The 115,343-nt window shown below is 37.9% G+C and carries 102 protein-coding genes (1 of these 102 only partly in view); 96 read left to right on the forward strand and 6 right to left on the reverse strand.

From position 1 onward, the window contains the following. The first annotated feature begins 97 nt into the window (after positions 1–97). The 41 genes from QRX23_RS03440 (at position 98) to QRX23_RS03640 (ending at position 49,089) form a co-directional block, all read left to right on the forward strand. Positions 98–412: a PadR family transcriptional regulator gene (locus QRX23_RS03440; protein ID WP_002827535.1), complete on the forward strand. Its 315-nt coding sequence runs from the start codon at positions 98–100 to the stop codon at positions 410–412. Next, positions 405–1,022 carry a DUF1700 domain-containing protein gene (locus QRX23_RS03445; protein ID WP_330155931.1) on the forward strand — a complete coding sequence of 206 codons (618 nt, stop codon included), beginning with the start codon at positions 405–407 and terminating at the stop codon, positions 1,020–1,022. The genes QRX23_RS03440 and QRX23_RS03445 overlap by 8 nt, the downstream gene beginning before the upstream one ends. A gap of 1 nt (position 1,023) precedes the next feature. Beyond that, positions 1,024–1,833, forward strand: a complete 810-nt coding sequence (locus QRX23_RS03450; RefSeq protein WP_002827533.1) for a DUF4097 family beta strand repeat-containing protein — start codon at positions 1,024–1,026, stop codon at positions 1,831–1,833. A gap of 178 nt (positions 1,834–2,011) precedes the next feature. After that, positions 2,012–4,378 carry a Xaa-Pro dipeptidyl-peptidase gene (locus tag QRX23_RS03455; RefSeq protein WP_330155932.1) on the forward strand — a complete coding sequence of 789 codons (2,367 nt, stop codon included), beginning with the start codon at positions 2,012–2,014 and terminating at the stop codon, positions 4,376–4,378. Positions 4,379–4,420: 42 nt separating this feature from the next. Beyond that, positions 4,421–5,239, forward strand: a complete 819-nt coding sequence (locus tag QRX23_RS03460; protein ID WP_330155933.1) for a Cof-type HAD-IIB family hydrolase — start codon at positions 4,421–4,423, stop codon at positions 5,237–5,239. A 179-nt stretch (positions 5,240–5,418) separates the two neighbouring features. Further along, positions 5,419–6,819, forward strand: coding sequence for an RsmF rRNA methyltransferase first C-terminal domain-containing protein (locus QRX23_RS03465; RefSeq protein ID WP_330155934.1), 1,401 nt, complete (start codon positions 5,419–5,421; stop codon positions 6,817–6,819). A gap of 51 nt (positions 6,820–6,870) precedes the next feature. Beyond that, positions 6,871–7,182: an Asp-tRNA(Asn)/Glu-tRNA(Gln) amidotransferase subunit GatC gene (gatC, locus tag QRX23_RS03470; RefSeq protein ID WP_040760292.1), complete on the forward strand. Its 312-nt coding sequence runs from the start codon at positions 6,871–6,873 to the stop codon at positions 7,180–7,182. Then, positions 7,182–8,639: an Asp-tRNA(Asn)/Glu-tRNA(Gln) amidotransferase subunit GatA gene (gene gatA / locus QRX23_RS03475; RefSeq protein ID WP_002827527.1), complete on the forward strand. Its 1,458-nt coding sequence runs from the start codon at positions 7,182–7,184 to the stop codon at positions 8,637–8,639. The genes gatC and gatA overlap by 1 nt, the downstream gene beginning before the upstream one ends. Continuing rightward, the gene (gene gatB, locus QRX23_RS03480) at positions 8,639–10,084 is read left to right on the forward strand and encodes an Asp-tRNA(Asn)/Glu-tRNA(Gln) amidotransferase subunit GatB (RefSeq protein ID WP_330155935.1); all 1,446 of its coding nucleotides are present in this window, start codon (positions 8,639–8,641) and stop codon (positions 10,082–10,084) included. Before gatA ends, gatB begins: the two co-directional genes overlap by 1 nt. A 96-nt stretch (positions 10,085–10,180) precedes the next feature. Next, positions 10,181–11,131 (forward strand): diacylglycerol kinase, encoded by a 951-nt coding sequence (locus tag QRX23_RS03485; protein WP_330155936.1) that lies wholly within the window; start codon positions 10,181–10,183, stop codon positions 11,129–11,131. A 251-nt stretch (positions 11,132–11,382) separates the two neighbouring features. Then, positions 11,383–12,681 carry a bifunctional folylpolyglutamate synthase/dihydrofolate synthase gene (locus tag QRX23_RS03490; RefSeq protein WP_150190541.1) on the forward strand — a complete coding sequence of 433 codons (1,299 nt, stop codon included), beginning with the start codon at positions 11,383–11,385 and terminating at the stop codon, positions 12,679–12,681. 1 nt (position 12,682) lies between these two features. Further along, a complete protein-coding gene (locus QRX23_RS03495) occupies positions 12,683–13,288 on the forward strand; it encodes a non-canonical purine NTP pyrophosphatase (RefSeq protein WP_330155937.1) in 606 nt (201 codons plus the stop codon). A 3-nt stretch (positions 13,289–13,291) separates the two neighbouring features. Beyond that, complete coding sequence (locus QRX23_RS03500; RefSeq protein ID WP_330155938.1) at positions 13,292–14,848, forward strand: UDP-N-acetylmuramoyl-L-alanyl-D-glutamate--2,6-diaminopimelate ligase; 1,557 nt, start codon at positions 13,292–13,294, stop codon at positions 14,846–14,848. A gap of 103 nt (positions 14,849–14,951) precedes the next feature. Next, on the forward strand, positions 14,952–15,254 hold the full coding sequence (locus QRX23_RS03505) for a hypothetical protein (RefSeq protein WP_002827520.1): 303 nt from the start codon (positions 14,952–14,954) through the stop codon (positions 15,252–15,254). Beyond that, positions 15,254–16,939 carry an arginine--tRNA ligase gene (gene argS / locus QRX23_RS03510; RefSeq protein WP_330155939.1) on the forward strand — a complete coding sequence of 562 codons (1,686 nt, stop codon included), beginning with the start codon at positions 15,254–15,256 and terminating at the stop codon, positions 16,937–16,939. The genes QRX23_RS03505 and argS overlap by 1 nt, the downstream gene beginning before the upstream one ends. A gap of 350 nt (positions 16,940–17,289) precedes the next feature. After that, complete coding sequence (locus QRX23_RS03515; RefSeq protein ID WP_140837008.1) at positions 17,290–17,757, forward strand: arginine repressor; 468 nt, start codon at positions 17,290–17,292, stop codon at positions 17,755–17,757. A 1-nt stretch (position 17,758) separates the two neighbouring features. After that, on the forward strand, positions 17,759–19,951 hold the full coding sequence (locus tag QRX23_RS03520; protein ID WP_131473719.1) for a transglycosylase domain-containing protein: 2,193 nt from the start codon (positions 17,759–17,761) through the stop codon (positions 19,949–19,951). 52 nt (positions 19,952–20,003) lie between these two features. Beyond that, positions 20,004–20,348 carry a YlbF family regulator gene (locus tag QRX23_RS03525; protein WP_002827516.1) on the forward strand — a complete coding sequence of 115 codons (345 nt, stop codon included), beginning with the start codon at positions 20,004–20,006 and terminating at the stop codon, positions 20,346–20,348. A 321-nt stretch (positions 20,349–20,669) separates the two neighbouring features. Continuing rightward, positions 20,670–21,863 carry a metallophosphoesterase family protein gene (locus tag QRX23_RS03530; protein ID WP_330155940.1) on the forward strand — a complete coding sequence of 398 codons (1,194 nt, stop codon included), beginning with the start codon at positions 20,670–20,672 and terminating at the stop codon, positions 21,861–21,863. After that, entirely contained in the window at positions 21,853–24,189 is a 2,337-nt protein-coding gene (locus QRX23_RS03535) for an ATP-binding protein (RefSeq protein ID WP_040760289.1), read from the forward strand. The genes QRX23_RS03530 and QRX23_RS03535 overlap by 11 nt, the downstream gene beginning before the upstream one ends. A gap of 9 nt (positions 24,190–24,198) precedes the next feature. Further along, positions 24,199–25,167 (forward strand): 3'-5' exoribonuclease YhaM family protein, encoded by a 969-nt coding sequence (locus QRX23_RS03540; protein WP_330155941.1) that lies wholly within the window; start codon positions 24,199–24,201, stop codon positions 25,165–25,167. A gap of 97 nt (positions 25,168–25,264) precedes the next feature. Next, positions 25,265–26,797, forward strand: a complete 1,533-nt coding sequence (gene gntK / locus QRX23_RS03545; RefSeq protein WP_002827512.1) for a gluconokinase — start codon at positions 25,265–25,267, stop codon at positions 26,795–26,797. Between the two features lie 143 nt (positions 26,798–26,940). After that, on the forward strand, positions 26,941–27,408 hold the full coding sequence (locus QRX23_RS03550; protein ID WP_330155942.1) for a PH domain-containing protein: 468 nt from the start codon (positions 26,941–26,943) through the stop codon (positions 27,406–27,408). Next, the gene (locus QRX23_RS03555) at positions 27,398–28,834 is read left to right on the forward strand and encodes a PH domain-containing protein (RefSeq protein WP_330155943.1); all 1,437 of its coding nucleotides are present in this window, start codon (positions 27,398–27,400) and stop codon (positions 28,832–28,834) included. Before QRX23_RS03550 ends, QRX23_RS03555 begins: the two co-directional genes overlap by 11 nt. Positions 28,835–28,934: 100 nt before the next feature. Next, on the forward strand, positions 28,935–29,492 hold the full coding sequence (locus QRX23_RS03560) for a LemA family protein (protein ID WP_002827508.1): 558 nt from the start codon (positions 28,935–28,937) through the stop codon (positions 29,490–29,492). Next, positions 29,474–31,228, forward strand: coding sequence for a DUF2207 family protein (locus tag QRX23_RS03565; protein WP_330155944.1), 1,755 nt, complete (start codon positions 29,474–29,476; stop codon positions 31,226–31,228). Before QRX23_RS03560 ends, QRX23_RS03565 begins: the two co-directional genes overlap by 19 nt. A gap of 177 nt (positions 31,229–31,405) precedes the next feature. Continuing rightward, complete coding sequence (locus tag QRX23_RS03570; RefSeq protein ID WP_131473711.1) at positions 31,406–32,908, forward strand: gluconate:H+ symporter; 1,503 nt, start codon at positions 31,406–31,408, stop codon at positions 32,906–32,908. Positions 32,909–33,130: 222 nt separating this feature from the next. Next, positions 33,131–34,396, forward strand: a complete 1,266-nt coding sequence (gene yfmF / locus QRX23_RS03575) for an EF-P 5-aminopentanol modification-associated protein YfmF (RefSeq protein WP_330155945.1) — start codon at positions 33,131–33,133, stop codon at positions 34,394–34,396. Next, positions 34,386–35,675, forward strand: a complete 1,290-nt coding sequence (yfmH, locus tag QRX23_RS03580) for an EF-P 5-aminopentanol modification-associated protein YfmH (protein WP_330155946.1) — start codon at positions 34,386–34,388, stop codon at positions 35,673–35,675. The genes yfmF and yfmH overlap by 11 nt, the downstream gene beginning before the upstream one ends. Positions 35,676–35,736: 61 nt before the next feature. Further along, positions 35,737–36,687, forward strand: coding sequence for a helix-turn-helix domain-containing protein (locus QRX23_RS03585; RefSeq protein ID WP_330155947.1), 951 nt, complete (start codon positions 35,737–35,739; stop codon positions 36,685–36,687). A 21-nt stretch (positions 36,688–36,708) separates the two neighbouring features. After that, positions 36,709–37,293, forward strand: a complete 585-nt coding sequence (gene pgsA / locus QRX23_RS03590; RefSeq protein ID WP_330155948.1) for a CDP-diacylglycerol--glycerol-3-phosphate 3-phosphatidyltransferase — start codon at positions 36,709–36,711, stop codon at positions 37,291–37,293. 271 nt (positions 37,294–37,564) lie between these two features. Beyond that, entirely contained in the window at positions 37,565–38,038 is a 474-nt protein-coding gene (locus QRX23_RS03595) for a nicotinamide-nucleotide amidohydrolase family protein (protein ID WP_330155949.1), read from the forward strand. Positions 38,039–38,125: 87 nt separating this feature from the next. Next, positions 38,126–39,271, forward strand: coding sequence for a recombinase RecA (recA, locus tag QRX23_RS03600; protein ID WP_150176946.1), 1,146 nt, complete (start codon positions 38,126–38,128; stop codon positions 39,269–39,271). 126 nt (positions 39,272–39,397) lie between these two features. Continuing rightward, positions 39,398–41,680: an RNA polymerase recycling motor HelD gene (gene helD, locus QRX23_RS03605; protein ID WP_330155950.1), complete on the forward strand. Its 2,283-nt coding sequence runs from the start codon at positions 39,398–39,400 to the stop codon at positions 41,678–41,680. 5 nt (positions 41,681–41,685) lie between these two features. Then, positions 41,686–42,630, forward strand: a complete 945-nt coding sequence (gene coaA, locus QRX23_RS03610; RefSeq protein WP_330155951.1) for a type I pantothenate kinase — start codon at positions 41,686–41,688, stop codon at positions 42,628–42,630. A gap of 368 nt (positions 42,631–42,998) precedes the next feature. Then, positions 42,999–43,772 (forward strand): LysM peptidoglycan-binding domain-containing protein, encoded by a 774-nt coding sequence (locus tag QRX23_RS03615; protein ID WP_330155952.1) that lies wholly within the window; start codon positions 42,999–43,001, stop codon positions 43,770–43,772. Between the two features lie 319 nt (positions 43,773–44,091). Beyond that, positions 44,092–45,639, forward strand: coding sequence for an MDR family MFS transporter (locus QRX23_RS03620; RefSeq protein WP_275017017.1), 1,548 nt, complete (start codon positions 44,092–44,094; stop codon positions 45,637–45,639). Positions 45,640–45,644: 5 nt separating this feature from the next. Next, a complete protein-coding gene (locus QRX23_RS03625; RefSeq protein ID WP_330155953.1) occupies positions 45,645–46,397 on the forward strand; it encodes a DUF4811 domain-containing protein in 753 nt (250 codons plus the stop codon). Between the two features lie 259 nt (positions 46,398–46,656). Next, positions 46,657–46,857, forward strand: a complete 201-nt coding sequence (locus QRX23_RS03630; protein ID WP_040760279.1) for a cold-shock protein — start codon at positions 46,657–46,659, stop codon at positions 46,855–46,857. Positions 46,858–46,941: 84 nt separating this feature from the next. Then, the gene (locus QRX23_RS03635; protein WP_330155954.1) at positions 46,942–47,835 is read left to right on the forward strand and encodes an RluA family pseudouridine synthase; all 894 of its coding nucleotides are present in this window, start codon (positions 46,942–46,944) and stop codon (positions 47,833–47,835) included. A 147-nt stretch (positions 47,836–47,982) separates the two neighbouring features. After that, positions 47,983–49,089, forward strand: a complete 1,107-nt coding sequence (locus tag QRX23_RS03640) for a CAP domain-containing protein (protein ID WP_330155955.1) — start codon at positions 47,983–47,985, stop codon at positions 49,087–49,089. 62 nt (positions 49,090–49,151) lie between these two features. Here the strand turns inward: QRX23_RS03640 and QRX23_RS03645 are convergent, their stop codons facing one another. Then, the gene (locus QRX23_RS03645; RefSeq protein ID WP_330155956.1) at positions 49,152–50,390 is read right to left on the reverse strand and encodes an aminopeptidase; all 1,239 of its coding nucleotides are present in this window, start codon (positions 50,388–50,390) and stop codon (positions 49,152–49,154) included. A 158-nt stretch (positions 50,391–50,548) separates the two neighbouring features. Here QRX23_RS03645 and QRX23_RS03650 point away from each other — a divergent pair, with 158 nt between their 5' ends. From QRX23_RS03650 to QRX23_RS03740, 19 genes are all read left to right on the forward strand, one after another. Beyond that, positions 50,549–51,196: a hypothetical protein gene (locus QRX23_RS03650; RefSeq protein ID WP_330155957.1), complete on the forward strand. Its 648-nt coding sequence runs from the start codon at positions 50,549–50,551 to the stop codon at positions 51,194–51,196. Between the two features lie 44 nt (positions 51,197–51,240). Then, a complete protein-coding gene (msrA, locus tag QRX23_RS03655) occupies positions 51,241–51,786 on the forward strand; it encodes a peptide-methionine (S)-S-oxide reductase MsrA (protein ID WP_330155958.1) in 546 nt (181 codons plus the stop codon). Beyond that, positions 51,773–52,210 (forward strand): peptide-methionine (R)-S-oxide reductase MsrB, encoded by a 438-nt coding sequence (gene msrB / locus QRX23_RS03660; RefSeq protein WP_330155959.1) that lies wholly within the window; start codon positions 51,773–51,775, stop codon positions 52,208–52,210. Before msrA ends, msrB begins: the two co-directional genes overlap by 14 nt. Before the next feature lie 111 nt (positions 52,211–52,321). Beyond that, positions 52,322–53,275 carry an NAD(P)-dependent oxidoreductase gene (locus QRX23_RS03665; RefSeq protein ID WP_277380373.1) on the forward strand — a complete coding sequence of 318 codons (954 nt, stop codon included), beginning with the start codon at positions 52,322–52,324 and terminating at the stop codon, positions 53,273–53,275. Positions 53,276–53,376: 101 nt separating this feature from the next. Continuing rightward, positions 53,377–54,843, forward strand: coding sequence for a helix-turn-helix domain-containing protein (locus QRX23_RS03670; RefSeq protein WP_330155960.1), 1,467 nt, complete (start codon positions 53,377–53,379; stop codon positions 54,841–54,843). A 122-nt stretch (positions 54,844–54,965) separates the two neighbouring features. After that, a complete protein-coding gene (locus QRX23_RS03675; RefSeq protein ID WP_330155961.1) occupies positions 54,966–55,919 on the forward strand; it encodes a hypothetical protein in 954 nt (317 codons plus the stop codon). Positions 55,920–55,948: 29 nt separating this feature from the next. Then, a complete protein-coding gene (locus tag QRX23_RS03680) occupies positions 55,949–56,284 on the forward strand; it encodes a heavy metal-binding domain-containing protein (RefSeq protein WP_193559022.1) in 336 nt (111 codons plus the stop codon). 264 nt (positions 56,285–56,548) lie between these two features. Next, positions 56,549–57,382, forward strand: a complete 834-nt coding sequence (locus QRX23_RS03685; protein ID WP_330155962.1) for a LicD family protein — start codon at positions 56,549–56,551, stop codon at positions 57,380–57,382. Further along, complete coding sequence (locus QRX23_RS03690; protein WP_330155963.1) at positions 57,375–58,226, forward strand: hypothetical protein; 852 nt, start codon at positions 57,375–57,377, stop codon at positions 58,224–58,226. Before QRX23_RS03685 ends, QRX23_RS03690 begins: the two co-directional genes overlap by 8 nt. A gap of 15 nt (positions 58,227–58,241) precedes the next feature. Beyond that, positions 58,242–59,522 (forward strand): ATP-binding cassette domain-containing protein, encoded by a 1,281-nt coding sequence (locus QRX23_RS03695; RefSeq protein WP_330155964.1) that lies wholly within the window; start codon positions 58,242–58,244, stop codon positions 59,520–59,522. Between the two features lie 5 nt (positions 59,523–59,527). Continuing rightward, complete coding sequence (locus QRX23_RS03700) at positions 59,528–60,352, forward strand: ABC transporter permease (protein WP_330155965.1); 825 nt, start codon at positions 59,528–59,530, stop codon at positions 60,350–60,352. A gap of 11 nt (positions 60,353–60,363) precedes the next feature. Continuing rightward, positions 60,364–60,753, forward strand: coding sequence for a hypothetical protein (locus QRX23_RS03705; RefSeq protein WP_330155966.1), 390 nt, complete (start codon positions 60,364–60,366; stop codon positions 60,751–60,753). Between the two features lie 59 nt (positions 60,754–60,812). Continuing rightward, entirely contained in the window at positions 60,813–61,550 is a 738-nt protein-coding gene (locus QRX23_RS03710) for a hypothetical protein (RefSeq protein WP_330155967.1), read from the forward strand. 19 nt (positions 61,551–61,569) lie between these two features. Further along, on the forward strand, positions 61,570–65,559 hold the full coding sequence (locus tag QRX23_RS03715; RefSeq protein WP_330155968.1) for a CDP-glycerol glycerophosphotransferase family protein: 3,990 nt from the start codon (positions 61,570–61,572) through the stop codon (positions 65,557–65,559). Between the two features lie 25 nt (positions 65,560–65,584). Next, positions 65,585–66,031, forward strand: a complete 447-nt coding sequence (gene tagD / locus QRX23_RS03720; RefSeq protein ID WP_040760268.1) for a glycerol-3-phosphate cytidylyltransferase — start codon at positions 65,585–65,587, stop codon at positions 66,029–66,031. 37 nt (positions 66,032–66,068) lie between these two features. Next, positions 66,069–67,289, forward strand: coding sequence for an SGNH/GDSL hydrolase family protein (locus QRX23_RS03725; protein WP_330155969.1), 1,221 nt, complete (start codon positions 66,069–66,071; stop codon positions 67,287–67,289). 20 nt (positions 67,290–67,309) lie between these two features. Next, a complete protein-coding gene (locus tag QRX23_RS03730) occupies positions 67,310–67,738 on the forward strand; it encodes a hypothetical protein (RefSeq protein ID WP_330155970.1) in 429 nt (142 codons plus the stop codon). 43 nt (positions 67,739–67,781) lie between these two features. Next, positions 67,782–71,357 (forward strand): CDP-glycerol:glycerophosphate glycerophosphotransferase, encoded by a 3,576-nt coding sequence (locus QRX23_RS03735; protein ID WP_330155971.1) that lies wholly within the window; start codon positions 67,782–67,784, stop codon positions 71,355–71,357. A 27-nt stretch (positions 71,358–71,384) separates the two neighbouring features. Further along, positions 71,385–72,989 (forward strand): capsular polysaccharide synthesis protein, encoded by a 1,605-nt coding sequence (locus tag QRX23_RS03740; protein WP_330155972.1) that lies wholly within the window; start codon positions 71,385–71,387, stop codon positions 72,987–72,989. A 549-nt stretch (positions 72,990–73,538) separates the two neighbouring features. On the opposite strand, the gene QRX23_RS03745 is transcribed toward QRX23_RS03740, so the two are convergent. From QRX23_RS03745 to QRX23_RS03755, 3 genes are all read right to left on the reverse strand, one after another. Then, the gene (locus QRX23_RS03745; RefSeq protein ID WP_330155973.1) at positions 73,539–73,793 is read right to left on the reverse strand and encodes a transposase; all 255 of its coding nucleotides are present in this window, start codon (positions 73,791–73,793) and stop codon (positions 73,539–73,541) included. 527 nt (positions 73,794–74,320) lie between these two features. Next, positions 74,321–74,683, reverse strand: a complete 363-nt coding sequence (locus QRX23_RS03750) for a transposase (RefSeq protein ID WP_330155974.1) — start codon at positions 74,681–74,683, stop codon at positions 74,321–74,323. Between the two features lie 65 nt (positions 74,684–74,748). After that, entirely contained in the window at positions 74,749–74,985 is a 237-nt protein-coding gene (locus QRX23_RS03755) for a hypothetical protein (RefSeq protein ID WP_330155975.1), read from the reverse strand. Between the two features lie 562 nt (positions 74,986–75,547). Between QRX23_RS03755 and QRX23_RS03760 the strand changes: the two genes are divergently transcribed. The 11 genes from QRX23_RS03760 (at position 75,548) to QRX23_RS03810 (ending at position 89,733) form a co-directional block, all read left to right on the forward strand. After that, positions 75,548–77,704, forward strand: coding sequence for a glycoside hydrolase family 3 N-terminal domain-containing protein (locus QRX23_RS03760; RefSeq protein ID WP_330155976.1), 2,157 nt, complete (start codon positions 75,548–75,550; stop codon positions 77,702–77,704). Between the two features lie 12 nt (positions 77,705–77,716). Continuing rightward, positions 77,717–80,836, forward strand: a complete 3,120-nt coding sequence (locus tag QRX23_RS03765; protein ID WP_330155977.1) for a GH36-type glycosyl hydrolase domain-containing protein — start codon at positions 77,717–77,719, stop codon at positions 80,834–80,836. 104 nt (positions 80,837–80,940) lie between these two features. Further along, a complete protein-coding gene (locus QRX23_RS03770) occupies positions 80,941–82,197 on the forward strand; it encodes an extracellular solute-binding protein (RefSeq protein WP_330155978.1) in 1,257 nt (418 codons plus the stop codon). Positions 82,198–82,229: 32 nt separating this feature from the next. Beyond that, positions 82,230–83,120, forward strand: coding sequence for a carbohydrate ABC transporter permease (locus QRX23_RS03775; protein WP_330155979.1), 891 nt, complete (start codon positions 82,230–82,232; stop codon positions 83,118–83,120). A gap of 17 nt (positions 83,121–83,137) precedes the next feature. Next, positions 83,138–83,968 (forward strand): carbohydrate ABC transporter permease, encoded by an 831-nt coding sequence (locus QRX23_RS03780; RefSeq protein WP_330155980.1) that lies wholly within the window; start codon positions 83,138–83,140, stop codon positions 83,966–83,968. Positions 83,969–84,015: 47 nt separating this feature from the next. Further along, positions 84,016–84,981 carry a LacI family DNA-binding transcriptional regulator gene (locus tag QRX23_RS03785; RefSeq protein WP_330155981.1) on the forward strand — a complete coding sequence of 322 codons (966 nt, stop codon included), beginning with the start codon at positions 84,016–84,018 and terminating at the stop codon, positions 84,979–84,981. A 27-nt stretch (positions 84,982–85,008) separates the two neighbouring features. Further along, complete coding sequence (locus tag QRX23_RS03790; protein WP_330155982.1) at positions 85,009–85,746, forward strand: alpha/beta hydrolase; 738 nt, start codon at positions 85,009–85,011, stop codon at positions 85,744–85,746. A gap of 51 nt (positions 85,747–85,797) precedes the next feature. Then, positions 85,798–86,904, forward strand: coding sequence for an ABC transporter ATP-binding protein (locus tag QRX23_RS03795; protein WP_330155983.1), 1,107 nt, complete (start codon positions 85,798–85,800; stop codon positions 86,902–86,904). Between the two features lie 164 nt (positions 86,905–87,068). Continuing rightward, positions 87,069–87,854, forward strand: a complete 786-nt coding sequence (locus QRX23_RS03800) for an alpha/beta hydrolase (protein ID WP_330155984.1) — start codon at positions 87,069–87,071, stop codon at positions 87,852–87,854. Positions 87,855–87,869: 15 nt separating this feature from the next. After that, positions 87,870–88,613 carry an alpha/beta hydrolase gene (locus tag QRX23_RS03805; protein ID WP_330155985.1) on the forward strand — a complete coding sequence of 248 codons (744 nt, stop codon included), beginning with the start codon at positions 87,870–87,872 and terminating at the stop codon, positions 88,611–88,613. Positions 88,614–88,923: 310 nt separating this feature from the next. Then, positions 88,924–89,733 (forward strand): Cof-type HAD-IIB family hydrolase, encoded by an 810-nt coding sequence (locus QRX23_RS03810; RefSeq protein ID WP_330155986.1) that lies wholly within the window; start codon positions 88,924–88,926, stop codon positions 89,731–89,733. Positions 89,734–89,803: 70 nt separating this feature from the next. Here QRX23_RS03810 and QRX23_RS03815 read toward each other — a convergent pair whose 3' ends face one another. Further along, positions 89,804–90,499 (reverse strand): GntR family transcriptional regulator, encoded by a 696-nt coding sequence (locus QRX23_RS03815; RefSeq protein WP_166434733.1) that lies wholly within the window; start codon positions 90,497–90,499, stop codon positions 89,804–89,806. Positions 90,500–90,672: 173 nt separating this feature from the next. Between QRX23_RS03815 and QRX23_RS03820 the strand changes: the two genes are divergently transcribed. The 16 genes from QRX23_RS03820 (at position 90,673) to QRX23_RS03895 (ending at position 107,437) form a co-directional block, all read left to right on the forward strand. Further along, on the forward strand, positions 90,673–92,130 hold the full coding sequence (locus tag QRX23_RS03820) for a 6-phospho-beta-glucosidase (protein WP_330155987.1): 1,458 nt from the start codon (positions 90,673–90,675) through the stop codon (positions 92,128–92,130). A 28-nt stretch (positions 92,131–92,158) separates the two neighbouring features. After that, entirely contained in the window at positions 92,159–92,479 is a 321-nt protein-coding gene (locus tag QRX23_RS03825) for a PTS sugar transporter subunit IIB (protein ID WP_330155988.1), read from the forward strand. A 44-nt stretch (positions 92,480–92,523) separates the two neighbouring features. Beyond that, entirely contained in the window at positions 92,524–92,847 is a 324-nt protein-coding gene (locus tag QRX23_RS03830) for a PTS lactose/cellobiose transporter subunit IIA (RefSeq protein ID WP_150176976.1), read from the forward strand. A 1-nt stretch (position 92,848) separates the two neighbouring features. Continuing rightward, the gene (locus QRX23_RS03835) at positions 92,849–94,309 is read left to right on the forward strand and encodes a 6-phospho-beta-glucosidase (RefSeq protein ID WP_330155989.1); all 1,461 of its coding nucleotides are present in this window, start codon (positions 92,849–92,851) and stop codon (positions 94,307–94,309) included. 44 nt (positions 94,310–94,353) lie between these two features. Then, on the forward strand, positions 94,354–95,634 hold the full coding sequence (gene celB / locus QRX23_RS03840; RefSeq protein WP_330155990.1) for a PTS cellobiose transporter subunit IIC: 1,281 nt from the start codon (positions 94,354–94,356) through the stop codon (positions 95,632–95,634). A gap of 81 nt (positions 95,635–95,715) precedes the next feature. Then, entirely contained in the window at positions 95,716–96,825 is a 1,110-nt protein-coding gene (locus QRX23_RS03845; protein ID WP_150221918.1) for a DUF871 domain-containing protein, read from the forward strand. 240 nt (positions 96,826–97,065) lie between these two features. Further along, positions 97,066–97,557 carry a hypothetical protein gene (locus tag QRX23_RS03850; protein WP_150221917.1) on the forward strand — a complete coding sequence of 164 codons (492 nt, stop codon included), beginning with the start codon at positions 97,066–97,068 and terminating at the stop codon, positions 97,555–97,557. 18 nt (positions 97,558–97,575) lie between these two features. After that, positions 97,576–98,928 (forward strand): PTS cellobiose transporter subunit IIC, encoded by a 1,353-nt coding sequence (celB, locus tag QRX23_RS03855; RefSeq protein ID WP_150221916.1) that lies wholly within the window; start codon positions 97,576–97,578, stop codon positions 98,926–98,928. Between the two features lie 20 nt (positions 98,929–98,948). Next, positions 98,949–100,382, forward strand: a complete 1,434-nt coding sequence (locus QRX23_RS03860) for a 6-phospho-beta-glucosidase (protein ID WP_330155991.1) — start codon at positions 98,949–98,951, stop codon at positions 100,380–100,382. 171 nt (positions 100,383–100,553) lie between these two features. Further along, on the forward strand, positions 100,554–101,288 hold the full coding sequence (locus QRX23_RS03865; protein ID WP_150221914.1) for a GntR family transcriptional regulator: 735 nt from the start codon (positions 100,554–100,556) through the stop codon (positions 101,286–101,288). Positions 101,289–101,344: 56 nt separating this feature from the next. Then, the gene (locus QRX23_RS03870; protein WP_150221913.1) at positions 101,345–102,325 is read left to right on the forward strand and encodes a LacI family DNA-binding transcriptional regulator; all 981 of its coding nucleotides are present in this window, start codon (positions 101,345–101,347) and stop codon (positions 102,323–102,325) included. Between the two features lie 109 nt (positions 102,326–102,434). Next, the gene (locus QRX23_RS03875; protein ID WP_150221912.1) at positions 102,435–103,397 is read left to right on the forward strand and encodes a glycoside hydrolase family 43 protein; all 963 of its coding nucleotides are present in this window, start codon (positions 102,435–102,437) and stop codon (positions 103,395–103,397) included. A 154-nt stretch (positions 103,398–103,551) separates the two neighbouring features. After that, positions 103,552–104,283, forward strand: coding sequence for a sugar phosphate isomerase/epimerase family protein (locus QRX23_RS03880; RefSeq protein ID WP_150176986.1), 732 nt, complete (start codon positions 103,552–103,554; stop codon positions 104,281–104,283). A gap of 14 nt (positions 104,284–104,297) precedes the next feature. Next, positions 104,298–105,665 carry a gluconate:proton symporter gene (locus QRX23_RS03885; RefSeq protein ID WP_330155992.1) on the forward strand — a complete coding sequence of 456 codons (1,368 nt, stop codon included), beginning with the start codon at positions 104,298–104,300 and terminating at the stop codon, positions 105,663–105,665. A 33-nt stretch (positions 105,666–105,698) separates the two neighbouring features. Beyond that, positions 105,699–106,481 carry a glucose 1-dehydrogenase gene (locus tag QRX23_RS03890; protein ID WP_330155993.1) on the forward strand — a complete coding sequence of 261 codons (783 nt, stop codon included), beginning with the start codon at positions 105,699–105,701 and terminating at the stop codon, positions 106,479–106,481. 17 nt (positions 106,482–106,498) lie between these two features. Then, entirely contained in the window at positions 106,499–107,437 is a 939-nt protein-coding gene (locus QRX23_RS03895; RefSeq protein WP_330155994.1) for a phosphoglycerate dehydrogenase, read from the forward strand. A gap of 67 nt (positions 107,438–107,504) precedes the next feature. Here QRX23_RS03895 and QRX23_RS03900 read toward each other — a convergent pair whose 3' ends face one another. Continuing rightward, positions 107,505–108,518 (reverse strand): LacI family DNA-binding transcriptional regulator, encoded by a 1,014-nt coding sequence (locus tag QRX23_RS03900; RefSeq protein ID WP_330155995.1) that lies wholly within the window; start codon positions 108,516–108,518, stop codon positions 107,505–107,507. 432 nt (positions 108,519–108,950) lie between these two features. Between QRX23_RS03900 and QRX23_RS03905 the strand changes: the two genes are divergently transcribed. The 9 genes from QRX23_RS03905 to QRX23_RS03945 all read left to right on the forward strand — a co-directional run. Continuing rightward, the gene (locus QRX23_RS03905; RefSeq protein WP_330155996.1) at positions 108,951–109,700 is read left to right on the forward strand and encodes a sugar phosphate isomerase/epimerase family protein; all 750 of its coding nucleotides are present in this window, start codon (positions 108,951–108,953) and stop codon (positions 109,698–109,700) included. 1 nt (position 109,701) lies between these two features. Then, complete coding sequence (locus tag QRX23_RS03910) at positions 109,702–110,997, forward strand: SLC13 family permease (protein WP_164222753.1); 1,296 nt, start codon at positions 109,702–109,704, stop codon at positions 110,995–110,997. Positions 110,998–111,021: 24 nt separating this feature from the next. Then, positions 111,022–111,984, forward strand: a complete 963-nt coding sequence (locus QRX23_RS03915) for a sugar kinase (RefSeq protein WP_330155997.1) — start codon at positions 111,022–111,024, stop codon at positions 111,982–111,984. Next, positions 111,984–112,607, forward strand: coding sequence for an orotidine 5'-phosphate decarboxylase / HUMPS family protein (locus tag QRX23_RS03920; RefSeq protein ID WP_150176994.1), 624 nt, complete (start codon positions 111,984–111,986; stop codon positions 112,605–112,607). The genes QRX23_RS03915 and QRX23_RS03920 overlap by 1 nt, the downstream gene beginning before the upstream one ends. Next, positions 112,604–113,146, forward strand: coding sequence for a 6-phospho-3-hexuloisomerase (hxlB, locus tag QRX23_RS03925; RefSeq protein WP_150176995.1), 543 nt, complete (start codon positions 112,604–112,606; stop codon positions 113,144–113,146). Before QRX23_RS03920 ends, hxlB begins: the two co-directional genes overlap by 4 nt. A 22-nt stretch (positions 113,147–113,168) precedes the next feature. Further along, positions 113,169–113,813, forward strand: coding sequence for a bifunctional 4-hydroxy-2-oxoglutarate aldolase/2-dehydro-3-deoxy-phosphogluconate aldolase (locus QRX23_RS03930; RefSeq protein ID WP_150221903.1), 645 nt, complete (start codon positions 113,169–113,171; stop codon positions 113,811–113,813). Between the two features lie 165 nt (positions 113,814–113,978). After that, positions 113,979–114,311: a hypothetical protein gene (locus QRX23_RS03935; protein ID WP_002827450.1), complete on the forward strand. Its 333-nt coding sequence runs from the start codon at positions 113,979–113,981 to the stop codon at positions 114,309–114,311. Between the two features lie 4 nt (positions 114,312–114,315). Further along, positions 114,316–115,158, forward strand: a complete 843-nt coding sequence (locus QRX23_RS03940) for an SDR family NAD(P)-dependent oxidoreductase (RefSeq protein ID WP_330155998.1) — start codon at positions 114,316–114,318, stop codon at positions 115,156–115,158. A 161-nt stretch (positions 115,159–115,319) separates the two neighbouring features. Further along, a protein-coding gene (locus QRX23_RS03945; RefSeq protein WP_330155999.1) for a hypothetical protein crosses the window boundary here: on the forward strand, positions 115,320–115,343 show its 5' portion. The gene runs 1,464 nt beyond the window's last position; 24 of the gene's 1,488 nt are visible here — the first part of the coding sequence; the start codon lies at positions 115,320–115,322; its stop codon lies beyond the right edge, outside the window.

Here is a 115,343-nt window from a genome sequence, read left to right on the forward strand (position 1 = left end):
ATAGAAATTGTTGGAATCTTTATTCTTGACACATCATTATACGTCGTATAACATAATGATATACAAGATATAATATACAAAAATAAGGAGAATAGCCATGAATATTCAAGTACCGACGGTGGTACTCGATGGTTCTGTATTGGCCGTATTAACCAAGGAAGATACATATGGTTATATCATTACGAAGGCGATGCAAGAATTATTGGGCGTCAGCGAATCAACGATGTATCCCGTTCTAAGAAGATTGAAGCGCGATGGCTACTTAGAAACATACGACAAACCATTTGAAGGTCGAAATCGACGTTACTATCACGTGACTGATTTAGGTCGGGCACATTTGAATGAAATCAGCCAAGCTTGGGCAGAATTCCGCGTGGCCGTGAATTCATTATTGGAGGAGAGCGATGATTAAAGAGTATTTAGCAGCAGTTAGATCAAATCTAAAAGATATTCCTGCTGATGAACGTGAAGAATTATTACAATTTTACGAAGAGCAAATGCTAGATGCAGGTTACACGATTAAAGAAATTGAAGAAAAATATGGGACCCCAAAGCAGTTTGCTCGTTCATTAAAAATTGAATATTTTATTGAAAATGATGAAACGGCAGATGAAAATATTCCAACTGGTGAACGAACAAAGAACCGGGTTAATTTGATTTGGTTAATCATTCTAGGACTATTTGCCTCACCAATTTTAATTCCTGTTGCAATCGGTCTAATCTGTCTATTAGCTGGTGCATTTATTGCCTTCTTGGGAATATTATTTGCTATCTATGCAGGGATTATCGGTGTATTGGCAGGTGGTTTATTTGCCTTTGTAAATGGGGTCATTTTATTGTGGCAGTCTGTACCAACAGGTTTGTTGTTTATGGGAGCTGGCTTGCTGCTAACAGGTGCAGTCATCTTCTTTGCACCGATTGTTTGGCGATTAACACGTTGGTTATTTGAGATGCTGGTCATGTTTGTGAAGTGGGTTGGTCATCGTTTCTTGAGTAAAAACCGTGTAAAGGAGGCTCACTAAAATGGGATTAAAAGCAACACTCATTACTGGTGGTAGTGTGATGGTTATTGGTGGTGCCATGATTGTTACTGGATTATCAACCGGAGCAAAAACGACGATTACTTGGGATAATGGTCCAAAAATTGTGAAGGTACACAAGATTAACCAAAAGTTTAATAATAAGAATTTCAAAAAAATAACCATTGATGGTGGTTCGAATTCGTATGTACGAGTTGTGCGAGGTAGTCAGTGGCGAGTGTCTGGCAAGTATCTTGATAGTAAATTGAATTTAAACACGACGAATGATGAATTAAAGTTAGCGTTACGTGAATCAAACAATCCAATTTTCGGTATCGAGGAGTCTAGTCAAACGGTTGTCGTGACCGTACCTTACAAAGTTAATTTGGACAACTTAAACTTAACAACCGATGGTAGTGGGATAACGACACAAGATATTTCTGCTAAAAATTTGACGGTGCGTAATGATTATGGTGGTGTGCGTTTAAATCAATTGACTGCCCAGAAAATTGATATGCAAGGTGATAGTGGTAATTATCGTCTGCAAAATGTGACGGCAGATACGCTACACGTCAATAGTGGGGATGGCTACTTTAAGGCCCATAATCTAACGTTGAAACAAGCTAGTCAAATGCAGGGCGATAATCAACAAATCGAATTACACACAATTCATGTACCAGGTATTAATGTGGCAAACCAAGATAGCAGTATCTATGCTGGCGGTGCTGATCAAGCCGATAATGATTATCATACGGGAGACCAAAGCAAAGCCTTAACAATTAATGGTGCCAATAATGATGTAACCATTAAATAGAAAATTATAGCGTTTCAGACTTTTGAAACACGTTTATGCTGTCAAACTTACAAGCATATAATTAATATATTTTTAGTTGAATAGGTTGGAACATTTTCTGGTGTTCCGACCTTTTTTATATGTTCTCATTATGTTTTAATCTTTGTTATAATGAAGTCATTGAAATGGAGAGTGAAATATGAAAATAAATCAATTTGGGGTTATCGAAACGACTTTCGAACAAAAGATAAATGAACTGACGTCGATCGGTTTTTATGATGAAAAAATTCAAGCGGCCATTTCAAAGGGGAGCGTACCTTTATTACAAGCATTGTTAGAACAAGCAGCGACATCAACGGCTGTAACAACAAAGTTTGATGATTATATGGTCAGTGAACAACAAGATTTAGCAACTTTTTTGGCAACAGGTCAACAAGTCACAGTACGTGAATTTGATGCGCTTGCCTTGCAACTATTAAATTTTTTAGAATCGATTGATTATACATTAGCTGATCCGGAAAAAGCGGTGGCAAAAATTGGGCTACCATTACACAATAAACCTGGTGAGTGGGACACGGATGATGTGTTAAATGCTTGGTATGATCTATTAACGACACATACGAAAGGCGGATTGCAACTTATTGATGAGTTAGTCAGTCATCAATATTTTAAAGCAACGAATCAGTCACTGTTTTTTAATGGTAAAGCCTTGGCTACATTTGATACTAATCAATTAATTAAAGAAGTTGTCTATGTGGAAACGGATTTAGATACGGATGACGATGGCATCAAAGATTTGGTTCGTGTTGACATTATTCGACCAACAACGTCACAACAAGTACCCACTTTGTTTACCGCTTCACCTTATTATCAGGGGACAAATGATGTGCAGAGTGATAAGAAATTGCACGATGTTAATGTACCATTACAGCGGAAAGTGCCAAATGATTTAACCTATGAAGATATTGCGTATCAACCAGCTGCGCCCAAAAAGTTAACGGCACACGAACAAACAGGTGAAGCGACGACAGCGACAGAAACTTTTTATCCAACATCACATGTTGATTTAAATAATTATTTCTTATCACGTGGTTTTGCAGTAGCCTATTCGTCTGGCGTTGGCACCCGTTATTCAGATGGGATGCAAGATACTGGTTCACCTGAACAAGTCATCAGTATGCAAGCGGTTGTGGAATGGTTGGCCGGTAACCGCACCGCGTTTGTTGACCGAAAAAGTGGCGTAACGATTAAAGCACATTGGTCAAATGGTAAGGTTGCCATGACTGGTAAGTCATATTTAGGAACGTTAGCAACAGCAGTAGCGACCACTGGTGTTGCAGGGTTAGAAACAGTTATTTCAGAAGCAGCTATTTCTGATTACTATCAATATTATCGTGATAATGGTCTTGTGATTGCACCAGGTGGTTTTCCAGGAGAAGACATGGATGTACTGGCAGAGCTGGTTTATTCTCGTATGCAAGATGCAGGCGATTGGCATCGTACCAAGACACAATGGGAGCAATTTCAAAAGCAAACGGTTATCGATATGGATCGCACGACCGGAAATTATAATACTTATTGGGATGCCCGTAATTATCTAAAAAATGTATCAAATATTAAGGCAGATATTGTGATGGTTCATGGTCTGAATGATTGGAATGTTAAACCACGCCAAGTTTTCCGTCTTTATCAAAAGCTGCAAGAACTAGATGTGGTGAAGAAGCTCTATTTGCATCAAGGACAACATATTTATATTAATAATAATCGGTCATTAGATTTTAGTGACCAGATGAATTTATGGTTAAGTTATAAATTATATGATGTAGAAAATCATGCGGGTGAGCAGTTGCCTGATTTAACCTGGCAAAGTAATCAAGCACCGGAAACTTGGGAAACACGTCAGAGTTGGGGTACAACGACGCCTACAAAAATTTCATTGGCCAATGTGCAAACACCAGTTAGCTATACAGATAAGCAAACCAAATTAGCTTATACATCATATAGTCAAGATTATAATCACTGGCGTTCATTGATGATTGACCGTGATGCTCATGAATTGGATCATTCACGGGTTGTCTTTTTACAACCAAAACAAAAGCAAGATTTGCTAATTGATGGTGAGGTATCACTACAATTGCGGATTAAATCTTCAACTAATGTGGGATTAGTGAGTGCAATGCTTGTAGACTATGGGGATGCTAGTCGGTTGACAACAAAACCTGTACCACAGGGCAGTCAAATTGATCGTGGCATCAATTGGCAGCCAACCCCCTTAGTTGAGTTCCAACAAGCCAAAACAACGCCCAATAAAATGATTACGATTGGGCATATCAATATGCAAAATCGAGAAAATGCTTGGCGAGTCAATGATTTACGTCCAGACGAATATGTTGATCTAACACTGACACTGCAGCCGACTCTGTATCAGTTAACGGCTGGTCATCAATTAGGAATTGTCATTTATGGTACTGATTTTGAAATGACCGTGCGTGGCAATCAAAAAATCACTTATACAATTGATACCAAGCATAGCCAGCTATTAGTACCAGTTGTGCCTAGTGAATAATTAACATTGTGGGAAATGAGAGAGTAAAAGAGGATCGTAGCGATGGGACGTAAATTAATTGGTATTGATTTAGATCGAACAACCTTGAATGATGCAGGGGAAGTTTCTGAAAGAACACGGCAAGCTATTCAAAAAATGCAACAAGCTGGGCATGTTGTTGCCATAATTACTGGTCGACCAGTGCGTTTATCAATGGATATTTATCATCAACTTGGCCTAAAGTCACCAATGATCAATTTTAATGGGGCACTTGGTGAAATTCCAAATGAACTGTGGGATTATGCTTATTCATACCAGGTTGATCGTGAGATTGCATTTGATTTAATTGAAAACGCGGCAGACATGGCAATCAAATCGGTAGTTGCGGAAAGTCGTGCAGATGTCTGGACAAACAGTCATATCGGACCAACAAACCCGAATGAAGCATTTTTCTTTCCGCAATCGACAGACACCTACCATATGTTAGACCGATTAAATTTAAAAACGAATATCAATTCAATTTTAATAGAAGCACAAAATAGTACGCATCAGGCATTGATTCAAGACTATGTGACTAATCGTTATGGCTCTGATCGGGTAACTGTTAACACTTGGGGTGCAGATTCACCAGTACTAGAAATTGTACCCGCAGGTGTTGCAAAGGATACAGGGCTGCAAATCATGCAACGTGCGTTTGATATTAAAAAGGATGATGTCTATGCTTTTGGAGATGGTATGAATGATTACGAGATGATCGACTATGCCACACATGGGGTCGTTATGAAGAATGGTCAACCAGCTTTAAAAGCAATTGCAAATGATATCACATCATATACAAATGATGAAGATGGCTTAGCAAAGTACTTAGAACAAATTATTTAAAACATTTAAGAGGCGTCGATCTACCAAGTTAGATGGGGTAGGTCAACGCCTTTTTATCATTGTCAGTGATCGTAGTTATTAATCTGCCAGGACAGTTATAACTTCATTAAAAACACTTTTTGAATAGTGCAAAAACGTGTAGAATAAAATTATTATATATAGGACAAGGAGTTTATGAAATGGCGGAGTTACCGACAGATTATCAGACAAAGTACCGTCAATTAATGGGCGATGATGCAGATGAATTCTTTGCCGCATTTGATCAACCAGTTGTGAAAGCTTTTCGTATTAACCCGTTAAAAGCAAATCAGCAACTGTATGATACGCCAACAGATGGTCAAGTTCCATGGGGCAAGTGGGGTTATTTCGGCGTCGCAAAAGGTCATTCGGTTGATCACACGACGGGCCTGATTTATTCACAAGAGCCATCTGCACAACTGGTCGGTGAATTAGCACAACCACAGCCTGGAGAACGAGTGCTTGACTTGGCAGCTGCACCAGGTGGTAAATCAACGCATCTAGCGTCTTTCATGAATCAGCAAGGTTTATTGGTGTCGAATGAGATTTTCCGTAAGCGTGCACAAATTTTAAGTGAAAACATTGAACGATTTGGTGTTCAAAATGCCTTGGTAACGAATCATTCCCCACAAGAATTATCGAAAAAATTTCCGCAGTATTTTGACCGGATTGTTTTAGATGCACCCTGTTCAGGTGAGGGGATGTTCCGTAAAGATCCAGATGCAATGCAATATTGGCATAAGGATTATCCGGCAGAAAATGCGACTCGTCAGCGCGAAATTTTAGTAGAAACGATGAAAATGCTAAAACCAGGCGGAACACTGGTATATTCAACTTGTACATTTGCTCCTGAAGAAGATGAACAGATTATTGCTTGGTTATTAGCCGAATATCCAGACTTACACTTGGTTGATGTGCCAAAACATGACGGTATGTCAGATGGTCGTCCAGCATGGGCAGATGGTAATCCAGAATTAGCTAAAACAGTACGGTTATTTCCACAATCCGTTGCTGGTGAAGGCCATTTTATGGCAAAGTTGCAGTATCAGCCAACTGACGTGGTGCCGGCTAAGGAGCCAAAATTAGCCAAAACGAATTTAACAGCTGAACAGCGACAGTATTGGAAAAAATTTCAACAACAATTATTGCCAAACTATCAACCAGGTGTTTTATTAGCATTTGGTGATCAACTTTACGCAGTACCAACTGGCACACCGGACTTAAAGGGGTTACAAGTATTGCGAGCTGGATTACATTTGGGCACATTTAAGAAAAAACGTTTTGAACCTAGCTTGGCGTTGGCGTTGGCTCTTCATCCAGACCAGTTTATACAACGTTATACATTAAATGATGAGGAATGGCGTCAGTATGTCCATGGCGACACATTCATGCTACCATCGTCTGTCGAAAATTTAACAAACGGCTGGTATTTACTAGAGTTAAATGGTAATGGTGTCGGCTTTGGTAAATTAGTCAATCGACAAATGAAAAATTTTTATCCAAAGGGCTTGCGATTTATTGTGCATGAGAATCAAACGAATTTGGCAGATGACATATACTAAATATAAAATCTTTTGGTAAAATAGCTATATTAAAGCATGAAAGGAATTAACATGGCAAACGAGCAAATTACGCGTGAAGAAGTTGAACATGTGGCTAGCTTAGCAAAGTTAGCTTTAACAGATGCAGAAGCTGATATGTTTACAGATCATTTAGGTAAAATATTTGATATTGTGACAACATTAGCTGAGGTGGACACAGAAAATGTGAAGCCAACATATTCTGTGACTGAGATGCAGACAGTATTACGAGATGATGTTGCGGTTAACGCACAACAATCACAATCATTGCTAAACAATGCACCAGAACACCAAGACACTTTGATTAAAGTGCCTGCAATTCTTGATGGGGGAGCTGAAGGTTAATGAATTTTTTGCATACAGACATTGAAAAGTTACATGAGCAACTTGTAAATAAAGAAATCACATCAGTTGACTTAGTGAAAGAGACGTTAGCAAATATTGCGCAAACTGATGCAAAATATGATGCATTCTTAGCAACTATGTCAGAAAAGGCATTGGCCGAAGCTGCTGCTATTGATGAAGCGGGTATTGATCCAGATAATGTCTTGTCAGGTATTCCTTATGGTATCAAAGATAACTTGATTACCAAGGATGTGCCAACAACTGCCGCATCAAAAATTTTGGAAGATTTTAAGCCGATTTATGATGCAACTGTTGTCTCACGTTTACGTGAACAAGGTGCAGTGGGCGTTGGAAAGTTAAACATGGACGAGTTTGCCATGGGATCAACGACTGAAACATCATACTATAAGCAGACCAAGAACGCTTGGGACCAAACCAAGGTACCTGGTGGTTCATCAGGTGGGTCAGCGGTCTCAGTTGCTGCTGGTCAAGTACCTTTTGCACTAGGAACAGATACTGGTGGTTCGATTCGTCAACCAGCAGCCTTCAACGGTATCGTTGGTATGAAGCCAACTTATGGTCGTGTATCTCGTTGGGGTGTGATTGCCTTTGCATCTTCACTTGATCAAGTAGGTGTGTTTACGCGTCGTGTCAAAGATAATGCGACTGTGTTAGCTGCAATGGCAGGTCATGATGACCATGATCAAACTTCTTCAGATCAAGCCGTTCCTGATTTTACTGCTCATTTGGATGGTGATATTTCTGGATTGAAGATTGCTGTGCCAACAGAATACTTTGGCGCTGGAGTTGACGATAGTATCAAAGAGACCATTCGTGCCGGCATCGATCAATTACGCGAACTCGGTGCAACGGTAGATGAAGTATCATTACCACATACAAAGTATGGGGTTGCTGCTTATTATATCTTGGCTTCTGCTGAAGCATCATCAAACTTGCAACGTTTTGATGGTATTCGTTATGGATTCCGTCCAGAAAACGTTAAAAGCTTAGAAGACTTGTATGTCCAAACGCGTACCCAAGGATTCGGTGATGAAGTGAAGCGTCGTATTATGCTTGGTACTTACTCACTTTCAGCTGGTTCATACGATGCTTTCTTTAAGAAAGCTGCACAAGTACGAACATTGATGAATGATGATTTCCAAAAGGTCTTTGCAGATTATGATTTAATCGTTGCGCCAACGACACCAAATGTTGCTTATGACTTTGGTGCTAATCAGGACGACCCTGAAGTGACTTACATGAACGATGTTTTGACGATTCCTGTCAATATGGCCGGCTTACCAGGTATGTCAGTACCAGCTGGATTTGTTGATGGCTTGCCAGTTGGTATGCAATTGATTGCAAACCGCTACCAAGAGGAAACGATTTACCGTGTTGCCTATGCATTTGAGCAAGCAACACGTCTATTTGAAAAAGTACCAGGAGGTAAGGATTAATGGCAGTGCCAAATTTTGAAACGACGATTGGACTAGAAGTCCATGTTGAGTTAAAGACTAACTCGAAGGCGATGTCACCTTCTCCTGTTCAATATGGTGCTGAGCCTAATGCGAACACCAATGTGATTGACTGGGGATATCCTGGTGTTTTGCCACAGGCAAACAAGGGTGCTTTAGAATACGGTATGATGGCATCATTAGCACTACATGCTGATATTACTCGCGATTTACACTGGGATCGTAAGAATTACTTCTATCCTGATAATCCCAAAGCCTATCAAATTACGCAACAACAACAACCAATTGGTCGCAATGGTTGGCTAGAAATTGAGTTTGAAGGTAAAAAGAAACGTGTTGGTATTACTGAATTACACGTTGAAGAAGATGCAGGTAAGAATACCCACGGAACTGATGGTTATTCTTATGTTGATTTGAATCGTCAGGGAACCCCCCTAATTGAAATCGTTGGTGCACCTGACATTGCTTCTCCGGATGAGGCTTATGCTTATCTAGAAGCATTGCGCCAAGCGATTCAATTTACTGGTATTTCTGATGTGAAGATGCAAGAAGGATCAATGCGTGTTGACGCGAATATTTCAATTCGCCCAGTTGGTTCAAGTGAGTATGGGACAAAGGTTGAGTTGAAGAATTTGAACTCATTTAATTATGTCCGTAAGGCACTTGCATTTGAAGAAAATCGCCATGCAAAGATTTATATGTCTGGTGGTACCATCAAACAACAGACTCGTCGTTTTGATGAAGCAACGGGTGAAACTGTATTGATGCGTGTTAAGGAAACAGCAGATGATTACCGTTACTTCCCAGAGCCTGATTTGACACCAGTGCATATTACTGACGAATGGGTCAATGAAGTGAAGGTAAAGTTGCCAGAAACAGCTAGTGTCCGTAAAGCACGTTATGTTGATGAGCTTGGTTTGGAAGTCTATGATTCAGAAGTGTTGACTCAGACGCTAGCAATGGCAAACTTCTTTGATGAGACGGTTAGTTTTGGTGCTGAGCCAAAGCGTACGGCTAACTACTTGATGGGAGATGTTAATGCCTTCTTGAATGAGCAACAAGCTGATTTGGAGGATACACCATTAACACCAGCTCACTTAGCAGATATGATCAAGTTGATCGATGATGGCACAATTTCAACAAAGATGGCCAAAAAAGTCTTTAAGGCAATCACTAAGGGTGACGATCCTGTTGCATTCGTCGAGAAGAACGGCTTGAAGCAACTATCTGATCCAGCAGTATTGACACCATTGATTGACGAAATTTTGGATAAGAATGAACAATCAATTATTGATTTCCACAATGGAAAAGATCGTGCGGTTGGTTTCTTGGTTGGTCAAATTATGAAGCAAACAAAGGGTAGTGCTAACCCAGCAGTCGTTAACAAGTTATTGTTAGCTGGTTTGCAAGCACGCAAGCCTGAATAAAATATCAGAGCGAGACAAAACGGCTCACTATCGACATCAGAATTAGGTAATCTGTTCTGATGTCATACATATATTAAAAATTAGGAGCAAGACGGAATGAAAAGAGCACGAATTATCTATAATCCAACTTCTGGTCGTGAAGCCATTCGACGTGATTTAGTCGATATTTTGGATGTGTATGAGGAAGCTGGTTATGAAACGAGCGCCTTTGCGACAACTCCTGAGCCAAATTCTGCCATGACTGAAGCGAAAAGAGCTGCGGAAGCGGGCTTTGAATTGCTAGTTGCCGCTGGTGGCGATGGCACAATCAATGAGGTTGTCAATGGTATCGCACCATTAGATAAACGGCCAATGTTAGCCATTATTCCTGCTGGTACAACCAATGATTACGCACGTGCATTGAGCATTCCGCGTGAAGACCCATTGGCAGCAGCGAAGGTTATTCTAAAAGGAAAAGCAGCCAAGATGGATATTGGGCAAGCCAATGATTCATACTTTATCAACATCGCAGCTGGTGGTTCTTTATCAGAACTCACTTATTCTGTGCCATCTAAATTAAAGTCAATGTATGGCTACTTGGCATATGTGGTGAAAGGTGCTGAAATGTTGACTAGCATCAAGCCGATGGATATCCATGTCAAATATGATGACGGTGAATTTAACGGTAAGTCAGCAATGTTCTTTTTGGCATTGACGAATTCTGTGGGTGGTTTTGAACAAATTGTGCCAGATGCAAAATTAGATGATGGTAAATTTACTTTGCTTATTGTGAAAACAACCAAGTTCGCTGAGATTTTGAACTTGATTACGGAAGTGCTAATGGGTAAGCATATTAATAATCCAAATTTGATTTATGTAAAATCTGAAAAAGTTGAAGTGTCATCAACTAAAAATGATAAGATTATGATTAATTTGGATGGGGAATATGGTGGCGATGCACCAGTGACATTCACTAACCACAAGCAACATATTAAAATCGTTGCCAATGTTGATGATATTTCACCAGATACGTTAGTTGCAGCACCAATTAAGTTATTTGAAAAATAATTTTATAGAAAGTGTGACAATCGGCTTCAGTCTTTTGGAACACGTTTAAGGGGCAATAATCTACCGCAGTCAAATAGGTAGATTATTGCCCCTTTCAGTCTACAATGGCTAGTTTTGTCCCAGATTTTTTTATCATATGAATGATTCGTAAATAATTATCCAGAATGTTCCGCCGAGCAAGAATGATATATGATAAAATAAAAATTTAGAGAGTCGTTTGATGAACAAAAAGATGAAGGACTGGTTTGCGTATGGGCACCGTTGAAACGTATCGACAACTTGAAGCAAGTTTGGGTGATGATTGGCAATTATCACCAAGTAAACATAGTCGTGTAGGCATGTTAAAAGAAATTTTGAATTGGATTGGTCATCCTGAGCGACGATTATCAGTCATCCATATTGTTGGTTCAAATGGTAAAGGATCGACTGGCGTGATGTTGAGTAAAATTTTGACAACGGCAGGTTATCGGGTCGGTCACTTTTCAACCCCAGCAATTTTGTCAGATCGTGAAGTTGTCACGATTAATGGACAAATGATTAGCGAAGCAGACGTGATGTTTCACTATAAAAGAATTATGATTGAAATCAAAAATCATGGTGGTGATGAAAAAACACTTACCAAATTCGAGCTGTGGACCTTGATTGCCCTTTGTCATTTTGCAAAACAAGAAGTTCAGTTTGCGATTATTGAAGCAGGTTTGGGTGGTACTGGCGATGCGACAAATGTTGTTGAAAAGCCATTGGTTGTCGCTATCACAAAAATTTCTGATGACCATTCAACAATGCTTGGCCACGACATTATTAAAATTGCTGAGAACGTTGCTGGTGCAATTAAGCCAGGAAGTTTAGTGGTCAATTATCCGGGGCAAGATGTTGCTGTTTTTAACATTCTTCGTGATAAGGCCAAAGCAGTTGGCGCAGTTTGGAATCCTTACCCAAAGCCACAAATTACTTTAATTCGTTCATCACCAAAGGGATTAGTTGTTAATGCAGACCAGCTGGAAGGGTTGAAATTGTCATTAACGGGTGCTTATCAGGCAAATAATTTAAGCACTGTTTTACAAGTCGTCACAATTTTGAAGAACAAGCGGATTGCATTGTCCGATGTGACGGTTGCGGAAGCCCTTGCCCATGTTAAAATCACGGGTCGTATGGAATATGATAGTGAAAACAATATTTTGTATGATGGTGCCCATAATCCACATGGTATCACCAGTTTGGTGGCGGCTATTCGTTCATGGCATTTACCTTTTAAGCCCATTGTTATTTTGGGACTGATTAAAGGTAAAAATCATATGGACATGCTGGATGAATTACTACCTTATGTGTCAACGGTAATTGCCGTAACACCTGATGCAAAGAATGCAATGTCAGCTGATGAATTAGCGGCAAACATTGTGATGATGAGCAATGTTGATGTTGAAATTGCTGATGACTCAACAGCCGCTATTTCTCTTGCCAGACAAGTTAGGGAGTCATCAAAAGCATTAATCGTGGTGACCGGATCATTTTATACGTTACGAGCTATCGAAAGAGAGGAGAAAATTTAACATGATGACACGTTTTGTTATTGCCTCAAACAATACTCATAAGACCGATGAGATGGTTCGTTATTTAGCAGTACTAGGGCTAAAAGGTCTCAATTATCGTCATTTAATTGATGAAATCACATTTCCACCAGAAACAACAGATGATATGGCTACCAACGCATTGGTCAAGGCACAAACCATTCATAATTTGTTACCTAATGAATATATTTTAGCTGATGATTCTGCATTATTTATTCCAGCAATTCCAGATCATTTTGGTGTCACAACCATGCGTGAATTTAAGGTACATCATTTGAGCGGGGATGATGAAATTAACCAATATGTCCTCCAACAATTACCAGCTGCAGCACCTCGTGATGCCTATCTGTTAGCACATTTTGTGGTTGTCACACCACAAAATGTTGTTTATACGTCCGAAGGTAAGGGTGGTGTTGTGTTAGCAGACACACCACGCGGTAATCGGAATGGGCTGGATGAGTTGTTAGAAACTGAGAATGGGTTGACTTTGGCCGAAATCGATATGCCGGAGCGTGTGCATTACGCACATCGTGGTCGGGCAGCAATTAAAATGAAAAGCCAACTACAACAAGCTGGCGAATTAGCATAATCAATGAAGAATCAGAAAAGAGGATTAAGTTTAATGACACTCACTGCAGATAACATTACAACGTTATTGGCTGATCAAGATTTATTAATATCAGCACCAGATTTCGATGGTGAGATACAACATTTAGCTTATAATTCCAATGATGTTGTGCCAGGTACCTTACTCTTTATTAAGGGAAATTTTAAAGCAGAGTATTTAACCGATGCCATTGAAAAAGGGGTCACTGCAATCATTGCACCAGCAAGTTTTAAACATGCAACCAAGCTACCTACTTGGGTCGCTGATGATGTGCCTGCAGCAATGAGTATTATTGCAATGGCTTTTTATCAGTATCCCCAAAATAATTTGGCACTAATTGGTATCACTGGTACAAAGGGAAAAACATCGACCGCATATATGGCATATGAAATTCTACGTGCGTATACCCATGACAAAGTTGCCTTGTCATCAACATTACAAGTGATTACTGGTAGTGAACCACAATATCATTACCGGGCCCATTTAACGACGCCTGAATCAGTAGATCTTTTTCGTTGGATGCGAGAGGCAGTCGATAATGGGATGACCCATATGGTGATGGAGGTATCATCACAAGCCTTTAAAATGCGCCGTGTTTATGGTCTTCACTTCAATGTCGGTATCTTCTTAAATATCAGTCCAGATCACATTGGTGAAAATGAACACCCAACCTTTGAAGACTATTTACAACATAAAATGATGCTGTTTGATCATTCAGAACAAATTGTGTTGAATGTTGATTCTGATCATTTTGGTGAGTTGATTGCCCATGCTGAACTAATGGTTCATCGTGATGGTATTTGGTTGTATGGTCAAGAAGATGTTGATTCACCAAAGGCAGATGTCTATTTTGAAGCGACCGATGCTAATTTGCATGGTAGTATCTTTAAGGTACGAGAGGTTGGTCAACAAGCTGAACATTTGCATATTAAGGGTGAATACACATTAGATATGCCAGGTGATTTCAATCAAAGTAACGCCTTAGCGGCAATGATTGCAACTCGTCTGGTTGGTGCGGATGCACCAGCTATGGCTGAGGGACTTGAAACAGTTAAAGTACCAGGACGGATGCAGGTTCTAAATACGCAAAAGCACGGTACGATATATGTTGACTATGCACATAATTATGCTTCGATTGCGGCCTTATTACAGTTTGTCCGCCAAAATGAATCAGTCAATCAATTAGCCATTGTTGTTGGTGCACCTGGTAATAAAGGTGTGTCACGTCGACCAGGTATTGGAAAAGCTGTTAGTGAAGGAGCAGATGTTGTTTATCTAACAAGTGATGATCCACAATATGAAGATCCGGCTAAAATTGCTGATGAAATTCAAGCAGCGATTACTAATCCAAAGGTGACAATTTATCGCGAACTTGATCGAACCAAAGCGATTACTGCTGCTATCCAGGCAGCAGGACCGGACGATGTTGTTGTGCTAGCAGCTAAAGGATTGGATGAATATCAAAAGATAGATGGTGTTGATACACCATATGAAAATGATTGGGCAGTGGCCAATCGCATTGTTTCCGAACTAGAGCGCTAGTTTTTAGGCTAGAAATTTGTTATAATTTATAGAATTGTCGTTATTACGGCTAACTAATAATAAATTAAAAAACCTCAGTTATAAAAGTAAAGGGGAAACCATCATGGCTAAAGAACCAGTAGAAAATACATCTGAATTCGACGTCGGCGATTTTGTTGCCGGTAAGAAGTTTGCCAATTTTGAGCACGACTTTAAGGGTATCGTCGAAAAAATTTATGAGCATTCATTATTAGTGGTTATTACTGAAAATAATCCTGAAGATGATGCAACTGTGAATGAATACAATCATCGGGCAGTATTACGTATGTCAGAAACTAAGATTTTAGTTAAGACGGACAACCCTGCACCACGTCCTTCAGCAGAGGATGATGCCGAAGATGATAACGCTAAAGGAGACAACGCTTAATGGACTACAAGAATCAAATTGCAGAAACAATTGCTGCAGTCGTCCCTGAATTGGATAATGCAACGATTCTTTCAAAAATTGAGGTGCCCAAGGATGCTAGCATGGGTGACTACGCTTTTCCAACATTTTTATTAGCTAAAGCACGTCGTATGGCACCACAACAAATTGCAACAAATATCGTTTCAGAAATTGCTACCGATGGCTTTAAAGAAGTTAAAGCCGTAGGACCCTATGTCAATTTCTTTTTGGATCAAGCACAATTTGGCGCTGATACATTAGCAGAAGTCCTACGTCAGACAGATTATGGCCATAATACTGACGGTGAAGCGGGTCATATTACGATTGATATGTCATCACCTAACATTGCTAAGCCAATGTCAATGGGACACTTACGTTCAACAGTTATTGGAAATTCATTAGCTGAAATCGCGAAAGCAAATGGTTATCAACCAATCAAGATCAACCATTTGGGTGACTGGGGAACGCAATTTGGTAAGTTGATGTCAGCTTACAAGCGTTGGGGATCAGAAGAAGAAGTTAAAGCTGATCCTATCAATACGTTAGTGAAATATTATGTTCGTTTCCATAAAGAAGCTGAAACGCAACCTGAATTGAATGATGAAGGTCGTGCCTGGTTTAAAAAGCTGGAAGATGGCGATGAGGAAGCTCATGAACTATGGTCATGGTTCCGTGAAGAATCACTAAAAGAATTCATGGAATTATACAATGACTTAGATATTGACTTTGATTCATTTAATGGTGAAGCCTTCTATAATGACAAGATGGACGCTGTTATTGATACGCTTAAAGAGAAGCACTTACTTGTTGAATCACAAGGTGCACAAGTTGTTGATTTGGAAGATGAAGGCTTGAACGTCGCCATGATTCAACGTACAGATGGTGCAACATTGTACATGACGCGTGACTTAGCAGCTGCTATTTTCCGTAAGAATAACTACAATTTCGTTAAGTCATTGTATGTTGTTGGTGGCGAACAACGTGAGCACTTTATGCAAATGAAGGCTGTCTTGAAAAAGATGGGCTACGAATGGTCAGATGACATTGAGCATATTCCATTTGGTATGATCACAGTTGATGGTAAGAAACTATCAACCCGTTCAGGTCGGATTATTTTGTTGAAGGATGTTTTGGCTGATTCTGTTAAGTTAGCAACTGCTCAAATTGTTGAGAAGAATCCAAATCTAGCGAACAAAGAAGTTGTTGCCCATGAAGTTGGAACTGGTGCGGTAGTCTTCCATGACTTGATGAATGAGCGTCTTGGAAACTTCGATTTCAAATTGGAAGAAGTTGTGCGTTTTGAAGGTGATACTGGTCCATACGTACAATATACGAACGCACGTGCACAATCAATTTTGCGCAAGGCTGGTAAGCCAGAACTAGACTTAAATAATTTGTCAATTGATGACGAACAAGTTTGGGAAACTGAAAAGTTAGTGGCAAGCTTTAATGATATCGTGCGCCGCGCATGGCGTGATCGTGAACCATCAGTCATTGCTAAATACTCATTGAATTTGGCGCGTGCCTTCAATAAGTACTATGCAAACTCAAAGATTTTAGTTGAAGATGATCAACTAAATGCTCGTCTAGCACTAGTGACTGCTGTTTCATATGTGTTGACAGAATCACTACGTTTGCTAGGGGTAAAAGCTCCTAAGGAAATGTAGTTAAAATTTAAAAGATTTTAGCAAAAGAGGAGGTTGGAACATTTTTGTTCCAACCCTTTTTATATTAAAAATGTATTTAGTTATCAGCCCGTAAGTTTGATAGCATAAACGCGTTCCAAAAGTCTGAAGCCTCAATGTAACGTAATTTACGCCATGGGTGTCCTTCGCTTTGCTACGGCCAAAAATGACGAAAATCACGTTACACACCGGCTTCAAAACGACTTTTGTCTCGCTCTCTTTGTGCTAAAAATAAGCTAAAGTTAAGTGAAATAGCCGATTATGATAAAATAGTATAAGTGACGGCGATAGATTTCCAGTCATAATGACTAAGTAAAAAAGAGGAATGAAACATGGCTTTGAAAAAGCAAGAACGGCAAGCAATGATTCTTGAAATATTGGCACATAATGTGATTGATTCTCAAGAAGAGATTCTGCATCGTTTACAACATGCAGGGATTGCAGTCACACAAGCAACGGTATCGCGTGATATCAAAGAATTGCGGATTGTGCGTCGTCCTGATGCAACTGGTCAATCAAGATATCAAGTGATGGCAGATGCAACTAATACAACTATTAGTGATAAAAATCAAATTGAACAAGGTTTTGCAGATATGGCCGTAGAAATTACCCCAGTATCTTTTATGGTTGTGGTAAAAACAACACAGGGAAATGGTAATCGGCTAGCTGCCATGATTGATGCTGCAGAAATGCCTGACGTGATTGGCACACTAGCTGGTCATAATACAATATATGTCACAACGCCAACAGCTGATGCAGCAGTTGCTTTGGTTGAACAATTTAATAATTGGATGCAATAATATGAAAGAATTTTTTAAAGGACTAAAAGATTGGTGCCATCAAAAAATGACACCGGTGACTAACTGGTTACGAAAATTTTTTGGACCGTTAATTAGATGGCATCAACGATTTTTCCATCCGTTCTATGCATGGATACGAAAGACCTTTGGTCCGTTCTGGCATAGGTTTCAAATTAATCGATGGTTAATTGCGCTTTTCCTATCGATTATTCTGGTAGTGAGCGTTTTAGGAACTTTTGAGGCCAAAACGACAGATGTTTCTGATTTGAAAAAGCGTCTTCAGTCAACTACTGAAATTTATGATGTTTCTGGTAATAAAGCCGGTAGTTTGTCTGGTCAAAAGGGAACGTATGTTAAATTCAGTGATATTTCACCACATGCAGTTAATGCGGTGATTGCAACTGAGGATCGTCATTTTTATCAGGAACATGGTTTTTCAATTCGTGGGATGACACGTGGTGTTTTGACAACTATTTGGTATCGTTTACGTGGTAGTAGCGTGTCTGTTGGTGGGTCAACCTTGACGCAACAATTAGTGAAAAATGCCTTTTTGAGTCAAGATCAAACCGTTACTCGTAAGGCACGTGAACTATTTTTGTCAATTCAAGTTGAAAAAGAATACTCTAAACATGATATTTTGGCCATGTATTTAAATAATGCTTATTTTGGTCATGGTGTTTGGGGAATTCAGGATGCCGCTGAGAAATATTTTGGTGTCAGTGCGGCCAACTTATCAGTTTCACAAAGTGCTATGTTAATTGGTATGTTACAATCACCAAATGGTTATGATCCACTAACCTATAAAGATGCCGCTAAGCAACGTCGTGACCAAGTGCTACAAAATATGGTGGCAACGAAGTATTTGACACAAGCACAAGCCGATTACAATGCAAAACTTGCCTTAGGGGCAACGAACCATGAAGTTGATAATTCAAATTACAATTATCCGTATTATTTTGATTCAGTCATTAATGAGGCTATGAGTAAATATGGCTTGAAAGAGCAAGATATTTTGGATGATGGGTATAAGATTTATACAACTTTGAATCAAAAGGATCAAACTAATTTACAAAATGATTATGCTGATGCGACCTTGAATCCAATCGGTGAAGGTTCACAAGCAGCTTCGGTAGTAATGGACGCAAAAACTGGTGGTGTACGGGCAATTATTGGTGGTCGTGGAGATCATGTATTTAGAGGCTTTAATCGTGCAACACAGTCATATCGTTCACCAGGATCAACGATCAAACCGATTGTTGATTATGGGCCATCATTATCGCGTGGTTTCTCGTATGACTCTGAACTAAAGAATAGTACGATGAGTTTTGGAACGAATGGTTATTCACCATCAAACTATGGTAATTACACTAGTGAGAAAATACCAATGTACAAGGCGTTGGAAAATTCTTACAATATTCCAGCTGTTTGGTTACTTGATCAAATGGGTGTGAATGCAGGTTATAATGCCGCGGTTAAGGCAGGTTTGCCATTAACAAAATCTGATAAGAATTTAGCACTTGCTATTGGTGGTCTGAAAAAGGGTGTGACACCGTTACAATTGACGCAAGCTTACACAAGCTTTGCAAACGGTGGAGAGATGAGTAGTAGTCATTTCATTACAAAAATTGTTGATGCTTCAGGTAAGACAATTGCCCAAGCCAAAGAAAAGCATACGCGACTATGGTCGAAGCGTGTTGCTAATGAAATGACCTCAATGATGCTTGGCGTATACACTCATGGAACCGGGGTTGCAGCTGATCCAACGGGCTATGATGTTGCCGGTAAGACCGGAACGACTGAAGTTTCGGGAACTAACTCAACCAGTGACAACGCGACTGATTCATGGGCCATTGCCTATACACCAGACGTCGTTGTGACAACATGGACTGGTTATGATGAAACGGATGCGAGTCATACGATTTCAGCTTATTTATCACAGACGGCTGGACCATTGATGAAGACAACACTTGAACAAGTACTGCCGAATACGGCACAGACGAAATTTAGTGTGAAAAGTGTCCGTGCAAAGTTGTCGGCTACTGAGGATGCTGCTTCAAATAAGAAAAATGGTATTGCCAATAATATTTCTGGTATTGGTGATGATATTAAAAATGGTGCTTCCAGTGCTTGGAGTAATGTTAAAGATGGTGCGAAAAAAGCTTGGTCCGGAATTCAATCATTATTACCACAATGATAATAAAATATGAGATAATGGAATAATTAAAAGGGATGGGGAATATATATTTATGATTAATATTTACGATAATGTTAATGCAGTTGCTGAAAATTTACGTGAAACAGCACAATACAAGACCTTGCGTGATGCCATTGCGGCTGTTGAGGGTGAGCCAGAAGCAAAAGCTATCTTTGCTCGTTTCCAACAAGCACAAACGCAAATCAACCAAGCAGTTCAATCTGGTAATGAACCAGCAGAAGATCAAATCAAAGCTTGGCAAGAAGTTGCCAATGAGATGGAAAAGTATGATTCTCTAAAGAAGATGCTTGAAGCTGAAAAAGGTTTGAACCAATTGTTGATGGAAATCAATGACATTATTACAAAGCCAATTGCGGAGTTGTACGGTCAAAACTAAGTGAGAGAGCGAGACAAAAGTTGTTTTGAAGCTGGTATGTAACGTTATTTTCGTCATTTTTGGCCGTAGCAAAGCGAAGGACAAGAATGTCGTAAATTTCGTTACATTAAGGCTTCAGACTTTTGGAACGCGTTTATGCTATAAAAATTATAAGCTTATAATCAAGATAATTTTAGTAGGTATCAATCTACCAAATTCAAAAAAGAGTGTCGCAACGCGCCACTCTTTTTTTTATAGGCAATCTCCAATATAATGAAATTGAGAGAGCGAGACAAAAGTCGTTTTGGAACGCGTTTATAAAACAAAAAAGGGGTTAGAAAAATGAAGTTTATTCATGCTGGTGATTTGCATCTTGGCAATCCATTTGGTGGTCTATCAATGACACCAGATTGGTTAACCGATCAGTTACAAGCTGCAACTGAAACGGCAGTCCATCGATTAGTGGATGATGCCATCACTGCGGCGGTAGATTTCGTTGTATTGGCTGGCGATTTGTTCGATACAACTACTCCTGATGCACGTGCACAATTAGATTTAGTCAGGGAGCTAGAGCGATTAGCAACGGCAAATATTCCGGTCTATGTGGGCTTTGGTAACCATGACTACGTTCTTGATTGGCAACGGGTACCCACATTTCCTAAAAATGTCACATTATTCCCAAAAGACGTGACAACATACCACGTGCAGACAAAAAATCATGAGTCTGTAGCCATTTCAGGCTTTTCATATACACAGCGGCATATAACAACAGATCAGGTTGCTGAATTTCCTATTAAATCAACTCAAGATGATTGGCATATTGGGATTTATCATGGATCTATGGGCGAGGTTGGTTCAGGAAACTATGCGCCATTTAATTTGCAAGCGATGCAACAGAAACATTATGATTATTGGGCGCTTGGTCATATTCATGTACGTGAAATCTTACAAAAAAAGCCATTCATCGGGTATTCTGGTAGTATTCAAGGACTGGATAAAACAGAAACTGGTGCTAAGGGATATTACATGGTGGAAAGTGAGGGGAATGAATTAGTACCGACATTTACTCCGGTTGCACCAATAACCTGGGTAACAGCCGAGGTACGTACTGAACGTGACCTGAGCACAGTTGTGCAATATGTCCGAGGACAGTTTGCGATGAAGGATGAATTTGAATTAATTTCATTAAATCTGATAACTGAGGATCCTAATGTATTGTCAGCAATTGTGAACCAACAACTATTAGCACAGTTTGTTGCTGCAGCACAAACCACCGATATGTTTTTTATTTATGAAATCCAGGCACAAACACAAGAGCAGCACCTACCATTACCAGCAGTTGATGAACGCTATTGGTCGGAAACCATTGGCGATGTGTTCACCCGTGAACAATTGCAGAAGATGGGATTAAAACAAGTTACGGATGTCGATGTGCTCGATCATTTTTTAAATGCGCAGACATTACAAGCTTTACAGGAAGCTGTTAAAACACAATTACACTTGTCACAGATAGGGGATGAATATCATGTGGATTAAAAAAGTGCATATTGTTGGATTTGGTCAGTTTAATCAGCAAACATTTGATTTCGTTCAAGGGTTACAAGTGGTTCAAGGACTAAACGAAGCCGGAAAAACGACGTTACATCAATTTTTATTTGATATGATATTTGGTTTTCCACAAGCTAAAGGACGTAAAATCAACACCTATGAACCCCTAGACAAGGGACCATATGGTGGTAGTATGCAGTTTGAAGTTGATCACCAGCTTTATGAACTCGAGCGTCTGGGAAGGACGCAGACAGTGACGACATTAACTGCTGTAGGCAGTGGTCAACAATTTGCTGATCCAGAAGCCATGCTAACAAAGCTATTGGGACCAGTTGATCGTGAATTATATTTAGCAATTTTTAGTTTTGATCAAGAAGCTTTAATGAATATCTTTTCATTGAAACCGGATGACTTTGCAGCCTACTTACGCACACTTGCTACGCCAGGTGCACAGAACTGGCTAGAAGTTGCGAATCGTTGGGATAAAACAGCAACTGCGAAATTTGGTAGCACAAAAACGGCCCATCGTGAACTAAATCAAGCGTTGGCGAATTTACAAATGCAACGTCAACAGTTACAAAATAATTTGCGTCAACAACCATCATTGGATAAATTACAAGCTGAGGCACAACATTTGACCCAGCGTGTGGCGAGTTTAGAGCAACGACAAGCCCAATTACAAGGTCAAATGAATCATCAACAAGCCCAGGTGCATTTGTTACCGGTATATCGACGTTGGCAACAAATTAAACAGCAAGTGAAAGCAACTGGTAAACCATTAGATTTAACGGCAGCCGACAAAGCTGATCGTGTACGTCAACAGTTGACGGCCTTAGATGACGTCATGGTTACGACTGCAGTAACGAAACAACAGGTTGAATCGGCAACGGTTGCACTAAGGCAATTAGAGAAGTTAGAAAATCAACAAAAAAATTTAGCTGAACAACAAGTCAAAGCGGTTCAAGCGCAAACAGCATTACTAGAAAAATATCATTGGACACAAGTACCACCGTTATTAACTGATCAGCAAAAAAGTCAGTTGGGTGGCCAAAAGGAAACGGGACAACAATCAACTAAGAATAGCTGGTTAATTATCGCGATAATCATTAGTAGTTTGATCATCATTGGTGCATTGTTGATTAGTCATGTTGCAATAGGTATTCTATTAGCGCTAATTAGTCTGTTGCTTGGTTGGTGGGGCAGTCGTCAGCAGAAAACAAATGTGGTAGCTAACACTCAACAAGATTTGCCTGCTGCCTACCAGCAAATGGCGACAGCTGATATTTTTGCCGCACAAACAGATATCCAACGGATTAACGACATGATGTTGTCAAATAATCAAATTATTCATGACCAACAAGCCATGATGTCAGAACTTGTGAAGATGCGAGCGGCTTTAAACTGGCTGGGTGAGGGATTGACGGTTGATGAATACCGTAAACGACTAGCAGATATTCATATCAAGCAAGAAACCATGGGACAACAGCAGTTACAACGGGCTAATCTACAACAAACGTTACAAGAATTGTATCAAAAACTCGGGGTGAAGGATGTAGCCATGCTACAACAGCGCCGTGATGCCCAACGTCATATTAATGACTTACAACGTGAGGCGAATATGCTTGAAGAACAGCTAAAAGGGGCTGACCTACATGAACTCGCCGCACAAGCCGCAATTGCAACGGACGATAAGCCAGCAATGACAGATCAACAAACCATTTTGCAACGCATTCAGGATGAAAAAAATCAATTGAATCAAAAACTAGCTGAAATCAATGTGCAGTTGCAAAACTTGCAGACTGATAATACGATTGAACATCAACAGCAAGTGGTCGCCAATCAAGTGGCTGTTGTTAATCAACAATTAACGCAATATTTTGTTGATCGGTTAGGTAGTGAATGGATTAAGCAAGCCCTAAACGCGGCAATTGCTGATCGCTTACCAAATCTTTTGGCTCAGGCAGGAACATTTTTAAGGCAGTTGACTGATAATCATTATCAAACGATTCAGCAGACGAAGACCTTGTTAAAAGTAGTTCGAAATGATGGCAAGATTTTAGGTGTGAATCAATTATCAAAGGGGACAGCAGAACAATTGTATGTGGCGCTACGTTTAGCTTTTGTTAAAAACGTCACTGCCACTTTGCAATTACCATTGTTGATTGATGATGCCTTTGTTGATTTTGATGAGCAACGTCGACAAACGATGTTGACATTATTAGCAGATTTAGCATCATCTGAGCAACAAATTTTCTACTTTACAGCCCAAAAGACACAGGGCAAACATGTCTTAACATTGACTCATCAACAATAGGAGGCTATTTTGGCAAAAGAATTAAAGGATTATCAATTAGATGAACGTGTTGAAACCTTTGCATTACTCAAAGAAGTTGATACACGGGTGACACAGCAAGGAAAACGCTACTTGGCTTTACAATTAGCTGATCGTTCAATGGACATTAAGGGGATGAAGTGGGATACGACTGAAGCTGAAGTCAATGAGTTGCATGCTGGTATCGTGGTCTACATCCAAGCAGTGCGTCAGGCGTATCAAGATAAACCACAACTAAAAGTTTTGTCGATTCGACCAAGTAAAATTGGTGAACCACAAGATCCGGCAGATTTTGTGGCAGCGGCACCAATGAAAAAACAAGATATGGCTGAAGAAGTTTCAGCAATTATTTTTCAGATAACAAATGCTAACTGGCAACGAATCGTTCGCCATATTCTTGGCAAATATCGTGAGCAATTTCTACAATTTCCCGCTGCGAAAAGTAATCATCATGCATTTGCTGGTGGGTTAGCCTTTCACACGTTGTCCATTGTTCATTTGGCACAAGCTGTGGTCAAGCAATATGATAATTTAGATGCTAGTTTGTTATATGCTGGTGCATTATTACATGATATTGGTAAAGTGATTGAATTATCAGGACAGGTAGCAACACAATATACAACTGCTGGTAATTTAATTGGCCATATTGTGTTAGTTGATGAAGAAATTGTTTTAGCAGCCACAGAATTACAAATCGATCTGAAAAGTGAAGACATGATTATTTTACGACACACGGTTTTGGCACATCACGGCTTATTAGAATATGGGTCGCCGGTACGTCCAATGATCAAAGAAGCCAATGTGTTGCATCAACTTGATGAATTGGATGCTGGTATGCAGAGTTTTGACAATGCTTTAGCCGAAACTAATCCAGGTGAATTTTCACCTCGTCAATGGGCATTAGATAATCGCAGTATTTATCGACCAGCCGGGGGTCATCTCGGAAATGAAACAAGATAGAAAAAAATTTTCGTGTCTTTGTTTGCAAAATGTAAGTTTTTTACATAAAATTAAAGTAAGCGTTTGAACAAAATATAAAATATGAGAGGTTTTATTAATGGATTACCTAATTGGAGTTGACTTGGGAACAACGTCAACAAAAGTTGTCTTGTTTGATACAAAGGGACATGTGATCGCAAGTGCAAATAAAGGTTACAAACTATACCGTGATGCACCAGATATGGCCGAAGAAGACCTAGATGAGATTTGGGAAGCTTTCACTGATGCGATGGCACAAGTGACACGTGCAGCAAAAGATGGCAAAATCTTAGGTGTTTCATTTAGTTCAGCAATGCATTCATTAATTGCATTTGATGCTGACTGGCAGCCTTTGACACGTGTGATTACTTGGGCGGATGCACGAGCTGTTAAGTATACAGAAGAATTAAAGTCAAACGGTATTGGTCAAGAAATTTACAGTAAGACAGGAACACCAATTCACCCAATGGCACCTTTGTCAAAGTTGCTTTGGTTGAAAAACGAACACACTGATATCTACAATAATGCCGTTCATTATCTTGGTATTAAGGAGTTCTTGTTTAATCGTTTATTTGGTGCCAATAAGATGGATTACTCAATTGCTTCGGGAACAGGTCTATTTAATATTTTCAACTTGGACTGGGATGAGCAAGCATTGTCAGTAACTGGCATCACTAAGGAACAATTGCCGGAACCGGTTGATCCATATACGATTGAAACAGGCATGGATCCACAATATGCAGCAGAAATGGGCTTGGATGTCGACACACCATTCATCTATGGTGCTGGGGATGGCCCATTATCAAACTTAGGGGTTAATGCGATTCAACCAGGTGTCGCAGCGGTCACAATCGGTACATCAGGGGCTATTCGAGTGGTAACGGATGCACCGAAGATTGATCCAAAAGGTCGTACATTTACGTATGCCTTGGATAAGGATCACTGGGTCGTTGGTGGACCGGTTAATAACGGTGGTGATGTTTTCCGTTGGGCTCGTGATAACATGTTCGATTCAGAAAAGTCGACAGCTGAGTTATTAGGGATTGATTCATATGACTTATTAACTGAAATTGCATCAAAGATTCCGGCAGGTGCTGATGGCTTGCTATTCCATCCATATTTGGGTGGCGAACGCGCACCAATTTGGGATGCTAATGCGCGTGGTTCATTCTTCGGTTTGACACATAACCATACGCGTGCGCACATGGTTCGTGCTGTCCTAGAAGGAATCATCTTTAACATCTATATGGTTTCATTAGCACTTGAAGAAGTTGTTGGTGACCTATCAGCCATTCAAGCAACGGGTGGTTTCGCTCGTTCACCATTGTGGCGTCAAATGGCTGCGGATATTTTCGAGCAACCAGTTACTGTACCAACCGCATTTGAATCAGGTGCATTGGCAGCAACGGTGATGGCACAAAAGGCGTTAGGTCTAATTGATAATTTGGAAGTTATTGGTGATATGATTGGAGAGGCAAATACTTACCAACCAAATCCTGAAAACTACGATGCTTATCGTGAATTAACACCAATTTTCATTCGTCTATCACGTCAATTGCAAACAGAGTATAAGGCAATTGCAGATTATCAACGAACACATATTGAAAAATAAATATTACGTATTAGTAAAAAAGATCAGAACCTGTTAAAAGGATCTGGTCTTTTTTGTTTCGTTCTCCTGAAGTTGTTTGCAATCTAAATTCTGATTATGGTAGGCTTAGACTCATTAAGGGAAGGGATGGATATTTCTATAAAATGGGACAACAATTACCTGAGAAGATTAAAACAGTTTGGCGTTTGCAAGCGGCAGTTAATTTATTAATTGCGGTCGGTATCGTAATAGGTGTCGTCATATGTCATTATTTTTTTGCATGGCCAGTGTGGTTGATATGGGTGGTAGCCGTTGTAGGTGTGATTTTTTCGAGCGTAGAATTTAGCTTGATTCCGTACCGTTATCAATTTTGGCGGTATCAGATTTTGGGTCACGATGTTGAAATCACCACTGGTTTTTTCGTTCGTCAAACAACAGCGGTACCAATTTTACGAATTCAAGATGTTACCCTGTCAGCTGGTCCGTTGCTACAACTGAATAAATTACAATCCGTTAAGATTCATACGGCAGCAGCTGTTCATGAGATTGGCGGTGTCGATCTGGCAACGGCGACGCAATTAAAAAATCAAATTATGGATTTAGCAAAGGAAGAGGATGTTTATGACAGTTAAAGCAAAACACCTTCATCCATTAGCGTTAGTCATTTTTTTGGTTGAAGAAGTGAAGACTTGGTGGGTTTTATTGTTATTAGGTGTGGCTAATCAATTATGGTGGTGGTTAGTGGCAGCTGTTTGTGTGGGTGTTTTTTTTATAGTCAGTCGTTATGCCACGCTAACTTATACTATTTCAGCCGATGAAATTATGATTAAGCAAGGTTTATTCAACAAACAACAACTTCACTTAACTTATCCAAAGATTCAAACATTTCAGACAAAACAATGGTTTTTTATGAAACCTTTCCAGTTGGTTAGTTTAAAAATCGAAACATCTGCACATGTTGATAATCAAGCAGATGCTAGTTTGCCGATTATTTCTTTAAAAGAAGTGCACGAACTGGAACAATTAAAACAGAATGCTCGTTCAGAAATAAACGATCAACCGATGTCACCGACGAATGCTGTGCATCGTGATGATGAAGTGAAACAGCAGTATCAAATTAAGTGGCGCGATTTAAATCTATATGCGGTGACTTCATTTAGTATGGTGCCAATCTTATTGGGAATAAGTGTTGTTTATAATCGGCTAGATGATATTCTACCAAAACACTATCTCACCCAATTGGTTAGTCGGTTTAGTCAGCAGACAGAAACAGTGATTATTTTTGACATTGTGTTTGTCATATTGCTAGCGGTTGTCATTTCCTATTTGTTGATTATTCAACGATACTATCATTTTAAAATTGTGCAACATGGTACGCAGTTAACAACAAATAAAGGCTTTTTTCAAACTAGTCGGGTGACCGTCCGCCTCAATCGCATTCAAAGTGTTGTCTATATCCAATCTTGGTTACGCCAATTATTACATTTAACAACAGTTCAAGCATTGGTTGCTGCGAATGCTTCTGATGATGAAAAAAGTGGCGGTGTAGTTATTATGCCCGTCGTACAATCAAAAGACGTGCAACAGCAAATGCACGCTTTTATCGATTGGTTACCAATACAAGATGTTACAGGCAAATCAAGGTGGCGAGCTAACGCGCGTGGCCGTTGGGCCTTGATTCGTAATCGTTTATTAATTGCGGCGCTAATTTGTGTACCAATTTGCGTTTTTCTTCGTCCGTTTGGTTTATTGTCCCTGATTGTATTGCCAGTAGCATGGAGCTTAGGGATTTATACGGGGAAAAAGACAGAAATTGGTGTCACTGGCGAGAAAATTTTGGTGGCTCAGGTTGGTCGTTTGTTTGGTAAAAAACGCTATTATATGCCTAAGAAAAATATCCAATCAATGCAATTGTCCCAAAGTATTTTGATGCGGCAGACAGGACTTGTTCATTTGGTAATTCGTCTGCGAAGTGGTAATACCGAGCTGTCAATTAAAGTTCGTTACTTGCCAGAAAAAGACGCCAAAGCAGTTTATGCTTGGTATCGCCAAGCTTAATTGCAATGAGATGTTATGCAATGATTTTTAGTTCATTTTATGTTATAAAGTACGTAGGAGTATCTCGATAATCTAACAAAATAGAACAGGAGAGATTGATATGGTATGGGGAATTATTATTGGTGTCGTAATCGTTATTATTGTTGTTTGGTTAATTGCTATTTACAATCAATTAGTTAGGCTACGTGAAAATGTACGTAATGCCATGGGGCAAATCGCTGCACAAATTGAAAGTCGTTGGGATGCCCTAACCAATTTGATGCAAGCAACAGAAAAATATCAAACATATGAAAGCCAAACGTTTGAGAAAATCGTTAATGCTCGTCAAAACGTTTCAGAACGGTCAGATGTTGCTGATGTTAATGCGGATGAACAACAATTCAATCGGGTATTAGGTGTTGTTAATGCCTTAGCTGAGCAATATCCAGATTTAAAAGCCAGTCATGTTTATCAACAAACGATGACGGCGGTCGATGAATTTGAGAACAAGGTTCGTTTGTCACGAATGGTTTATAACGATTCAGTGACCAAGTTGAATCGGTCAATTCAAGTCTTTCCTAACTTTATGATTGCTGGGTCGATGGGCTTTAATCAGGAAAAGTATTTCGAAAATACGCCAGGAAAACAGGAGATGCCACAATGGGAAAAATCAGAGTAAAGCCACTCTGGTTACTATTTCTGGCATGTATTGCCTCGTTTGTCATGCTAGGAAATGGCCAGAGTATTTCGGCTGAACAAAAAGTTAATCGCATGAATATTGATGTTGCTTTGAACGATCAAGGAATGGCAACAATCACTGAAAATTGGTCAGTAACTGCTGATGAAGGTAGTGAAATCTATAAAGTTGTGAAATTGGTTGGTCCACAAGCACTCTCTAACTATCAGGTCAGTATGGATGGCCGTCAGTTTAACCGACAGCCAAACTGGCAGACGGATGATAATCGTAAGCAGAAGGCGTATAAATTTGGTCAGCATGGTAATGAGCTAAACTGGGGAATTACTAAATATGGTACGCATCAATACACGATTCGTTATCAAATTAGTAACTTTGTTGAGCAAACAGCCACAAAGCAAATGATTGCTTGGCAATTTTTGAACAGTGATGTGGCCATTTCACCAAAGCATTTGAAAGTAACACTCCATGATCCTAATCATCAGTTTTCGGTGAAGAATGGTTATGGTGTTTGGGGCTTTGGTTTTGCAGGAAAAACAGCCTTTGACAAGGGCCAAGTGACGATGCAAAGTACTAAGGATTTGTCGGAGGACAATTATGTTAAGATGATTGTTCAAATTCCTCGACATACGTATGGTACATTTTATACGACATCACGATCATTTGATTCATATATGAAAGAAGCCTTTAAAGGCAGTGACTATAATTATCAAGATTATAAAAATGGTGAAACTGTAAAAAATGACCAAGGTCGTCGGTTAGCGATAATTGTCGTGACCATTGTTATTTTATTAGTCCTTGGTGGTGGCATTTGGCTAACCCTTTGGTATCGAAATTATCACCATTATTATCCAACGATTCGTGCGTTACAGAAACAAACAAAAGGGGAATATTATCGTGAAGTACCGACTGGTAGTATTTATAATGTCTATCTGCTATTTAGTGCCATGTTATCTAATGCAGCGACAAACAACTTTTTGTCGGTTGGGTTATTGCAATTGATACGTGATCGATACCTGACGATACAGACAAAAAATGGTGAAAAGAAACCCGATAAGAAAAAAATAACATTTGTATTGTCTGACAAGGCACTTGCCGAAGACACACCTGAACCAGTTCGAAAGTTGCATCAATTACTTGAAAATACCGCGTCAAATGGTGTGATTACGCAAAAAGCGTTTGGGCGGTATTTAAGCAAACACAGTAAGAAACTTGAAGCGCTAACAAAGGCTTTCCGTGATTATAGTCAACAATATGGGGAGTCAAATGACCTTATCTTCCCTGAGAATTCAAAATCTGTGAAAACAGGAGACCGTAAACGTGATCGTGCCAATCGTGCGGCAGCATGGCTACAAGGCTTCCGAAAAAAGCCAGCCGCCACAGCGATTGATCTGGATTTGGCGCGGTTAAAGAATTACTTGCAAGAATTTACCTTATTAGATGAACGAACACCACAAGAAGTTGGGCTATGGGATGACCTGATGTTAGCAGCTGCCGCCTTCGGTATTGCTGAAGAGGTGGCCGAGCAATTGACGATTGCTTATCCAGGGTATGAAGCAGAAAGTGCTTATTATTATGGCTCACTTTATCCATTCTTTGCTGTCCAACACTTTAGTAGTGGGGCAATGTCTACGGCTACAAGTACTGGTAGTGGTGGTGGCACGAGCTTTTCTGGTGGTGGTAGCTTCGGTGGTGGCTCCGGTGGCGGTGGCTTCCGATAAGTCGTGAAGATAATTAAAAGTGTGTACCAAGTTTGGGACAGCAATTGTTGTCTCAAACTTTTTTTGTGTCTAGACCGGTTGTAAAAAGTTAGTGAAGGGGTGTACAATATTTAAGTTGAGCAATCGCTTACACAAATGTGAGTGAAATTATTTTTTGATTGTAGAGGTTAGTATATTATGTTCACAATGCTAACAGGATTATCAATCGACAAGTCTACAGGGCTATATCAGTGGCTATTAAACGATTTTAATGTTTGGCCATTTTTGATTTTAGTTCTTGGAATTGCCTTGTTGCTATTTTTCATCCTGAAGTTAAATGTTAATACCTTCGTGGCATTAATCATTACATCTATTTTAGTTGCCCTTGGATTAGGTATGAATCCAGCTGGCATTGCTGGCGCACTAAAAGATGGTATCGGTGGTACCATGGGCGAGCTGATTATTGTCTTTGGTTTTGGATCAATGATTGGTCGTTTAGTATCTGATTCAGGTGGTTCGTATCGCATCGCCACAACGCTGATCAACAAGTTTGGTAAGAAGCGTTTGCAGTGGGCAGTTGCTGGTGCATCATTTATCATTGGTATCTCATTACTATTCGAAGTTGGTCTTGTTGTTTTGATTCCAATTGTGTTTACAATTGCGCTTGAAGCAGAAGTGCCTTTGCTTTACTTGGGTATTCCAATGGCTGCCGCTTTGTCAGCAGCACAAGGTTTCTTGCCACCACAGCCATCACCTACTGCGGTCACGAACATCTTGGGTGCTAACATTGGTATCGTTTTGATGTACGGTATTGTTGTTGCCATTATTGCCATGATCGTTGCGGGACCATTGTTTACGCGTGTGATTAAAAAGGTTGAGCCAAAGGCCTTTAAGATCACTAAGAAGCTAGATGCTATTGGTGAAGTTAAGACATTTAAGTTAGAAGATACACCATCATTTGGGTTGGCAATCTTCACTTCATTGATGCCAGTTATCTTCATGCTTATCTCAACGATTTATACGTTATCAGTGAACGCTGGTAAGCAAGTATACTCAGGTACGATTGGTGATGCAGCTTGGAAGGCCATGTCACATGCAGCCCAAAAAGGTTACATTACAGATCCATCTGTCTTAGACAAAATTATTGCAATGCTTGGAAACCCAGTGATTGCGATGGTCATTGCGATGGCCTTCGCTATCTGGTCAATGGGACCAAAGCAAAACCGTACGATGGCCGAAGTCGGTGACTCAATGGGTAATGCATTGAAGTCAATTGCTAACTTGTTGATGGTTATCGGTGGTGGTGCTGCTTTCAAGGGAATCTTGACTGCCGGTGGTATTTCTGATGCGATTGCTGCTGCTTTCTCACACACATCATTGTCACCAATCATTTTTGCTTGGATCATTGCCTTAATTTTGCGTGTTTCAGTTGGTTCAGCAACAGTTGCTGGTTTGACCACAGCCGGAATTGTTGCACCATTAGTTGCCAGTCAAACAGCTGTTAACCCAGCCTTTGTTGTTCTAGCAATTGGTGCTGGTTCGCTAGGTGTTTCACACGTTAATGATGCTGGTTTCTGGATGTTCAAGGAGTTCTTCGATTTGGACGTACCACAAACTTTGAAGATTTGGACGGTCCTAGAGACACTGATTTCTGTTGTTGGTTTGATCGTTATTTTGATTTTGTCAGCAATCTTTTCATAGTTAATTTTAATCGGAAACTGGGATAGAATTTCTATCCCGGTTTTTTGTTTTAATGTCACAATCACAGGTAGGGATAACTCTTTAAAATCTATTAATACTATTTGGAAAAAGTGGTAAGTCATCAGTTGAAAGGTTATACTTAAAAGCAATTGCTAATCTTAAGCACATATTTTAAATGAAAGTGAAAATACAAGCAATATTTTCATCAGAGAAGGTACAGTTGTGGTAACAAAAGAAATTCAAACGGGTGTGTTTGTCCATGTTTTACCGACAAAACAATTTGCGACAACTCACATTGCGGTTAATTTTACGCAACAATTAAATCGACAAACGCTCAATGGTCGTGTGCTAGCAAGTAATATGTTAGAAACAGCCTCAGCAAAATATTCTTCACAAACTAAGTTTGCACAAGCGTTGAGTGAGATGACAGGGGCAGCTTTTGGTACTGAAGTTTTCAAAGTTGGCCAATTGCATACCATCCGCCTGCAATTAAATTTGGTTCATGAACGTTTTACGACTGCTGGCAGTCATATTCTGAACGATGGGTTTGATTTTTTAAATGAAGTGATCAATCGGCCAATTGGTGATGAAACAACAGGCTTTGCGTCAGTTATCTTTAACCGGCAAAAAGAAATGGCACTAGATGAAGTTGCTGGATTACGTGAAGATAAACCCTATTATGCGTTACGAGAGGCCTTGCAAGCCTATTTTGGTACTTCAGATCAGGCACTACCAGCGTTTGGGACAATTGATGGTCTGGAAGCCACCACGACACAACAGGCATGGCAAGTTTGGCAAGATAGTGTTGCCCACGATCGCATTGATATCGTCGTGGTGGGAGATGTTGACATTAATAAAGTGATTGCAGCAACTGATCAGTTTAACTTTGCACCACGTCGGCAATTGTTACAGGCAACTTATCATCAGGAGTTGTTGCCACAAGTTAAACAGATCAAATCACAGGATGAAGTGACCCAAGCACGATTAGTGTTGGGTTATACATTAGCGTCAAATAGTGATGAACGGTTTATTGCTAATGTATTTAATGGTCTTTTTGGTGGTCTGGCAATTTCAAGGTTGTTCTTAAATATTCGCGAGTCAGCCGGTCTTGTCTATGGTATCTCGTCAGATTACAATCCATACACTGGCTTGTTGTTGGTAGAAGCTGGTGTTGATCAAATCAATTTCGCAATCACGATAACTAAAATTAATGAAGAATTACAGCGTCTGCAACAGACATTGGTGTCTGAAGAAGAGTTAGCCATTGTTAAACAATTATTGAAAACCTCATATACGATGACATTAGATCAACCGCTTTATTTAGCTGATCGTTTGTACAATCAGCAAGTTTTGCACCAAGAGTTAACTGATGAAGCATGGTTGGCTAAGATTGATGCAGTGACGGCTGCGCAGGTGCAAGCCTTCGCGCAACGAGTAGTTTTGCAATTACAATATGAAATGATTGGAGGGAATGCAAATGTTGGCTAAATCGCAGAATTTTTTTCCAGCGGAAAAGCATGTCACATTAGACAATGGGTTGCGTGTCCATTTGCTACCCCGACCAGATTTTCATCAAGTAGTGGGGATGGTGACAGTTGACTATGGCGCACGTGATCGTCTGTTCATGAATCATGGACAACTTGTGTCACAACCTGCTGGTGTCGCACATTTTGTGGAGCATCGTTTATTTGCACAACCGGATTATGATGCTTTCTCACGATTGAGTGAATTAGGGGCGAATGCCAATGCATTTACCACCCAGACACGCACAAGCTACTATGTTTCAACAGCGGTTGGTAATCAAGCAACCTTACAGGAGTTATTAACATTCACGCAAGAGCCATATTTTGACTTAGAGACCGTGAAACGAGAACAAGACATCATCACGCAAGAAATTGATATGTACGAGGATGATATTAATTCGAGATTATATCGACTGATTTTGGCACGTTTATATCCAGGAGATCCGTTGGGACAAGATATTGCCGGTACAGCAGCATCTGTCCATCAAATCACGCCAGAACAACTCCATTTGGCATTTTCATCGTTTTATCAACCAGATAATATGGATGTTGTGTTTACTGGTGCATTTGATGAGCAGGAAATGCTGGCCTTGGTTAAAAATTCACCTGCAGGACAACGTGCGGCAGCGAAATCAGTTGTTAAATTGATACCAGAACTTGAGCCAGTTATCACAACACCGCTAGAAGTATCGTTAAACGTTGTTCGCAATAAAGTGGTGTTAGGGCAGCGCTGGGAAATCGACTTCAACAAACTTTCGCACCGTGATATTTTACGCGTGACGATTATTGGTAGCCTAGCAATTGATTTAATTTTTGGCGAATTTTCACCAGCTTATATGGATTGGTATAATGATGGTTTGATTGATGATAATTTTAGTGCAGAATTTGATGCGGAACGACATTTTGCTTACTTGACGATTGCTGCTGAAACGGCAGATCCTGAGCTTGTGATTGCGGAAGTTTCAAAGATGCTCACTGACTTGCCAGCACAGGTCAATCAGCTTAAGGACAGTTTTAATTTAGTGAAAAACGATGCACTAAGTCGTTTGATCAATAAGTTAAATCAATTAGAGGAAATTGCCATTCGATTTGAAGGACAAACTTTTGATGAGGCCACACTGCAAGACGAAATTGCTATTTTAAAAGCATTAACAGTCAATGATATGATGACGGTGTTAACTGAGACAACAGTTAGTTCAGCAGCAAGTGTAATCGCTCGTTCTGATATGTCGGAATTATGTTAAAATGAAATAGAATGCAATTATATTTATTATGCTAAATTTTAAAAGTTAGGATGAGAGATTTATGAATGAGGAACGCAATAGCGCCATCGGACAAGAGCTCCAACAAGCTCGACTTGATAAGGGTCTATCACTTGATGATATTCAACAATCAACGAAAATTCAAAAACGCTACTTAGCGGCGATTGAAAGTGGCCAATTTGATCAATTACCAGGTGCTTTTTATGAACGTGCATTTGTACGTCAATATGCAACTGCAGTTGGCCTAGATGCCGTTGCCTTCATGCAAAAATATGAAAATGAAGACACCGAAACAGTTGCGCCCGATTTAAGTGCAGCTCGTGTCGATGCTGATAATGTGACGCGTGCAGGGATGCACCAGACTGAAGAAACAGTTGCTGATAAAACACGTAGTATGATGCCTAAGATTATTATTGGTGTTGTCATCATCGCCATTATCGCGATTATTTGGGTAGTGGTTTCATCATTTGCTGGTTCAGCCAAGCAAGAATCAAAGAACCAATCAACGGTATCAGTGACCACATCGCAAGTTGCTAACAAAAAAGCTTCGTCAAAGAAGTCTGAGACATCAACGACTGCTTCAAGTGAGTCAAAGTCATCAGTAGCAAGTAGCTCGAGCAAGGCGTCATCAAAGTCATCTTCTGAAAAGAAAACAACTAAAGCTAATAAAGTTGACTTAGGTCAAGGTACAGTTAGTGGCACGACCGTTACTTATAGCTCAGTTAAAGCACCTAATAAGACAATGAAGATGCAATTGCAGGCTGAGAATGGTTCTTCATGGATGCAGGTTAGTGATGCAGCTGGTACTGTATTATGGAATGGTACAGTGGCAGATGGCAAGACACAAGAAGTTGACATTCCAACGACGGCTACTGGCGTATCAGTTTCAATTGGAAATGCCTTGGCAACTAAGGTGTCACTAAATAATAAGGCAGTTGATTTACAGTCAAGTAATGCAAGTGTTTGGCACTTGGGTATGACCTTTACACGATAAGAATGTAGGAGCAGATAAAAAATGAATTTACCTAATAAACTAACTGTGTTTCGTATGATTTTGATTCCAGTGTTTATGCTAGTATTGTCCCTTTCACCTGATTGGGGAGCTTTGGCAGTTGGCGGCGCAACACTACCAGTTACACACTTAGTTGCCGCAATTATATTTATTGGGGCTTCGTTAACTGATCTTGCAGATGGTAAAATTGCCCGTAAACATCATCTGGTGACAAACTTTGGTAAATTTGCCGATCCGCTAGCTGATAAGTTGTTAGTTATGACCGCCTTGATTTACTTTGTTCAATTTGATTGGGTACCAGGTTGGATGGTTGCAATTATTGTTATCCGTGAATTAGCCATTACTGGTTTGCGTACATTGATTGTAGAAAATAACGGTAAAGTATTGGCAGCCGCTATGCCTGGCAAGATCAAGACAGCTTCACAAATGGTGTCAATTTCATTCTTCCTACTACACGATATTTTCTTTGCTATGATTAATGTGCCATTTGCTATGATTATGATGTGGATTGCATTAATTGCAACGATTTACTCAGGAATTGATTACTTCTATAAGAACCGTGATGTGTTCTCTGATGGGTTTAAGTAGCGAGCGTGACAAAAGTCGTTTTGAAGCCAGTGTGTAACGTGATTTTCGCTATTTTTAGCCGTAGCAAAGCGAAGGACAGGAATGGCGTAAATTACGTTACATTGAGGCTTCAGACTTTTGGAACGCGTTTATGCTAACAAAATTATAGGTTTATAATCAATAAATCTTTAACACAAAAAGGCTGGCACATTTTCTTTTGTGCCAGCCTTTTATAATAAAAAAACACTTATACAACAATTTACCTCTTTATTAATAAGGAAGGAGAATCATCATGCAACAACAGCGAGTTGGTCAAAGTTTAATTGCACGCCATCAAACGATTACGTCGGCTGAATCTTTAACAGCCGGATTGTTTGTGGCAACCTTAGCCGAGGTTAGTGGGATATCAGCAGTGTTGCCCGGCGCTTTTGTCACCTATGCAGCAGCAGCAAAAACAAAATTAGTCGGTGTACCAGCAGAATTAATTACGATGTATGGTGTCGTATCTGATCAGGTAGCACGGGCAATGGCTCGTGGTGCCCAAGAAAAATTAGCAACTGATTGGGCAATTAGTTTCACTGGTGTTGCTGGTCCTGATGCTTTAGAAGGTCACCCGGCGGGAACGGTTTATATTGGTGTTGCTACACCATCAGGCAAAACATTGGCACAGCGATATCAGTTTCAAGGTAATCGACAAGCTGTTCGTGAAGCAAGTGTTGCGGCAGGATTTGACTGGTTAGCAGTTTTATTATCAGAAGAATCTTAATTTTGTCAGATGTGTTGAAAAAAAGTGCTGATTAGGTTACACTAGAACTGCGTTAAGTTAAAGTTAATGAGTGGAGGCCCAAATATTATGGCTACAGGAAAGAATATTAATCCAAACAAAAAACTAGAAGGTAAAATTACTGATCCAAAAGAACGTCAAACAGCATTGAACGACGCATTGAAGAAAATCGAAAAGTCTTTCGGTAAGGGATCTGTTATGAAGCTTGGGGACAGTCGGTTTACCAAAGTTGAATCGACGCCAACAGGTTCATTGAAGTTAGATGTTGCGTTAGGAATTGGTGGTTATCCAAAGGGACGTGTCATCGAAATATATGGACCTGAATCATCTGGAAAGACGACCTTGGCTTTACATGCCGTTGCGGAAGCTCAAAAAAATGGTGGTATCGTTGCCTATATTGATGCTGAAAATGCCATGGATGTTGAGTACGCCAAAGCATTAGGTGTTGATGTTGATGAACTCCTATTGTCTCAACCAGACACTGGTGAGCAGGGACTAGCCATTGCCGATGCCTTGATTGCTTCTGGTGCAATTGACATGGTAGTTATCGATTCTGTCGCTGCTTTGACACCAAAGGCAGAAATTGATGGTGAAATTGGTGATTCATCAGTTGGTTTGCAAGCACGTATGATGTCACAAGCCTTGCGTAAAATGTCGGGGGCCATTTTAAAGACGGGAACAACGGCAATCTTTATCAATCAATTACGTGAAAAGATTGGTGTGATGTTTGGTAATCCTGAGACAACCCCTGGTGGACGTGCTTTGAAGTTCTATTCATCAGTCCGTTTGGATGTTCGTCGTAAGGGTGGGATTGATGCCACAAAAGCAGATGGTGATAATATCAAATCGGTTGGTAACTTGACCCGTATTAAGGTTGTTAAGAATAAGGTCGCGGCACCATTCCGTGAAGTTGAAGTTGAAATTCTCTTTGGAAAGGGAATTTCAAAGACTGGTGAAATGATTGATTTAGCTGCTGATAAAGAAATCATCATTAAAGCAGGTTCATGGTTCTCTTACAAGGGTGAAAAGATTGGTCAAGGAAAGGTCAATGTTATTCGCTGGTTGGAAGAACCAGAACACAAAGCAATCTACGATGAGATTTATGATCAGGTTCGGATGGCTTACATTGGTAGTCACGATGGTTCAGCTGATGCACCGGAGGCTGTCCAAGATGAAGCTACTGATGAAATACCATTGGATATTGAAGATAATTAATTTATAATTAGTAGATGAAAACTGGGGCAAAATGCTTGTCCCGGTTTTTGTCTGTGAAAAATAACTGGCTAAACAGCTTAAAGTGGTGTAACATAGAAACACTAATTTTTATCGGGGGAACGTAACATGACGCCGTACGACTCAGAACAAAAACGCCTAGATGCTGTATTGGAAAAAATCCAGGATGCTAAGGCAAAAAATAAAATGCAACAAGCCAGCGCAGTTGAAAAGAAAGCTGACGTAGAATCGGGCTGGAAAGATGTTCGATTTAAATCATCAACATATGGTAGCTTATTTGAGACTGCAATGTCTGTTCGTCAACAACAACAAATGTTGCAAGAACGTGAGCTTGCCATGAATTCAGCAGAACATCAAGCTGTGGTATTGGATCGTTTAACAGAACGTCCTTATTTTGCCCGCATTGATGTTCAAGAAAAGGGTACCGAAAAAGTTGATCAAATTTATATTGGGTTAGCATCATTTTCAGATGGTCCAGATAACTTTTTGATTTATGATTGGCGGGCCCCAATTTCTTCAATCTATTATGATGGTGGATTGGGTCAAGTCACTTACGAGACACCAGATGGTAAACAAGATGCTGAGGTTTCTTTGAAACGCCAATTTCAAATTGAAGACGGCAAAATTGTGACAATCTTTGATACTGACGAAGCAGTTGGTGATCAAATGTTGCTTAATGCCGTTTCTGGTGAATCAACGACAAAGATGAAGTCCATTGTGACGACAATTCAAAAAGAACAAAATAAGATTATCCGTAATACAGCGGCTGACTTGCTATTTGTGCAAGGAGCAGCAGGTTCTGGTAAAACATCAGCCGTTTTGCAACGAGTTGCTTATTTACTATATCGTTACCGTGGTCATCTAACCTCAGGACAGGTCGTTCTATTCTCACCAAATCAATTATTTAACGATTATATTGATCAAGTGTTACCAGAATTGGGTGAGCAAAACATGGTTCAGATGACATTTTATCAATATGCGTCACGCCGTTTACCGAAGCTCCAATTAGAAACTTTACAAGAACGATTCGAATCACAGCCAACGGGTGTTGCGAAGAAGGTGATTGATTTAAAGGGGACGAGTGTGTACTTTCAAGCGATGCAAAAGTACGCGCAGTCACTAAATCATGCCAATATCAAATTACGCAGTGTTAAATTCCGTGGCCATGAAATAATTAGCAAAGATAAAATTGCGGCTATCTACTATTCATTTAATGATAACTACCAACTTGGTAATCGTCTGCATGCAACAAAAGAACAATTGATGAAGATTTTGCAGGGAAAATCAGGGAATGAGGTTCATGCTGATTGGGTAGAAAATGAAGTGCAAAATTTGAGTAAGGAACAATATGATACGATGCTACGTGATAATCCACGTGAGTTTGATTCAGACGAGGCAGAGTACAAGTTCATTGCAAAACAATTAGTGATGCGCGCATTTACGCCGGTTATTCGTGGCGTAAATCGTAACCACTTTATTAATATCAATGAACAATTTGTTCACTTCTTAAAAACAGTACCACAGTTAATAAATTTGGCTGATTATGGTATCAGTGATGCTGAATGGCAAACGGGTGTTAAGCATACGATTGAACAAATGCGTCAAGGTATTTTACCAATGTCAGATATGACACCATATATGATGTTGTTTGACTTAATCAAGGGTAGTCGCGGCGAACGGGATATTCGTTTTGTCTTTATTGACGAAATCCAAGATTATACGCCGTTCCAACTTGCTTTCTTGAAGTTTAGTTTCCCAAAGGCGCGTTTTACTATGTTGGGTGATTTAAATCAGGCAATTTTTACCAAAGAAAATGCAGTGAGTTTGCAAGATGAATTATCACAGTTGTTTGATCCTGAAAAGTCGGAGTATATTGAACTAACCCAAACCTATCGCTCAACACAGCAAATCACTGATTTCTCAAAAGATATCTTGATCCAAGGTGCCCAAATTGATGCCTTTGAACGGAAAGGTGCTTTACCAACTATCTCGGTAGTACCAACGACAGAGGCAATGGTTGCTGGTATTATCGAACAATTGGCAAGTAATCAAGCAGCAGAAGAGACAACTGCTATTATTACGAAAACTTTGGCTGAAGCAGAGGTAGCTTATGCTGCATTGCGTGACCAGGCTGATGTTACCATTATCCGAACGGAAAACCAGCGGTTAGTGCCTGGTACAATTATTGTGCCGGCTTACTTAGCAAAGGGATTGGAATTTGATGCGGTTATTATGTGGAATGCTGCTGCAAAGGTGTATCATGGAGATGATGAACGACAACTTGTTTACACCATTGCATCTCGTGCAATGCATCAACTAACGATATTTGCCGTTCAAGAATTGACGCCACTATTAGTAAATGTGGCTGATAACTTATACGAGATGAGGTAGAGGGGATGGCGACAGCACCGTTAAATTTTGCTGTTTTTAATAGAGAGGATTGGCAAAAATTAGCCAGTCAGTATGTGGTGCCAGAAAAAATTGATATGACACCGCAGACGTTACAAAATATTAAGGCTTATAATGATCGCATCGTAATGGCGGATGTATTTAATATCTATGGACCATTAGTCACCTATATTAAATTGCGATATGACCAATATCGTCATGACATTGCTGAGCGGGCAGCCTTTCTTGGTCGACAAGCATCACGGGGACCATTCATTATCGGGATTGCGGGTTCAGTTGCTGTTGGGAAGTCAACGACCGCTCGATTATTACAATATATGTTGCAATCAGCATTTCCTGAAAAGGAAATCGCCTTAACGACAACGGATGGTTTTCTGCTTTCTAATGATAAATTAAAGGCGGCTGGCATTTTTGATCGCAAAGGTTTTCCAGAGTCTTATAATATGGTGGAATTGCTATCTTTTATGAATGCTTTAAAAGAAGGTAAAAAGAAAGTTCGCTCACCAAAGTATTCTCATGAAATGTCAGATGTGTTAGCAGGTGAATATGATGAATTTGATAACCCAGATATTTTTATTATTGAGGGAATCAACACATTACAAAGTGGTGCTAATACACCAGTATATGTGTCAGACTTTTTTGATTTATCTATTTATGTTGACGCAAAAACGGATCTGATTGAACAATGGTATGTTGAACGCTTCCGAGCCTTGTTGACTGTTGCAAAAGAAAATCCGGATGACAATAGCTTTTTTGCCGAGTACACAAAAATGCCCGTTGAAGAAGCTGTGGCGTCTGCAGTCGATGTCTGGCATCAAGTCAACTTACCAAACTTAAATGAATACATTTTGCCAACTCGTGAGCGTGCTGACTTAGTTTTGCATAAGCAAGCCAATCATGAGATAGACACGATATGGTTACGCAAATTTTAAAAACGTTACTTTTCAAAGTGACGTTTATGTAACAAAAAGTGATAAAGACGGAGGACATTAGCGTTCAACGTCTTTATTTTTTATTTTAAGGATAATTTTAGTAATTATTTATCTAGTTAACTATCTTAATATTTCCTTTATAAATGCCTGTTTTATAGGGACGGAAACATTTATATTACAGAAATGTTTCTTGAATTAGCGATATTGATTGAACAATTCAAATTCATGTAATGTTAATGTAATTTGCCAAACACTGAAATTGGTAAACTATTAATTGTCGTTGGGTAATGCCCAAGTAATCGACCTGAGTAGTCACAGGTATTAAATATAGAATTCAAACTTATCCAGTAGGAGTGTTATTAATTTTTATGAGTAAAGTGAAACAAACAGCCTTAGCAGTCGCCGGTGTTGCATCAGTCTTCGTTGCTGGTACGTCTATCGTAAACGCTGCCTCAACTTACACAGTTAAAGAAGGCGATACGTTATCAGAAGTTGCCAATAAATTTAACATGACAGTTGATGACTTGGTAAAGTCAAACAACTTGAAAGATGCAAACATGATCTTTGTTGATCAAAAGATTGAAGTCCCAGATTCACAAAGTGTTGCTGAAACTGATGTGGATGCATCTTCTGACTCTGCTGCTAACGATGCTGCATCATTGGCAATGTCACAAGCTGCCTCATCAGCCGCTGCAAGTTCTGCAGCCGCCGCATCATCAGCCGCTGCTGCTAGCTCTGCTGCTGCATCACAAGCTGCTGCTCAAAAGGTTGCCGCAAGTGAAGCTGCTGTATCAGCTGCTGCAACGACAGCATCAACGCAACAAGCTGCCTCAGCAACGACTTCAGTTGCATCAACTTCTTCATCATCAGCAAGCACGTCAGCTGCTGGTGGTTCAGTTAAGGCACAATTCTTAGCTAATGGTGGTACTGAAGCTTTGTGGGATTCAGTTGTTATGCCAGAATCTGGTGGAAATCCTAATGCTGTTTCATCAAACGGTTACCAAGGTCTTGGTCAAACCAAAGAATCTTGGGGAACAGGTAGTGTTGCCAGCCAAACTGCAGGTATGGTTAATTACGCAACATCACGTTACGGTTCAGTTCAAAATGCAACGGCTTTCCGCCAAGCTAACGGTTGGTGGTAAAAAGCACTTAATGATTAATAACAGAAAAAAGATTGAGCACATCATGTGTCTCAATCTTTTTTTATGGTAAAAATTTCAAAAAATTTGTGAACTCATCACAAGTAAAAACTTAATAAACACTATATTTATGTAAGGGATTTCATTGTTTATATGCTTACATTAGGAAGTCAAAAAATAATTAATTCATATTAGTACTTGCCTAACTTATTGTGAACATGACTACAATCTTTGTTAAATTACTTAACAAAAAAGCTTGATTAAATTGGTTGCGAGTTTTACAATTAAAAATTGTGATTACATAAAAAATGGAGGAAAACAAATGGCACAAAATAAAAGCGTGGCCTTGGATGTGAATGGTAAGCCATTTAACCGTTCTGCCATGGTCGCCGTATTATTAATTGGAACTTTTGCTGGTGTGTTAATGCAAACATCACTGGGAACTGCTATTCCAACCTTAATGAAAGATTTTGATATTTCATTTGCGACAGCGCAACAAGCAACCACCTGGTTCCTACTAGCGAATGGGGTGATGATGCCTGTTTCGGCTTTCTTATCAACACGTATTAAATCAAAAACACTTTATAATATTGCTTATGCACTTTTAACCTTGGGAATGGCAACGACAGCCTTCACTCCCGCAGATTCAAATATGTGGTGGATGTTTTTAGCCGGTCGTATTATCACGGCCATCGCGGTTGGTGTCACAATGCCTTTGATGCAAGTGGTCATGATTAATATCTTCCCAGCAGAAGAACGTGGGGCAGCTATGGGATTAAATGGTATTGTTATCGGATTAGCCCCAGCGATTGGTCCTAGCCTTTCGGGATGGATTTTGGAAAAAGATCATTCATTCTTAGGTTTAACAATTTCTAATTCGTGGCGTACGATCTTTATTTTGCCATTGATCGTGATTGTGATTGCTTTTATTCTGTCTTTCTTCTTGGTTAAAAATGTTTTGCCGACTAAGAAAATTAAATTGGATATTTTATCATTTGTTTTGGCAATTGCTGGATTTGGTGTCTTCCTATGGGGATTCACCAACGTTGCGACAGATGGTTGGGGAGACGTGAAGTCAGTGATGACACCAATTGCAATTGGACTAATTGTTATTCTCGTCTTTATTTGGCGACAATTGAAGATGAAAGTACCATTTATGGATGTTAGTGTCTTTAAGAATCATCAATTCACAATTACAACGCTTGCCGTCATGATGACAATGATGGCGATGATGGGTGTTGAGATGATGTTGCCAACTTATCTACAAAATGTTCATGGCATGACGACCTTGGATTCAGGGTTGGTACTATTGCCAGGGGCTTTGATGATGGGTATCTTGGCCCCAATTACTGGTCGTGCATACGATCGGATTGGCGCTAAGCGTTTGTCAATTGTCGGCTTCAGTATTTTGGCATTAGGTACTTTGCCATTTATGTTTATTTCTACATCAACGCCTAGTTCATTTATTACGACATTATATGCCTTGAGAATGTTTGGTGTTGTTATGGCAATGATGCCCTTAATGACAATGTCAATGTCGGTTTTGCCACCAAATGAAGCCGCCCATGCAACGGCATCTAACAACACAGCCCGTCAAGTGGCTTCATCAGTTGTTGTGGCACTTCTGACATCAGTTACCCAAAACATTATGAACAATAATGAACCAAGTAAGGCATTGCAGGCTGCTAATCCACTACAATACGGATCAGATATTTTGAATGCATCAATGAAGGGATTCCATGTCTCATTCGCCATTGGATTTGCTTTCTCAATCATTGGAATTATTTTGTCATTATTCATGCGCAGTGGTCGTGTTGAAGCATATGGCACAACTAATCATGTTGCAATTAAAAATGAAAAGGAGGACTAGACACGATGATTATTATTGTTATAGCAATATTAGCTATCCTGACTTATGTGTCATGGATTAATATTGAAAAGTTATCAACTAGAATTGTGGCAGGTCTGATTTCATTTGTGTTACTTGCAGCAGCTGTCTTGTTATTGACAGCCAATATGAATTCCCACTATGGTATGAAGAAAGTTACCACATCAACAGAAAAAACAATTTACTCAGCCGGTGGTTCAAAGTCACCAGCGGGTATGTTGATCACACAGCGTTTGGGTACGAAGGCTGATAATTATGTAATGATTTATGCCGATCGTGAAGATAGCAAAGCCAAAGCACATTTTGTTCCTAATAAGAAGAAAATAACAGAAGCGATCCATAAGCGGGCAACTTATAGGACTGCTGATGTTAAAAAAGCGACTGTTAAGACAGTTACAACACGTTGGGAATGGAAAAACGATTTCTTTAAGTGGTTGCTAGAATTTGGTGGTGAGGGTCACTCATTAGCAAAGCAAACCACGACTGTTACAGTACCTAAGAAGACTTGGGTCGTTTTGAGTGCACAACAAGCAAAACAAGTGACAGCAAAGCAAAAGGCTGCTAGTCAAAACAAAGCGGCGGCAGCTGCGCAACAAAAGCAGATGCGTGATGCCGTTCAAGCCAAGGTCGCTGCCTACATTAAGGCGAACCCTAAGGCTAGTGCAAACGACATTGCAAATTACTCTAAAGAAGCAACTGCTGAAATGACAGCAAGTGCTATGAAACAAATGTTAAAGTAATTATGGAAAACATTTATTAAGCGATTACTGCTTAGTAAATGTTTTTTTATTATTAATTTTATTGCTTGGTATGACTGGTATAATAGACAAACATTTGATAATAATTTAGCTATCAATTAAAATGTTTGTATCATTCAGTACGGACACGTGTTATACTTAAAACATAGTTTGAAAGATTTTGTTTTATGTTTCTAAGAAATAAGGGCATCTTCGTTTTGGATTATTAATTTTTATGGCAAGATGCCAGGAGGTTTCAGACATGGAACAAGGAACAGTAAAGTGGTTTAACGCAGACAAGGGTTACGGATTTATTTCACGCGAGTCAGGTGACGATGTATTCGTACACTTCTCAGCAATCCAAACTGATGGCTTCAAGTCATTAGAAGAAGGTCAAGCTGTATCATTCGAAGTACAACAAGGTGACCGCGGTTTGCAAGCTGCTAACGTTTCAAAGTTGTAATATTAGACAACTTTAAAACAATAAAAGAGTCTGGGAAATTTCCTAGACTCTTTTATTTTGGTACATATTTATGGAGTGAGCGCAATGGCAGGATGGACAAAGAAAATAAAATTACCAGCAGATCAGCCAGCAATTTCAATTAAAGAACAACTGACAGATTGGCGCATTCCGCGGCGGGTACGGGGAAATTTTCGAATGGCACGGCGACTCTATCTTAATGGTCAATATCAACCGACTTCAACAATTCTAAAACCATATGATGTCCTGACTTTGAATTGGTTGCCCGAAGACTTTATGACACCGGATTCACAGTATGTTCCTGATGATTCGCAATCATTGCAAGTCTTATACGAAAATGATGAGTTAATGGTTGTTAATAAACGCAAAGGGGTGAAAACACATCCTAATTCACCAGGTGAGAATGGCACAATGATGAATTTTGCTCAAGCATATTTAATGAAACAAGATAAACGGGCTTACATGGTTCATCGCTTAGACGGGCAAACGACTGGCGCGCTCATCATTGCGAAGGTGCCTTATGTTGTGCCAATCCTGAATCAGATGCTACATGATAAAACAATCAAACGCACTTATTTAGCATGGGTTGATGGGCATTTAACAGATTCGACGGGGACGATTACGTTAGCCATTGGCAATCATCCCACTAATTCTCGGTTGCGACAGATCAACGGTGCCAATGCAAAGCCAGCCATCACACACTGGACAAAGATTAAATCAGTCTATCAGCAAACGTTAGTACGTTTGCAGTTAGAGACAGGGCGCACGCATCAAATCCGTCTTCACATGGCCGCAATTGGTCATCCGTTGGTGGGGGATGATTTGTATAATCAACAGTCGGCGTATGCAGACGGATTATTATTACATTCTGCTAGTGTGCAATTACCAATGCCATTTTCAAATGAAATAAAATCGATTGGTGCCCCGTTGCCAGCTAGTTTCTCAGTAAATCTTAAGTAATCGCCCGAATTTATTAAGAAATTTCAAAATTTACCTTTAGTTTGTAATGAATTTGTTAAGAAGTTCTGTTATTATTAAGAAACGTTGTAAATTAAACGGAAATTAAATGCGCATAAAAGCGTAACGGATTAAGGGGAAACTTCTTCAATGGAAATCAAGTCACACAAGAAAATGTATAAGGCAGGTAAGCAATGGGTATCAGTTGCAGTAGCAACTACTGCAGCAGGTGTTGCCTTCGTCGCTGCTAATGAGTCTGCTTCTGCAGATGTATGGCAAGCTAACCCTGTTGATCAAGTTGCAGCACAGGTATCAGCAAACGGTGGGATTAATAATTACCAAATTCAAAATGGTGATACTGTTTGGGCACTAGCTATGGCAACCAATGATTCAGTTGCTCATTTTGCATCTGTCAACGGTATCGTCAACCCAGATTTAATTATTGCTGGTCAATCATTTAATGGTGCGACTGCAGCCACAGCAACGTCAGCATCTGCGGCTGCCCCAACGCAAACGGCTTATACACCAGTAGCAAGCGATTCAGCCACATCTACTGCAAACGATGCAGCGGCATCTGAAGCGGCTGCCAGTCAAGCAGCTGCCTCATCACAAGCAGCGTCTGAAGCGTATGCTGCCTCAGTTGCTGCCAGCGTTGCTTCATCACAAGCTGCCGCTGCTTCAATGGCAGCTGCAGAGTCTCATGCAACTGCTGCTAGTGAAGCGGCTGCTAAGGCTGCTGAATCACAAGCGCTTGCCGCCGCAGCACAATCAAGTGCGGCTGCGCAATCTGCTGCTTCAGTATCATCATCAGTAGCTGCTGCTAGCGCTGCTGCAGTTGCCTCATCACAAGCAAACGCTGCCAGTCAAGCAACGGCTAACCAACAATCATCACAAACGGCGACAACGGCTACTTCATCAACAGCTGGTAATGTTGATAATGCAACTTTTAATGCATTGAAATCTTTGCGTAGTGGTATGACAACTGAATGGTCATCTGATTTGGCTGCTCAAGCCCAAGCACGCGCACAACAAATTGCTAACAATGGTGGTTCAATTCCTAGTGAACACTGGAGCAATGCCAATGAAGTTATTTCAATTGGTTTTGGTGCCGGTTCATCAGTTGTTAACGCTTGGTATAATGAAACGAACATGACGACGGCATCAGGAACTGGTCATCGCGACTGGGAGATGCGTGCAAGCTCAACCCACTTTGGTTTTGCCCAAGTTGGTAATGTTATTGTTGGTATTTCTGATTAGTGAAAAAATAAAACGAGATTTGGACTTTAACATCCAAATCTCGTTTTTTAGTTATATGACGTTTATGCCCAGTTTCCTTGACGGAAAACTGGTACAAGTTGACCGTCTTGGGTGACGCCGTCAATTGTCATGTCAGCAGAGCCAATCATGAAATCAACGTGCACGATTGAATCATTTTGACCTTTCGCTTGTCGCTCGGGAACTGACAGTTGCGTACCGTTTTTAATATTTGAAGGGTAGGCAGCGCCAAGTGCTAAGTGGTCAGAAGCATTTTCATCAATTAAAGTCGTATAGAAAACAATGTTTGAGTTAGAAATTGGTGAATTATCGGGTACGAGTGATACTTCGCCCAGTGAGGCCGCACCGGCATCAGTTTGAATTAATTGTTGCAATACATCCTGGCCAGATGTTGCTTCAGCAGCAACTACTTGACCGTTGGCGAACGTCAATTTAATATCTGTGATTAAAACACCAGCATATGATAATGGCTTTGTTGATTGAACCGTCCCATCAATATGGCGGTAATCAGGTGATGTGAAGACTTCTTCGGTCGGCATGTTTGGGACAAAACGGTTACCAGCTTTGTTGAACGATTCAGCAGCTTCCCAGACATGATCTTCCGCTAAACCAACAGTTAAATCAGTTTTTGCTGAATGATATTGCAAAGCTTTGAAATTTTGCTCATTTAACCAGGCTGCCTTTTCATTTAGTGTATTAATATGTTGTTGCCAGTCAGCAATCACATCATTATTTAAGGCGATGCGGTTGATTTTAAAGATTTCTTGCCAGAGTTTGTCTTGCGCTTCATCAGATGTTACATCTGGAAAGACTTTTTGTGACCATTCCTTACCAGCTGCTGAAACAACTAACCAAGCGACATCATTATTCATGGTTGCTTGACGAACGGCAACATTGGCTTTTTGATAGGCTTGTTCATACAGTGAAACACGATCGCTAGGCACATCACTGAACCCATCAGGATCACTAGATACAATTGAGATGCGTGATGTTTGATTAGCCATCAAAGATTCAGCACGTACAAATACCCAAGCTGGAATGTTCGTTAGGGTTGCCTCACTGGCATGTTTCAAAAATTCACGCTTTAGCATTGTATCTTGCCATTCGACGATTACTTGGTTAGCACCTAACTGATAAGCTGCATCCATGATGCGGTGGACTAGTTCAGCCTGATCGATTTCAGCATAGATAATGATATCCTGACCTGGCTTAACATTGACACCGACACTGGTAATTAAATCAGCGTACTTACTTAATAATTGATCGAAATTTTTAATTGCCATAATTTTTTCTCCGTTTTCTAAGATAAGCTTCATTTTACAGGAAATAACGATTTCGTGAAACCGTAACTTAATAATTGTAAGCAATGTTAACGGAATGAATTGTTGGTCAATTGTAAATCATGATATAATGCAACAAATACTTATTGAAGGAGTATAACATGAGTCGAAAAAGAATAATGTTATCTGTGTTTGGGCTCGTCGTGCTCATTATTGCTGGTTACGCGGCCATGATGTGGTTTAGCGATGATCAAACTTATTCGCGAGAATTAAATAAAGCCCGGGATGCAGTTGCCGTCCAAGATTGGGAGACAGCTAGAAAGCATTATCAAGCATCACGTAAGGTTCGTGTTTCGGTTGAAAATCGAACTGCTAGTGAACAATTAACTGATCTAGAACGTGCAGATGCAGCTATAAAGAAACAAAATTGGCAATCAGCCCAAAGTTTATATCAACGGGCAATTGATACTGATGGCGGGGTTGCTCTGTTAAAGAAGGCGGCTAAAACAAATCAACGTTTTGTGACAGCCAAGCAAGATACTGGTAAGTATCAAGCATCAGCCTCATCCTTGCAAAAATCTGTCGATAAAAAGGATAGTGAGCTCAAGGCATTACAGAAACAAATGAGTGAGTCAACAGCTTCAGCTCAGGCAGCCCAGAGTTCGGCTGCGCAAGCAATTGCTGATGCAAAAGCAACGGCAGATTCTGCGAACCAACAAGCCTCATCGGCGGCATCTGCTTCACAAAAAGCAGCTGATGATGCGAAAAAATCATCGTCAAGTTCAAGTAGTAAAGACGACAAAAAGTAAAAAATTGAGTTAACGGTGTATCCTATAACTAGGGGGTATGATGAATGACAATGCAAACAGCTATATTTGCTGGTGGATGTTTCTGGTGCATGGTTGAACCATTTGAAAATCTACCAGGTATTGAAAAAGTTCGCTCAGGCTATACGGGTGGGACAGTCGCTAATCCAACCTACGATGAAGTAGCTGCCCACATAACAGGTCACACAGAAGCAGTCAAAATTTGGTTTGATGATGATATTGTTTCATATGAATCTTTGGTTGAACTTTATTGGCAATTAGCCGATCCAACTGATGCGATGGGACAGTTTGCTGATCGTGGTGATACCTATCGCCCGGTTATTTTTGTGAAAGATGATGGCCAACGCCAAATTGCGACTGCTTCTAAACAAGCGTTAGCAGCATCAGGTCGTTTTGATCAACCAATTGTGACAACGATTGAAGATGCCAAACCATTTTATGATGCTGAAGAAGAGCATCAACAATTTTATAAGAAAAATCCATTACGTGAAATGTTAATGATGATACCGAGAAAAAAGTATCAGCAAAAGTATTGGTCAGATAAGGAGGACACCAGCCATGGCAAAGCCTAATGAGGCAGATTTACGTAATCGATTAACACCAGAACAATATGCGGTGACACAAGAAGCCGCAACAGAGGCACCATTCAATAATCAGTATGATGCTTGGTTTGAAGACGGTATCTATGTCGATATCGTCAGCGGTGAACCACTGTTTAGCTCCTTAGACAAATATGATGCTGGTTGTGGTTGGCCGTCATTTACTAAGCCAATTGATAAAAAATCTGTGAAGCGGCATCTCGACACCTCGCATGGTATGTATCGAACAGAGGTCAAGTCAACTGATGCCGACTCACATTTGGGGCATGTGTTTACCGATGGACCGATTGCAGCAGGTGGGTTACGCTATTGCATCAATTCAGCTGCGTTAAAATTTATTCCGGTTGCTGACTTGGCAGCGCAAGGATATAGCGAATACGAATCGTTGTTCAAATAAGAATGATTATTCAGTTAAGTAGTTATTAACTGTGTTAAAACCACTTTCATGGGTATCGTCATGGGGGTGGTTTTTGACTCGTGATTAATTTGAGAAGTGAGGGATTGAAAGATGACAGAGCTATTGTTAGCTGTTCAGCCATTGAATGAACAAGAATCAGCTATTTTGATTGATCAGGGGATTGAAATTGTAACCCCAGAATTAGTAACAGTTGACCAATTAAAACAGGTAACTATTAGTTATGGCTGGTCGCCAGAACTAGGCAATCGTATTTTGGCTGAATCAGATAATCAACTTCGCTGGGTTCAATATCAAGGAGCAGGGGTTGATTTATTACCATTAGCAGCCTTTGCGGAACGACAAATTTTGGTGACGAATGCCAGTGGGGTGAAAGCACCACAAATTGCCCAAACCGTGGTGAGTTATTTAATGCATTTTGCACGGGGATTGCATGTTTATCAGGAACAACATCTTTGGCATGAATATGAAGATCAATATACGCTAGATGAGTTACCAACAGTCATTTTCGGTACAGGTAAAATTGGCCAAAAAATTGCCTCATATTTATCACCATATGGTATGCCCATTTATGGTGTGAACTCATCCGGTAAACAAGTACCTGGTTTTGACAAAGTGTTTGCGCTGAATGATTTATTGTCCGTCTGGCCAGAAGGTATTCAAGTCATTATCAACACCTTGCCTGATACACCAGCAACCCATCATTATTTTAATTCGCAAAATCATAAAATCTGGGGTGAGCTCTTCTTGTTGGTCAACGTCGGTCGAGGCGGTACGGTTGATGAAAAAGAATTGATTGCTTCATTGCAGTCAGGACGAATTCGTTATGCAGCGCTCGATGTGACGGAGGTGGAACCAGTGCCTGCCGATTCAATGCTTTGGCAACAACGTAACCTCATCTTGACACAGCATACGTCTTGGGCAAATCATACGTATCCAGAACGACGCTCGGGGGATGTTTTCCGCATTTTATCAACCAATCTATCAGCTTATCTTAATCATGAGCCATTAATTGAAAATGTGGTGGATCTAACCAAGGGTTATTAAGAGCGACTTTATTTTTTTCATTAGATAAAAAAATAGCGAAATTAAATTTGTAAATAAAGTATGATTGTCTTATGACTAACTAAATGGAGAGAGCAAACAAAATGAATTGGTTACTTTCAAAAAAAGATGAGGAACGATTGGCTCTGCATCAGTATCTAATCACACATCATAGTAAGACTTTTCTGATTAAAGATTTGATAAAGGCAATGAACTGGTCTAGATACCTTGTTTTGCAGGCTGTGCAGCAGCTAAACGTTGACTATCAAGCCATTACCAAATCATCGCAAACCTTCATTACGATTGCTGATGCTAATCGAACAATGACCTTGCATAACTTACAGTTAATCAGTGTGGGGGCATTAAAGGGATACTATTTGCGACAATCGTTAAAATTCGAACTCCTGCTCGATGTTTTTTTAGAAGATGTTCATTCCAATGAAACCATTGCGTTTCGTCATTCATCTAGTACCACAGTTGTGCGGACGATGAAAGAAGAGGTACGCGATCAACTATTATTGCAAGGTATTAATATTGCCGATAATTATAAGTTAGTTGGCGATGAACGCCAAATTCGGACGATGATGGTTGAACAAATCTATATTGCTTTTGCAAATGACCAGTTACCATTTAGTGCGGCAACCCTAAATTACGTGAAACAAGTCCAGCATGATATCATTCCGTTACTCACGAAACGAGCAACAATCAAATGTGTGCTGGAAGTTACGATTGGTGTGTGGCATACTCGTGTGTCGAATCATCATCATATTCAACCAACCGATGAAAACCTGCTTCGGCCAACTGAACAATTACAGTGCCCAACGAAGCACTTAATGGGAAAATTTGCGTCTTACTTAAAGTTCCGGTTAGATCCTGAAGATGATTGGGTCGAGGATGAATTACGCTACGGTGTCGCAGTTTGTTACGCACTTGGTATCGGTCATACACAAGACTATTTATCTGATTTAACCGATGATAATCAAGAAAAAGTTGATTGGGCAATCCAACGAATTGGCCGAGCATATGGCCATTACTTTATGAAACAGTTGCCAGATGAACAAAAGCAAGCAATCAAAGATTTAATGGGACCAGCGTTGATTCGTTTGTGTTATTTCCCACCATATGATATTCAGCCATTGCCAGATATCGATTTTCAAATGAAAACTTATCCGATTCATACAGCATTTACGAAACAAGTGGTTCACATTTTTACGAGGCGCTTTGATTATGATGAGCAACAGCTGATGTCGATATTATTCAATCCTTTGTTGAGTGCCTTTATCAAGGTATTTGATGTCCGTGCAATTTTTCCAAAGATCACTGTGACGATAGATTTGATTGATATGCCAGCGTTAGAAAACTATTTGACTCAAATGGTCGCGCAATGGGATACATTGAACCTACATATTACGAATCAATTGACGAGAAAGACCGACTTTTATCTATCTAATGTGATGATTAGTGAAAAAGTTCCCGGCTTTGCTTGGCAGTCCATTCCAGAGTGGTCGGAACAGTTGGCATTACGGCAACAAATGATTGACCTGACAACGCGCAGATTTTATAAATTGTAATACATAAGTATTATAATTAGTGATTAATCTACACTTTTGTTACAATTGTGTTAAATCATTATATCTAAAGAGGGATATGGTGTGATGATTTCAATGGAGCAGTTGCAAAAGGAGGGCAAATCATGAATAAAACAATAGTCGTCGGCACTGCCGTTTTGGTTATCGCGGCAGCTGCTGGTGGGGGAACATATGTCGCTTTGCATACGCCAAAACGACAGTTTGCATCTAATTTAGTAAAGATGACCAAAAGCAATGACAATATTGCAAATTTTCGCGTAACAGCTAGTGGTACTGGTGATGATACTGGCAGCGCCAGTGGTACACTGAAAGCAGATGCACAGAATGAAAACAATCTGGCGGTCCATTTAAAAGTAAATGATAAAAATACACCAGAAGCTATGAATATTAAAATGGATAAAAAACATGTTTATGTTTCTGCGGATATTCTGACCAGTTCAGTGAAGGCATATGGTTCAAAAGGTCTGACTAAAGTGACAAAGTCATTGGATAAGTATTGGTTGGATGCCTCACATAGTGTGTCATTAGAAGATACGTATAGTCCTATTAAGACGAAAGAAGTCCGGTCAGATGCAACTAGTGTCACTGAATGGTTTAAAGATTTAGATAGTCGTAAGTTCAAAAAGGTGTCTGATGGCTACCAGGTTAACCTGAATAAAGCAGATATGAAGAGCTTGATGACGAAGATTTCAAAGACAAAGTCAGGTAAAGAACTTTCAAAGTCAGAATGGAAAGAAGCAAAATCATCACTTGATCCAGTGAAAAACTTCAAGCTCAAATTAACTGTTGGTGACAAGGGCAAGTCATTTGGAATTGATTTTTCGGGAAAAGAAAACAATCGCAAAGAACGTTTGACCTTTAAAGTCAACACAAAGCGTGACAATAACTTGAAGGTGAAAATGCCGGCAAAGTCACTGATTAAAACTGAGTCACAGCTGACGGCATTGTTGCAAGATAAGATGTTGGATTATTATAGTGATCAAATTGATGCAACGGTTGACGAGTTTAATTCATCATCAAGTACCTCGTCACTAAGTGATGATATTTTGGATGCGTAGTCAGTAGCGAAAAATCTGGAGGAATGTATATGTCTGAAAAAGTATTAGTGGTAACCACAGAAACTATTGCAGGCTACCATGTTGTGGAAACAATGGGTGAGGTATTTGGGCTAACCACTCGATCACGTAATGTGGTATCAAGTGTTGGTCAATCATTAAAGACCATTGTTGGTGGTGAAATTAAAGGTTATACCAAGTTACAAGATACAGCCCGTGATGAAGCCATTGATCGATTAAAGACAGCCGCTGCCAAAGTAGATGCGAATGCCGTTTTGATGATGCGCTTTGATTCATCATCAGGTGCGATTGGTGATTCCGTCGCTGCATATGGTACAGCTGTTAGAATTGAAAAAGATATTGATTAATTTGTAAAGAATAGGACAACGCTAGTGATTGCTGACACTAGTGTTTTTTTTTGTGGAAAAAACCGTTCAAAATGCCTGAAACAAGGCACTGATTTCCAGTTGCGGATAAAATGAAATTGAGATAAACTTAAAATGTTAGTATTTATTTTTACAATTTATTTCCTATTTTATAGGTATTGTCACGATTGTAAAAATTTTTGAAATCAAAAGATAATTAATGTTGATGGGTGTCAATATTAATTGATGAAGAGATTGGGGTACAAAATGGGCGAACATTTAAAATATTTAACTGTACCTGAAGTACAGAAAATCATGTTAGCTATTTTGGCTGACATGATTAAATATTTTAATGAACATAATTACCACTATGTCTTAACCGGAGGTAGTGCATTAGGAGCAGTTCGTCATCATGGTTTTATTCCGTGGGATGATGACGCGGATGTTGCATTACCACGCGTTGAGTACGAACGGTTTATTCGTGAATATCGACCAAGCAATTCGCAGTATGAATTGTTAACACCATATAATACTGAAAATTGGCTATACGCATATGCCCGGGTAAGTGACACACAGACCCAAGCTAGTGGTAAATGGGCAATGGTTAATAATGGTGTTTATGTTGATGTTTTTCCGATCGACGCGGTACCCAAATCTAAGGTTGGACAAAAAATGGCCTACTATCGCATGAAGTATTTAGACGTTATGCGTAATTCGACCCGGCGAATTGCTATTTCAAAGCAAGAACCAGGTTGGTGGTTGAAACCATTGTTGATTAAATATGCACAACGCCGTACGACTGGTTGGTGGGTGCAACGGATGGATAAATTGGCCCAAAAGATGAACCAACAGCAGGTTGATCGTTCGAATATCTATAGCTTGTATATTGTTCAGGGCTTAAATAAGACGAGGGAAAATTTTCCGTTAGCCATTTATCAGCAGCGGCAACAGGTATCATTTGAAAATTTGACTGTATACATACCGGCAGCCAGTCAGGTCTATTTGACACAGATGTATGATAACTGGCAGGCTTTGCCACCAAAAAATAAACAAAAAACGCATGCCCGTTTCTATTATAAAGGAGTAGAAGTACATGATTAGTTTATACATACTACTCATCGCTAGTATTATTGCCATCTTTGGCTTATTTGTAACTATTTTTGCACACGTTAAAAAAATTGATCGTTCAAAGCGCATGGGTCATTTTTTTCTAACTTTTGGTGTGATTGTCGCTTTATTTGCGGGCTTTTCAATCAATAAAGAAAAAGAAGCGCATCAAGCAGCTGAAGACCATCAAAAAAGAGTCCAAGCAGAACAAATTTATGATGCTGAATTGATTCATTTGAGTGCTAAAAAAGTAACTATTAAAGATGGCGAAGCCAAAGTAACCATTCATGTGTCAAAAAATACAGCGGTGAAGATATACAGTAATCATGAACAACTGCATGACTTAGAGTACAAGCCTAATAATAGTAAAAAAGATATCAAAATCACTTTTGTCATGCCGGGTAAGTACACGGTAAAAGCGACACGAGGGCAAAATCGGATTATCAAGCACATTACGGTAAGCAAAGACAATCATAAAAAGGTGACTGCATCAACTAGTACAAGTTCTTCATCGAGTGAAGTTGTAGAAGAAACATCTAGTGAGCCAGTTGTGGACGATTCAGCAGTGTCTGAAGAAACAAGTACAGAAGAAACCATTGTCGATCCGAGCCTAGCTGATAGTGCTGCGACTGATACGACAACGACTGATGTCACACCATCGTATGACTACACACCAACTTGGACACCGGATACTTCAGCGGGTACGACGACCACAACACCAGCAACTGGCGATGGCTCAGCTGACACTGGTACCCAAGAAAGTGATTCAACGAGTGGTACTGAAGGATCAACGAGTACATCAGATGCAACTGTTGATAGTAGTAATGCAGCACAATGAAGATAGGTTAGAAAAATGGTTGAAAAAAAAGTAACCGTTGCAGCAAATCACGTCACAAAACGATTTGATTTGGCTGAACGACAATCAGATAAAGTAAAAGCTGTCTTCAAGTTTTGGGGCAAAGGTATTCCTAATTTTTGGGCAGTAAAAGGAGTCTCTTTTGAAGCACATGCCGGTGAAACAATTGGTGTGATTGGAACGAATGGATCAGGTAAGTCAACGCTGCTAGAAATGGTGGCGGGTTTGACTCAACCAACTAGTGGTCACATGACCATTAATGGTTCGACGTCAATTATTGCGATTGGGGCAGGAATGCGTCCGCAATTAACGGGTCGCGCAAACATTCGTTTAAAAGCCTTGATGCAGGGGATGACAGAAAAAGAAATTGACGCCAAGATGGATGACATCATTGAGTTTTCTGAATTAGGTGATTTTATTGATCAACCCGTAAAATCTTACTCATCAGGTATGAAGTCGAAATTGGGATTTGCGATTTCAGTGTACTCAGATGCTGATATTGTCATTATTGATGAGGCCTTGTCAGTTGGAGACCCAACTTTTACGCAAAAATCAATGGAACGGACAAAGCGTTTTAAAGAAGAAGGCAAGACAATTTTCTTCGTGTCACATTCGGCGGCGCAAATGCGGCAAATGGCAGATCGTGTGATTTGGATGCATTATGGTGATATCCGGATGGATGGTCCTCTTGATAAAGTTATGCCAGAGTATGAACGTTTCTTGAAGCGGTTTAATCGTTTTTCAGAAAATGAGCGCTTAGCTTATCAAAAGCGTTATAAGGATGCGCAAAAAACATTTACGTTGGCACACTTAAAGCAATTGGAACGTAATCGTCAGATGTTGCTTGATCCTTCGACCGCTTTAAAGCGACACAAAGAAGATGAGCATGCCTTTACTGAGGGTAGTGAAAAGATGGGCTGGTTCACACGGGCCTTTTTGCTAGTGATTACGATATTAACTGTCGGTTTGATGAACAAGCAGTTGTTAAATATGTCATGGGCAAATGTAATGGCACACCCAACGCATTTGATTACGAATTTTGCACCATCAAAATTGGCACAACTTGATCAACGCCATGGTCGAACGGGGTCACCTAAACCAGCAGAGACGCCAGTTTATACCGCGACGCAAAATACGTATACCGTAAAAGATGGGGAAACCCTCGTTGGGATTGCTGAAAAAGCAAATATTTCTGTCGAGGCTATCATGCAGGCAAATCATATGACAGATCAAGTAGTTAATCCAGGGCAAGTAATTATTTTGCCGGTTGAGAGGTAGTTATTGTGAAAGATATTTGGAAAATTTTTAAGGAATTGGTAAAGAGTTGGCCAGTAGTCCAACGAATTGCTCGTTACAATAATGACCAGGTCTACCGTCAAAATTATCTGGGTGATTTTTGGCACTTTGCTGATCCAGCATTGCAAATTGGTATTATGATTTTGATGTTTGCGATTCGTAATGGTGGTGATAAAGGTAATCCACATGCAACAGGCCTCTCAGGATATATTGCTTGGATTGCTCTTGGAATGGTGACGTATTTCTTTATGCAGTCAGCCATGCAGAAGTCAGCAAAGAGTATTCAATCACAGATTAATATGTTGTCGCGCATGAAGTTCTCATTGTCAGCAATTCCGATGACGGAAATTATGACTGAGTTACGGCGTTATTTTGTGATGTTAGGGATGGCATTCTTTTCGATGCTGTTTATGAATGTTAAACCATCACTTTATTGGTTGCAATTCTTTTATTATTTTTTTGCAATGTTGATATTTTTATACGCTTTATCATTGGTAACTTCAACAATTACGGTTTTAGTACCCGACTTTTATAATGCATATGTGGCCGTGTTACGAGTAGGTATGTGGGTGTCGGGCGTGATTATTCCAGTAGATAGTCCCAGCTTTCCTGTTCTATTATCAAACGTTTTTAAAATAAATCCACTATATTATATAATCCAAGGATTTAGGGAAACATTGATGGAAAATCCTGTTTGGTTTTGGCATAATGTTACCGCCAATTTGGTATTCTGGGGAATTGTGATCATTCTATTATTTGTGGGTGCACATATTCATATGCGTTTCCGTAATCGTTTCATGGACTTTGTATAAAGGAAGACAAAATGAAAAAGAAATTAGGCATTATTCAAGTATTGGCAATTTTAATTATTGGAATCATGATTGGTGCATTTGCTGAACGGAGTCATGTGTTTGGTTATGCAGACAACACACCAATTATTCCAATTGGAACTTACAAAACTTCGAATGCAAATAAATGGCAAAAAATAGACGTTGAAGGTTCTGAAGTGAAAGATGCAAAAGGTAATCGATTAGTGGTTGTGGATAATCGATTTACTAATCGTACGCGTGGTCGATTAGTACTGGCTAGTTCCGACAAGGGAAATCGGTCTTGGTCATTTTATATTGCAAAGATCAAAGAAGGTTGGCGGGTCAGTCCAATTGTTAATGGTGCACCAGATCACGACTCGGATTTTATTATTTACGTTAACTAAAAAAGTATTTAACCCAGGGTTATTTCCTGGATACATATAAAAAATAGAGGGACATTCATATGGAAAATCATGTAAAAATCATAATTGATAAGTTAGATGCTTCTGAAATTAATAAGATTAAGCAATATATTGCCAATCTACGTCAACTTATTAGTTCCGACTTATCATTAAAGATTTTAGATCCACGTTATAAAGGTGACTATGACCAGTTGATTAATAACTATGAACAACTTGCAGTTGATTTTCCTGATGTACAAATCGATAGCTTTTATGTTTCACAATACTTAAAAAGTGAGCGACGTGATAATGTCAATCAGTTTACAACCGATTACATTGGTGGTCAGAAATTTACGGTTGAGAAGAAAGATGGTCAACGTCTCTTTATGCAAAATGGTGAAGTCAGAATTGCCATTATCACAAATCAAGCCGGAAAAGTAACAGCGGTTGATTTTGCGAAACCAGGTCAAAAAAGACCTCATCAACGGGTTTCTGTGAATTCTTCTGGTAATATTCAAGTACTTCGTCATTTTGATGAGAAAACACATTTGCCAGCGTTAGATGAATATCTAGATACTGATTTGAATACATTTATGCTCGTTCACTTTGATGAACGTGGACTGCGTGCGGATTACCAACTAGTTGGCTGGGATGAGCCAGTCGTCTATAGCGAAGTTGACCTGTATGATCAATGGTTTAATCGGGTAATTAAGCCAGATGACTATGTGATTAACCTAAATCGCCATTATGATGTCTTATTTGAACATAAGCACGACGTAACAAAAGTCTTTCTGATGTAATAACTAGGTGGCAATTGATATGGATTTAAAGACAAAAGTAAAACGACTGGCACATATTTCTGAAGTTGCGATGACCTATAAATACTCTGATTTGAAGAAGACCCGGGAGTATTATATTCGTTATTATGATCAGTCAACTGTTGATGAGCTGACTATTTTGTATGAAGCTCGTGATGGTCAGTCAATGACGGATTCACCACTAGCAATTTTTCGGTACCTAAATACACATGAACAATATCAACATTTGCGACACGTGTGGGTTGTAACTGATGATAGTCCAGAAAACTTAGCTCGAATGGTTGCTAATATACCTAGCAACATGCAGGATAATATTGTTTGGGTCAAACGTAATACGATTGCGTATGCAAAGTGGTTATTAAAGGCCAAGTTTCTGATTACAAATTCAACTTTTCAGTCATTTTGGCATAAAAAGCCTGACCAAGTTTATGTGAACACTTGGCATGGGACACCTTTAAAATACATGGGCTATGATATCCCAGGTTCGAAAACCTCTTTAAAAAATGTGCAGCGTAATTTATTGATGGCAGATTATATAATTTCGCCAAATGCACATACCTCTCATGTGTTTTTAGACCGCTATAAATTAAATGGTTTATATCAAGGAGAAGTTCTTGAAAGTGGGTACCCGCGAATTGATTTGACGTATAGTCGTGATCAAGCACAAACCATCGCTTATTTATTACAAAGTGGTGTACGAATAGATAGGGACAAACCAATCGTCATGTACACACCTACCTGGAAAGGAACTTCAATCACCAATCCGTCAGGTAGTATTAATCAAATATTCGAAGAAATTAAGTGTCTAAAGCAATTAAATCCAGACAAAAATATCCTTGTAAAAGTACATCCATATGCCTATCAATTAGCCAAGCGTCATGAAAAATTGCATCAATATCTAGTTCCTGATGAAATGGATGCAAATTTAATTTTAGGTATCACAGATATTTTAATTACTGATTACTCAAGTATCTTCTTTGATTATTTAGTAACTGACAAGCCAATTATTTTCTACGCATGGGATCATGAACTATATAGTAGTTATCGGGGAATGTATTTTGACGATGATGAACTACCTGGTCCAATTTTAGAGGATATTGCGACGGTCGGGCAGACTTTACAAGCTATTGATCAAGTTCACACACAATATCAGCGAAAATATCAGCAGTTAAAAGAAAAGATTGTCGCTTATGACGATGGTGAAGTTACTGAACGGATTGTGCAAACCATTTTTGATCAACAATTAGTACCTGGTATCAAGCATTTAAAGGCGAATGATTTATCTAAAAAGAAGCTCTTGATTTATCCAGGAGGCATGGGAAATAACGGTATCACCACCAGTGCGATTAATCTTAGTCGAAATCTTGATTATGATAAGTATGATGTGACTTATTTATTATGGGATAACGATAATGAAGAAATTGTTCATAATGTCGAGCAACTAGATGATCGTGTACGTGTAATGTACCGTTTTGGTGTCACGGCACTGACAAGACCAGAAAATAAACTAGATCGTTATATTAGTGAACATGGTATCAAATCATGGTCTGATACCAACATTCCAAAAACTGGCTATCAACGAGAGGCAGATCGCTTATTCAATAGTGTGCAATTTGACGACTTGATTGATTTTTCCGGTTATTCATTTAATGGGTCAAAATTATTTGCAGTCATGTCAAGAAAGCAATTGATTGTATATCAACATAATGATTTGTACGTAGACTCACAGAAAATCATTAATGGAGAAAAAGTGCACGCAAAGAAACTGGGTGCATTATTCACGCTCTATCAAGTTTTCGATAAAATCGTTTCCGTTTCGGAAACTCTGAAGCAAATTAATGAGACAAAGTTAGCGAAATATATTAGGCCAGAGCAGATGGTTGCTGTGCCAAATTCATTGACCGTACCTACTGGCATAGATGAAGAGTTGGCTGACTTACCTGTAATTGAGGATTATCAAGCAGCTGCAAGTGTGCGTCATCAAACGGTTGAAATGTTTATGTCTCTGATGGATATTTCGCATGGTATATCTGTTACCAAGGAGATAAGTATGAATGAACGTGTTCGAGTCCTCGGACGTGCTCAAATTAATCAAGCCACATTTTACAAGCTTGCGGTTAATGATTTACCAAGTGGTTGGGTTGCGGCGAAGTCGGTTGAAGTTCATGAAGTGAATGAATTGTTGTATCAAGAACCAGTTCATCAAATTGGCTGGGTTTATAACAATAAACGTCGTTTATTTCAAACGCCTTACCTGAAAGGTAATGATGTAAGTGATGTGATAGGGCGGGCAAAATGGCTCAATCATACGTTTGTAAAAATTATTGCGCAAGCTGAAACTGGGGATGGTCGTTATTATCAGGTGAGATTGCCAAAAAGTCAGCAAGATGCCTGGATAAAAGCATCAAGTATTTTACCAATGCAAGTTTCACCGCACTTTGCCATGTATCAATGGTTATGGAATTGCTTGTCAAATAAGGTTACCGAACAAGCTTATCATGTGGGAATCAAGCAATTATTCACGATTACGCATGCAGTTGTTTTGACCAACCAGCCACTAGGACTAAGCAAGCGAGGCATAAAACAGCGCCAACTAAAAACGCTCAATAAACTTTATATAGCAATCGCATTTGCGCAAACGCTTACGGGAAATTATTTCAAAGTTCAAATTGGTCAGAAACAGTGGTGGATTGATGAACATGACATTAATAAACAAATAATTAACGTGCCAATATCTGATAATTATCAAGTCGATTTGAGTGACTATTTAGGGATGACTTTGAATCAGTCATTAATATTTAATCAACGAAGCAATCAAATGATTCGCACACAATTTGGTACATTGCCAGATGATTTGGCGATTATTGCAGGATACAGTACTGCTCAGTTTATTAATAATCAGCCTATTTACCAGTTATATTCGGCAAAATTTGGTGAATCAATGATGGTTTCGGTAAATGATGTCATTGTACTAGATACATCACATTTTAATGAAGTTTATGCTATCAGTCGTGAAACAACAATAACTTATCAAAGTATGCTGTTAAGTCAACAATCACAACAAATAAACATTAAAGAATCATTAGTTGAATTAGCCCGTGTCTGGAATTGGCAAACACAATCGTTCATGATTTATGGGTACTTCGCTAATCAATTTGGTTGGTTTGATGAATCAGTATTGAACAGTGATCATGTAAAGCAATTAGTGGTGCAAGAAAACAGTTTGCCAGATGAACATTCAGGTGTGCAATTAGAAGCCGATACTTTGCCAGTGAATGATATCCAACCAGTTGCAAAAATTAATCAACCATGGATTACACGAAAAGTTTCAGTCCATGCAGCAGGCAAACATTACACACAACTTCAGCGCCAAAATGGGCAAACAATCTTACTAGCTAATACGGGTGAATCAATATTAGCCGTTGATGTGCAACAGGCAACTTCAGAAGCATTACTGTATCGTAATGGTCGTCAATGGGCAACCTATGATCATTTTGTTTTTGTGGCTGTTGGCCGTCTATCACCAGAAAAAAATCAAACGATGCTGTTGGATGCTTTCGCAAAAATTTATGTGAAGCATCCAGAAGCAGAGTTAATTATTGTTGGCGATGGGGTTAGCCGTGATGAATTAGAAAACCAAGCTGTTGCTTTAGGCATTGCCAATGTGGTGCTGTTTACTGGTCAAGTTGATAATCCGGCCGATTATGTTGCGTTAGCGGATGCTTTTGTACATCCATCATTATATGAAGGTCAACCAATGGTTTTGTTAGAGGCATTGATGCAACAACGTTTGATTATTGCAACTAACATTGCCGCAAATATTGGTGTGTTAGGAAACCAAGAATATGGGTTGGTAGCTAAAGACGTGACATCACGAGCATTTGAACAATTAATGTTATTTGTCATGGAAAAACAAACTAACCTAGCAAAATTTAACATTGAAGTATATCAAAAACAGGCACGCCGGGCGTTCCATGCTATACTTAAATAATAAATATCAAGAGGAGTCGGGAATTATGAAGAGAGTTATTACTTACGGAACATTTGATATGTTGCACTACGGTCACATCAATTTATTGCGTCGGGCAAAGCAATTAGGTGATTATTTAATTGTTGTTTTGTCATCGGATGAATTTAATTGGGAATCTAAGCAGAAGAAAACGTATTTCTCATATGAGAAGCGTAAGCAATTGCTCGAAGCTATTCGCTATGTTGATTTAGTCATTCCTGAAAATAGTTGGGATCAAAAAATTTCTGATATGAAAGAGTATCATGTGGATACTTTAGTTATGGGAGATGATTGGTCTGGCAAGTTTGATTTTATTGAAGAACAAACAGAAACAGAAGTGGTCTATCTACCACGGACGCCAGAAATCTCAACTTCACAAATTAAAAATGATTTGAATAAGAAAAAGTTATCTACTGATGTTGATACATCTAAAATTGATGTATCCGGAAACTAATTATTAAGACTAACCAGAGATGGGGATTATTAGCTGTATGGAAGTTAGAAGCAAAGTAAAAAAAATCTTAGGGCAATTGCGTCATAAAAAAGTACAAAATGACTGGACAAATAAGAATGTTGTTGTTTTTGGTGACAGTATTGTTGCTGGTCAAGAACTCGTGCGAGAGGAAACCCCTTATCGTGATGCGGTATACGCCAAATTAGCATCATACTATTTGAATGTTCATAAGCTCGAAAATTTTGCTGAAACTGGTACGGGACAATTTAAAGGCCAGCATCACCTTGATCATCTAACGGGTTGGACACATAGTTTTGAAGGAAGTATCCAACATTACCGTCAAGAGATTCAGCAGGCTGATGTTGTACTTATTGCGTATGGTAACAATGACTGGAAGCAACCAAACCCAGACGGTTCATTGCATACATTAGATGAGGTTAAAGTAAAACTACGTGAGAACATACAACGTATTAGACTGATTAATCGTCATGTTCAATTAGTTGGTATTCTAGAAACGCTGGCCTTTCGGAAACACAAACCGGCTTGGCATCTAGAAGGTCCAAATGGATTTACTTACCAGGAAATGTTATCAGCCTTTATCGATGTTTACCACGAGTGTGATGTGCCTATATTTGATATCCGGGATTATCATCTAGGTAATCATATGGATGAATATGTTGACGATCGTGACCATTTTACCTTATCCATACACAAGCAGATTGCTAAATCATTAACGGATTTTGTACGTCACGGGTATAAATCACCAACACAGCGATTTGGAGAGACGATTAAATTTATTTTTCCTGATAATTTGTTTGAAGACTCTAAAATGCGACAATCGTTGTTTAGTGAAATTAGAAAGCAATCACTGCAAGGCAAACGAGCCGAAATTTTGTGGTTTGTCTTAGATAAAAATTACCAAGCAAATTTAGACGATTTATTGTCTAAGAATAAATTACCAACAGACTTAAAAGTAACTAATATCTATCAATATTATGCGGCACCATTACGTTATACCAGTGAATTTGATGAATTATCTTTGAAAGAAGGAGAATTATTTAATTCAAACAATGTGCCGTTTATACGCTTTAGTAAAGAAAACCAGATTTCGGTGAAAGACTTTGATGATAATTGGTCAGAGGCAATGACCAGTGAACAATTTAATAAACTTTGGATAGAGCATTATATTTCACTAAAGGATCAAGTTTACGTATGGCGTAATGATCATTTTGGACAAGTAGAACCCTTAGAAATTTAAGATAAAAGTGGAGTTGTGGGATGAAATTTTTAAACAAACAAGGACAAGAAATCACTCTTAAACGAGCAGAAAATTTGCCAGGATATGAAGTAACATTGTCAGAAGATGTGGTTATTGATTCAGCAGTTAACAACCCTTTTTTTAAAGGAATTAATGTTTTACAGTTACCCAAAAAATTGAAGGGGTTTAGAGATAATAAGGATTTACAAGAAATTCTTAAGCCACAAGAAGTAAATACAGGTGTTCAAGTAAAATTAGATGAAGGAGAATTGGCATTTTTTGAACCTGATAAAGATTTAATTCTAAGTAATAAATTGATTCTAGTTAGTAGAATTTTTGGTGAAAATGAAGGTATAGTACCAATGTTTATTAATTACGGACTTCAAAAAGTTCGGTTAAAAGCGAATACAATAGTTGGAACAATATTTATTCAAAAAAATTTTTCTTAATTTAGCGAAGATAAGCATATTAGTGAATGAAATGAGGTACATTATGGGTGATGATTTAGTTAGGAGAATTGCTAGAAAAATTTTAACAAAGCATCAGCGTGATTTAGTAAAACAAAATTTGGGTATAAAGAATGCAAACGAAGAACCTATTTATCATGGTGCAACACTTTCAGTTATTGTTCCTATGTATAATGTTCAGGACTATCTTAAAGAGGCATTGGGTAGTGTTTTAAAACAGAAATTCACTTCAGAAGAAATCAGGGTTATTCTTATTGATGACGGTTCAGATGACGATACACTAAAGATTGCACAACAATATGTTGAAAAAAGTCCAGAAATTTTTGAATTACATCAAGTAATAAACTATGGTGCAGGAAAAATCAGAAATTTAGGAATTAAATTATCAAATTCTGAATATATTACATTCTTAGATGCGGATGATGTAATCGAAGATGGGGCGTATGGGTCAGCACTTGATCACATTAATAAAACGGGGAGTGATATTTTATTAGGAAGAGTCCGACGATTTAATACAAAAAAAAGTTGGTTATCTGAGATTCATTCTAAGATTCCTACGACTGACATTTCGGATGGTATAACGATTAACGATCAGCCAAATTTGGTCTACTATACAACCGCTTGGGATAAAATTTATAATCTTGATTTCCTAAAACAAAATAATATTCTCTTTTCAGAAGGAGAGATTTATGAAGATTTAATTTTTACGAATTCTGCATACACTAATGCTAAGTCAATCGACATAACTGATATTCCTTTTTATAAGTGGCGTTCTAGAGATAATGGACAGAAATCAGACACACAACGGACTGATGATGTTCAGCCCTTGTTAGACAGATATAACTCTATTTTGGATACCTTTCTTCGTTTACAAAGTGATAATGCTACGGAAATAAATTTAGAAAACTACGTAGCAAAAGCTTTTAATTTTGATATTCCTGTAATGTTCAAAAGATTGCATCACATAGATTTATTATCAGATGTAGATAAAACACTTGTTTATGAGGCAACGCTTAAAGTACTAAGAAGCTTAAATTTTGAAGAGAATTATAATTTAACAAGTATGGAAACATTGCCAGTCCTTGATGCAATTTATAATGCACCATCAAAAAATGATTTTTTAATTGCTGTTAAAAAGTACGTTCGTCAAGAAATTTCTTTCTCTGGAAAATGGGTAGACGATAAATGGATGCTTAAATCTGATTTGTCAGATTTAACAAAGGTTGCCACTAGTGAAGATTTTAAACTTACTACAAAAGTTCAAAAAGTTATTTTTGATAATCAACAATTGATTATTCAAGGTTTTGTTTTTGCAAAATATAGCGATATGTCTAAGTTGAAATTTATTCAAGACGCAAGTGTAGCATTATTTGATTCAAAAAATAAATTAGTTGAGGGAAATGTTGGAAACATCCAATTTTTTTTGAATAAAAATATTACTGCTAGATACGGATATAATACTAATCATTTTATTAAGGATGGTGCAGATTTTAACTATGATTATTCTGGCTATAAAATTGAGATCCCTGTTCAAAAGTTAATAGTGGATAGCGAATATTTGACTGTTCAACTAAAATTTAGAGTAGATAATCAAGTTGCGTCAACTATGATTTCAAACCCAATACCTGGAAATTCTGTGCGTCCAAAGACAAAAATTATAGATAAACTGAATGCGGCAATTGATATTAGATACAATAGAACTGATTGGAATTTACAAATTATATTGGCGTCTAATATATCTTTGCTAAGCTATGAAAAGTCAAAATTTATTATTTCTAATCCGCTTAAAAATCTATATTTACAGCGAGGAAATGTTAGGTTACCATTGAGACGACTCGGAAAGTATGTATTTATTTCATCAAAAGTAAATAAGTATTTGAGTGAACATGAAAATAATACTAATAATGTTTGGAAATTTATAACTAGTGATAGTAGTTCTACGAAACCAGTGTATTTTTCGCAAGAGTTAGTCAATTTGTCCGAAAATAAGCACTGTAGATTTTTATTAGAGGATAACGGCCAGGCTGTACTTGATATCAATTGGCACTATAATAGGATAGTAAACGTTGAAGTTAATATGGACACACTCATTATTGAATTTGAATTGTTGGGTTGGGAACAAATTCCTGAACAAGTTGTAGTTCGATCTGATCCAAAGACTCCAGAAGTTTTCTGGAAAACAGAAAGAGATAGTGAGCAACACTACCATCTGACGCTCCCATTGACACTAAATGGATTTGGTAAAAAAGAATGGTTAAACTTTCAAGTTATTTTGAAATTTATAGATGGACATGAGGAAGTAAGTTATTTAAAATGGGGTAACAAGTCATTTGATCTTGAAGGAACTAAAATATCATCAAATAATGTTAGTTGGGAATTTCGCAGGATTATGCGTAATGATGGGGCTTTTGCTATTAAACGAACGGCTGATAGAGTTTATCGTGAAGAAATAGGATCTTTGGCACGCTTCTTAGAAACTCAGTATAGTAAATATTTAAAGGAACCTTTGTTAGATGATACAGTAGTTTGGTCAGCATACTGGGGACGGGAAAATAATTTTAATGGTAATCCTCGCGCACTTTATGATTATGTATCAAAGAATTATTCAAAATTAAAGCATGTGATTGTTGTGAAGGATGTTATACATAGTTTTGATAATTTTAGTGAAAATACTAAGGTAATTAGTTTTGGCACTAAGGAATATTGGTATTATCTAGCTAGAGCTAAATATTTTGTGAATGATGTAAATTTCACTCAGAATGAGCGAAAGAAGAGAGAAAAGCAAGTTGAAATTCAAACAATGCATGGAACACCGTTAAAAACAATGGGATTTGATGTACTAGATGAATGGACAGACGCTTCGTATAATAAAATGCATAAGCGGTTTAAATCTTACGATTATTTGGTTGTTCCTAGTGACTGGGTTGCAAGATACGCTATAAAAGCATTTAATATTAGTCCAAAGTTGTTAAAAACTGGATATCCAAGAAATGATATTTTTTTTAAGGAACATAATGAAATAACAATAAATAATATTAAGTATCGTTTAGGACTTCCTCAAGATAAAAAAATAATATTGTATACGCCTACTTATAGGATAAAAAATGAATTGGTTCAGTTACAACAGAGATTTCCTAATCTTGATTCATTGTATAATACGTTGGGAAATGATAGTGTTTTAGTAATTAAAAATCATAATTTTGACAAATATCAATCAATTCCTGATAAGTATAAGGATAAAATAATTTTAATGGATCCGTATGAAGAAATAACTAACCTATATATAGTTTCAGATGTACTTATTACGGATTATTCTTCTGTTATGTTTGATTATGCTTTGTTAAACAAGCCTATGATTTTTTGGGCATTTGACTATGAATCCTATGTAGAAAAAAGAGGAATTAATTTTGACTTGCGTAATGAGGCTCCTGGACCATTTGTTCAAAGTCAGGAAGAACTTGAAAAATGGTTATTAAATTTTGACAAAATCAAGGGAATATATTCAGCAAATATTGATAAATTTATAATTAAATTCGGACAATTTGATAAAGGTGACGCAAGCAGGCAAATTGCAAATTATATTTGGGGTAGCACACATTAAAAACTTCAATTAGGAAGGAGGAAGATTTTGGACTACAATATTGATTTATATAATGATTACTTGAATCATTTATTTGAAATAAAAGATTATGTAAATATATATATATATTCCCGTGATCAAATTGGAAAAGCCTATCCTTCTGAATTGGCTGATAAATTAAAAAAATTAGGTCTTAAGCACGATTTTGATGATAAAAGGACCGGTCGAGGACATAATTGGTATGCGTATGGGGCAGTTATAAAAAATGGTAGTCTTGTTTTTGAGAAAAAAACAAATTTGTCTAGTAAAGTTGAGTATGAAGATGAAAATGTTGTAATGATGTCTACTTGCTGGAACAAACAATTTGGAAATTTGGAACCTGTTTTTATTGATAAAAATAGTAATCAAAATTTGTGGTTTCGAGATTCAGCGTTTCGTGGATTAATATTTGTTGTATATCATAACAATCATTTTGAAGAATCTGGTGCTTTTGATGTATCTCGAAAAAAAAATGAATTGTCGAAAACTTATCATTTAAATTCTTCTGAATATGCAAATAGAATTAATTGGCGTCGAAATGTTATTGGCTATGTTAGTGAAAAAAATTTTTTTGAAAATTTAATATCGAATAACGAATTTGAAAAGGTATCTAGTATGTTACTAGATAAAATTAATAGTGGGAACATTCAACAAGATTGGGTGTATAGTTACTATGTTGGGATTAATTATGAATATTTAAGGAAAAATGAAGTAGCACAAAATTTTTTTGAAAAATATAAATTATTAATTTCAGATGATGCCCCTATTAATAAATTTATGTATAAATGGAATAGCGCTAGATTATATTCTAAGTTAATTTTAGCTTCTTATATTGACAAACATCAATACGAAATAAGGAACATAGCGAATCTTATTAAAGACGAAACTAATAGATTTTCTCAGTATCCTGTATTTATCTACTGGGGACAGGGATTTAATGATGCACCACCTATAGTGAAAGCTGTATATCAACGTTTACAAAGAGTTGTTCCAGTTAAGTCCTTGATTACTTTGTCGGAAGAAAACATCAGAGATTATATATATATACCGGAATATGTGAATAAAATTCGTAAAGAACATTATGCTAATTATTCTGATTATATTCGTTTTGCATTATTAGCAAAGTATGGTGGAGCTTGGGTTGATGCAACAGTATATGTGAGTGAGGATTTTTATGAACAATTAATCCAATATAATAACCAGCCTTCGAAATATCCAATGGATGGTCCAATAACTGTTATGGGTTCTTGGTTCAGGACATACAAACAAACATCACATCTAGGTGAAAAAATGCTCCAGGCAACAACTTTATTTTGGTTAAAGCACTATTCAAAATTTCCTTTCTATTTTTTCATTGATTTTCTCGAGCAATATTATGCTGATTTTAAGATTGAACCTCATAAAGAAAGAGACGTTTTTTTTAGAAAGAATGATAATGATTTTACGTTGAGAGACAGTCTATCGAATTCTTTTGACAAAGAATGGGCAGAGAAGGTTTTGAGAAGTCAACCTGTTCATAAATTAAATTATAAATTAACAGACTGGGAAAAACTTGAAAAGGAAGATAGCTTGTATAGGGCTATTATAGGAAAAAAGCCACCATTCAATTCTTAATGTGAACTGAACCCCGCAAGTTGGATTAATTTCGGTTGTTCGTCAAATTGTATTAATAGCGGGATTATTTAATTGAATAGCTTGACCATCAAGCAACTGAATTCTTCACGAATTTGGTTGCCTTTTTGTATAGTTTTGTGAGTAGAAGATGTCTTTAAAAGCGATTAAGATGAGTAAACGAAATAGTTCAAAGTTACGAAAATCGTAGGCTGTACGTTTAATGATTTTAATTTATTGTTGGCTCCCTCAACGGGGACGTTTGAGAGTTTGTAGATAAATTTCTGGTAGGTGGTGTTTTAGAGTTCGGCGCGCTTTTTTATAGTTTCAAGTAGGTGCTGGAAACATGGGCCTTGGTTGTTCGTTTTGATAATATTTTGTAATTGGTTGAAGTTTTAATGTCGAACGGCATAAAACATATCTTGATAGAAGGTGGAAGATACTCGTAATTCTGGTGATAAAGCCAATGAACAATCAATAACTTCTTGATCTATTAGATAAACGTAACCGTAGTTACGAATCTTCCAAAAGTCGGTGTAATTCAGAATAGTTTCATCTTTCAAAAGAAGTTTCCAAATACTTCTTTAATTGCCGGTAAGCTTGCACACTTGAACTAAAATCTTTCATAGTTTGAATACGAATTTTGTTCAATGCACGATAGACTTGTGTTACGACATGAGATTGGTCGGCAATGATTTGTGCATGTGGAAATAAATCATGAATCATTTGGCGATAAGGATTGAATAGATCTACAATAATTATTTTAACAGCGACTCTAGTCTGATAAGAATACTGTGCACTCGACACATAACGGTATGAGGAGAAATGTTGTATACTTGGGCAATATGATTTTGACTGACATTCTCACTTAATTTCATGGTGGCTGCTTGTTTAACGATTATCTGGTTTGAGATATCTGAAAACTCAGCTAATGCTGCCAGATGACATTGCGGACAGATATATTATTGTTTACGAATTGCTAATTAATTAAATATATTGGTAGCAGGGGCAATGTGCTTTACGTGTTTCGTCCCATTCTTACTCATTAAACAAGCACAATTATTGTAAGATAATTTTAAATGCCAAATTTTTTGTCTAATGCCGTTCTTTAACTCAGTAATCATCATCTCTGATGCATGATTATCTAATTCAATGTGTGTATCTTAAAATCTTTATATACTTATTTGTGTTGGAGGCCTTTTCTAGAGAGAGGGATTTTATGTGGCAGACTAGTTACAGCTGCTCTATTTTTTAATAAAAGTGATGGGTCTTAGCCCATCCTTCCGGATAGCTTTGACATATTCATGGCCATCATAACGATTTCCATCTCTCTTTTAAACTTTTCCGACCCAAGAACCATGAAATCTGATCACGCCAAAATGAGCCTTCATTCGACCAAAAACAGGCTCTACTTCAATTTTACGTTTACGACGTGCATAAATTTCAGTATTTGTTTGGTTGTTGAGACTGTCACGTATTTTGGTTTTTTGGTATTCCCATGCGGGATTGATACTTATTCTTCGTACATTTTGTTTTGCTTGAGTAAGCTCACTATATCGAATGGTATTTTTCTGCGAAACAAATGAATACTTATTTGCATCAGCTAATATCTTAGTACCATCTACAAAGATAACATAATCAATCAAGTCTAAAGCGAGTAAACGTTCATGTAATTGGGTAAACATATCAGTAATCATGGCATCAATTTTATGATTAACACGAAAACGATTAATAGTTCGATATGAAGGAACTGCTCCTTGAGTTAACCATATAGTAACCTTGTTTTCACCTGCAAATCGTTCGATTTGTCGCCCAGAACAAAACCACGAGTATAAGCAAATAAAATTAATTTTAGTAGTAACGCCGGATGGTATGGATGATGACCAGTACGATATAAATCTTCAAAATTTATATGCTCAACTGGCTCATTAATTTGATAGGCGGGGTGATTTTCTGCCGGCTCATAAGCAGTGGGAATATCCAAAATTAGTTGTTTCATGTTATACCGTTTATACATTTTTGTTTGCTCGTTTCAGGGATAATCCTTAGCGCTGGGGTATGAGCCAACGTCAGGCACTTCGATAAGCATATTTTACAATGAAAAAGCACCAGAACGAATATTTTTGCCTTCGTTCTGGCGCTTTAAATTGGCTGAGTTTTGTCCCAGCCTCACTAAGTATTGTAGAACCTATAAAATTGGTGTTTATATGGTTGCGATTGAATAGTTGTAGACGTATCCTGAAAAAATGATTCAATGAATTATCATAGCCAGAAGTCGTACGACCAATTTGTTTAATGAGATGATTAATTTCTTAAATACGTCTGTTAGAAGGTGCTTGTAAAAGGACATGTGGATATTTTTTTGGACATATATCAGCTCATATTGCGGTTATGACGATATTCTGAGAGGATTTTTCCTTTCACGCTAGAAAGTATAGAACCGAAATTTTAACCTCTGATAACCCAATTGTCCTGAGAATAGGACAATTGGGTTGATTTTTTTAATTTAATAAGTTACTATATTGGTGAAACGTTTCGATTAATTGTTAAGGGGGAACAAAATGACAGATATTGTCAAAAAATTGTTAAACAAAATGACTGTCGAAGAGAAGATTGGTCAGTTGATTCAGGTAACTGGTGATTTTTTTAAAGGTAGTGAAAGTACGATAACAGGACCACTTAGTGAGAACGGAAGATTAAAGGACGAAGTGAAGTATATGATTGGGTCAGTTCTAGGAACTTCTGGATCTTCCGAAGTAAAGAAAATTCAGCAAGATTATCTAGCACACAGTTCTCTAAAGATTCCATTATTGTTTATGGCTGATGTCATTCATGGATATAAAACAATTTTTCCGATACCACTAGGAATTGCAGCAACTTTTAACCCAAAAATGATGAAAATAGCGTCACAAGTAGCAGCATCTGAATCCGCGGCTGCAGGATTGCACGTGACATTTGCGCCAATGGTTGATTTAGTCCGTGATCCACGTTGGGGAAGAGTCATGGAATCAACCGGTGAAGATCCTTATCTAAATGAAGTGATGGCGCGGGAGGCTGTTAAAGGATTTCAAGGGAACTTACCTATCGATGATTCACATATAGCAGCAACGGTGAAACACTTTGCAGGTTATGGTGCAGCAGAGGCAGGGCGCGAATACAATACAGTTGATATGTCAGAATGGCAATTTCGAGAAAACTATTTAGGTGCTTATCAATCAGCAATTGAAGCACAAGCAAAGTTGGTAATGACTTCTTTCAATACTATGTTTGGTGTACCCGCCACTGGTAATAAATATTTGATGAAAGATATATTACGTCAAGAATTAGAATTCAATGGTGTATTGATTAGTGATTGGGATGCGATTAATGAGCTGATTAATCACGGAACAGCAACAGACCTACAAGCTGCAACTAATTTAGCACTTAATGCAGGTGTTGATATTGATATGATGTCATTTGCTTATATAACACTTTTAGAACATGTTGATGAATTATCAAAAAATGTTTTGAAGTTAATTGATGAGTCGGCTAGTAGAGTATTGCAATTAAAAAAAGAGTTAGGGTTATTTCAGAACCCATACAAAGGATTGAATCCTGAAAAAGAAAATGATAAAGACATCAAGTTAGCACATGAAAAGAATGCACTAGAAGTGGCAGAAGAATCTATTGTCATGGTAAAAAATAATTCGTCAATATTACCACTATCATTTGATCAGCGAGTATTCTTAACGGGTCCAGTAGCAGATACAGGTGATTTACTTGGTAGTTGGTCCTGGAAGGGGGATGTTTTACAGACAAAAAGCTTGTTATTTAAGATGAAAAAGTCATTTAAAAACATTTCTTTTTCAGAAGGAATTAATTATCACGACCGTCATATTAAGGATTGGGATAAAATCAGTCAACAGGTTAGTGATGCAGACGTGATTATTGTTGCACTAGGACAACCTAGTTCGGAAAGTGGTGAAGCCACAAGTATGATGGAACCAACTTTACCAATTGGACAAATTGAGTATTTAAAAAAGTTAAGACAGTTTAATAAACCTATCGTTGCAATTGTCGTTACTGGACGGCCATTAATTTTGACACAAGTTAATGAATTGGTAGATGCTATGTTAATTAGTTTTTTCCCAGGGACAAAGGGGGCAACGGCACTGACTAATATTCTAACTGGTAAGTCAGAACCGACAGGACGTTTACCAATGACATTTCCACGGAATAACGGACAGATTCCTATTTATTATAATTCTTATACAACTGGACGACCAATTGAATTTGGGTTGCAAAATAATGAAACAAAGTATGTGACAAAATATATTGATGGGTCAAATGATCCACTATACAATTTTGGCGATGGTTTGGGTTATGCAGATATTTCGATTAGTGAATCCGTAATCCAAGAAAATGTTTTGTCCATGTCAGAACAAATTAAAGTAAGTGTTATTTTACAAAATAAATCAAATCGATCTGGGCAAACGGTATTGCAAGGATATATTCATCAAAAGATTGGTGAAACAGTTCATCCGACGAAAGCTTTGAAGTGGTTTAAAAAAATAGAGGTGCCGGCAAAGAATTCTCGGAAAATTATGATGTCAATTCCTGTGAATGAGCTTGCAAGCGTGCATCAAGATCTGTCAACCAGTATTGACTTAGGTGAATATGAAATCATGGTTGGACTTAATTCGACAGACTTAGTCAGTCATAATTTAACAATTGAATGAGAGGGGGATAGAATGCCAGTAATAACTGATGGAAAAACTACAATGTTTTTATTGGATAATGGTGTGATTGGGAAAATTATGAATGATACCATTATGGTCAATCAAATTGAAGGAAACAATATAGATGGTAGTTTTGGTAACATATTTTTACGCATTAAAAAGGAAGATGGGTATGACATACATCCTCTTATAGGACCAGCCAGCCAGAGCCATGTTTCATACACGACAAATACCGTTAATTGGACTGGAAATTATAAGGGGATTTTGTATGATTTACGATTGTTAATCGCTGATAATACATGGTTTTGGACAGTAGGATTGCAATCGGTAAGTAATCAGATATCAGTTGTTGATATCACATATACCCAGGACTTAGGACTTGGTGAAGAAAGTTTTGTTAAATCAAATGAAGCCTATGCTAGCCAATATATTGATCATTTTGTACAGAGAACTCCTGAGAGCATTACGATTGCGTCTAGGCAAAATCAAAGTCAGACAAATAATTATCCTTATTTGCAAGAAGGAAGTTTCCAGACACTACAAAGTTTTTCAACAGATAGTTTACAGTTTTTTGGCACTAACTACAAAGAATCACAGGTTCCTGAAGGGTTACAACATGTAGACCTAAATAATGAAAATCTGCAATATGAGGGGAGTTATACAGCATTAAGAACACCTGAAATTGCAGTAAAAAATCAATCAACTCAAGTTGTGTTTTATGCTAGCTTTCATACGACACAACCAAAAAATAATACAACAGTAATGATTGATGATGGGTTGTTAAAAAAACAGTACTTGAAAGCTGAAGTCAAGGGAAAAACCAAACAATTATCTGTTGTACAAACTATTGTATCTTTTGGTAGATCAGAAAATAAATATGAATTCTTAGGTGATGAACTGAAAAAATTATTTCCGGATACTATTCAAGTGGAAAAATTTCAAAATCAAGTCTTGTCATTTTTTAATCCAGATGGATCGCATGTTGTTTTGCCCACAAAAGAACGTATTCAGGAACGATTATCAGGGAATATTGTGTTGAGTAATTCAACAGTAAATGCTGGTCAGCCAGTTTTTGCAACGACTCAATATATAACTGGGGTATTTGAATCGCATAGTGTGTACGGTAATACTGACATGAATCAGTTATCAACATCGACGCGAGATGCTTTTAATATTTTCCATTTGCCAGGCACTCGAATTTATTTAAAGGAAAATGGTGTTTATCACATTTTAGCAATGCCATCAGCATTTGTGATGCACTATGACGGTGCGGACTGGTATTACAAATTGAAAGACGATATCATCAAGATTTCTGATGATTCTAGCGTTAGAAAAGCACAGTTAAATTTAAGCTTTGAATCCTTGACTGGTAAAAAATATGAATTGTTGGTATCAACACAAATTGAAAGCCAAACGCTAGGTCCTGATTATCAAGTAACATTTTTGGATAAAGTTGTTAAAATCTTGCCAAATAGTCATCAAAAGATGGCAAAAAAAGTTCCTGATTTGGGATATCAAATTGAATTCTCAAAACATAATGGTACGGAACTAGTCTTAGGTGATGAGAATATTATATTTAACCAACCGCTAGAATTTCCAACTAATCAGGTTATTGGCCATTATAAAGATGTTTCAAAGTTAAGTATTAGAACGGGTTTAATCAGCGATGAACTAGAGACAGTTAATATTAATAAAGTACGACAACAACATACAAATAATTTAATGTCATTGATTCGAAATATCCATTTTGATACACAAAAAGCTGCTAAGAAAGATTTAGTAACTCGGACTAATTTAATTTTGCCATGGTTTGCTCATGATGCGTTAGTTCATTTCCTTTCGCCACATGGTTTAGAACAATATGGCGGGGCTGCTTGGGGGACTAGAGATGTAAGCCAAGGACCAGCAGAATTATTCCTATCGACCGGTCATTTCGATAAAGTACGTGAGATTATTTTCACAACATACACGCATCAATTTATTGAAACGGGTAATTGGCCACAATGGTTTATGTTTGATGAGTATAGTGAAACCTATGCTGATGAATCACATGGCGATGTCATTGTTTGGCCACTAAAAGTGATAGCTGACTATTTATTGGCAACAGGTGATTTAGACATATTAACACTTAATATACCTTATATGTCAGAAAAAAATAGGCAAGCAACCAATTCAACAGAGACGCTGCTTGAACATATCAATCGACAAATTGATTATATAGAAAATAATTTTTTGTCTGGCACCTCAGTTTCGGCATATGGCGATGGTGACTGGGACGATACATTGCAACCGGCTGATAGTTCACAAAAGAAACAAATGGCTAGTACCTGGACGGAAGAATTAACGATAGAAGTATTTCGTAAACTAACCAAAGTATTACAAAAAGATAGTCGATTGTATCAACGTTGTAAATCACTTGTGAATCAAATGTATACCGATTTTCAAAAGTACTTCATGCAATCAGATGTACTACCTGGTTTTATTAAATTTACAGATACTGGTGAAGTACAACAAATTATATATCCAGGAGACAGGCAAACCGATATAGATTATCGGCTATTACCACTTTCCCAGGGTGTGTTAAGTAAAATTTTAACTGGTAACGATGCAGACAGGGCTATGCAAACCATCAAAGATCACTTACTCTACGCGGATGGTGTTCGATTAATGAATGTACCTGCTAAATATCATGGTGGGGTAAGCAAAGTTTTCAAACGTGCAGAACAGTCCGCAAATTTTGGCCGTGAAATTGGTTTGTTATATGTACATGCCCATATTCGGTATGCCCAAGCAGTGGCAGTTAATGGTGATAAACAGGAGGCTTGGCGCTTACTGGATTTAGTAAATCCAATCAATTTATCGAATCGAGTATCAAATGCCAATATTCGTCAGGCTAATGTTTATTTTTCTAGTTCAGATGCGGACTTTAAAACACGTTATGCTGCTCAAAAAAATTATGATCAATTAGCTAGTAAACAGGTTAAAGGGGGATGGCGATTATATAGTAGTGGACCAGGTATTTATATCGCAGCTATATTACAAGACATTATGGGTATTAAAGATTTAAATTTGGGAAGTAAGCACGAAATATCAGCAGCTTTTGATAAAGAAATTAATATAACTTGGGACTAAAAAATTTTGGCGTTAAATGTAAGCGCTTACTTGGAAAGGAGACGTTTGAATGAAATATAGTAAATAATACGATGATTTAACGTGAGTTTATGGGGGAAAGTAACATGAACATTAAAAAGTGGACCATTGGCACCTTGATTGTTATCGTTGCTGGTGGAGGTTTCATTGCATTGAATGAAGCAGCAGAAAAAGATACTAGTTCAACAACAAATGCAGTCACATTCTGGTATGGCGGGGATGGAAATGACGCAATTAAACCAATTATCAATGATTTTACAAAAGAAACTGGAATTAAAGTAAAAATACAAAGTATTCCATGGTCGCAATATAATGATAAGTTATTGACAGCAGCAGCTTCAAAATCAGGACCAGACTTGATTGATATGGGAACAACTTCTGTACCAAATTATGTTAGCTCAAATTCGTTACTAGATATTACAAATGAAGTGAAAAAGGATACAAATCTTCAACCAAATAATTTTTTTAAAGGAAACGTTCAAACAACAAAAATAAGTGGCAGGTATTATGGTGTGCCATGGTATACCGAAACACGAGTTCTTTTTTATCGTAAAGATTTATTACAAAAGATTGGATATAATGAGCCACCTAAAACATGGAATGAACTCTACACGGTAGCTAAGAAATTATCAGAACGTCGTGGTAAAGATACCTATGGCTTTAATATCGATCCTGCTGAACCAACATATGGTTTTATGTTGGCTAGACAAAATGGATCAACACTACTAAACGATAAACGTGAAACTGAGTTTAATCAGCGACCTATGGTTGACGCAATGACGTACCTACAAAAATATGTACAAAATGGTGTGGCTCCAAAAAACGATTTAAAGTTATCAATTGGTGAATCTTTTGGTGGTAATGCACCTTTACCAATGTTCATTTCTGGGCCTTGGATGGTTAAGAGTATTCAAGATGATGCAGGACTAAAAGATAATCAATGGGGAGTTGCTGAATTGCCTAAAGGACGTGTTAATAATATGTCCGTTACAGGTGGTGGTGATTTAGCTATTTTTAAGTACACTAAGCATCGGGCAAAGTCCTTAAAGTTACTGAAATATTTGTCAAAACGTGAAAACCAAATTAAATACTATAAAAATAGTGATTCTTTACCAGCACGTAAAGACGCTTGGACAGATCATTCGTTGCAAGGTGAAAAGGTTCAGACGATTAAAAAACAACTTAAATCTTCTAAACCAATGCCACTTATTAAGCAATGGGATGAAATTGGTCAAAATTATGTAAAAGCTTGGGAAAAAATTTCTGTTGAAAATGCTAATCCCCAAAAGACACTTGATACGCTTAATAGACAAGCAAACAAAAGTATTAATACAAATCAATAGGTAATAACAGTAAAGGTAAAAGAGGAAATTTCATGAAAAGTAATACAATGAAAAAATTAATACCTTATACATTTATTTTTCCTGCTTTATTATTACTAATCTTGTTTTCAATAATTCCAATTCTTATTTCGCTAGTTATTAGTTTTACGAATTTGGATATTACTGGATTAGGTAATTGGGGAGCGGTTAAATTTACAGGATTAGATAATTTTATCAACTTATTCAAGGATAGTTTATTTTTACAATCAGTTGGTAATACATTGTTTTATGTTGTCATTGGTGTACCTGCGGTAATTGTTCTGTCCTTAACATCAGCAATTATGATTAACTTTGGACAGAATAAATTTTTTAAACTTATGCGTTTAATCTTTTATACACCCTCAATCACCAATACAGTTGCCGTAGCCGTTGTTTGGACGTTTATGTATAATCCAAGTACTGGATTGATTAATAATATATTACACTCAATTGGTATTGGATCAATAGGATGGTTGACTGATCAGCATGTGGCTAAGTTTGCCTTGATTATTCTGGCAGTTTGGAAGGCTATTGGATTAAATATGTTGATTTTCTTAGCTGCTTTGCAAGGAGTACCAAAAGATCTTTATGAAGCTGCAGAATTAGATGGTGCAAGTTGGTGGCAACAAACACGCCACATTACTATTCCATCCCTTACATTTTCAATTTTCTTTGTCACAGTGACAACGTTGATTGGATGGTTCCAATTCTTTGATGAGCCGTTTGTGATGACAAAGGGTGGACCACTTGGAAGTACTAACTCTGTCGCCTTATTCGTTTATCAGAATGGGTTCCAACAAAGTAATTTTGGTTATGCAGCTAGTGCATCGTTTATAATGTTTGCCGCAATCATTATTGCAACATTAATTCAATTTAAAATTCAAAATAAACAGCAAAATAAGTAGCTAAGAAAGGATTTGCGATGAGTAACAGTTTACTAAAATCACAGCGTAATTCACGCGTTGTTGTTGGTGCAGTCCTAGCTATATGGGGATTTATAACAATATTGCCATTTCTATGGATGTTCTTGTCATCCTTTAAGACGAATGCTGAGATTGTACAAAATACACAAAATTTTCTTCCTAAAACATGGACATTTGAAAATTATCAAAGACTATTCCACAGTGGTTTTACTCTATATTTTAGAAATACAATTGTGATAACATTTTTTTCTTTTGTCGGTTTGTTATTTAATGCAATGGCTGGCTATGGGTTTGCAAAGTTTAAATTTAAAGGCAAAGGGTTCCTTTTTATTTTAGTATTAGCAACCATGATGATTCCTGGTCAAGTGACCATGATACCAGTGTATTTGATTCTAAATGAAATGCATTTAACCAATACATTGACAGGTATTATTTTGCCAGCATTAGTTGGAGCCTTTAACATTTTCTTGTTTAGGCAATTTATGTCTAATATTTCAGATAGTATATTGGAAGCAGCGAGATTAGATGGTGCGAGTGAATGGTACATTTTCTGGCATATCATTTTGCCGATTTCAAAACCGGTTTTGGCAGTTCAGGCGATCTTAACGTTTATCAATGGCTGGAATGCATTCTTGTGGCCATTGATATTGGCCAACGATGAAAAATACTATACCTTATCGGTTGGTTTGCAATTATTGCAAGGGCAACATACAACCGATTATGGTATTCAAATGGCAGGATCATCATTTATGGTTATTCCGATAATCATCATTTTCATTATTGGTCAAAAGTACATTTTGCAAGGATTCAATATTCAGGGGGATAAATAAGGTAAAATATATACAATATGAATTAAAAAATAAAGCGAGGGCTAAACATGGCAGGTATTCAAGATATAGCAAAAAAAGCTGGTGTCTCAATTTCAACAGTTTCTTATGCATTAAACGGCAGTAGCAAAGTAACTGAAAAAACAAGGGCTCGTATTCAAAAAATTGCAGCAGAATACAATTACTCGCCAAACTTAGCTGGTCGTATGTTAAAAAAACAAAAAAATTTTATTATTGGTTTATATCTCAATGACTTTGGTGGTTATTTCTATAGTCATATGATTGAAGGTGTGAATCAAGTGTTAGCAAAAAACAATTATGAAACAATTGTTGCGACAGGTGGTGCTCAGGCCAGAGATTTTATCGGACAAGGATTAGTTGATGGCGCAATCATTTTGGATACAACGTTTCCAGATGAGACTATAAGACGTTATGCTGAAATGGGCAAACCGATTGTGGTTATGGATAGACAACTATCGTATCAGAATGTCACGCAAGTACTTTTGGACAATCAACATGGCGCCCAACAAGCAGTTCATGCATTAATGGATGCGCAAATTTCGTGTCTTGTAATTGTCACTGGGCCAAAAAATTCTTACGACTCAAGTCAAAGATTACAGGCAGCATTAGCTGAAAGTAAAAAAAGTATTCATCTGCCTGTTAAGGTAATTCAAAGCGATTTTACAATTGCAGGTGGACAAAGAGTTGCTAGCGAAATTTTTAAAATAAAAGCAGATACAATTGGTGTATTCGCGTTAAACGATGAGATGGCAGTCGGAATAATTAATGAAATACCAACCAGTTTAATTGGTAAAAAAGTTAAGGTCATTGGATTTGATAATGACATTATCGGTCAATATATGACACCAGGTTTAAGTACAGTTGATTATTCAAAACATCATTGGGGAAATGTTGCTGCTGAAAGCTTATTGAAAATGATTGAAGGAAGTGTTCAACTTGAAAATCAAGAAATTCCAACACGAATTCGTCATCGACAGTCATTAGGTGAAAAGTAGCATAGTCAATATAGTTAGGAGAAGATTATGGCAATAAATCGGTTGTCGTTTTATTCTGAAGAGCTAGAAATGAAAACAGGTATTAATGTTATTTTGCCAGAACATCCTAGTGGTGAAGGGAAAACATTATTACTTTTGCATGGTTTAGGTGATGATGAAAATTCTTGGCTAGATAGAACAAGATTAGCTGAATATGCTGAAAATACTGACCTTACAATTATTATGCCACGTGTTGACCGTAGTTATTACGCAAATCGCAATGGAGATAGTAAATATTTTGAGTATATTAGTCAAGAAATTTTGCAACGCTGTCAACAATGGTTTCATTTATCAAGTATGAAAGAAAAGACATTTATTGCTGGTATATCTATGGGAGGCTTTGGTGCTCTAAAAACAGGGTTAGTATATCCTAATCAATTTCAAACAATCTTTGCTATGTCATCTATGACTGATATTGTACGAAAGTGGCATGAAAGTCCAAACCGTGATGCATGGTATCGAGGATTATTTGGTTCACCTGACCAAGTGATGCAATCCAATAATGATATTGCCTACCTTGTGGGACAACAAGAGAAACAGACACCGTTTATCTGGCAGTTATGCGGTTACGATGATCCTTATTATGATATGAATGTTACTCTTAGTGCCCAAATTGAACAAAAAGGTTTACGGCATGAATTCGTTGAAGTTGAGGGCGGTCACGAATGGTCTGTATGGGATAAAGCGATTCAACAGATTATTACGATAATTGTTAAAAATAATTGAAATGTTAGCGCAAAAGTAAATATCGTTTTCAGATTAACAGAGGGGGAACAAATGGTTGAACTAAATCTTGAACATATTTATAAAAAATATGATAATGCAGATGGCTATTCAGTTTCAGACTTTTCACTAGATGTGAAAGATAAAGAATTTATTGTTTTCGTAGGACCATCAGGATGTGGTAAATCAACAACCATTCGTATGATTGCTGGGTTGGAAAATATTACCAAAGGTAACTTACTGATAGATGGTAAAAAAGCAAATGATGAACTACCTAAAGATCGGGATATTGCGATGGTATTCCAAAATTATGCCCTTTATCCACATATGAGTGTTTATGATAACATGGCTTTTGGCTTAAAGTTACGACACTACTCAAAAAATCAGATTGATAAGCGAGTTCATGATGCAGCCCAAATTATTGGATTAGATGAATATCTTGACCGAAAACCTGCAGCACTGTCAGGAGGTCAGCGACAACGTGTCGCATTAGGTCGTGCTATTGTTAGAGATGCTCCTATTTTCTTAATGGATGAGCCATTATCTAACCTGGATGCCAAATTAAGAGTATCTATGCGTGCTGAAATTGCTAAACTACATCGACGTCTAAATACCACAACTATTTATGTGACACATGATCAGACTGAGGCAATGACGATGGCAGATCGAATCGTTATTATGAATGAAGGTAAGATACAGCAAGTAGGAACTCCTCAAGAGGTATATCAAAATCCTGTGAACTTGTTTGTTGGTGGTTTTATTGGTGCGCCAGCAATGAATTTCTTTGATGTTACCCTAAAAGATAATGTTATTATTGAAGACCATAATGACTTTTCACTGGAAGTTCCAGAAGGACATTTAAAAGTACTTAATGCCAAAGGTTATCAAGGAAAGAGTCTAAAATTTGGTATCAGACCAGAGAATATCCATACAGAAAATGCATTTATTGAAGCTTTTCCTAATGCCAAAGTGAAAACGGTTATTAATGTTTCTGAATTATTAGGTGCAGAATCACAATTGTATTGTAAGGTAGGAACTCAGGAGTTTGTTGCAATGGTGAATGCTCGAGATCATATTCAGCCTGGTACTGAAGTAGAAGTTGGTTTTGATGTGAACAAGGCACACTTCTTTGATCCAGAAACTGAATTGACAATTAATTAAAAATAATAGTGGACGAATTTTTGGTTTTAATCAAGAACTCGTCTTTTTTGAATAAATTGATGGTCAAATGATATTTTTATGTTCTTTGCGTGATAATATAATTGTTAATTAAATCAAAACTCATTTCAAATTATTACCATCATTTTTAAGAAAAGAGGTTCACCATGGCACATTTAGAAGTTAATTATTACTCACAAGTACTTGGCATGGATCGTACGATGAACGTTATCTTGCCTGAATTGTCGGACCACAATCCAACTTGGACGGCAGAAACATTACAAGATGTGCCAGTACTTTACTTACTACATGGCATGTCTGGTGATCAATCGACTTGGCAACGTCGTACAGATATTGAACGATTAGTAAGACAAACGCCACTTGCAATTATTATGCCATCAACGGATTTAGCATGGTATACCAATACGCAGTATGGCTTAAATTATTTTGATGCGATTGCAAAAGAATTACCAGAAAAGGTTGCCAGTTTTTTTCCACAACTTTCAACTAAAAGATCTAAAAATTTTGTCACTGGGTTATCAATGGGTGGCTATGGTGCATTTAAAATGGCGTTTGCAACCGATAAATTTAGTTATGCTGCTTCACTTTCCGGAGCTCTTGTGGGTGAGATAGATACACTACTTGATTTGGAATCATTAACTTATTGGCGAGGCATTTTTGGTGATTTGGATCATTTTATTGGTTCTGATAATGACATTTTGACGTTAGCAGAGCGTTGTGAAAACAAACCGAAATTGTATGATTGGATAGGGGAGCAGGACGAGTTTAAACAATTAAATGATACAGCTGTGTCTAAATTAAAGCAGTTATCATACGACATCACCTATGAAACAGCCCCTGGTCGTCATGAGTGGTATTATTGGGATAAACAAATTGAACGAGTATTGGAATGGTTACCAATTAACTACGTGCGAGAGGAACGCTTATCTTAATGAGGGGAGATTTTTATGGCGGTAAGTCGATTGTCATTTTACTCTAAAGCATTGAAAATGAATACAAGTGTCAATATTATTTTGCCAGAGTACCCAACAGGATCAGGGAAAACACTATTGTTGTTACATGGTTTAGGTGAAGATGAAAATGCTTGGCTAAATCAAACACGGCTGACCGATTATGCCAGTCAAACAGATATCACGATTATTATGCCACGAGTAGACCGGAGTTATTACACGAGTCGGGATGGTGAGAGTCAGTATTTTGAATATATTAGTCAGGAACTGTTACAACGTTGTCGTGCATGGTTTCGTTTGTCAGATCAACGATCACAAACATTTATTGCGGGAACTTCGATGGGCGGCTTTGGAGCATTAAAAACTGGATTGACACATCCAAATGGATTTCGAGCAATTTTCCCAATGTCTGCGATGACTGATATTGTACAAAAATGGCATGAGAGTCCAAAACGTGATGCTTGGTTCAAAGGACTATTTGGTTCACCAGATCAAGTGAAAAATTCTATTAATGACATTAATTACTTGATAACACAACAGGGAGCGCAGACACCATATATTTGGCAACTATGTGGGACTGATGATCCATTTTATGAAATGAATCTGGCCCTTAACGAACGAATTGAACAACAGGGGTTACGTCATGAGTTCGTTGCGGTCAGTGGTGGTCATGAATGGATCGTATGGGACAAAGCTATTCAGCAGATTATTAAGTTAATCAATGAAAATGCGCTTGACTAAATAATTACAAAAAGAATGGGGTGGATATTTTGGCGGAACAAATAACTGGTGTGATACTAATTTTAATTAGCTTTTGGGAATTTTATAGTGTTAGAGGGGGTTTCCTAAATAGCAAGCGACATGGTACAAAAAGTACGTCTCATTTTCTACCAGCAGCTCTCTGGAGTGGCATTGTGTTTGGTGTAGCAATGTTAGGGATTGGGATAGCACTAATTTTCAAGCAAATTTGATTACGGTTTAACTTCTTTTTTGTTGACTTGTTGGTGTAGACCAATTAATATGAAAGCGTTAACAATAACTTAGGGGAGATATGACGATGATCAAATTAATTGCGCTAGATATTGATGATACACTGTTAAATTCAGAGGGGAAGATTCTCATTAGTACAAAAATTGCTTTAAAAAAGGCACTTGAGAATGGTATCAAAGTGGTGCTTTGCTCGGGACGACCCTTGCCAGGGGTGCGACCATTTTTGAATGAACTTGGTATTAATAGTGATGACCAGTATGTCATTACTTATAATGGCAGTGTGATTGAGTCCGTTACTGGGAAAGTTATCAATAAATTAGGCATTCCAAATGCTGAATACCGTCACATAGATGAATATGCTAAGCAACATCAGTTGCAGTACAATGTGCTTGACGAAGATGGTGAAATTTATACTAGCAATACTAATGTTAGTCGTATTACCGTCATTCAGGCGTGGGAGAACGGTGCGGGATTATTGATTCGTACACCTGATGAATTAGGCAATGATTTCTCAATCGTTAAAGCCATCTTTGTGGGTGAGACTGATGAATTAAATCAGATTGAACCAGCAGTAGTGAAAGAATTTGGTGGTCAATATTACGTTGTACGAGCCGCTGATAATTTCTTAGAAGTTATGAATGCATCCGCAAATAAGGGAGCGGCGTTAGAAATTTTAGCAGCTGAACTTGGAATAGATGCTGAAGAAGTAATGGTATTTGGTGATGAAAAAAATGACATCCCTATGTTTAAATTTGCCGGCCATGCGATTGCAATGGGAAATGGCTCAGAGCTAGCAAAAGATTATGCGACGTTTGTTACGGATACAAATGACAATGATGGTATTGCGAAAGCACTAGAAAAGTTTTTATAAAAAAATAAAGAAAAAATTCCTGTGGTTCTTACGGTATACACCGTCATATTGACCTACAGGAATTTTTTGATTAATTGGTTAAATAAAACTTTGCATGATCAGGATGATAGACATTTTCAGAGTAATCAAAAATCTCACCACTAGTTGAATAAAAGGTTTCATAGACAGATAGGCCAAAACTTTTTTCTGGTAAACCGAGTTTCTGGGCTTCAATCGCCGTTAATTCGCGAACTTCAAAAAATTTATCTGTAAAACCAACGGTGATATTGTACGCCTGATTAATGTAATTAAATAAAGATTGTTGTGAAATGGATTCATCCAAGTAGGGAATATACTGTGAATTGTAGAATGAGGTTTCAAAACAGAATATTTCATTATTTCGGGATTTCACGCGTTGAACTTTAAAAACAGGATTATCAACTGGACAATTTAACTTGTGTGCGACATGTAGCGGGGCAGCAATTTTTTTTACAGTCACATCTGTATTTTCGGTGACTTTTTTGGTGAAATCGCGCGTCCAACCATGATTCAAATTAAAGTTAATATAGTCATCCGAAGGCATATTCCGTACGAAAGTCCCACTACCTTGTACTTGGTAGATAAAGCCTTCTTTTTCTAGTTCGGCAATGGCTTTTTGAATGGTAATCTTGCTAGCATGATAAATTTTTACTAGCTCCGATAGACTGGGTAATTGTTCACCTTGTTTTAATTGGCTACTTTGAATAAATAAAAAAAGTTCCTTGGCAATCTGTTGATATTTAAGCACTTTGCTACTCCTTTCAGTAAACACATTCGAATGTGTATGATGAAAACGCTTGCATTACTGTATATGTACTGTTATAGTGTACATATACAATTTAAGTTAGTCAAAGATTTTTAACTAAAATAAATTGCAGATGTTGGATGATCGTGTTCATGAACGAATTTGGGGAGGCGAACATGGGATTAAAATTAAACGACGACTTTCTATGGGGAGGAGCGATTGCTGCTCACCAAGCTGAAGGAGCGTGGAATAAGGACGGTAAGGGGGTATCGATTGCTGACATTTTAACTGCTGGCGCCAATAACAAACCTCGGAAAATAACCGATGGTGTCATTGAGGGATTAAACTATCCAAATCATCATGGTATTTATTTCTATGAGACATACAAGGAAGATCTAGCATTGATGGCTGAGATGGGCTTCAAAGCCTTTCGTACATCAATTGCTTGGACACGAATTTTCCCAAATGGGGATGACGCAGAGCCAAATGAAGCAGGCCTAAAATTTTATGATGATTTGTTTGATGAAATGCACAAGTTAGGTATCGAACCAGTTGTGACATTGAATCACTTTGAAATGCCGTATCACTTAGTTAAAGCCTATGGTGGCTGGTCGAATCGCAAATTGATTGATTTATTTGTAAAATATGCGACAACTGTCTTTATCCGTTACCAGGATAAGGTCACTTATTGGATGACGCATAATGAAATTTCCAACCAAGCAAACTTAACTGACGATGTCATGAGTGAATTCATGATTTGGACAAATTCCGGTTTGCAATTTGCACAAGATACGACGCCAGAGGAAAAGCTAGCCGCCATGGTGCAAGCAGCTCATTTTGAATTAGTGGCTAGTGCCAAAGCGGTCAAGGTTGGTCATGAAATTAATCCTAATTTTATGATTGGTGGCATGTTGAATGTTGCACCGTTATATCCAGCTTCACCAAAACCAGCTGATATGCTGGCAATGCAAAAAGCCCGTCAATTACATGACTGGTTCTCAGATGTGCATATTCGTGGCGAGTACCCAGCAGAATTTGAAGCATTTGCTGAAAGAACGGGTTACCGTCCAGACATTACAGCTGAAGATCGGGATGCTTTACGTGAAGGAACTGTCGACTATTTGGCAGTATCTTACTACAATTCAACGGTTATCAAAGCTAAGGGTGATCGTGATACTAATCTTGAGGATGTCAAAGGTTATGAGATTGTTCCTAATCCAGAAATTCCGGTTTCTGATTGGGGATGGGGCATTGACCCACAAGGATTACGCTACACACTGAATGAACTGAATGATCAATATCCTGGTTTGCCAATCATGATTGTTGAAAATGGTTTTGGTGCTTACGACGAAGTGGTTGATGGCCAAGTTCATGATCAATACCGCATTGACTATTTGAAAGCGCATGTTGCTGAAGTTGAAAAAGCAGTGGTCAATGATGGGATTCCAGTAATTGGGTATCTATCTTGGGGACCTATCGATATTGTTTCAGCCGGAACCGGTGAAATGAGTAAACGTTATGGTTATATCTACGTTGATTTAGATGACATGGGTGAAGGATCAGGGGAACGTCTCCGCAAAGATTCATTTAATTGGTATAAAGAAGTGATTGCATCACATGGTGTCAATCTATAATTAGAAAAAGAAGAATGAGGATTGAAAAATGGCAGATAAGAAGATTATGTTAGCATGTGCGGCAGGGATGTCAACATCACTACTAGTAACGAAGATGCAAGAAGCTGCAAAAGCCAATGGTAAGGATTATGAAATTTTTGCCAAGTCAACAGCGGATATTGACAATGAATTAGCAGCCGATGTGAAACCAGATGTTTTGCTACTTGGCCCACAAGTGAGTTATATGCAAAAGGAAGTTAAGTCAAAGACGGATGCTGCCGGTATTCCAATGGATGTCATTAACATGATGGATTACGGCATGATGAAGGGTGATAAAGTTTTGGCAGCAGCTGAATCTTTGATGAACTAATCAAATTGCTGTCTTAAACTGATAATTCAGAAGAGGATGTAAAAATGAACGATGAACGAATGACTGTCGTAATGGGACTAATCATGCACGGTGGCAATGCTAAGGGGCAGGCCTATCAAGCAATTCAATTAGCCAAGGAAGGCAAATTTGATGAAGCTGATGAAGCGATGGCATTAGCAAATCAGGAGCTAAAGGAAGCACATGATGTACAGACAGATATGTTAACCAAGGAAGCGCAAGGTGAGCATACTGAAATAGATTTGTACATGGTTCATGGGCAGGACCATCTGATGAATGCATTAACTTTCCGTGACATGGCGATTGAGTTGATTGCATTGATGAAACGAGTTGCAGAATTGGAGAAATAATATGGTCAAAGGTTATCAAATGCCAGACGACTTTTTATGGGGATCTGCTGTCGCGGCTCACCAATTAGAAGGTGCCTGGAATGTTGACGGCAAGGGTGTTTCAATTGCCGATGTGATGTTAGCAGGAAAAAGCGGTGTCCGTCGTGAAGTGACCGATACGGTTTTACCAGATGGTAATTATCCAAATCATCGCGGGATTGATTTTTATCATACTTTTCCAGAAGACTTCAAAAGAATGAAAGAACTGGGACTAAAAGCTTTCCGCACATCAATTGCCTGGACTCGTATTTTTCCAAATGGTGACGAGGCAGAACCCAATGAAGCGGGCTTAGCATTTTATGATCGCATGATCGATGAAATGCACAAAAATGGGATTGAGCCAGTAATTACATTAAGCCACTTTGAAATGCCATTGCATTTAGTCAATGCCTATGGTGGTTTCCGCAACCGTGAAGTGATTGATTTATTTGTAAAGTTTGCTGACACAGTAATTCGCCGTTATGGTGACCGTGTGAAATATTGGATGACATTCAATGAAATCAATAATCAAACTGAGTGGATGAATCCCCATCACTTACTACAAAATTCAGGGTTAAAGGATTATCGACCTGGTGATGCACAAGAACTTATGTATCAGGCATCCCATTATGAACTAGTGGCTTCAGCTTTGGTGACAAAGCATGCACATGAGATTGCTCAAGAGTTGGGTACTGACATTCAGGTTGGCTGCATGATTGCTATGAATCCGGTGTATCCAGCTTCATCAAAACCAGAGGACATCCTCGAAGCGCAACGTGCCATGCAAACACGATATTATTGGGGTGATGTACATGCCAACGGTGTCTATCCAAATTGGCTAAAGAATTTCTGGCACCATAAGGGCTTCAATATTGATATTACTGCTGCAGATGAAAAAATCTTGGCAGAGAATACAGTGGATTACGTTGCATTTTCTTACTACATGTCATGGACAGTTTCTGATACTGGCGATGAGTGGCTTGAATACAATGAAGAGGGCAATCATGGTGACAATCCATTCTTAAAGAAGTCTGATTGGGGCTGGCAGATTGATCCGGTTGGTATGCGCTGGGCAATCAATTGGATGTGGGATCGCTGGCACAAGCCGCTGTTTATTGTTGAAAATGGTTTTGGTGCTTATGATAAATTAACTGAGGATCATCAAATTCATGACGATTATCGGATTACGTATTTCCAAGGGCATATCCAAGCAATGGAACAAGCAGCTGTCTTAGATGGGGTGCCATTGATTGGTTACTTACCTTGGTCAGGTATTGATTTAGTTTCTGCATCGACGGGTGAGATGTTGAAACGTTACGGGTTTATTTATGTTGATTTAGATGATATGGGTCAAGGTTCGGGTGACCGGTATTACAAAGACTCATTTAAGTGGTATCAACGAGTGATTGCAACTAATGGTGCCACATTAGAATCGTTAGATTAATTAGGTATATAAAGTAAATATATTTAAAATAAGAGGAAAGAATTATGGCAAGTAATGTATTAAATGAGAAAATAATTCCATTTTTTCAAAGATTGTCGGGATCACGACATTTAGTTGCTTTGCGTGATGGTATGACGGCTGCCGTACCAATGATTATTATTGGTTCTGTCTTCATGATTGTTGCACAGTTCCCAATTCAAGGTTATCAAGATTTTATGGCCCACACGTTTGGGTCAAACTGGGCCACGGTTGTGCAATATCCAACGAACGCCTCGTTCCATATCATGGGATTAGTAGCGGTCGCAGGTATATCATATAACCTGGCCAAGAGTTATAAAGTAGATGCCTTTTCAGCAATGGTGGTTGCCATTGGGGCATTTATTTTAACTATTCCGCTAAGAGTTGATAAAGCTGGTGCAATGTGGGTGCCACTACAACAATTAGATTCTTCAGGATTATTTATTGCTATTTTAGTTGGTTTGTTTATTACTGATTTGTATGTCTGGTTGGTTCATAAGAATTTGACAATTAAGATGCCATCTACAGTACCACCAGCAGTCAGCAATTCATTTGCCTCACTATTCCCTGGTGCTTTGGCTTTGATCCTTATGTGGATCATTCGTATGGCAGTCGAAGCTTCACAAATGAAGAGTATTCCAAATATTATTAACTTCGTATTGCAAGAGCCTTTGAGCCATTTGAACAATTCATTGCCAGGTGCAATTATTGTTGAGTTGTTTATCTGTCTATTATGGTTCTTTGGAATTCATGGTGCGAATACGGTTAGTGGTGTCATGATGCCGATCTGGCTTGGTGCCATGACACAAAACGCCAACGCTATGCAAGCAGGTAAGGCATTGCCTAACATTGTGACGCAACAATTCTATGATAACTTTGTTCACATGGGTGGATCTGGTGCAACCATTGGTTTGGCATTTATGCTTGCCTTCCTCTCAAAGAGTAAGGAATTTAAGACCCTTGGAAAGCTAGTTGTTGGTCCGGCATTATTTAATGTTAATGAGCCGATCATCTTCGGTATGCCAGTTGTTATGAATTACAAGTTGCTATTGCCATTTATTTTGGCACCAATGGCCAATGTTATTACAACTTACACGGCAATGAGTACGGGTATCGTTGCTAAGACGATGGGTGTGATGGTTCCTTGGACGACACCACCAATTATTTCAGGTTACTTGGCAACTGGTCACTTGTCTGGAGCAGTTCTGCAATTGGTTAACATTGTGATAGATGGTTTGATCTACTATGCCTTCTTCAAGAGCATGGACCGTAGCCATTTGGCAGAAGAAAAAGATGAAGTTGCTTAATAAGTATTGAAACAAGAATATGTGGGTCAAAAAGAGTCTAAGATAATTTTTGACCTGCATTTTTTATTGAGGGGGATAACGATGACAAAACGACAACTTGGCTTATCAATTTATCCAGATCATAGTGATTTTGAAAAAGATAAGCAGTATTTAGCGCTTGGTAAAAAGTATGGTTTCACACGTATTTTTATGAGTATGCTAGAGGTGACCGGTTCGATCGCAGAAACTAAGCAAAAATATCAACAAATTGTGGCTTATGCTAATGATTTAGGTTATGAGACGATTATTGATGTAGCACCACGGATTTTTGATCAATTAGGAATTTCATATGCTGATTTATCATTCTTTAAGGAATTAGGTGTTGCAGGAATCAGATTGGATCAGTCTTTTGATGGTGCGACTGAGGCGATGCTATCGTACAATCCATATAACTTAATTATTGAATTGAATGCCAGCAATGATGTGGATTATTTGAATAATATTCTGAGTTACCAAGCAAATGAGCCATATATCTATGGTTGTCATAATTTTTATCCACAAAAGGGAACTGGCCTACCTTATGACTATTTTATTGCTTGCAGTCAGCGCTTTAAAAAGCTAGGTATCCATACGGCTGCCTTTGTTTCTAGCCAAATCGGTAAAATTGGCCCTTGGGATGTAAATGATGGTCTGCCAACGCTAGAAATGGATCGTTATTTGCCAATTGATGTGCAGGCAAAACATTTATTTAGCACCGGTTTGATTGATGATGTGATTATTGGTAATGCTTATGCGAGCGAAGCCGAACTAGCAGTTTTGAGTCAAGTAAACCGTTATCAGTTGGTGTTAAGGGTTGATTTTGAGGGGCAAATCAATGATATTGAAAAAACAATTGTGACCGTACCGCAACATTTCAGACGCGGGGATATCAATGAAACAGTTGTTCGTTCGACCATGCCACGAGTCGACTATCAAACGGTCGATAATTTACCTCATGATAATGAACAAGCGTTTCAACGTGGCGATATTGTGATTGGTAATGATGACTTTGGTGTCTATAAAAATGAATTACAAATTGTATTGGCCCCGCATCAAGATCAACGGAAAAATCGGGTCGGTCACATCAGTGCAGATGAGTTGTTTTTGTTAGACTTTATTCAACCGTGGACAAAATTTAAATTAATTGAAAATACTGACAGTGACATTTATTAGCCAGTATCAAAAAGCAAACCATTGGTAAGATACCTGGTTTGCTTTTTTGTTGATATAAAAAGAAAGCGCTTTCTTTTTATATAGTTCAATGCTATAATGAAGTCATTCGAATGAGTAAAAAGTAAGGAGGAACTTTATGACACAAATGGTTAGTTCATTTTAATCCTCATAGGATAAGCGTCAGTTCATCATGTGACATGAGGGCACGTTGATGACGATATTTTACAGGGGGGCATATGTATGTCAGAAGAACAACAGCAACGGCAAAAACAAAAGCAGGCATTAAGTATCAAAAGTATGGCCTTTAATCGATTCTTGTTATTTCGATACGTTACAGCCGTTTTTTTCTTTGCCAATTTATATTGGACGATTTTACTATTGGGGGCACCGGGTTGGTATTGGTTATTACCAGCAATATTATTCTTAATTGATATAGCAATTAGTATTGAGCAAACCCGCAAATATTGGCAGCCTGATCATTCATTAGTGATTACCAGGGTTGGTTATTGGGCACAATTAGCATGTAATATCGTTTTAATTAGCGCAACTTTGATGAAAGCGAGTCAGCCTTTCTATCCATTTATTAATGGCCAAAGTCAGCAAGCAATTTTCATCGCTTTGGGAATTGGCGTTATTTTTTGTATTTTTGTGCAACGACAAGCATGGTTGATTAGTCATGATCAAGACCGTTATTTACAACGTTTAAATGAGTTTAAAGCCAGTTTACAATAATAGAAAAGAGAGCAAATTATGGACAATACTGATAACAAGCTATTCCAGTTCTTAAGTAAGCATCTCATGGGACCCATGGGTAAGTTAGCGCAGTTTCGCATTGTACGAGGCGTAATGGCTGCTGGTATGGCATCCATACCATTCACGATTGTGGGATCGATGTTCTTGATCGTAAGTGTTATTCCACAAAGTTTCCCATCGTTAGCAGGCATTTGGGCAGCTTCTTTCGATAAAATTACAAGTTTATATATGATTGCGAATACAGCAACCATGGGTATTTTGGCTCTTTACTTCTGTTTGGTTTTTGGTTACGAATATACCAGAATTCAAGCACAAGAGGAGAAAGTCAATGTTAACCCATTGAGCGGTGCGTTATTATCAATGATGGCATTTTTCATGTGCGTACCTGAATTACTATTTAAAAATGGTGCGATGGGGTTGGTCAACATTGTCACTAAAGATCAAAAAATTATTGATGGTTGGGAAATGGGTGGTGGTGTCACTCGTTTAGGAACGACTGGCATCTTTACTGCTATTATTATGGGTATCCTAGCCGTTAAAATTTATACTTATTGTGTGAAGAAAAATTGGACGATCAAGATGCCTGAAACCGTACCAGCTGGAGTAATCAATTCATTTATGGCTTTGATTCCAACTGCCTTGATTGCCTTAACGGTCATTGTAATCAACGGTGCCTTGGTATTCTTGAATACTGATATTTTCAAAGTTATTGCAGTACCTTTTGGATTCGTCACAAATCTAACAAATACTTGGGTTGGATTACTTGTGATCTACTTTATTATGCACGCCTTATGGATCGTTGGTATTCATGGTGCGACTATCGTGACGTCATTCTTAACGCCAATTGTCTTGTCAAACATGGCTGCCAATCAAACCGGTGCCAACTTACCATTTGCTGGTGAGTTTAATAATTCATTCGTGACAATCGGTGGGTCAGGAGCTACTCTGGGCATGGTCATCTTTATTGCTTTCTTTGCCAAGTCGGCGCAACTCGGTGCATTAGGTAAGGCAGCAATCGTGCCAGCGTTCTTTAATATTAATGAACCAATTTTGTTTGGTATGCCAGTCGTGTATAATCCATACACGGCGATTCCATTCTTCTTGGCACCAATGGCATCAATGTCGGTTGCTTACTTTGCGATTAAATTGCATATGGTTAATCCACCAATTGCGCAAGTTGCCTGGCCAACACCAGGTGGACTATCAGGATTCATTGGTTCTGGTGGTGACTGGCGAGCAGCTGTACTAGGTGTTGTTTGTGCGTTAGTCGCCTTCTTGATTTGGTATCCGTTTATCAAATTCTACGACGGTAAATTAGCTCGTGATGAACAAACGGCTACGGCAGCATAAACAATTGGGGGTATGAATTAATGAGCACTTTTCCAAAAGATTTTTTATGGGGCGGCGCTGTTGCTGCTCATCAATTTGAAGGTGGTTGGCAAGCAGACGGTAAAGGCGTTAGCTTAGCAGACGTGATGACATCAGGTGATAATCAAACCGCTCGCCGAATCACGAATGGTGTTTTACCAGGAGAAAATTATCCAAATCATGAAGCTATTGATTTTTACCATCATTATAAAGATGATGTGAAGTTATTTGCTGAATTGGGATTGAAAGCTTTTCGTACGAGTATCGCGTGGACGCGTATTTTTCCAAATGGTGACGAGGATGAACCGAATGAAGCAGGTTTAAAATTCTATGACGATTTGTTTGATGAACTATTAAAATATGACATTGAACCGGTTATTACGTTATCCCATTTTGAAATGCCGTATCATTTGGTGACGGAGTATGGTGGTTGGCGTAATCGCAAGATGATTGATTTCTTTACAAAGTTTGCCAAGGTAGTTTTTGAACGTTATCAGGACAAGGTAAAGTATTGGATGACGTTTAATGAAATCAATAATCAGTCAGCCATGTTAAATGATTGGGCATTGTTTACCAATTCCGGATTAGTTGCGGAACCTGGTGAAGATATTGAACGAAGCATGTATCAAGCAAGTCACTATGAGGTGGTTGCAAGTGCATTAGCTGTACAAATTGGGCACGCAATCAATCCAAATTTTGAAATTGGGGCAATGTTTGCTTTGGGTCCTACTTATGCGGCCAGTCCAGATCCACGTGATGTGATGAAGGCGCAACGGTCAATGCAAGTCAATACATGGTATGCAGATGTTCAGTGCAAAGGAAAGTATCCTGCCTGGTTAAAGAAGTACTTTGAACGTAAGCATTATGATCTTGATATCACATTGGCAGATGAGGATATTTTAAAGGCCGGTACGGTTGATTATATTGGGTTTTCTTATTATGCATCACATGTGGTACAAGCCGTTGTAACAGAAACTGATGATTTTACGACCCGTGATGAACATACAGAAATTCCTAATCCAACGCTACCAGCATCGGATTGGGGATGGATGATTGATCCAGTTGGTTTACGCTATATTTTGAATTGGTTAACTGAACGATATGATTTGCCACTATTTGTTGTTGAAAATGGATTGGGGGCATTTGATAAGGTTGAAGACGGGCAAATTCATGATAGTTATCGAATAGCTTATTTACGCGAACATATTGAACAAATGTCTAAAGCAATCAATATTGATGGTGTGAACTTAATGGGCTATACGCCATGGGGTTTTATTGATTTAGTTTCAGCAGGAACTGGTCAAATGGATAAACGATATGGCATGATTTACGTTGATAAAAATGACGCAGGTGAGGGTACTCTAAAACGAATGAAAAAAGATTCGTTTACGTGGTTTAACCAAGTTATTTTATCAAATGGTGATAACTTGAACTAAATTAGTATGATAAAAGACTTGTTAATAGCACAATGATTAGATGGTTGTTTTGTGAATTAACAAGTCTTTTGTTTTGCCGTAAATTCAGGCATAATAAAGGTATTAGGGATATATTTCAAGGAATAAACAAAACATTGTAAAAGAAGTAATCATGAGTTAAAGGGGCATATTATGGCACAAAGAGAAAGTTCATTAGCTATTGATGCACTAGTTAAAAAAATGATTGCAGAAATTCAACAACATACGATTGGTGATGCTGCGAATAAATTACCACCTGAGCCAGAGTTAATGGCACGTTACCAGGTTACACGGTATACACTAAGACAAGCATTACAAAAATTGAGTCGCATGGGGTATACTTTTCAAGCTCATGGTATTGGTACGTTTGTTCGGGCACGGTTGGATCGACAAGCAATCTCAATGCAGAATATTGTTGGCATGACTGATGAGGTCGCGCGACAAGGCCGTCAGTTAACTACAAAATTTGCAAACTTAGCACAAACAACGGCAGCAGAAGCAGGATTTTTGCCAATCAATTCAACGATTGATGCAAAAACACCATTATGGGAAGTACAACGTTTACGATACGCCGATGATGAACCATTTTTGTATGAACAATCATACTATTTATGCGAACATGTCAAAGAAATACCGGAACAGGCTTTATATGGATCGCTGTTTAATTTTATAGAGAACAACGATAATCTAAAATTAGGTTTTCAAGATTCAACCATCGCAGCGGGCTTAATGACTGCTGACATGGCGACATTTTTTCAGAAGGATGAGGCGTCACCAGTATTAAGTGTTTATGATGAAACATACTTAAGCGCGGGACAGTTGATTGCGTTTTCGAAGTTGAGTTACGATGCTGACTTGACGAAGTTATTTATGTTTAAGAAGTTGTGATTGATAAACTTGATAGGAAGTAAAATAAGTTATTAATAAGATGGTGGTAGGGGTACATGAGTAATAAGGACAAAACAGTTAGTATAAACGATGTGGCGCTAGCAGCAGGAGTATCCATTGCGACAGTTTCAAGATTCCTAAATGGACAGCTTAACAGAATGTCCGATAAAACTGCAAAAAAAATTCAAACAATTATTGATGAAATGGGATACGTACCAAATGCTGCGGCACGTCAATTAATGACGAAAAGTTCTAAAATGATTGCCGTAGTTGTCGCAAATATTGATGATCATTTTTCTTCAGAGCTATTTAAAGGGATTGGTGCCATTTCAATTACTGAAGGCTATACACCAGTATTATTTGATTCAAATGATGATAAGCAACAAGAACTTGATTTAATTAACAAAATTGATCAACAAAATTTTGATGCCATCATTATTCAACCGTTGAATACTGATGCGCAAGTTATTCAAAAACAGATTAAAAGAAAAGTGCCAATTTTAACTGTTGACCGATCATTAGAAAATGCAATTTGGCCAAAGGTAATTAGTGATAATTACGAGATAGCTAAAAAAGTCAGTGAATATTATTTAAAAAAAGATTATCAACAGGTGATAGTTATTACAGAGCCTATTGGCACAGTCTCAACACGACAAGCAAGAACAAAGGGCATTCAGGCAATTTACCCAGACGCAACCATAATGGAAGTGAATATCCAGGAAACGGTTGGCAATAAATTGATTGATAATGTTATTAATAACATAGACAAAAAAGAAAGAACGTTGATATTTGCCCTGAAAGAGCGTTTAGTATTGCGCTTAGCTTCATTATTGATTCGACAAGATGTTAATAAAAATTTAATGCTAACGGGTTTTGCAGAAGCAGATATGATTTTTGAAATAAATCCAGAATTACAATTAGTCCGCCAAAATCCCTTTAAAATGGGGGCTACTGCGGGTGAATTAATGCTTGAATTATTGAAAAATAAGTCTAATCGTGTTGCGGAAACAACAACTATAAAGGCCAAATTTATTTAATTAAAAAAAACTGCTAATTTTGTTTGGCGGTTTTTTTATTTGTGTTATTATTAGGTAAGCGCTTACCTAATAAAAAACTCACGTACGTGTATAAAGAAAGGAAAACAACATGGCATTGCCTCAAAATATTTTATTAGATACTTATCCAGATTCAAAAATAATTGTCAAAAATAATGATGTCATATTAGTTTCAAATACATTCGAATATTTACCTGCTTGGCCAATATATATTTTAAAAAATGATCGTTATGTCGAACATGTTTCAAATGTTTTTAATAAAGCTAATGAATTTGATTTTTCAGGGGTTCCCGCTGGAGAAGGTTTAAGACTAATTGATTTCTCATTTGAGAAAGATCGTTATCAAATCATAGGAGAGTTTAAAGATACAATGCATCTGAATGTACAACAAGGTAATTTTACTGTTTATTCAGACGACTTAAAAAATTGGAGTGAGCCAGAGTGGTCGAGTGACTCTGAAACACCTAAAGCCCCAATCGAAAAATTTTTAAAATGTATGATCAATCATGGAAGTAATGGACAGTATCCACTAGATAGTGAATCTTTATTAAGTATCAGGGGGGATAAAGAAAATATTATCTTAGACCGTCATACTATGAAACTACAACCCGCTAATATTAATGATCAGTCAAATGTGTCATTTGTTGGTTTTAGGCAAACACATTTACAGACAAAAATTTCTGCAAATTTTAAAATTAATTACGATTTAGATAAGAATGAAGAAGTTGGTTTAGCAGTTCGAAAAAATGATACGGATTATATAAAGTTTGCAGTTTACAAGAATGTTGTAAAAATTGTGCATCGTCAACATGACATTGCTACGATAACCCATTCAAAAAAACATGATTTGATTGCGTTTCATTTAAGTATTGTAAGTGATTTGAAAAATCAATATCATTTCTTATTTAATGATGAGGAATTAGGGGTAATTGATGGTGAAACCTTGGAAGTAAGCAGTCAATTTGGCACGGTAATCGGACCTTTTGCAACTTCCAATGGCGATCCGACAACAGCCCTTGTAAACATATCAGACTTGGAATATGAAATAAAATGATTGACACATTTTGTGAATGATAATACAATGTTTTTGTAGAGATAAGGTAAGCGCTTACCTATATTTTAATTGGCGCTTATTATTATTTTTTACAATTTTGGGTAAGCGCTTACCAAGGGGAATAATCATATATTGTGAAAAGGGGTTTATTGTAATGGCATATTTTATTAATACATTAGTTTATGCAGATCGTCATAGTCGTGGTGAGCAACAGATTAATTTTCTAGGCGATATTAAAAATTTAAAAGCTGATGGTGTTGAGGCAAGATTAGAATATTTTTCAGATTTTGAACAAGAAGCACCGTTATTTGCAAAAAAAGCTAAGGGGCTAAATTTGAAAATTAATTTGTCAGTTCCTGATGAATTATTTGTCGCTGGTGAATTAAATCCAAAATTAAGTACTTATTTTAAATTTGGTAAAGTCTTACAGATAGATGAAATTAAATTTAATACTGGCGATTTCGGTAATTTTACAGGTAAATTATCAGAGATAACAAATTTATTACCTAGTGGAATGTCGCTCAATGTTGAAAATGATCAAACTGAATTATCTGGTAATTCAGAGAATATTCTCAAGTTTTTAATGGAGGCTCAAAAAAATGGTCTGGATGTTGGGTATGTTTATGATTTAGGTAATTGGTTAGTCACTAATGAGGACCCAATTAAAGTTGCTGAAAAATTGGCCCCCTTTACACGCTATATTCATTTAAAAAACATGACAGGTCATGAGAATGAAACTTCAACAACATTAGATCAGGGAAAGTTAGATTGGCAGGCACCTGCAAAATTCTTTCATGCAGGAACTGATGTTGCCCTTGAATATCCAATCGTTGACTTTGATACGCGTGAATCAGAACTAAAAATGGTCAAAACCATTTACCGGTAATAGGGGACTATGCAATGAATACTCTATTAGTTATTTTGATGTTATTGAGCTTCGTCATTTTTGTTTACTATATCTTACATAATGGTAATATGACGATTGGCTTTTTAGTGATGGCAGCTGTTTGGACAATTATTGGTTTTGCTGGTGGACAACTAAATCATGCTGTGATTACGAATGCAACAACTGGTAAGGTTGTTAATGTAACTGGTTTAACGGCAATCATTACCAATTTAAAAACAATATTTAATGATAAGATTGTCGCCTATGGTGGCACAATTGTTGCGATCGTTTTTGGATCATGGTTTGGTAGAACACTGGTAGAATCAGGAATTGCTGCATCAATTTCAAACGCAGTTGCTAAATTCGGTGAGAAAAAGAAAATGCTAACGGCGACACTGGTTGTGGCAGTGACGGCATTAATTTTCTTATCAGCTTATGGTGTTGGTTCTGTTGTGGCTGTTGGGGTCATATTATTACCGGTGTTGTTAAACATAGGAATTCCACGTCCAATCGCTTTAACAGCTTTTACTGTGTCGGTTGGCGCACCGTTATATTTAAATACAGTACAATTTAATCAGTTTAAAGCGTTTTTCCCGCAAGCTAATTTTGCTGATCCAAAATATATTAAATTTGGATTTATTGCGATGGTTATTCAATTAATATTTGTTATTTTATTTTTATTCATCAATAAAAGAAAATATACAGATCAACAAATTGCAGAAAACAGAGAATTTTTAACTACCAAAGAAATAGATGCATCGGAAACGCCAAATGTTTCAAAAATCGCCTGGTTTATTCCGCTAGTTCCGGTGGCCTTATCTATGATCTTTAAAATGGAGTCAGTTGCGGCATTATTGATTGCTATTATTCTGGCGGCATTAGTTACTGGACAAGCAAAGTCCTGGAAAAAATTCGTGGATTTTTTAGATGGTACTGCACAACGTGGTGTGAAGGATATTTCCGGTTTGATTACTTTTTTGCTTATTTTAATGACTTTCCAAGGAGTCGCTGGGGTTAATGCAGATCTTTTTACACCGATATTTAGAAATATCATTCCACAGCATAATTTGTTATTACTAGTAGTGGGTCTTGGCATATTGGCACCTTTAGCCTTGATGCGAGGTCCCTTAATGGCATATGGTGCTGGCGCAGCAACAGTTGCAGTATTGAGTTCTTTGAATATCTTACCTGATTCAGTGCTGTTGCCATTAATCTCAGTTGCATCGATTTTCGCAATTTCCACAGACATTACACAATCTTGGAATGTTTGGGGAATGGACTATCTTGATGTAAAATCAGGCCAATTCTTGAAACACGGTGTACCATTAATGTGGGGAGTGACATTTATTAACCAATTCGTTGTTTGGATAGTTTTCCATTGATTTTAAATTTAATAAATAAAGGAGCAGATAAAGATGGATTTAGTTGAACAATTTAGTACAGATTTATTTAGATTAGATGACAAGGTTGCCATTATTACAGGCGGTGCATCCGGCCTTGGCCAATATTATAGTAAAGCATTAATTAAATCTGGCGCAAAAGTGATGGTGGCAAGCTTTGATGAAAAAGGATTAGATGAATTAAAAAAGTTTGCCAATGAGAACGATTCTGAAATTGGATTTATCAATCGCGATGTGACTGCAAAAAATGCGGCAAAAGATATTGTTGCAGCAACCATAGAAAAATTTGGACAATTAGACATATTAATCAATAATGCTGGTATTCAAATTAGAAATAAGTGGGATGAGTTTAAGGATGAAGATTGGCAGAAGGTCATCGATATCAACTTAACGGCAACTTATCATTTGGCGCATGAAGCAGCATTAGTGATGGCTAAATCAGGTGGTGGTAAAATTATTAATATTGGTTCAATGCAGTCATACCGGGCTGGAAAGTTTATTTTCCCATATACAGCAAGCAAACATGGTGTTATGGGATTGACCAAGGCATACGCGGATGCCCTAGCATCAGAAAATATTCAAGTGAATGTTTTAGCACCAGGTTATATCGATACACCGATGACAAAAGCTTTGCAAGAAGACAATGAAAGAAATACAGAGATATTAAGTCACATTCCGGCTGGCCATTGGGCAGATCCATCTGAATTAATGGGCGCCATTGTCTTTTTGGCAAGTCCAGCTTCTAATTACATCACGGGTGTGACCCTGCCAGTCGATGGTGGTTACTTATTAAGATAAGAGAAGAGGTTAGTATAATGAAGAAAAGTGTCGTTATTCCTAAAAATTTGTCGCAAAAGGGTAAGGATACCTTGTTACATGCAGGCTTTAATTTAGTTGAGCTAGAAGATTTATCTGCATCATCAGTGATTAAAACAGCTCCTGATGCAGCAGCCATCATTTTAATGACTGAACCGTTTGAAAATTTCGATAAGGCCAAAATGCCGAATTTAAAAATAATTGCGCGTCATGGTGTCGGTTATGATAATGTTGACGATGATTTTTGGGGTAAAAATGGGGTTCACGTCACAATTACTCCGAATGCAAATGCTTCGACAGTGGCTGAAACAACGCTTGCCGAAATATTAGATTTATCAAAAAATTTGACAGTTACATCTAATGAAATGCGTAAGGGTAACTTTGATTATAAAAATAGTCATCGCGGTTTTAACCTTGCGGGACAAACTTTAGGCATTATGGGTTATGGACGTATCGGTAAGCAAGTTGCCAAATTAGCTCATGCATTTGGTATGAAAATTTTGATTTATGATCCATTTGTTAAAACAACTAATATTGGATCATTAGTTAATCGGGAAGATATTTTCAGACAGTCTGATGTCCTAACGTTGCATATGGCGGTGACAGCAGATAATCAAGCTGGGATTGGATCTAAAGAATTTGCACTAATGAAAGATACTGCTTTGTTAATCAATTTGGGAAGAGGTGCCCTAGTAAATCAAGATGAGTTAATTGAGGCGTTGAGAGATAAAGAGATTGCTGGAGCAGCTTTGGATGTCTTTAATGAAGAACCATTACCTTTAGATAGTGAATTATACCAATTAGAAAATGTCCTATTAACACCACATATTGCCTCAAATACAAAAAATGCCATGGAAAATATGGCTGTTGATTCAGCCAATGAGGTGATTAGAGTATTAAATGGTGAAAGTCCACTGTGGTCAGTCAACAAGATATAAATTTTAATCAATTTATGATGATAAAAGCACTACTTCCAAATCTTGTGAATTTGAAAGTAGTGCTTTTTCATTTATTCGAATCGTCATTGTATAAAATTTTTGCAGGGACGACAACTTTTTGAGTTTCTATCGGTTCTTTATTTAACTGCTTCAACATTAATTCCGCCGAAATACTGCCCATTAAAAAGGGGTTTTGGGTGATTAATTTTGAATGTGGATTAATAGCATGTGCTGTATTCGTGTCCGCAAAACCAGTCACAGCGATGCGATCATTATCAATCAATCCATCGAATGTTAGTAAAGATACAAACTCTAAAAACCATCGTTCCTTTAGTGAAAAGATTAAAGTTTTTTCATTACTGTCGGTCAGCAAATCTTTGATATGGTTATAAATTTTCTTTTTATTATAGTTTTCTTCAGGAATATCAACAATTTTAATATTAGGAATGACTGATTGAATTCCCAAGAAACGATCACGTCTCGTTGAAATACTATCAATTGGGGAAGTTAAGACAATGACGCGTGAGTAACCATCATTTTTGAATAAGAGTGTGGCGTTTTTCGCACTTTCGTAATTGTCTGTTAAGACTTGTGGCCAAATTGATGTATCAATATTACGGTCAACAATTACGATGGGTGTATCTGTGTTAACTTCCGAAAAGATATGTGACATATCGCTAGCATTTGGCTGGAAAATAATACCATCAAAGTTGTATGTACTAGTTGTCTTAATGATTTCACGTTCTTTTTCTATACTAGCATTACTATCAAAGAGCACTGCCATATAACCCTTTGATTCTAAAAAGGAACTAGCACCTTTAAATAATTCAGTAGAAAAGTAGTCATCAATATTAGAGACTAGAACGGCAACTAATTTACTTGAATTAGTAACCATTTGCCTGGCAGCAGCATTGGGAATGTAATGAAGTTTTTCAATTGCATTTCTAATCGTGTTTGCAGTTTCGTCAGACATTTTATTTAAATTACCATTTAAAAATCGTGAAACAGTAGTTGTAGAAACGCCGGCCAGATGAGCGACATCTTTCATGTTAGCTTTTCTTTTCTTTTTTTCGTCGACCATAGTTTCCTCCGTTAACCTTGTTAGTCATAATTATAAACCAATTATAAAACAGGGTAAAAAAGATATTGTAATGATATAAAGATATCACAATTAGCACCGATATAAAAAAACAAAAATAAATATAATTTTTTTGAATGTTTAAAAGTATTGAAAATAACTACATAAATTTTTGTGTCTTCTGGATAGATACTCATTTTTAGGGTAACGCTACACCAAAAATAAATATATTTTAAATAAACCCGTTTAAATAACTTAATTTAAGGCAATAGAAAGCGCTTGCAAAATAAAGGTGTAACGTTTAACATAATGTTTGTAAGGAAAACGTTAAACCAAAAAGAGAGGGCGAATTTATGGTGTAATGGATTGGTTTTTTGATGATAAATGAAGGTTTGGAAAATAAATTTTTATTAAAGACAGATAATGGGGGTTATCATGACAGTAATTTTGAATACATGGATTTTTGAAAAAGACGTTAAGCAGGGTGTCAGCCAAACACAACTCGTGGAACGTGTCAAGGCATTAGGGGCTGATGGTATTGAAGTTCGTCGTGAATATTTTAAGGATCTTGACAAAGAACTTGCACAAGTTGGACAAAGCGCAAAAAAGGCGGGCTTAATTGTAAATTACAGTGTACCTGACGTTGTCTTCTCTGAAGATGGCTTGGTTAATTCAAAGTTAATGGATTATTTTAAGGAAGGTGAAATTCTAGGTATTTCTAAAATTAAGTTCAATACTGGTCATTTTGACAAGTTTGATGGTGATTTGCAGGAAGCATTCAGTGAATTCCCGTTGGATCAAATTGAAATGAATGTTGAAAATGATCAGACAATCTTAAGTGGAAAAGTTGCCCCAATTAAAACATTTTTAGAAGCAGCACATCAAGCAGGATATTCAGAAATCGGTTATGTGTACGACCTTGGTAATTGGGCATTTACACATGGAGATGCAATTGCAAGTGCTGATGCTTTACGCGAGTCAACAAATTATATCCACTTGAAGAACACGATTAATGTTGATGGTGAATTGAGTACATCAGATGATTTGGATGAAGGTGTTTATGACTGGCGTGAAATCCTAACACATTTGCCACATGATGTGTCATTTGCATTGGAGTATCCAATGGATACTGATGAGCAAATTAAGCAACAAATTAGTTTATTGAAAGCGGATATAGGTGATTAATATGAGTTCGACGATCATCTCAATATTACTATTAATTTCATTTGCAGTTTTTATTTTCTACATTCTTAAAGGTGGAAACTTAGTTATTGGATTCTTTGTTATGGCTATTCTATGGTCAGTTATTGGTATGGTACCTTTCAGTACAGCAATCCAGAAAGTTTTTGCTGAACCAGCATTGAATTATGGACCAACTATTATTTATATCGTGTTTGGTTCATGGTTTGGACGAGTTTTGGTTGATAGTGGTATCGCGCCAGCTATATCTGAAGCTACTAATAAGGTAGGAAAAAAGAAACCTTTGATTGCTGCGATTCTAGTTATTATTGTAACGGCATTCATTTTTGTTAGCGCATATGGTGTCGGTTCAGTTATCGCAATTGGTGTTATCTTGCTACCAATTCTTTTGTCCGTTGGTGTTCCACGTGAAATTGCTTTAACAGCTTTTTCATTGGCAATTGGGGCCCCAATGTATGTCAATGTTGTGCTATTCAATCAAATCAAAGCATTCTTCCCACATGCAGTTTACGGTGGTAAGTACTTACAATTTGGCTGGACTGCAACGTTAATTCAATTGGCTATTGTCATAATTTTCTTGATCTTGATGCGCAAGAAATTTAAGCCACAAAGTGCAGAAGAAAACCTGGAAATTATCGGGGCAAAATTTAGTGAAGATGGTCAAGATGTTAAGAAAGTACCATATATTGCATACATCGTCCCAATTATTCCAGTTGCCATGAATATGTTATTCAGTTGGGATGCTATTCCATCACTTGTACTTTCTGTTATTGTTGCCATGCTTCTGACTGGTAAGATGAAGAGCTACAAAGAAACTGTGAACTTCATTAATAGTACTGTCGCTCAAGCAATTAGCGATATTTCAGGTTTGATTATCTTCTTAATGGCTTTGATTATGTTCAGTGGTGCCGCAACATTGAATGCACACCACTTTGAGCCAATATTCAATGCTATCTTGCCCCACAGTCATTTGATTTTGGCAATTGCACTTGGTGTGTTGGCACCGTTAGCTTTGTTCCGTGGTCCATTGCATGTTTGGGGAGCTGGAGCAGCAACAGCAGCTGTTTTGTCTGGTACAGGATTATTCAATGATGCATTCTTACTACCATTGCTATACGTACCAACTTTGATGGCCGTTTCAACAGATATTACTCAATCATGGAATGTTTGGGGATTAGATTATATGAAGGTGAAGTCAAAAGACTTCCTCAAGTATGGTGTTCCAGTGATGTGGTTAGTTTCAATCGTCAATGAAGTACTTGTATATGTATTCTTTGGCTAAATAAAGTAAAAAGAGGGAAAAAAGATGAGTGAATTTATTACAATTGGTGAACCATTAGTGACGTTTGCTTCAAAGGATGCAGATATTTCATTAGATGATGCGATTAATTTTCATAAGATTATGGGCGGTGCGGAACTAAACGTGGCAATTGGTGTATCACGTCTAGGACATAGTTCTGAATATATTTCACAGGTCGGGGCCGATCCATTTGGACAATTTGTGAAGAAGACCATTTTAAGTCATAATGTTGGTACAACCTATATTTCTGAAGATGCTGACCATTTTACGGGTCATCAATTAAAGCAATTAGTAACCCATGGTGATCCAGCAACGTTTAATTATCGTAAGGATTCTGCAGCATGTCATTTGACTGAAGAAGTGATTGATCAGGTTGATTTATCTGATGTGAAAATCTCACATATGTCAGGAATTTTTCCAGCAATTTCAGATATTGCTGAAAATACATTCCGTAAATTATTCAGTCGTCTAATTGATAATAACATTTTAACGACATTTGATCCTAATCTACGACCAACGTTATGGTCATCAAAGGAAAAAATGATTGCTACAATTAATGAATTAGCTGGTATGGCGGATATCGTCTTACCTGGAATGGAAGAAGGTAAGATTTTGATGGGTTCAGATGATCCTGAAAAGATTGCTGATTTCTACTTGAAGGGTGAGCGGACAAAGACAGTAATTGTTAAGATTGGCCCAGCAGGTGCCTATGTGAAAACTCAAGATGGTGAGAGTTATACAGTTAATGGATTTAAGGTTGAAAAAGTAGTTGATACAGTTGGTGCAGGTGATGGCTTTGCATTAGGTGTGATTACGGCATTGATGGAAGGTAAGTCATTAAAGGCTGCAGTATTACGTGGTAATGCAGTTGGTGCGTTACAAGTACAGACGCTTGGTGATAATGATGGTTACCCAACACTAGTGGAATTGAAAGAATTTTACATTAAAGAAGGAGTATCTGAAGAATAATGAAATTACAAGTAGCAATTGATAGGGTGCCGCTAGATAGAGCAGTAGATATTGCCCATAGTTTAGATGGCAAAGTAGACATTATTGAATTAGGAACTTCTATCGTAAAAGATTATGGGTTAGAAGCACTTAAGCAAATGGATTTTCATCTTGAAAAGTCGGAACTGCTGATCGATTTAAAAACAATTGATGAAGGAGAATACGAGTTTAAAAAAGGGTTTGAAACTTCAGCTGATATTTTAACAGTTATGGGTAGTTCATCAAATGGCACATTAAATCAAACCTATCAAATTGCTCAAGATGTGAAAAAAGATATTTTTGTTGATTTAATGGAGATTAATGATGATAGATTAAATAGCATGCCAGAATTACCAAATGCCATTTTTGGGCTACATCATTCTAAGGATTCTGTTGAATCATTTGATGCAGTGGATACAATTAAACAGTTTAACGATCAGCATCCACAAATTTCACGTTTAGCTGTTGCTGGTGGTATTGATATCGATCAGGCTAAGAAAATTGCTGATCAAGGTATTGCGGATATTATCATTGTTGGTGGTAAGATTTCAGGCACATCCGATCCAGTTAGTGCGGCACAAAAGTTCATGGAGGCAATCAAATGACATTAATTAAAGAAATCGTCAGTGAAGTAAATGAAGTTATGTCCCTAGTTGATGAAAGTCAACTAGAACAGGCTGAAAAGTTGATTGATAAGAATAAGCGTATCTTTATTTTAGGTGCTGGACGCTCAGGATTAATGGCAAAGGGCTTTGCAATGCGACTGATGCATATTGGATACACTGTCTTTGTGATTGGTGAGACAATTACGCCTTCGATTCAAGCAGGTGATGTATTAGTTTCGGTTTCAGGTTCCGGAAAAACAGGGAGTGTTCTGAATCCAAGTAAGAAAGCTAAGGAAACAGGCGCAGCTTTAATTTCAGTAACAAGCGATCAGCATTCGCCATTGGGACAAATCGGGGATGCAACGATTGTTGTACCTGGTGCAACAAAAACAGGAGACGGTGTCAAATCAATTCAGTTATTGAGTACGTTATTTGATCAAAGTGTTCATATTACATTAGATGTCCTTTGCTTAATGATCAGCCGTCGAGACCATATTTCTAACGATTCAGCTAAAGCAACTCATAGTAATATGGAATAATAGAATTGAGGGGCGTTTAAACATGCAAAAGGTTGATACATTATCACGTTTGGGGGCTGCTGGCGTTGTATCAGTGGTACGTGGAGAATCGAAAGAAATTGCCTATAAAACGGCGATAGCTTGTATAAAGGGTGGCGTAAAAGCAATTGAATTAACATTTACGGCACCTTCAGCAGATGAATTGATTAAGCAACTAAACGAAGAGTTTGTGAATGATTCAGAAGTAATTGTCGGTGCTGGCACAGTGCTTGATGCGATTACCGCCAGAGTTGCAATTATGGCTGGTGCAAAGTTTATTGTTAGCCCAGCATTTGACCGTGAGACAGCTTTCATTTGCAATGAATATCAAATTCCTTATTTACCAGGATGTATGACAATTAATGAGATTAAGTCTGCTTTACGTTATGGTGCTGATGTTGTCAAAGTTTTCCCTGGTAGCTCAGTTGGTAAAGACTTTGTTAAAGCTATCAAAGCACCGTTACCATTTGTTAATGTTATGCCAACAGGTGGTGTAAATTTAGATAATATGCATGAATGGTTTGATTTAGGCGTTGTAGCCGTTGGCGCAGGAAGCGATTTGACTGGTGCAGCAGCAGTCGGTGATTTTGACAGTGTTACAAAACGTGCAAAAGACTATCATCAAGAATATTTGCGAATTAAAAATTAAAATACTAATCTCTCCATAAAAATTAAATTTTGAGTTTCGCATGATAATTAACAACTTTCTACTATATAAGAAGGTTGTTTTTTGTTTTAAAATAAAGGATACATTCATGAATTTTAACTAGGGAAACTTGATTTATGCTATACTCAAATTAATTGAGGGGGAATTATGCAGAAAGATGATCGTAAGACTAAAATAAAAATAACCCATCAATTTGGACAGTCAGCATTTATTGGTGGCACATTATGGACGATTGGATTTTTTGCAAGACATTTGATTCATCATCAGAAGCGTCGCCAGTTAGGTTTGAATGATATTTTTACGGTTAGTAAGACTATCAAAATAAGTGCCGAAAGAGAATTGCGTTCAGATGTGAATTATCTTGTGTGTGATGTGGATCAAGCAACATATACTTTAATGGTATTAGATCAAGCAGATTACAAACCATTTTTGGTGACAAAAAAGACAATCAAACGCACTGTGATTCGAAAGGATTGGTGAGTATATGACAAAGAAAAACGTTATTATTACAGGGGCTTCTGATGGTATCGGGGCAGCAGCAGTTCGTGGATTAAATCAAGATGAGTATAATCTTTACTTGGTTGGCCGTAATAAAGCAAAGACCGCCAAGATTGCTAATGAAGTCAATGCACCTTATTTTATTGCAGATTTTTCGCAATTAGATCAAGTTCGTCATCTTGCATCAGCTTTGCAAACAACATTAGGTGAGCAAAAAATTGATATTTTGGTCAATAATGCGGGTGGATTGTTTGGGTCGTATGAATTAACGAATGATGGTTTTGAAAGAACGTTGCAGGTGGATTATCTGGCGCCATTTTTACTGACGCAACTGTTACTACCAAACTTTAATCCAAAGCAAGCAGTTGTCATTAATACTTCAAGTATTGCGCATCAATTATTTGGACATATTAATTTAAATGATTTGAACAATAGTCATAAAAAATATGAAGCAACCAAGGCTTATGGGGATGCCAAATTAGAAAATATTTTATTTGCTAACGAGCTAGACCGTCGTTACCATAAAAATGGATTATCTGCGGTTTCTTTCCACCCAGGTATGATTCGTACAAATTTTGCGAATGATAAAAAGAGCTGGATGTATCGTATTTACCATACGGTGCTGAATAAGGTGATTTTACAAAGTGCCAAAGCAGGTGGTGATACTCTTCGTTTCTTTATTGAAGGTACACCTGGCGAAACCTGGGAATCAGGCGCATATTATAATAAACGAGAAAAAGCAAAAAAGTTTAATCCACAGGTAAATGATTTAACTTTACAAGAGCAACTTTGGGATAAGACGAAAGAGCTATTACATTTAGTGGATTAATTGGTTGATGCTTTATGAGCGTATATGAGTTTTGCTAATTTTGGCAATTCATGTACGCTTTTTTGTATTTTGCTAACTATTAGCGGTCAATAAACGTTAATTATGATAGAATAGAAAAAATATTTTTGTGATAAAAGATTGTGAGGTGATGATGGTCTAATATGAGGTATTTAAAAATATTATTT

The organism is Weissella paramesenteroides, from assembly GCF_036327715.1.
Classification (GTDB): domain Bacteria; phylum Bacillota; class Bacilli; order Lactobacillales; family Lactobacillaceae; genus Weissella; species Weissella paramesenteroides.

Excerpts from the sequence above, each read along its gene's own strand:
- QRX23_RS03440 (WP_002827535.1), top strand. The coding sequence starts at position 98 with ATGAATATTCAAGTACCGACGGTGGTACTCGATGGTTCTGTATTGGCC.
- QRX23_RS03445 (WP_330155931.1), top strand. The coding sequence starts at position 405 with ATGATTAAAGAGTATTTAGCAGCAGTTAGATCAAATCTAAAAGATATT.
- QRX23_RS03450 (WP_002827533.1), top strand. The coding sequence starts at position 1,024 with ATGGGATTAAAAGCAACACTCATTACTGGTGGTAGTGTGATGGTTATT.
- QRX23_RS03455 (WP_330155932.1), top strand. The coding sequence starts at position 2,012 with ATGAAAATAAATCAATTTGGGGTTATCGAAACGACTTTCGAACAAAAG.
- QRX23_RS03460 (WP_330155933.1), top strand. The coding sequence starts at position 4,421 with ATGGGACGTAAATTAATTGGTATTGATTTAGATCGAACAACCTTGAAT.
- QRX23_RS03465 (WP_330155934.1), top strand. The coding sequence starts at position 5,419 with ATGGCGGAGTTACCGACAGATTATCAGACAAAGTACCGTCAATTAATG.
- gatC (WP_040760292.1), top strand. The coding sequence starts at position 6,871 with ATGGCAAACGAGCAAATTACGCGTGAAGAAGTTGAACATGTGGCTAGC.
- gatA (WP_002827527.1), top strand. The coding sequence starts at position 7,182 with ATGAATTTTTTGCATACAGACATTGAAAAGTTACATGAGCAACTTGTA.
- gatB (WP_330155935.1), top strand. The coding sequence starts at position 8,639 with ATGGCAGTGCCAAATTTTGAAACGACGATTGGACTAGAAGTCCATGTT.
- QRX23_RS03485 (WP_330155936.1), top strand. The coding sequence starts at position 10,181 with ATGAAAAGAGCACGAATTATCTATAATCCAACTTCTGGTCGTGAAGCC.
- QRX23_RS03490 (WP_150190541.1), top strand. The coding sequence starts at position 11,383 with ATGGGCACCGTTGAAACGTATCGACAACTTGAAGCAAGTTTGGGTGAT.
- QRX23_RS03495 (WP_330155937.1), top strand. The coding sequence starts at position 12,683 with ATGATGACACGTTTTGTTATTGCCTCAAACAATACTCATAAGACCGAT.
- QRX23_RS03500 (WP_330155938.1), top strand. The coding sequence starts at position 13,292 with ATGAAGAATCAGAAAAGAGGATTAAGTTTAATGACACTCACTGCAGAT.
- QRX23_RS03505 (WP_002827520.1), top strand. The coding sequence starts at position 14,952 with ATGGCTAAAGAACCAGTAGAAAATACATCTGAATTCGACGTCGGCGAT.
- argS (WP_330155939.1), top strand. The coding sequence starts at position 15,254 with ATGGACTACAAGAATCAAATTGCAGAAACAATTGCTGCAGTCGTCCCT.
- QRX23_RS03515 (WP_140837008.1), top strand. The coding sequence starts at position 17,290 with ATGGCTTTGAAAAAGCAAGAACGGCAAGCAATGATTCTTGAAATATTG.
- QRX23_RS03520 (WP_131473719.1), top strand. The coding sequence starts at position 17,759 with ATGAAAGAATTTTTTAAAGGACTAAAAGATTGGTGCCATCAAAAAATG.
- QRX23_RS03525 (WP_002827516.1), top strand. The coding sequence starts at position 20,004 with ATGATTAATATTTACGATAATGTTAATGCAGTTGCTGAAAATTTACGT.
- QRX23_RS03530 (WP_330155940.1), top strand. The coding sequence starts at position 20,670 with ATGAAGTTTATTCATGCTGGTGATTTGCATCTTGGCAATCCATTTGGT.
- QRX23_RS03535 (WP_040760289.1), top strand. The coding sequence starts at position 21,853 with ATGTGGATTAAAAAAGTGCATATTGTTGGATTTGGTCAGTTTAATCAG.
- gntK (WP_002827512.1), top strand. The coding sequence starts at position 25,265 with ATGGATTACCTAATTGGAGTTGACTTGGGAACAACGTCAACAAAAGTT.
- QRX23_RS03550 (WP_330155942.1), top strand. The coding sequence starts at position 26,941 with ATGGGACAACAATTACCTGAGAAGATTAAAACAGTTTGGCGTTTGCAA.
- QRX23_RS03555 (WP_330155943.1), top strand. The coding sequence starts at position 27,398 with ATGACAGTTAAAGCAAAACACCTTCATCCATTAGCGTTAGTCATTTTT.
- QRX23_RS03560 (WP_002827508.1), top strand. The coding sequence starts at position 28,935 with ATGGTATGGGGAATTATTATTGGTGTCGTAATCGTTATTATTGTTGTT.
- QRX23_RS03565 (WP_330155944.1), top strand. The coding sequence starts at position 29,474 with ATGGGAAAAATCAGAGTAAAGCCACTCTGGTTACTATTTCTGGCATGT.
- QRX23_RS03570 (WP_131473711.1), top strand. The coding sequence starts at position 31,406 with ATGTTCACAATGCTAACAGGATTATCAATCGACAAGTCTACAGGGCTA.
- yfmH (WP_330155946.1), top strand. The coding sequence starts at position 34,386 with ATGTTGGCTAAATCGCAGAATTTTTTTCCAGCGGAAAAGCATGTCACA.
- QRX23_RS03585 (WP_330155947.1), top strand. The coding sequence starts at position 35,737 with ATGAATGAGGAACGCAATAGCGCCATCGGACAAGAGCTCCAACAAGCT.
- pgsA (WP_330155948.1), top strand. The coding sequence starts at position 36,709 with ATGAATTTACCTAATAAACTAACTGTGTTTCGTATGATTTTGATTCCA.
- QRX23_RS03595 (WP_330155949.1), top strand. The coding sequence starts at position 37,565 with ATGCAACAACAGCGAGTTGGTCAAAGTTTAATTGCACGCCATCAAACG.
- recA (WP_150176946.1), top strand. The coding sequence starts at position 38,126 with ATGGCTACAGGAAAGAATATTAATCCAAACAAAAAACTAGAAGGTAAA.
- helD (WP_330155950.1), top strand. The coding sequence starts at position 39,398 with ATGACGCCGTACGACTCAGAACAAAAACGCCTAGATGCTGTATTGGAA.
- coaA (WP_330155951.1), top strand. The coding sequence starts at position 41,686 with ATGGCGACAGCACCGTTAAATTTTGCTGTTTTTAATAGAGAGGATTGG.
- QRX23_RS03615 (WP_330155952.1), top strand. The coding sequence starts at position 42,999 with ATGAGTAAAGTGAAACAAACAGCCTTAGCAGTCGCCGGTGTTGCATCA.
- QRX23_RS03620 (WP_275017017.1), top strand. The coding sequence starts at position 44,092 with ATGGCACAAAATAAAAGCGTGGCCTTGGATGTGAATGGTAAGCCATTT.
- QRX23_RS03625 (WP_330155953.1), top strand. The coding sequence starts at position 45,645 with ATGATTATTATTGTTATAGCAATATTAGCTATCCTGACTTATGTGTCA.
- QRX23_RS03630 (WP_040760279.1), top strand. The coding sequence starts at position 46,657 with ATGGAACAAGGAACAGTAAAGTGGTTTAACGCAGACAAGGGTTACGGA.
- QRX23_RS03635 (WP_330155954.1), top strand. The coding sequence starts at position 46,942 with ATGGCAGGATGGACAAAGAAAATAAAATTACCAGCAGATCAGCCAGCA.
- QRX23_RS03640 (WP_330155955.1), top strand. The coding sequence starts at position 47,983 with ATGGAAATCAAGTCACACAAGAAAATGTATAAGGCAGGTAAGCAATGG.
- QRX23_RS03645 (WP_330155956.1), bottom strand. The coding sequence starts at position 50,390 with ATGGCAATTAAAAATTTCGATCAATTATTAAGTAAGTACGCTGATTTA.
- QRX23_RS03650 (WP_330155957.1), top strand. The coding sequence starts at position 50,549 with ATGAGTCGAAAAAGAATAATGTTATCTGTGTTTGGGCTCGTCGTGCTC.
- msrA (WP_330155958.1), top strand. The coding sequence starts at position 51,241 with ATGACAATGCAAACAGCTATATTTGCTGGTGGATGTTTCTGGTGCATG.
- msrB (WP_330155959.1), top strand. The coding sequence starts at position 51,773 with ATGGCAAAGCCTAATGAGGCAGATTTACGTAATCGATTAACACCAGAA.
- QRX23_RS03665 (WP_277380373.1), top strand. The coding sequence starts at position 52,322 with ATGACAGAGCTATTGTTAGCTGTTCAGCCATTGAATGAACAAGAATCA.
- QRX23_RS03670 (WP_330155960.1), top strand. The coding sequence starts at position 53,377 with ATGAATTGGTTACTTTCAAAAAAAGATGAGGAACGATTGGCTCTGCAT.
- QRX23_RS03675 (WP_330155961.1), top strand. The coding sequence starts at position 54,966 with ATGAATAAAACAATAGTCGTCGGCACTGCCGTTTTGGTTATCGCGGCA.
- QRX23_RS03680 (WP_193559022.1), top strand. The coding sequence starts at position 55,949 with ATGTCTGAAAAAGTATTAGTGGTAACCACAGAAACTATTGCAGGCTAC.
- QRX23_RS03685 (WP_330155962.1), top strand. The coding sequence starts at position 56,549 with ATGGGCGAACATTTAAAATATTTAACTGTACCTGAAGTACAGAAAATC.
- QRX23_RS03690 (WP_330155963.1), top strand. The coding sequence starts at position 57,375 with ATGATTAGTTTATACATACTACTCATCGCTAGTATTATTGCCATCTTT.
- QRX23_RS03695 (WP_330155964.1), top strand. The coding sequence starts at position 58,242 with ATGGTTGAAAAAAAAGTAACCGTTGCAGCAAATCACGTCACAAAACGA.
- QRX23_RS03705 (WP_330155966.1), top strand. The coding sequence starts at position 60,364 with ATGAAAAAGAAATTAGGCATTATTCAAGTATTGGCAATTTTAATTATT.
- QRX23_RS03710 (WP_330155967.1), top strand. The coding sequence starts at position 60,813 with ATGGAAAATCATGTAAAAATCATAATTGATAAGTTAGATGCTTCTGAA.
- QRX23_RS03715 (WP_330155968.1), top strand. The coding sequence starts at position 61,570 with ATGGATTTAAAGACAAAAGTAAAACGACTGGCACATATTTCTGAAGTT.
- tagD (WP_040760268.1), top strand. The coding sequence starts at position 65,585 with ATGAAGAGAGTTATTACTTACGGAACATTTGATATGTTGCACTACGGT.
- QRX23_RS03725 (WP_330155969.1), top strand. The coding sequence starts at position 66,069 with ATGGAAGTTAGAAGCAAAGTAAAAAAAATCTTAGGGCAATTGCGTCAT.
- QRX23_RS03730 (WP_330155970.1), top strand. The coding sequence starts at position 67,310 with ATGAAATTTTTAAACAAACAAGGACAAGAAATCACTCTTAAACGAGCA.
- QRX23_RS03735 (WP_330155971.1), top strand. The coding sequence starts at position 67,782 with ATGGGTGATGATTTAGTTAGGAGAATTGCTAGAAAAATTTTAACAAAG.
- QRX23_RS03750 (WP_330155974.1), bottom strand. The coding sequence starts at position 74,683 with ATGATTACTGATATGTTTACCCAATTACATGAACGTTTACTCGCTTTA.
- QRX23_RS03755 (WP_330155975.1), bottom strand. The coding sequence starts at position 74,985 with ATGAAACAACTAATTTTGGATATTCCCACTGCTTATGAGCCGGCAGAA.
- QRX23_RS03760 (WP_330155976.1), top strand. The coding sequence starts at position 75,548 with ATGACAGATATTGTCAAAAAATTGTTAAACAAAATGACTGTCGAAGAG.
- QRX23_RS03765 (WP_330155977.1), top strand. The coding sequence starts at position 77,717 with ATGCCAGTAATAACTGATGGAAAAACTACAATGTTTTTATTGGATAAT.
- QRX23_RS03770 (WP_330155978.1), top strand. The coding sequence starts at position 80,941 with ATGAACATTAAAAAGTGGACCATTGGCACCTTGATTGTTATCGTTGCT.
- QRX23_RS03775 (WP_330155979.1), top strand. The coding sequence starts at position 82,230 with ATGAAAAGTAATACAATGAAAAAATTAATACCTTATACATTTATTTTT.
- QRX23_RS03780 (WP_330155980.1), top strand. The coding sequence starts at position 83,138 with ATGAGTAACAGTTTACTAAAATCACAGCGTAATTCACGCGTTGTTGTT.
- QRX23_RS03785 (WP_330155981.1), top strand. The coding sequence starts at position 84,016 with ATGGCAGGTATTCAAGATATAGCAAAAAAAGCTGGTGTCTCAATTTCA.
- QRX23_RS03790 (WP_330155982.1), top strand. The coding sequence starts at position 85,009 with ATGGCAATAAATCGGTTGTCGTTTTATTCTGAAGAGCTAGAAATGAAA.
- QRX23_RS03795 (WP_330155983.1), top strand. The coding sequence starts at position 85,798 with ATGGTTGAACTAAATCTTGAACATATTTATAAAAAATATGATAATGCA.
- QRX23_RS03800 (WP_330155984.1), top strand. The coding sequence starts at position 87,069 with ATGGCACATTTAGAAGTTAATTATTACTCACAAGTACTTGGCATGGAT.
- QRX23_RS03805 (WP_330155985.1), top strand. The coding sequence starts at position 87,870 with ATGGCGGTAAGTCGATTGTCATTTTACTCTAAAGCATTGAAAATGAAT.
- QRX23_RS03810 (WP_330155986.1), top strand. The coding sequence starts at position 88,924 with ATGACGATGATCAAATTAATTGCGCTAGATATTGATGATACACTGTTA.
- QRX23_RS03820 (WP_330155987.1), top strand. The coding sequence starts at position 90,673 with ATGGGATTAAAATTAAACGACGACTTTCTATGGGGAGGAGCGATTGCT.
- QRX23_RS03825 (WP_330155988.1), top strand. The coding sequence starts at position 92,159 with ATGGCAGATAAGAAGATTATGTTAGCATGTGCGGCAGGGATGTCAACA.
- QRX23_RS03830 (WP_150176976.1), top strand. The coding sequence starts at position 92,524 with ATGAACGATGAACGAATGACTGTCGTAATGGGACTAATCATGCACGGT.
- QRX23_RS03835 (WP_330155989.1), top strand. The coding sequence starts at position 92,849 with ATGGTCAAAGGTTATCAAATGCCAGACGACTTTTTATGGGGATCTGCT.
- celB (WP_330155990.1), top strand. The coding sequence starts at position 94,354 with ATGGCAAGTAATGTATTAAATGAGAAAATAATTCCATTTTTTCAAAGA.
- QRX23_RS03845 (WP_150221918.1), top strand. The coding sequence starts at position 95,716 with ATGACAAAACGACAACTTGGCTTATCAATTTATCCAGATCATAGTGAT.
- QRX23_RS03850 (WP_150221917.1), top strand. The coding sequence starts at position 97,066 with ATGTCAGAAGAACAACAGCAACGGCAAAAACAAAAGCAGGCATTAAGT.
- celB (WP_150221916.1), top strand. The coding sequence starts at position 97,576 with ATGGACAATACTGATAACAAGCTATTCCAGTTCTTAAGTAAGCATCTC.
- QRX23_RS03860 (WP_330155991.1), top strand. The coding sequence starts at position 98,949 with ATGAGCACTTTTCCAAAAGATTTTTTATGGGGCGGCGCTGTTGCTGCT.
- QRX23_RS03865 (WP_150221914.1), top strand. The coding sequence starts at position 100,554 with ATGGCACAAAGAGAAAGTTCATTAGCTATTGATGCACTAGTTAAAAAA.
- QRX23_RS03870 (WP_150221913.1), top strand. The coding sequence starts at position 101,345 with ATGAGTAATAAGGACAAAACAGTTAGTATAAACGATGTGGCGCTAGCA.
- QRX23_RS03875 (WP_150221912.1), top strand. The coding sequence starts at position 102,435 with ATGGCATTGCCTCAAAATATTTTATTAGATACTTATCCAGATTCAAAA.
- QRX23_RS03880 (WP_150176986.1), top strand. The coding sequence starts at position 103,552 with ATGGCATATTTTATTAATACATTAGTTTATGCAGATCGTCATAGTCGT.
- QRX23_RS03885 (WP_330155992.1), top strand. The coding sequence starts at position 104,298 with ATGAATACTCTATTAGTTATTTTGATGTTATTGAGCTTCGTCATTTTT.
- QRX23_RS03890 (WP_330155993.1), top strand. The coding sequence starts at position 105,699 with ATGGATTTAGTTGAACAATTTAGTACAGATTTATTTAGATTAGATGAC.
- QRX23_RS03895 (WP_330155994.1), top strand. The coding sequence starts at position 106,499 with ATGAAGAAAAGTGTCGTTATTCCTAAAAATTTGTCGCAAAAGGGTAAG.
- QRX23_RS03900 (WP_330155995.1), bottom strand. The coding sequence starts at position 108,518 with ATGGTCGACGAAAAAAAGAAAAGAAAAGCTAACATGAAAGATGTCGCT.
- QRX23_RS03905 (WP_330155996.1), top strand. The coding sequence starts at position 108,951 with ATGACAGTAATTTTGAATACATGGATTTTTGAAAAAGACGTTAAGCAG.
- QRX23_RS03910 (WP_164222753.1), top strand. The coding sequence starts at position 109,702 with ATGAGTTCGACGATCATCTCAATATTACTATTAATTTCATTTGCAGTT.
- QRX23_RS03915 (WP_330155997.1), top strand. The coding sequence starts at position 111,022 with ATGAGTGAATTTATTACAATTGGTGAACCATTAGTGACGTTTGCTTCA.
- QRX23_RS03920 (WP_150176994.1), top strand. The coding sequence starts at position 111,984 with ATGAAATTACAAGTAGCAATTGATAGGGTGCCGCTAGATAGAGCAGTA.
- hxlB (WP_150176995.1), top strand. The coding sequence starts at position 112,604 with ATGACATTAATTAAAGAAATCGTCAGTGAAGTAAATGAAGTTATGTCC.
- QRX23_RS03930 (WP_150221903.1), top strand. The coding sequence starts at position 113,169 with ATGCAAAAGGTTGATACATTATCACGTTTGGGGGCTGCTGGCGTTGTA.
- QRX23_RS03935 (WP_002827450.1), top strand. The coding sequence starts at position 113,979 with ATGCAGAAAGATGATCGTAAGACTAAAATAAAAATAACCCATCAATTT.
- QRX23_RS03940 (WP_330155998.1), top strand. The coding sequence starts at position 114,316 with ATGACAAAGAAAAACGTTATTATTACAGGGGCTTCTGATGGTATCGGG.